This window comes from Streptomyces sp. NPDC012510 (assembly GCF_042955065.1).
In the GTDB taxonomy this organism is placed as follows: Bacteria; Actinomycetota; Actinomycetes; order Streptomycetales; family Streptomycetaceae; genus Streptomyces.
Genome location: NZ_JBIBEN010000005.1, coordinates 56,317 through 168,953, shown reverse-complemented (window position 1 = coordinate 168,953; position 112,637 = coordinate 56,317). Strand labels below are relative to the sequence as shown.

The window sequence follows — 112,637 nt, the reverse complement described above, 5'->3', positions numbered from 1 at the left end:
GCGGGATGTGTACGCCTCTTGGATGAGGAGCCAGGTGCCTTCGACTGCGACCTTGATGCGGTCAGTGAGGGCGCGGGCTTGCTCCTGGGTTGGCAGGGCGATCTCAGTCACGCGGTCCTCCTTTCGGTAGTTGGGGCTTCGTCCGCGAACCGAGCGGGCGGCGGCGGGGCGGGCTGCGGAAACCGCTCGGGCTGCGTCAGCAGTTGGGCCAACTCGTTGATGAACTCCGTGTCCGCGTCGCGGAACAGCACTGCTGCTGCGTCCTCGGCCGGGCCGCGCAGGTGCAGCGAGGCGTTGGCGGGTCCGCGTCGGTGCAGCTTGTTGAAGCGCGGTTGTTCGTGCCGGATCGCCGCCTTCTCCGCCACCTTGATCGCGTCGTACGACTCGTAGAAGGACACGGCTGCGTACTCGGCGAGCGGCCACCACTCGGCCTTCTTGCGGTGCTGGTCCCAGCGCTCCAGGCCTCCATAGGTGAGGCCGATGTAGAGCGGTTGCAGGTCGGCGTCGTAGAAGCGGTAGACGAGGTGGAACTTGTAGGACGAGCGCCAGGCGGCATGCCTCATTTCCGGCGCCAGGAAGCCTCTGGTTGGCGCATCGCGGTCGAGCTTCCGCAAGGGGAAGTGGGTGGTGCTCAAGGTCATGATGTGAGAATACCGTTCGCGATCGCGGTTCGCGACCCCATAGCGCGGACGCGTAGCGCGACCGCGACAAGCTGTGCCACCATGGGCCCCATGACCAGCGATGCCGAGACCCAGATCCGGGAAGCGACCCGTAAGCGCGAGAAGTCGAAGGCCGCCTTTGAGCGGGACGACGCCGCGCTGCGCGAGCTGTTCGTGACCTGGCGCGCTCAAGGCGTGGGGCCGTCCGACATGGCCCGCTGGTCCGGCATGACCCGCGAGTGGGTGGCGAAGATCGCGCCCGATCCGAAGCGCGCCCGCGACATCAACGCCGCTCGCAACATCGCCGACTCCTGACACCCTGCTCCTCCTTCCTTCGGGCCCCGCCGTGTGCGGGGCCTCACTGCTGCTCAGGCCTCGGTGAGCGGCCCGTGGTCGGCGACGAGGCTTCGCCAGCGGATGTAGTGGCTGCCGGTGCATGTCCAGCGCGGTCCGGATTTGGTCCAGCGGCGTCCGGTCCGGTCGGTCACTGCGGTCACGTCGGCGGGTGCCTGGAAGGAGCCGGGTCCGCCGGGGCGCCAGGTGCGGGCAGTCATTGGGCGGCCGTCTTCCGGGTGTTGCCGCCGCGGGGCCGCATCTGCACGCCGGCTTCGCGGAGGAGAGCATGGGTGCCGCCGTGGGAGCGGCCGATGGCGGCGGCGACGGCGTCGACGGTCATGCCTTGCTCGTACAGGCGGGCGGCCTCGGCGCGGGCGGTGTCGCGGGCGTCGCCGGTGAGGACGATGCCGGTGGTGTAGTCCCTCATCGGGGTTCCTCTCGTGGGTGGTTGGGGGCCGGGAGCCCGCCGGGGAGGTGGCGGGCTCCCGGAGGGCGGCCGAGGGGGAAGGGCCGCCGGGAGGGTGGTCTCAGCGGCGGCGCTTCAACGTCCGCGCGTAGTCCTGGAACCGGGCCTTCGCGATCACCGACCGGTCCGTGGTGCGCAGCACGATCCCTTCCGGCTGGTGGCCCGCGCCCTCGTCGAGTGCCACCCGGGTCACCGGCAGGCGTCCCGCGAGGAATGCGGCCATGCCCTCGACATCGGAAGGCAGCGCGGCGGCCGGGACCGTCTCCAGGCGCGGCGTCAGCTCGATGCCCTCGGCGTCGGCCGCCCGCTGCAACGTGGCCTCGTTGCAGAACCGCTGCCCGCCGTTCTCCCGCCAGGCTGAGATCTGGGTGCGGTCCCATTCCAGGACGTCGGGCAGCAGGCAAGCGATGTCGAACAGCCGGTAGCCGACCTGTCCGCTGCCGGTGTACTGCTTGGCCGCGCCGCCGATCTTGTGGCCGTACACCTCCAGGAAGAACACGAGGATCTGGCGGTGTTCGTCGCGCGGCTTGAGCCTGGCGGCGAGCGGCTCAAGCGCGGCCACGATGCCGAGGGCGGGGTTTCCGATGCGGTCGCCGCGCGCGTACAGCAGCTCTTCGCGGGAGCCGATGAAGAAGTCGCCGTCAGGGAAGAGGACGATGCGGCCGTTGGTGCCGTCGACTTTCTCGGTGAGGATGACGTCGCCGTCGAACGCGGTCGGCTCTTCGAGGAGGCCGCCGTTCTTCGGGTCGAGGGAGTGGTAGGTGGGGATGCTGGGGTACTTCGTCGCGGTGTTGAGTGCGGCGAGGTAGGGGTTGTTCATCGTGGTCTCCTTGTCGGGGTGCCCCGCCGCAACTGACCTGCGGCGGGGCGCTTGTGGTCAGCGGACGGGGACGGTCCCGGCGATCGCGTTGCTGATGTCGGTGACGAACTGCTCCCGCTCGCCGTCCGGGGTGTCGGCGGGGAACGCGATGTGGATGCGGGCCTGCAACGGGCCGTCGTTCCAGCCGATGTCGATGGCGCGCGCGTGGGGTTGCAGGCCGTCGGCGCCGAGGCGGATCGCCCACTCACCGACCGGTGCCGCTGGAACCATCCGCTCGCGGATCTGGTGGGCCGCCTCAGTGATTCCGTCCTCGTCGAGAAGACCGCCCCAGGTGACGAGGTCGCCGTCGGCGTGAAGGTGCGGGATGTAGGACTGGCGCAGCGAGGTGACGATTTCCTCGACGGTCGGCAGGTGCACGAGTGCGTCGAGGGCGAGCCCAGCTTCGGCGCGGAGGTCTTCGTCGGTGTACGGGCGGTCGGGCTGGCAGGGGACGAGGTTGGAGTGGGCGTCCTTGCCGCAGCCGCAGCGAATCCCGGTGGGGCCGTAGGCGAGCGGGTCGTTCATCGTGTTCTCCTTGGGGTGGTGCCCGCCGGATAGCCCCCGGCGGGCGCTGCTTACTGGGCGGTCAGATGAGGTCGTCGAGGAGGAACTCGCCGAACCAGACGAGGACCGCGACGACGAGGCCGATCACCGCCGTCCACAGGTGGCTGGACGAGATCACCCAGGTGACGAGGGCGGCACACGCTCCGAGGAGCAGGCCGAGCAGGAAGCGGTTCATCCGAGGTGTCCTTCGTTGTGGTAGGCGTCCGCCTGCTCGGCGGCCTGTTGTGCGAGGGCGGCTTCGGCGCAGACTTTGTGGCTGGGCTTCCGTTTCGAGTCGCGGAGGTTCGTCAGCCCGCCGCAGTACCGGCACGGCTTCTGCTGGTGGGACCAGTGCGAGGCGTCACGCCAGTCCAGAAGCGGCGGCGGGTCACGGCCCGCAGGCTCGGCGCTCACGCCGACACCGCCAGATCTGCTTGCTCGATCCGCTCCCGTCGGTCCGTGAGATGCGCCGGCTTCACGCACCGGTCGACGCTGCACGTGCGCGTCACCCCGCCGTCCGGCCAGTAGCCGCGGTCCCGGCGGAACGCGAGCCGGTTCGGGGTGAGGTTGCCGCCGGGCTGGTGTACGACCTTCGGCCCGTTCCACAGGACGTGCTCGCCGTCTTCCTGGGTGAACAGGTCCCAGGCTTCGTCGAGGGTTCGGGAGGCGTGCATGGTGCGCGGGGTGTCGGTGTAGTCGTCGATGCTGATTGGGCGTGCGGCGCGGCGGCGCAGGTTGCGGCGTTCCTTCTCTGACAGGCCGCCCCAGACACCCCATTCCTCGCCGGTGTCGAGGGCCCACTGCAAGCAGCGGTCGATTGCGGGGCACATCCGGCAGTACGCCTTGGCCTGCTCGATTTCGTAGGCGTTGCTGCTGGGGAACATGGCGTCGGGGTCGGCTTTGCAGGGGGCGGTGGTGCGCCAGTCGGGTTCGCGGCGGCTGGGGGTGGGAGGCGCGGCACGCATCACGCCACCCCCAGCCCGGCGCGGTCGGCGAGCAGCCGGAGTGCGGCGGCAGCCTGCTGCGGCACGACGCCGTTCCCGAGGGCCTTCAACTGGGCGCCCCGCGGGATGCCCGGCACGCTGGTGACGTGGCCGGCGGCCAGGCCCTGCATCCACTCGACGAAGGCGGGGCTCAGTCGTCCCAGAGCGTCGGTGGGCCGGGGGGCGGGCCGTCCGAGGACGCGCTCCCATCGTCGGACGGCGGGCTCGTACTCGCCCCACTGGACATCTGGTTGACCGCTGAGGGGAGCATCAGATCCCCCTTGCTGCCGCGCTGGTTCGGTCCGCCCTTCGTCCCGTCCGTCGCCCTCGGCGTCGGCAGGAGCGTCGGCGCGAGCGAGTCCAGTGACGGCCGTACCGCCGCGCCCGGCGAAGGCGACTGGTTGTTGCCGTACGGCGTCGCGGTCGGCGTGGGCAGCAGGTGCGCCACCTCCGCCGCCAGGCACTTTCCGTGCGTCCCGGCTTCCTGCGACGGCGACCGCTTCGTCTGCCGGTTCTCGTTCTCCGACGCCCGCGGCGTGGGCAGCAGCGAGATGGTGTGGCGCAGGTTCATTCCGCCGTCCGCCGCGTGCCCGATCCCGTTCGCCTCCGACACCGTCGGCGTCGGCAGCAGCTGCACCACGTTCGGCAGCTGATCCGAAAAGCCACGCCCCCGGGAGTCCCGGGCCCTCGGTGTCGGCAGGCCAGGCGAGGAGGAAGACCCGCTCACGCTGGTGGGGAGCGCCGACATCGGACGCTCGGAAGACCTGCCATTCCGCATCGAGCCCGAGGCGGGCCAGGTCTGCGAGAACGGCACCGAGTGCCCGCAGAAGAGGTTCATCACCGGCGTCTCCCACACACCACGTGCAGGGTTCCACGTCACTGTCGGCTTTCGCCGAGAGGAGGCCGCGGACATTCTCGATCACCACCAGTCGGGGTTGAAGGGCTTCGATGGCACGGGCGACGTGCAGCCAGAGACCCGAGCGGGTGCCTTCGGCGAGTCCGGCGCGGAGTCCGGCGAGGCTGACGTCCTGGCAGGGGAACCCAGCGGTGAGGATGTCGACCGGCTCGACCTGGTCCCAGTCGACCTTCGTGAGGTCGCCGTGGTTGGGGATCTTGGGCCAGTGGTGGGCGAGGATCTGAGCGGCGTACTGGTTCTTGTCCTCGCGGCCGTCCTTGTCCGGGGGCTCGTACTGGCAGTGCCAGGCGACGGTGCCGCCGAACACCTGCCGTACCGCCTCGTCCAGGCCGCCGTAACCGGTGCAGAGAGAGCCGATGCGGGTCATCGGGTCACCTGCTCGCGGTCGGGCCACGCGCAACCAGCCAGCGCCGCACGATGCCCGTCCGGGACCTCGGCGAGCGGCTGCTCGAGCCAATGCAGACCCATCGCCCGCAAGATCAGGGCGTCGGCTTCGTCGTCGGACTCGAGGATCGCCCCATACCTCGAGCGCGCAGCCTCGAGAACCGCGGTCTTCCTCGAGCCGCCGTTACCGGTGGCGTACTTCGCTCGAGCAGTCGGCGAGATGATTGCGACGGGGATGTCCCGCTCGAGCAGCGCGCCGACGATCCGCCACCACAAGCCGCCGCGGTCCCACGTGGAGCCGCCTGGGGTGGCGAACCCGACGGGCCCTTCGACGCAGGCGAGGTCGACGGTGCCGACTTCCTCGAGGACGCGGGTGGTGATGTGCTTCATCCGGTTGTGGCGCTCGAGGATGGTGTCCTTGCGGCGGCCCTTGGTGGGGACTCGAGCTGTGCCGGCGAGGGTGGCGACCCCGGTGCCGGTCAAGGAGATGTCGAGCCCGGCGACTCGAGCGAGGCGGGGCCGGGGCCCGGCCGTCACGGGGACGGCCGGCGCCTCGGGCTTGAACAGGGGCAGGGTCACAGCTCCCCCTCGTGGTGTGTGGTGGTGTGGTCGCCGGTGTGGACCGGCTCGTACAGGTCGGCGATCTCAGCGCCGTACGCCTTCAGGTGCGCGGTGATGTCGTCGAGGAGGAGCAGTGGGTCGGGGCCGACGTCGTGCGGCGTCTCGTTCACCCAGTCCCCGGCCCGGTCGTCCCAGCGGGCCGCGAGGTAGGGGCGCTTGCGGTTCTCCAGCGCACGCTCGACGAGGACGAACACGAGGACCGCGGCGGCCAGGCAGACGCCGAGCGTGCCGGTGACGAGGAAGATGTCCGTGTTCATGCCGCACCCCCAGCGACCTGGCCGAGGCACTCCCCGCACGTCCAGCCGTCCTTGTGCAGCACGCCCGCGGTCGCCTTGTCGCAGTTCGGGCAGTCGTCCCACGCCTGCGCGATCACCCCGGCGGGGGTTTTGGTGGGTTGGCCGAGGAGTTCGTCGATGGAGACCGTGCGGGGTCGCGGGCGGTGCTTGCCGTTCGGGGCGACGATCTGGCGGACGTAGCGGCGCAGAGTGGTCACGACGCCACCCCCTGCCGCAGGTCGTGCAGCTCCCGGGTGTCCGCGATGTGCGACGTCTGCATGTCGTCGAGGCGCTGCTGCAACTCTCCGACCGCGCGCAGGGCCAGGCTCAGGCGTCGCCGCAGTTCGGCGTCCCCGGCCACGGGCTTCGGCTGCTGGACTGGACTGTTCGGCTTGGCGTCCCGGAGTTGCTCCAGTTCGGCGCGGAGCCGTTGGATGGTGGCGAGGCGTTCCGCGTCGCGCTTGTCGGCCGCTTCGAGTTCGCGGGTCGTGCGGTCGAGGCGGGCGAGGACGGCGGCGTGCTTCGCGCCGCTGACGATCTTCACGAGGCACCGCCGTCCCGCTGGGCGGGGATCAGCGGCCACGAGCCGTTGACGACCGCTTCCGGGTCCTTCTTCCGCAGGTACTCCTGGAAGGAAGCCGCCTGCGCCGCAGCCCAGTCCTCCTGCTGGTCGTGAAGCTCATCGACGAACGCGTTCCCGATCTCACCGAAGCGGGTGGCGATCCGCCACGTCACCCGGCACGCGGCGATCGCATCAGCGTCCGCAGCGTGCGCGCCGTCCAACTTGACCTGGTAGTGGGCGCACAGGTCGGTCAGCGTCCGCTTCCCGCGCCGGTAGGGGTCGACGCGCTTGTCCAGCACGCGAGGGTCCAGGACACGAAGGTCGGCGCCGACGATGTCGGTGAGCGGCTGCACCCCGTACCGGCGCGCCTCCCGGTCCAACAGCGTGAGGTCGAACGGGGCGTTCATGACGACCAGCGGCGTGCCCGCGAGCACGACCTGCGCGAGAGCGGCCACGATCTGGGCGATGCCCTCGGCCGCGTCCTGGCCTTCGTTCTTGGCCATCTCCGTGCTGATGCCGTGCACGGCCGTCGCCTGCTCGGGGATGTCGACGTTCGGGTTGAGGAGCCAGTTCGACGGGGCGGGCGGGAGCTGGCCGCCGACCTCGACGATGCAGGCGGTGACGATGCGGTCCGTCTCGACGTCGACGCCCGTGGTTTCCGTGTCGAAGCCGGCGAGGCGGCCGAGGTGCCACGCGGCGGGTGGGGTGTGGTTCATGGTTCGTGGTCTCCTAGGGGAGGCCGGGCCCCGCCTGATTTCGGCGGGCGGGACCCGGCGCGGGGGATAGGTCAGGCGGGAGGTTGGGCGACGGCCGGCCACTGCTGGCCGGGCTCGTCGTCGACGAACTCGCCCTCGATCGGGCCCTCGTCCTCGTCGCTGCCACCCGACTCCGGCATGGGCGCCTGCGGGACGACACCGGCCGCGACGGTCGTCCGCTGCTCGGCAGCCACCTCGGCCTGCGCCCGCAGTTGCTCGCGCATGTACTCCGCTGACGTCGGCACCCACTTCGTGAGCCGGTGCGCGGCCGTCTTCATCCACATGGCCTCTTCGTGCTTCTGCCACGGGGAGTAGGCGGAGTCGGATCCCTGGCTCATGGCCTTGGCCTTCATCACCTGGGCCCGGTTGAGGACGACGACCTTTGAGGTCGCCCCGTCCTTCATCACCGCGTACGCGTAGACCAGCCGCAGGGCGCCGCGGTCCTCGACGTCCCAGTCGATGTCGTGCTCGGGGCGCTCGTCGCGGCCGGGTGAGTAGCGGAAGGTGTCCCGCTCGCGCACCACCTCGACGATCACGGAGGAGACGGCGCCCGCCCGGTAGATGAGTTCGATCTCGCCCTGGTAGCCGCGGATGCCCTGGATTTCCAGGCGCCCCTTCTGCTTGCGGGGGACGAGGTAGAACTGCTCGGTGCCGGGGGTGAGGCCGAGTTGGGCGGCGTCCATGAGGGCGCCCATGAGGGCGGCGGGGTTGTTCTGTGCGGCTTGGGCGAGGTTGCGGTCACGGCGCAGGACGCCGACGGCGAGGCGGACGAAAGTGTCGGGCTTGACGTGGGACGGCATGACCATGGCGAGGTCGTTGCGGTACTGCTCGACCATGGCGCCGGGTCCGTTGTCGCGGACGGCGACGGCGGTGGAGACGGTGTTCTCGGTCATGCGGCGTTCCTTCGGGTGCGTGCGGGCAGGAGCTGGTAGGTGCGGCCCTCGCGGACCGTGCGGGTAGCGATCCGCTTCGTCTCGCAGACCGCGCGCCGGCCAGAACCGATCGCGTCGAGGAGTTCGCCCTTGCAGGCGGTCAGTTCGTCCTCGGCGGCCCACGCCTGGTCTTGGGCGGCGTGGAAGCGGTCGCGCAGGAGGGTGGGGATCTCGACGTCGACGTCGTCGAGGCCGTCGGGGAGTTCGCGGATCGCCTGGTAAGTGGCGGAGTGGCCGTCGATGCTGGGGCGTTCGTCGTCGGCGAGGGTGCGCATGAACTCGGTGGCGGCTTCCCGCATCTTGAGTGCGTCGGCGGGGTCGTAGTCGACGACGTACTCGCGGTACTCCGACCCTGCGATCAGCACCGCGACGTGGCAGCGGGGCACGACGAGGGCGTCCATGTACCACTGGCACTGGGCCCGGTAGTGCACCGGGATTTCGGCGGTGCCTTCCTCGCCCCAGCCTTCGGCGTCGCGGCTCGTCTTGGCCTCGACGATTGCGGTCGTCCGCCACTCGCCGTCGAGGATGAGACGGTCAGGGTTGACGACCTGCCACGGCCTTCCGGCGGCGGCGTAGGTGGGTGAGGGCCGGACTTCGTCCTCGGGGTGCCGCTTGGCGAACTCGGCGCAGATCGCGGGCTCGTGGATCTTTCCCCAGTACATGACGTCGTTCTCCTCCACCGGGGCGATCAGGCCCTTCTTGCGGTGCCAGAGGGAGAAGCGGGACTCGTACGGGGACAGGCCCATCACGGCGGCGATCTCACTGCCGCCGATCCCGCTCGCACGAGCGGCGTGCCACTCCGTCGAGCCCGGCTCGAAGAAGCCGAGGACGGTGGGGCCGGCGGCCGGGGCCTGGGTTCCGGTCTGTGCGACGGTGGTCATCGGCTACTCCCGTTCAGTCCGGCGAGGGCGTCAGCCCACGCGGTGTCGTCGCTGCCACCGACGAAGCGGGCTTCCACCCGGGCCCCGTACTCGGTCAGCGCATGCCGGGCTTCGTAGGCGCCGGCCGGGGCGTAGGGCGACAAGTGGGTGGTCTTTTTGGTGGTGGCGTCGCGGATGTATCCGGCGGCTCCGGCGGCGGACTGGCTGGAGTTGTATTCGGCGACGGGCTGCCAGATGCCGGGCTGGTTGCGGCAGGCTGCGGCGACGGCTTTGTGGTCGATGTTCGGGCGGCGCTTCACTGGTCGCTCCCGCTGGCGTGCGTCCACTTGGGGTAGTCCTCGGCCCACATCCGTTCCATGCGGCGGGTGCCGTCCGTGCGGTGGAGCCAGCCCCATGCCTCGCGGTCGCCGGTTTTGGGGTCGGTGGTGAGGTGCTCGCACACGTAGCGGGCGCCGTCGCGGGTGTAGGTGCGGCCTGCGGCGAAGAAGTCCTCGGGGGTGGCCGTCGCCGCCGCAGCGGTGGCCTCCTCCCCGAGTCCGGCGTACGCGTCCTGCTCGTCACGCTCGTGCTCGGCGAGGAGCTGCTGCACCTGGTGGAAGTCGCCGTGCTTGGCAGTGGCACGGAGGACACCGAGCAGCCCGCGCAGCATGGCGAGTTCGCCGGAGTAGTTCTCAGGCCCGGTGGCCTCGGCGAGGATCTCGGCGCGGTATGCGTCCAGGCGGCTTTGGACCTCGACCGGGGAGTGGACGGTCATGTTGCCCCGGTCGGTGCGGATCATGCCTTCGAGGACTTCGCGGGCGTTCATGCGGCACCGCCTTCACGCTCGGCCTTGAGCCGGGCGATCTCCTCACGGGCAGCGGCGAGTTCGTCCTCTGTGGTGCGGTGACGCTCGGCCGCCGCAGCGATTCCGTCCCGCCAGCGCTGCACCCCGGCAAGGACCCGGTCGGCGACGGCGAGCTGCTGCTCGACCGGCGTGCCGCTCTTGAACAGCATCTGGAGGTCGCTCGCGGTGGGGCGGTTGCTCGGCCGCAGCGACAGGGACGCGATGGGGTACGGGCCGGACTCGGCGGTGCCGGTCTCTTCCCAGAAGTCGTGCGCGCGCATCATGCCGCACCCGCCGATCGCTGGCCGGGCACCGAACGGGGCGCCGCGATCTCGGCCGCCGCGTCCCGCAACTGGTGCAGGCCACCCGCGTACAGGTCGATCGTGCCGCCGTCCGCGAACTCGTCGATCAGCTTGCCCATGCGCTCGTCGAACTCGTGCCGGGCATGCGAGTCGCGGCCTTGGGTTTGCGCGGACTGCGCCAGCGCGTGCATCTCCGCCAGCTCCTGGCCGAAGCCGTCGTCGCTGTCGGCCGCCTGGAACAGCTCCAGAAACACCGTCCGCAGGAAGCTGGTGACGTTCAGCTCGGCGCCGTCGTCAGTGACGGTCAGGGTGAGAGGCGTCGACCCCTCGATCTTGTAGCTCATCGGAGCTGCCCCTTCGGGGAGGTAGTCAGGAGGAGGAGAAGAGCGGCGGCATCCCGGAGCGCTTCACGGGACGCATGCCGGGCGATGTCCCACTCGCGCAGCAGCGGATAGACCGCCTCGGAGCGGATGGCGCGGGCCAGCCACGGGCGCGGGTCGAAGTCGCGGGCCGAGTCGGAGTCGACGAGGAGGAACCAGACGACGGAGAACGCGGCGTGGACACCGACACCGAGCGACAGAAACGCCGCCCACTCAGCAAGGCTGTGCGTGTGGCCGGTCACGAGGTACCGCCCAACTCGGCGTCGATTGCCGCGCGGATCCCGTGAAGCAGGACCAGGCGTCGCGCGTACTGCTGAGACGCCAAGCTGTCGGGGCTTCCCGGCGCCAGCCCGAGCGCAACGTCCAGCGTCGTGTCAAACACGTTGACCAGGGCCACAGCCTCGTCGAGGCGGGGGACCAACTCCCCGCTCTCGATCTTGGCGATCTTCGACTGAAGCCAGCGGAAGCCCTGCGGCGCCACGGCCTCAGCGACCTCGCGCTGCGTCAGTCGAGCCTCGGCGCGGGCGGTCCGCAACCACTTCGCGAAGACGGCGTTGACGTCAGCCACGGCCCTCACCGCCCGTCTCGGGAAGGTCGTGGCCCACCCGGTACGAGTGGTGGACGTGCTGGTAGTGCTCGCCCTCCGGCTCACGCAACGACGCCACCGGCGAGAACACCCGCGTCACCGCATCCGGGCCCGGCGCCGTGTTGTGACCGTGCTGCGCCTCAGCGATCAGCCGCCACTCCGCGAACACCTTCTCGATGCTGATGAGCACCTCGCGGTCCGGCACGGAGGGTTCGCTGCGGTAGTAGTCCAAGACAGCGCCGCCGAGATCACCGAGGAACTCACGCAGGTCCTCGTCGTCCATGAGCTGCGCCCAGGGCAGAGCAGGCGGGTACGCGCGGCGCTCCACCAGCCCGTCAGCCGCCTTACGAACAGCCTCGACGGTGAACGGACCGCCCGACGTGATGCCCTTCGCCTCAGCCGCGTCGCACAGGTCGAGCACCGAGTCGATGCAGCGGGAGAGGTAGGCCATCTCCTCCGCGATCGTCGGCTCCCTGCCGACATACTTCGCGCGCTCCGCCTCCAACTCGGCAACCCGAGCCCGCAGCGACTCCACCTCGGCGTCCCGCACCGCGAGCACCGCATCCGCACGCCGACCGTTGTGGCACGACCCGACACCGGAGACGCGACCCGCCTCGTCGTAGTGCACACAACCCGTCCAGTACGGCTTGCCATACTCCGGACACGGATGCGTGTGGTGCGCGTTGTCCAACGCCTCCACGAACGCAGCCCGCAGACAGTCACGCTCCGACGACAGCGGCTCGGGCAGCACCGGCACCGGCAGCACATCCGCCGACCCGACGATCCCCAGCTCCGCCAACTCCGTCAGCGTCACCATCACGAACTGCGGACACGCCCCGCACTTCTCCGGCGCATACAACGCCTCACCGTCACGCGAACCGTCACGCCGCGTCCACACAGCGCCGTCCACCGTGTTCACCACCAGCGGGGCACTCACGCCGCCACCCGCTTCGAGTCCGCACGGCCGATACCGTCCGCGTCCAGCGCGGCCAACAAGCCCCGCAACCGGATCTCCAACGTGATCGCCGCCCGCAGCATGGCGTGGTGGTCGTGGATGTTCGCGCCCTGCTGGGCGGCCAAGTCCTCCCGGGCCAGGCGCAGCGCGGTCGACAGCGGCGCCGCATACGCGTCAGACGGGCGCGGCTGGTACAACGCCTGCACCGGCATCGCGTCCGGCAACGGGGCCTCCGGCAGCGTCATCACACGCACGCTCACGCCGGGAAGGTCAGTAGGATTCGTACTCAAGGCGAACGCCTCATTTCTCTGAGAGTGGGGTTGAAGCCGAGTCGGGGGTCGTCGGGTACAGCCGGCGGCCCTTCGGCGTAGGTAGGGGTCAGGCGGCGGACTGCTGCTCGTTCCGCGCGGCCATCCACGTACGGACCGCGTCGAGGTCAAAGCGCCGACCACGGAAGCTCGTCGGCTCGACCGGACAGCCCTTCTGTACCCACTGGTTGACCGTCCAGTTCGAGACGCCGTAACGCGCCATGAGCTGGGCGGTGGTCAGCAAGGGCGAGAGTCCGGTGGGGCGGAGGATCTCGGTGCGCTCAGCGAGGGTCTGAGTCGCCATGGGGGTTCACCTTTCCACTGTGTCAGTAGAAACTGAGGGCATGTCGAAGTGCTCTTGGAGGGGCTCTCCCAGCGCCGTAGCGATGAGCCACGCAGTGCGGAGCCGGCACGTTTCCGCCGCCGTCTCCCCTCGGCCGGTCACCTTGATGACCGTTCCGAGGCTGACTCCCCTTCCGCGGACGTCGACCGCCTTGGTCTTGGCGGCGAGGTCGGCCTGGGTTAGCCGTGAGCGCTCCATTGCGTCTCTGAGTGGCTGGCCTTTGGCCTTGCGGATGAGGTCGGTCATGAATGCCTCGTACCTGTTGGGGACTACGTGACGGCTACGGTCGCCGTTGACACAGTTCTACTGTGTCAGTGTCAGTGAGGTCAAGTGAGCGTGCGTGAGTTTCGGTGAGCGTCAACGAGTAGCGACATGGCTCGAACGTGGGTTCTATGATTCGGGCATATGTCGTAGCCAACGGCGCGTTATGACTTCGTCGCGCGCTGCATACATATCGCGCCACGCTCCTACTTTCACTTGCGAAAGTAGAAGATCACGATGCACTCTTAGCCCGTGACAGACCAGGAGCGCACCGAAGATCTGGCGCAGCTTCTCGCGCGACTCAAGGCCGAACGAGACCTGAGCGACAGCGAGATCGGGCGCCGCATCGGTGTGGCCACCTCCACCGTCAACTCCTGGGTCCACCGCAAGCGCGGTACTGGGCGCGGGCCGGCCCAGAAGAACCTTGAGGCCCTCGCCCGCGAGTTCAACCTCGACAGGGACGCGGTCTTCCGCGCAGCCTCCCGAACCTCCCCCGGCCCTTATGACGCCGAAGGCGAGGCCCGCATCCTGGAGCTGTACCGCGGCCTGACCAAGGATCAACGGCGCGCCAAGGAAGTGGAGATGGTCGCACTCAACGAGATGAACCGCACGGGCCAGTAGCCCCTCGCGCGATCAATTTTGTTCACTCCTCGTGAGTTCTCCGTGACAACATGTCTCCCGGTGGTCGCATAAATCCACCCTGAGGGGTACGGTCGAACGGCTGCCGATGTTCTCCCCCGTCGGCGATAGGTCACTTCAGCCTGCGAACTCGGGGGTACACATGTGCGTGCGCGTTAGCTTTGCCTCACCTAACGCTCTTCCGGCCTTCGATGCTGATGAGCGCGTGATCATCCTCCCGCGCGGAATGCCCGCACCACACACAGTGACACTCGTACGCGCCATCCTTCACGAACTGGTCGTGCCGCAGCCCGAGTTGGGTGCAGTCTGCTGGTGTGGGGATCCGGTCGACCTGGCCCCCCGCATCCCTCACCAGCGAAGGAGCGAGCAGGTGGTGAACCATGGGGCGTAGGGCCTCGAACAACCCGCGACAGTTGCGGGCCAAAAGCTGCGGTTGCCCGAAGTGCATGGAGGCGTACCCGCCGGAGGAGCACGGCGCGCGCAACCGTCGACGAGACTGCCAGGGTTCCTGGCAAGCCCGGTACCGCGATCCTGACGGGAAGCAGAAGCAGAAGTGCTTCCCGATCAGTGAAGGTGGCAAGAAGGCGGCCGAGGCCTTCCTCGACGACGTGCGCACCCGAGTGCGGAAGCGTACGTACGCCGACCCTAAACGCGGCGAGATCACCCTCTCCCAGTGGTGGGACATGTGGTGGCCGGCGCAGCCAACCCGAGCGGTCACGACGACGAATCGGAAGCTGTCCAACTGGCGCGCCCACATCGCACCGAAGTGGGGCTCGTGGCGGATGTGCGACCTGGAGTACATCGAGCTCCAGAAGTGGATCACCAAGGAGGTGAAGGGTCATCACACCCGGCGCAAGGTACTGGAGCTGCTGAACCAGATGCTCCGGGACGCCGTGCGTGACGGCAAGCGCATCCCGTTCAACCCGGCCGCCGAGGTGCAGCTCGACGCCGCACCGAAGAAGGACACCGAGGACACCCGGCCGCCGACGCGCGAGCAGTGCGCGCTCCTACGTGAGCATGTCCCGTGGACGTACCGGCCACTCGTCATCTTCCTTGAGGAGACGGGCCTGCGGTGGGGCGAGGCGACGGGCCTGCGGTGGGCGCACGTGGATCTCGACGGCGAGCACCTCAAGGTGAAGGAAGTGCTCAGTGAGGACCGGGGCAAGCTGTTCCGCAAGGCGGCGCCCAAGAGCGTGGCCGGCTTCCGTACGGTGCCGCTCACTCCGGAGGCGATCGAGGCGGTCCGGATCATGGCTGCGCGGTTCAGGCCGGTCGACACCGTCTCTCCGATCGGGGATGGTCGGGACCTGCATGCGGAAGAGCTGGTGTTCCGAGGCCCGAACGGTGGTGCGCTCACCCGGCACAACTTCCGGCGGACGTGGATCCCTGCGATTCAGGCTGCTGGCCTGGCCCGGAAGGTGAAGAACGAGGAGACCGGCCGCCATGAGTGGTGGCCGCGGGTTCACGATCTGCGGCACGTGTTCGCTACCAGGCTGAAGGATCTGGGGATCCCGGAGAAGGATGTGCAGACGGTGATGGGTCACGACCGCGGAAGCAAGGTGACGTGGCTGTATCAGCACTCGGCGGAGGATGTTGCCGCTCAGGTGCGGGAGGTCATGGTGCCGAAGCAGAAGGGCTCTGTTCGAAAACTGCGGGCGGTGGCTGGCTAGATGCCACATGGATGCCACAACACCCCCTCACTGTCCCTCACTGAGACTCACTGAGACTCGTTTACGCACGTCAGGCCCCTGTTATCGTGGACTCACTGAGCCACCGCTGGGCTCACTGAGACTCATGATCGCTTTACGTTTTCTCCTAAAGCGGGTGTCGCAGGTTCGAATCCTGCCGGGGGCACAACGCATTAATCCGCTGACCTGGGTTTCTTCCCCAGGGAGCGGCTTTGCTCGGCCTCGGACTCCTCGTCCGGGGCCGTTTGCGTGAGCGGACGGGGAGTTGATCTCACGAATTCCTCCCGACGGATCAGCATCATCAAGCGCGAGCTTTTCCGCCTTGCCGGGCTCGGGCGCCGCGGCGGAAGCGGTGTTCTCGCGCTCTCGCCGACAAGTCAGGCGGACTGGCGGACTGGCGGACTGGCGCAAGCGAGGGCGCGCCGAGGCTTGGTTGGGCGGGACATCGGTCACTGACGGCTGATCGCGCGGGACACTCCCGCCGTGACCGTGGCGGCCAGATCCAGTTGGTCGCGATCAGCGCATAGGACAGCCATTGCCCACTGCCGCGTGACGCGAAGGCGCCTTCCTGGAGCGGCGGCGGGCAGGGCTGTCCGGCCCCCCGCTTCCCTGTCGGCTGTCACGCTCGCCGGGACGGTCAATCCGACAGAGGTTGCTCGGCCCAGATCGTCTTGCTGGCGGAGGTCTGGCGGCTGCCCCAGCGCTCGGCGACCTGGGCGACGAGCAGCAGTCCGCGTCCGCCCTCGTCGAAGGCGCGGGCCCGCCGCAGGTGCGGGGCGGTGTTGCTGCCGTCGGAGACTTCGCAGATGAGCGCGTCGGCGCGAATGAGCCGCAGCTGAATGGGGGCGTTGCCGTAACGGATGGCGTTGGTGACCAACTCGCTCACAATCAGTTCGGTGGCGAACTCGAGCTCGGTCAGGCCCCAGGCGTCCAGCTGTTCGCCCGCCATCCGGCGGGCCCCGGCGACGGCCGCAGGATCCACGGGCAGCTGCCAGGTGTGCGCCTGATCCGCGCCGAGACCGGCAGTATGGGCCAGGAGCAGGACGACGTCGTCGGCAGAGGGTTCGGGCATCACCTTGCGCAGCACTTCGTCGCAGGCCTCGTCCAGGTCGGCGGCCGGGCAGCGAAGCGCTTCGGTCAGCAGCTCCAGTCCGACATCTATATCGCGACCGCGGGCCTCGATCAGGCCGTCGGTGTAGAGGGCGAGCAGGCTGCCCTCACCCACGTCGATCCGGGCGGCCTCGAAGGGCAGTCCGCCCAGGCCGAGCGGTGGCCCGGCGGGCAGGTCCAGGACTTGGACGGTGCCGTCGGAGGTCACCAGGACGGGCGGCGGGTGCCCGGCCCGTGCCAGGTCGCATCGGCCGGCGACGGGGTCGTAGACGGCGTACAGGCAGGTGGCACCCACCTCTCCCGAGGCCCCCTCCGCCTGCCCTCGCGTGTCCGGGCCTTCCTCCCGGTCCAGGCGGATGACCAGGTCGTCCAGCCGGGTGAGCAGCTCGTCGGGCGGAAAGTCGGCGTCGGCGAGCGTCCGTACCGCGGTGCGCAGGCGGCCCATCGTGGCGGAGGCGTGCACGCCGTGGCCCACGACGTCACCCACCACCAGCGCGACCCGTCCCCCGGACAGCATGATCACGTCGAACCAGTCTCCGCCGATCCCGTCCGCCGAGCCGGCGGGAAAGTAGCAGTAGGCGAGGTCCACCGCCGCCAGCTCCGGCAGCCGCTCGGGCAGCAGATTGCGCTGGAGGGCGAGTGCCGTCCGGCGCTCGCGGGTGTAGCGGCGGGCGTTGTCGATGCTCACCGCGGCCCTGGCGGCGATCCCTCAGCGAGCAGCAGGTCTTCCTCGCTGAAGGCTTCCGCCGTCCGGTGCCGCAGGAAGTACACCAGGCCCAGGGTCACCCCGCGGGCACGCAGCGGCACCATCATCACCGTATGGACCATGCATCGGCCCAGGGCCCCGGGCCGGGCCGGGGAAACCGCTCCCCACCCCCGCAGCAAGGGGTCACCCGCCTGGTGCCGGCTGCCCCGACCGGTGACCAGGGCCCGGACCGGGAGCGAGTCCTGGGGGCAGACATCCACGTCCCCCGGCGTGAGCACGGACTCCGGGCAGTCCCGGAGCACCGACCGCTGCGCGGCACGGCGGAAGACGACCGGCCCGGTGGGCGGTACCGGTTCCGGCTCGTCGCCCCGGAGGACGGACTCCAGTAGGTCGACGGCGGCGAAGTCGGCGAACCCGTCCACCGCCACCTGGGCCAGTTCCTCGACTGTCCGGGTCACGTTCAGGCTGCTGCCGATGCGCAGGCTGGCGTCGTTGAGCACCGCCAGGCGGCGCCGGGCCCAGTACTGTTCGGTGGTGTCGATCACCAGCGCCGACACGCCCTGCACTGCGCCGCTCCCATCCCTCAACGGGGAGAGGAACATCGACCTGGCACGTGCGCGGGTGTCCCCGGGGGCCTGCGCGGCGTACTCGCGGAAGAGCATGGACCCGGTACGCAGGACCTGCTGCTGGAGACGGTCGATCTCGTCAAAGGGCGGGTGGGGCTCGATCTCCCACAGGGTGAGCCCTCTCATCTCCTCCTGGGGCTTGCCCAATGCCTGGATCATCAACTCGTTGGCTGCCACAAACCGCGCTTCGCGGTCGTAGATCGCCACGGGCTGCGGGAGCTGCGCGAGCGTCCAGTCCCACAGCTCCGCCGCTCCAGGGGCGGCCGGCGCGGAAAGGAGCGTCACCGTCATCTCGGTGACGAGCCAGAGGGTCTTGCCATCCACGTTCACCAGCGGCATTCCCTGAAACCGCGCAACGACCCGACCTCCACCCCGGTGCCGTAGCGCCACCTCACTCCCCCACGGCTTTCCGGCGGCCATACGGCGCCGCACGGAGACAGCCAGCTCTGCGGCGAGCAGGTCGGAGGCCGGCCGACCCAGCACTTCCTCCGGCTCGTACCCGAGCAGTCGTTCGGCCCCGGCGCTCCATACCAAGACGGTTCCGCGGGCGTCGATGACGACCGCGAAGTCCTCGGGTGCTACTGCACCCTCTGCTCCTATGTGCGTGTCGGGCTCGTTGTCCATGGGTGCATCCCGACCTCATACCTGCCGCGCCCAGCACGGCGCTGCGCACCAGCACTGCCTCCAGCATCCCGCTTCGGCACACGCAGCTCAACCGACCACACCACGCACGCGTGTGTCAGCCTCGGAGATCAGCGGACACGCGCTCCAGCCCGGCCAGGGCGGGGGCTTGGCCGGCCTGCGGCTCGGACTGGCCGGTCGACCCGCTGCTCCTTTCATCCGGATCGCCACTGCGATCGGCCGCAGCAACCCTGAGGGGAACGAGCCGTCGTCGCTCAACGGCCGCGGAAGAGCCTGCCCCGGACCCCATCGCTGATCATGCACACCGCGGAAGCGGCGCGTCAGTTGCCTGACGGCGGCTCGGCAACGCTCGGCCGGGCCGACGGGCGTCTCCCTCCGGCATGACCCGCACCGGCGTGATCCCCACGCCGCCGGCGATCAGCCGAGCGCCGGGCCGGCCGCCGCCGCGCTCCACGGGTCGGGTGGTGCCGCCGGCCTGTTCCGACCCCCTGGTGACGAGTGCACCGCGCCGGTTCCTCACTTGTCGTGGGCTCGCTGGTTGGATGCCGGCTGACGGGGAGAGGCATGAGCGTGATCAGCGTGCTGTACCGGTCGCAGACAGTACGCTGAATCCTGCGGGATCGGGCCCGCAGCACAGTGTCCGGGAGGTGCTTCATGACGGCCGAGATGGTGGCCCCGGCGTGGATGCATGAGCAGATCACGGCGGAGGTCTACGAGTCCTGGTCCGAGGAGCAGTGCGCCGGTATCGAGATCGTGGACGGGATGGTCGTCGTGAGTCCGAGCGCGTCCAAGCGGCACAACCGACTGGCGCGGATTCTCGCGAACGCCCTGGATGCCGCCGCAGGCCCGGAGTGGAACGCCGACACGGACTTCGACGTCCGGCTTCAGGACGTCCCGCTCACCAATCGCCGCCCGGACGTCGTCGTGTACCGCGCAGACACGATCGACATCACCCCGACCCGCCCTGAACACGTGCTGCTGGTCGCGGAGGTGGTGTCGCCGGGCTCGGAGACCACCGACCGGATCGTGAAGGTCGACCAGTACGCCAAGGCGGGCATCGGCTTCTACTGGCGGATCGAGCAGGCGGCGACGGGTGTTCCTCTCGTGTACACCTACGTTCTCGACCCCGCGACGAGGACCTACCGGGACGGAGACGTGTTCACCGGCGTCCTCAAGGTAGCGGCCCCCTTCGCGGTGGAGATCGACCTCGGCCAGATCTGACCACGCGCTGCTCAGCAGTCGGCAGCGCGTGAGCGATGCGTGAGCGGACGGTCCGATACGGGGCGGCAGGAGCCGGATCAAGTGGCTCACCACGCGGTTCTGACCAGGGGGAACAGCACCGCGCGGCAGTGCCAGGCACCACCCGGCAAGGATTCGATCCCACTCCTAAAGCGCTCTAAAGCGGGTGTCGCAGGTTCGAATCCTGCCGGGGCACAACACATCACCACCCCTGACCTGGGATTTCTTCCGACGGAGGGCTCCTGCTCGGGCACTTCGGACCGGCATCTCCGTGCTGGGGGCGCGCGAGCGCGCAGTACCGCCGGCTTGCCGTCTCAGTCCCGCGCCGCCCCGGCCCGGGACAGGTCCCAGTACGCAGCGTAGCGGCCGGCGCGGCGCAGCAGCTCCTCGTGGCTGCCCTGTTCGACCACCCGCCCGGCGTCCAGGAAGGCGACGCTGTCGGCCCGGCGTACGGTGCCCATGCGGTGGGCCACCATCACCACGGTCCGGCCCGTCATCAGCTTCTCGATGCCGGCGTGCACGGCCGCCTCGTTCACCGGGTCCAGGGCCGAAGTGATCTCGTCGAGCAGCACGATCGGCGCGTCCTTCAGCAGCGCGCGGGCGATGGAGACGCGCTGTCGCTCGCCGCCCGACAGCAGCGCCCCGCCCTCGCCCACCTCCGCCGACCAGCCGCCGGGCAGCCGCTCGATCACCTCGTCGAGACGGGCCGCGGCGGCCGCGGCCCGTACCTCGGTGTCGGTGGCGTCCGGGCGGCCGAGGCGTACGTTCTCCTCGATCGTGCCGTCGAAGAGGTAGACGTCCTGGAAGACGATGGCGATCCGTGCCATCAGCGCCGCGGTGTCCATCTCCCGTACGTCCACGCCGCCGATCCGCACCGCGCCCGCGTCGACGTCGTAGAAGCGGGCGAGTAGTTGCAACAGCGTCGTCTTGCCCGCGCCCGACGGCCCGACGACGGCGAGGCGCCCGCCCTCGGGTACGGACAGCGTCACCCCGTCGGCGACCACGCGGTCGCCGTGCCGGAAGGTGACCGCGTCGAACTCGATGTGGTGGCAGGACGGTTCGCGCGGCGCGCGGGGCTCGGGCAGCGGCTTGGTGGTGAGGACCTCGTCGAGGCGGGTGAGTTCGGCGCGGGCGGCGCGGATGCCACCGCTCATCTCGGCGAGGGACAGCAGCGGGTCGGCGCAGCGGGCGGCGAGCACCAGGAGTGCGAGCACCTCGGCCGTGCCGATGTCCCCGCCGAGGGCGAGGTACGCGCTGAGTGCGAGCAGGGCGGTGAACACCGCCTGCACGGTGACCGCGAAACCCAGCACACCTGGCAGCGCCGAAAGGGTGGAGCGGCGTGAGGCGCGGCGCAGTTCCTGCAGGGAGTCGTCCAGCAGGCCGAAGCGCTCGCCGGTGCGGCCGCCGGCGCGCAGCACCGGCTGGGCCTGGAGGTACTCGATGACGCGCCCGGTGGCCGCGCGCTCGCGCGCCACGCGCTCCGCGTCGGTCGCCGTCGTCGCGCGGGCGGTGCGGAGTTGGACCGCGGCCACCAGCGGGACAGCGGCCAGGCCGGCGAGTCCCAACTGCCAGTTGTAGGCGAGCATCACGGCGACGATCGTCAGCGGCGTCACCACGGCGGAGATGAACGGCGCCAGCAGGTGCGCGATCACGCTCATCGCCTGCAACACGCCCTGGCTCGCGAGGACGGACACCTCGCCGGTGCGGCCGGGCTGGTACCAACCGATGGGCAACCGGGCGAGGTGTGCGCCGAGGCGCTCGTACATGCCGTGCAGCATCGTCGTACCCACGCGGAAACCGGAGCGGTCGCTGACGTACCGCAGTACCGCGTAGACCGCGACCGCCGCGCCGAAGGCGGCCAGCCAGGGCCGGGCGTCCTCGGGTGTGCTGCCGAAGAGTGCTCGCAGCGTGGGCACCAGCAGGGCGTACGACAGTCCCTCGGCGAGGGCGGTCGCCGTCATCAGGGCGACGGTGCGGCGCACCGGCCCGGCGTACTCGTGGCCGAGCACGCGCAGCAGTGTGCTGATCATCGGGCCTCTTCCCCTTCCATGGCAGCGGCTTGCACGGCACCGGCTTGCACGGCAGCGGCTTCCGCGGCACCGGTGTGGATCTTCCAGAAATCGGCGAACGCGCCGTTTCTTGCGAGGAGTTCCTCGGTCGTGCCGCGCTCCGCGATCTCGCCGTCGCGCAGCATCACGACGGTGTCGGCGTCGGCGATCGTCTCCAGGCGGTGGGCGATGACCAGCGTCGTCCGCTTCTGACGGGTCTGCGCCAGCGCCTCGCGCACCGCCTGCTCGGTCTGCGGGTCGGCGAAGGCGGTGGCCTCGTCGAGGACCAGGACGGGGGTGTCCGCGAGCAGGGCGCGGGCGATCGAGACGCGTTGCGCCTCGCCGCCGGAGAGGCGGGCGTCCTCGCCGATCACCGAGTCGTAGCCGCGGGGCAGTTGGAGGATGCGGTCGTGGATGCTCGCCCGACGGGCGGCGCGGACGACGGCGTCGCGGTCGGCGTGCGGGACGGCGAGGGCGATGTTGTCCGCGACCGAGGCGCGCAGCAGCCGGACGTCCTGGAAGACGAACGACACCCGCCGGTACAGCTCCTGGCTGCCCACCTCGCGCAGGTCGACGCCGCCGAGGAGCACGGAGCCGTGCGTCGGGTCGTAGAACCGCGGCAGCAGCTGCACCAGCGTGGACTTGCCGCTGCCGGACGGCCCGACCACGGCCGTGATCGTCCCCGGCTCCAGCACCAGGTCGATGCCGCGCAACACCTCGTGCCCGGCCGCGGCACCCTCACGCCCGGCCGCGCCACCCTCGTACCCGCAGCGACCCTCGTACCCGAAGTCACCGCCGTACCCGAAGCGACCCCCGTACCCGAAACGGACGGCCCGCAGCTCCACCCGGTGTCCCTCGGGCGCCACCGGCCGTACGGGTTCGGGCAGCGGCGGCTCGGCGAGTACGTCCCTGATGCGGCCGACGGCGCGCCGCGCGGCCTGCAGGTCGTCGAAGCCGTGCCCGAGCGCGGCCACGGGCGCGGTCAGCCCGAGGCCGAGCAGCAGGAAAGGCAGCAGGTCCGCCGGGGCGAGCCCGCCCCCGGTGATCCGGTACGCGCCGCCGACCAGCACCGCCAGCAGTACGAACGGCGGCGACAGCGCCACCTGCATCCCGGCGGCGGGCCCGGCGAGACCGTGCACCATCCGGTAGAAGCTCCGGGTGAAGTCGCCCACCGCGGTACGGAACGTGCCGTGCGCCCGCTCCGCCCCGCCGAACACCTTCACCACCGCGATGCCCTGCACGAACTCCACCACCGACGCCGAGATCCGCCCCATCGCGGCGTCGAACTCCTTCTGCTCGCGCAGCCGCGCGGGGGTCATCATCAGCGGGACCAGCGCGACCGCAAGCAGCACGGGGATCAGCGTGATCAGCGTCAGCCGCCAGTCCACGGTGAGGAGGTAGCCCAGCGAGACCAGCGGCACCACGAAGGCGGAGACCAGTTCGCCCGGCGTGTGGGCGATGAGCGGGTGCACGGCGCTGACGTCCTCGCCCACCAGCTTCGCCAGCTCCCCGTTGCGCCGCCGCGCCAGCCGGCCGATCGGCACCCGCCCGAGCCGTGCGGCGAGTCGCCGGCGCAGCGACAGCTGCACGTGGGTGTCGAGAAGGTGCCCGACGCCGGACGAGGCGGCCGTGAACAGCAGCCGTACGAGCAGCCCTGCCGCGCCCGCGATCACGACGGCGCGCACGTGCCCGTCGTCGGCCGGCCCCGGCGCCAGCAGCGTACGGCCGAGCTCGACGACCGCGAGCAGCGGCGCCAGGCCTGCGACGGCGCCGATGAGCTGCAGGACGACGACGGTGGCGAAGCCGCCCGCGTAGGGGCGCAGCAGACGGGCCACGCGCGGTGGTGGCGGCGCGGTGGTTCCGGTGGAAGTCATGCGCTCACCTTCGCCGCGGGTGCGGCCCGCTGGATTGAAGAAATGTTCCGTCCGGCGGGCCGCCCGTAGCATGGACTTATGTCAACTGCCGTGCGCCAACGCGTCGTTGCCCCCGTGTGGCAGGTCACGCGCCCGGCTCGGCCCGGCGGCGTACCCGGCGTCGTCCTTGCGGGGCTGCGCGACCACGGTCCGGATCCGGTCGACCACCGGCTCGACCCGCACCCCGTGCTGACGCTGGCGCTGGCCTGCGGCGAGGCGGCGCTCGGCATCGACGAGTCGACGGGGCGGCGGCACCGCGGCAGCCTTGTCACCGGGCTCGGGTTCGGCACCGGCGGTGCGGCGCGGGTGCGGGCGGCGAACGTCGAGTGGATGCAGGTGCGCCTGTCCCCCGCCATCGCGCGCGCCGTGCTGGGCGTGGGCCCCGCTGAGCTGGCGAGCTCGGTGGTGACCGTGGACGACCTGTGGGGAGAGCGGCGGGCGGCCCGGCTGCGCGAGCGGCTGGCCGAGGCCGCCTCGTGGGAGGAACGCTTCGCGCTCGTCGAAGCGTTCCTCGCCCGGCTGTTGGCCGCGGGGCCCGCCATCGAGCCGGAGCTGGCCTGGGCCTGGGACCGTATCGTCACCGGGCACGGTCAGGTGCGGGTCGAGGAACTGGCCGACGAGCTGGGCTGGAGCCGCAAGCGCCTGTGGTCCCGCTTCCACGCGCAGCTCGGCCTGGCGCCCAAGCGCGCCGCGAAGCTCGTCCGCTTCGACTGGGCGGCCACCCGCCTGGCCGGGGGCCAGGAGGCGGCCGGGGTCGCGGCCGACTGCGGCTACGCCGACCAGTCGCATCTGCACCGGGACGTCGTGGCGTTCACCGGGGTGACCCCCGCGACCGTGGCCGGCCAGTCACTCGTCGCGACGGCCGACATGGCGTGGGTGGACCATGTGCCGCGCCTCTCGGCACGATGCGGCAATGCCCCGGCCTCCCGTTTCGACGGGCCGCACCGGCCCCCGCCGCCGATGGGCGGAGATACCCCAGGTGGACGAGTTCCCGGGGAGGGTGCGGACGTACGGTCCCGTCACCGGCGCCGGCAGTCCGCTCGCGCCGCCGATGCGGGTGACTCCGGCTGACGGCGGCTTCGTCGGACGGCGCGATCCGGGCATCGTGCACGAAGGAGAACCCACCGCTCCGCGGCGCAGCCGCCACTGCCCCTGACCTCCTGTTCGCCCGCTCCGGAACCCTCGCTCGCGATCACATGCCCGTGCCCCGCGGACGTCATCACCGTCGACGCCATGCCCCTGGTCCGCCCGTATGTCGTCGAATGGGAACGCGAGCGGGACGAACATGACCGGCGCCGCCTTCAGCGGGAGCGGCGCCGGGCGGCGGTCCTGGCGGCGCTCGGGCAGGACTACGTTCCGGTTCCGTGGGAGGTCGCCGTATGAGCACGAGTACGCCGCGTCTGCGCAGTCTCGGCCTCGACCCGGACACCGGCAAGGAGGCCCTGGCGGTCACGCGCCCCGGCGGCCGTCTCGAGGAGCTGGCCGACGTGCACGCCCTGCAGGCCGCCGCCGTCCTGGTGACAGTCGTCGGCGCCGTACTGGAGGTGGGGAAGGCCTCGGACGCAGAACTCGCCGCCTTCGTAACGCCATTGCATGCCGCACTCGAAGAATGCGTCGGCATCATCACGACCGACCGGGAGTGACGACGTAGAGGTATTCCACCTTGAGGCCGGTGGCGCCCGGAGGGTTCGTCCCTGGGCGCCACTGACCCACATCCCCCGCTGCTCCTTGACCTCAGGTCCGTATCCGGTCGGCACCCTTCTCGCACGCGCGGCGCTCGGCTGCCCGCCTCACTCCCTGATGAGACCGCGATGCGCGGCCCACGACCGAGCGGCGGCAATCAAGGGCGCACGGTGCGGAAGTTCAGCTCCACCCGCGCGGCATGCGGCTCGCCCGGCGGCTTGCCGGGCAGCGGATCGACGCGTGAGGCATCCCCTACAACTGCTACGACTGCGACACCTCGACGCGCACCACGCGATGACGCTGATCGTCGCCGAGATCGCCCCGGACCGCAGCGCCCGCAAGGCCGCCTGGCGGATGATCCGCCGCGAGGAGGGTCTGGACGACGACGTCCGACTCGAACGCCCCGGCTGGATATGCCGACCGGGCCGCCCCTTGGAGGACGTCGTGAGCACACAGTCGGACCATGGCACGGAGCTGCTCCCGCGCCCCGAACGCACCCCCGACGCCGTCCGTGTGGCACTCGCCCGGATCGCTCCTCACCGCTTGGACGAGATGGCAAAGCACAAGGAAGAAGCACTCGCCGCCGCCATTCGGACAGCAGGATCGGGCACCTTCAGCACTGGCTGACCCACTGGGCCTCTCAGGTGGAGATCGAGCGTCGCCCCGATCTCTCCGCACGCCGTAGCCGTGCTCTCGCCACGATCCACGGCACGACCAGCAAGAACGACCCTGCATTCCGATCCGCCATGGACGAGCTGCGTGCCGTGGAGGACATGGCGACGCAGGAGGTGTCCGAGTGACATGGAGGTGGGAGTACGACCCCAGCGAGGCGTACGTCATCGGCGGAGCACCGCCGGCGTTCGTCGCCGAGGTCGGGGAAACGGGCTGACGAGCTGGTGGGTGCTGCTGCTGCCTTATACCTCGGCGGAACACAGTACGAAGGGCTGGGCCCGAAGGGAGATACCGCACATATCAAAGGCGACCACAGGGTTACCGACCCACCGTCGGACGGCTTCGCGCCCTCCGGGCCCAGGGGTCACGGCCCGCCGTGACCCATGCCCTGCTTCGCCGCCGGCGTGGCATGCCCAGGCACCGCTCACCACCCCCGCGGGGCCCTTCGGTCGGCGGCCTCCGCACGGTCGCGGAGAAGACAACGGCTCCGCACCGCTCGACCAAAGGACCCACCTGTCACAGCCTCAGGAGCCGGATCTTCGGGCGGACTTGATGCGTGCATATTAAATGCATGCAGTCTCAGTGGTCTGGTACTGTCCGCGGAGCCAGTCAGCGGAGGGGTCGGCCGGAACGGCGGCTCTGGCTGATGGCAACGGGGAACGGGGTAGCAGTTCAGAGCCCGATGCGGTATCTCCCATGGAATCCATGGGTCGGGCGATGTGAGTGCGAAGCAAGATCACAAGTTCATAGTTCACATGATGACGCGTCGTGATCAGCCGCGCTCCGAACCGGGGGACGACTCCGGAACCGGGGTGTGAGCGGTGCGGTCAGGACTCTGTCTATCCCCCCCGTCAGCTGGACGTTCGATCGTTGGCGAGACGTACATGGGGGAACGGTCTTGCGAAGGCAAGAGACTTTTGCTGAGCTCGTGTTACACCGGGCTGCTGACCTGTCGGACAAGGACGCGTATGTCTTTCTGCCCGGCAACACGCCGGATGCCGCCGCGCAGCGGCTGACCTACACGGCGCTGGACGCCGAGGCCAAGCGGATCGCCTCGTGGCTGCAACAACACGGCGCGGCCGGCGGGCAGGTGCTCCTGCTCTTCCCCTCGGGCCTGGACTTCGTCAAGGCGTTCATCGGCTGTCTCTACGCCGGTGCGGTCGCGGTCCCGGCGCCGCTTCCAGGGGACCAGAACAACCACTCCGCCCGGCTCACGGGCATACTGCGCGACGCCGAGGTGCGCGCGGTGCTCACCGACTCGGCCAACGAGCCGGGCGTCAGCGCCTGGCTGCGCGAGTCGGGCGTCACCGGCGTCAGCGTCATGGCGAGCGACGACCCCGCCAGGGGCGAGGCAGGGGCGTGGGCCCAGCCGCGGCTCACCGCCGACTCGCTGGCGTTCCTGCAGTACACCTCCGGTTCCACCAGCGAGCCCAAGGGCGTGATGGTCTCGCACCGGAACCTGATGGCCAACGAACTCGCCATCTCGCGCGTGCTCGGCACGCACGAAGACACCCGCATGGGCTGCTGGCTGCCCGCCTACCACGACATGGGCCTGATCGGGCACATACTCCACTCGCTGTACGTCGGCGGCTCGTCCGCGCTGATGGCCCCGGTCTCCTTCCTCATGCGGCCGGTGCGCTGGCTGCAGATGATCAGCGAGTACGGGGTCACCGTGAGCGGCGCCCCCAACTTCGGCTACGACCTGTGTCTGCGCCGCGTCACCGACGAACAGGTGGCCACCCTGGACCTGAGCAGCTGGGAGCACGCCTGCAACGGGGCGGAGCCGATCCGGGCGGAGACGGTGCGCGCGTTCGCCGAGCGGTTCGCCCCCGCCGGTTTCCGCGCCGAGACCTCCTCCCCCTGCTACGGCATGGCCGAGACCACGCTGCTGGTCTCCGGCGTGCCGACGGGCCGGGGCCCCGTCTTCCGCACCGTGGACGCGGCGGCGCTGGAGCAGGGACGGCTGTGCGAGGCCCCGCCCGGTGACGGCGCCCGGATGCTGGTCGGCAGTGGCGTGGTCCACCCGGCCGACTTCAGCGTGAGGATCGTCGACCCGGACGGCCTCGCCGAGCAGCCCGAGGGGCGGGTCGGCGAGATCTGGGTCAAGGGCGCCAGCGTCTCCTCGGGCTACTGGAAGCGCCCCGATACCAACAGGGAGATCTTCGACGCCGGAATCGTGTCGGCGGCGGGCACGGATCCGGGCTGGCTGCGCACCGGCGACCTCGGCGTGCTGGAGGCCGGGGAGCTCTATGTGACCGGCCGCCTCAAGGAGATGATCCTGATCAACGGGCGGAACATCTACCCGCACGACGTCGAGCGCGACGTGCAGCCCCTGCACCCGGCCTTCCGCGGCTGCGCCGGCGCCGCCTTCTCGGTCGACGACGGCGAGGAGCACCTGGTCCTGGTGCAGGAGTTCCGTCGCGCCGCGGGGCAGGACCCGGCGGCGCTGTGCGCCGAGGTGCGGGCCCACGTCCGCCGGGAGTTCCAGGCAAGCTGCAGCGTGGTGCTGGTACGCCCGGCCACGGTGCGCAAGACCACCAGCGGCAAGATCCAGCGCACGCTGATGCGGTCGCTGCTGTTGGAGGACCGGCTGGCCGTGGTGCACCAGGACCTGGACAGGCAAGTGATCAACCTCCTGGCCGGACCTACGGCCGGACCTGTGGCCGGGCCTATGGCCGCCTCGGTGGGCTGAGCCGTGGACCACGCGCCTTACCGCCTCGCCGAGCAGTTGGAGTGGGATCTCGGCGACCCGAACACGCCGGAGACACTGTTCAGCCACGCCCACAGCCTGGCGCTGGACGAACGGGAGGAGTTCCCGGCCGCGCCCTGCGCGCTGCTGGACGAACTCGGCCTGCACGAGTTCTACGTCCCCGCCGCCCACGGTGGCAGGCTGACGGACTACGAGCAGTTGGTGCAGCTCGTCCGCACGGTGGCCCGCCGCGATCTGACGGTGGCGATCGCCCACGGCAAGACCTATCTGGGCGCGGTCTGCGTCTGGGTGGGCGGCTCGCGGGAGCAGTGCCGGCGGCTCGGTGAGGCCATCGCCTCCCGACTGCCGGTCGCTCTCGCGCTGACCGAACGCGCCCACGGCAGCGACCTGTTGGCAGGCGACGTCGTCGCGGAACCGGACGCGGCCGGGGGCCACCTGGTCAGCGGGGAGAAGTGGCTGATCAACAACGCCACCCGCGGCAGTCTGCTGTCCGTGCTCTCCCGCACCGATCCGGCGGGCGGCCCGCGAGGCTACTCCGTGCTGCTGGTGGACAAGCGCACACTGCCGGCCGGTACGTACCGACACCTGGACAAGGTGCGCACGCACGGTATCCGCGGCGCGGACATCTCCGGGATCGCCTTCGACCGGGCCCCGGTCCCCACCGACGCCGTGGTCGGCAGGGTGGGGGACGGCCTGGAGACCGTACTCAAGTCGCTCCAACTGACCCGCACCATGTGCGCGGCGCTCTCCCTGGGGGCCGCCGACCACGCGCTCGCGCTCGGCCTCGACTTCGCCGCCGAGCGCAGCCTGTACGGCCGGTCGCTGATCGATCTGCCGCAGGCGCGCCGGACCCTGGCCGAGAGCACCGCCGACGTGCTGGCCGACGAGGCGCTGGCGCTGGTGGTGTCCCGCGCGGTGCAGACCGTCCCGGAGGAGCTCTCGGTCGTCGCCGCGGTCACCAAGTACCTGGTGCCCACCCGCACCGAGGCGGTCGTCACCGCGCTGACCGGGCTGCTCGGCGCCCGTGCCTTCCTCAACGACGTCTACGCCGGCGGCCGGTTCCAGAAGGTGGACCGCGACCACCGGATCGTCGGCCTCTTCGACGGCAACACCCTGGTCAACCTCAACGCGCTGATCAGCCAGTTCCGTGTTCTGGTGCGATCCCGGGAGCGCGGCACCGGGGACATTGCGGGGGCGGTCGCCGCGTTCCGCCTCGGCGCGCCGTTGCCGCCCGCCGCCCTCGACCGGCTCTCCCTGATCGCCCGCCGTGGCACGGGGGTCCTGGCCGCGCTGCCCGGCTGCGTCGAGCAGCTGCGCCGCGTCGCCGCGGAGAATCCGGCGGTCGATCCCGCCCTGCGCGCCACCGAGCGGCTGATGGACGTGGTGGACCAGGTGCACACCGAGATGGCCGAGTTCCAGGACGCGCGGACCGAGGTGCCGCCCGCCGCCTTCGACGTCGCCCGCCGATTCACGCTGTGCTTCGCCGCAGCGGCCTGCGTCGGCCTGTGGACGCACAGCCACGTCGACGCGGAGACGGGTGCGACGGCACGCCTGTGGCGGGACGCCCTGTGGCTGCGGGCCGCGCTCGCCCGGCTGCTGACCGAGCTGGGCCTGCCCGACGCGGCGGACCCGGAGGCGTGGGACGAACTGCTCGACGCGGCCGGAGCCCTGCACTCCGAAGGCCGGCTGGTCTCGCTGCTGCCGTTGTCACTACGTCCCGCCGATCCGGTGGAGGACGGTCCCGCCGGCCGGGCGGAGGACGGTCCCGCCCACCCCACGGAGAGCGGGCCCGCCCATCCGACCGAGGACCATCCCGCCCATCCCACGGAGGACGGGCCGGGGCTGCCGGCCGCCGCCGTCCACGCCCACACGACGGCACCGGGGGGTGTGTCATGACGACAGGTCAGGAAGCACGCGCGGCGGCCCGGGTCGCCGAACTGAACGCCGCGTTCGGCGATCCCGGCGACCCGTGCAACCCGGTCGGCCACGCCCGGTTGCTGGAGGCCGACGAGGCCGGCGAGCTGTCCGCGGCCGGCGAGAAGCTGCTGGACGGGTTCGGCCTCAACGCCGAGTTCGTGCCGACGGCACACGGCGGCCGACTGGAGCGGATCGACACCCTGGCGCGGGTACTGCGGGAGGTGTTCCGGCGGGACCTGGCGCTCGGGCTCGGCTACGGCGTCACCTCGTTCATGGCCGCCGTCAACGTGTGGACCGGGGGCGACGAACGGCAGCGGACCCGGCTGGCGGAGATCCTGCTGGGCGGCGGCCGGGTCTCCGTGGCCTACCACGAACTCGCGCACGGCAACGACTTCCTGCGCAACGAGTTCGAGGCCCGGGTCCAGCCGGACGGATCGTTCCTGCTGCACGGCGCCAAACAGGTCATCAACAACGCCGCACGGGCGCACGCCTGGCTGCTGTTCAGCCGCACCGACCCCGCGCCGGGGCCTCGCAGCCACTCGGTGCTGATGGTCGAGCGCGACCAGGTGGCACCGGAGCGACTGACCCTCCTCCCCCGGTACGGCACCGTGGGCGTGCGGGGCTGCCTGCTGTCCGGCCTGGACTTCGACGGGGCCCGGGTCCCGGAGCAGGCACTCGTCGGCGAACTGGGTCACGGCGCCGACCTGGCCCTGCGCTCCTTCCAGCTCACTCGCAGCGCGCTTCCGGCAATGGCGCTGGGCGCCGCGGACACGGCACTGCGCACGGTGGTGTCCTTCGCGAGAGGGCGGCACCTCTACAAGCGGACCGTGGCCGAGATCCCGCAGGCCCGAGCCACTCTCGGTGACGCCTTCCTGGATCTGCTCATCAGCGACTGCCTCTGCCTGGTGGGCACCCGCAGCGTGCACCTGCTGCCGGACGAGGCGAGCGTCTACGCCGCCGCGGTGAAGTACCTGGTACCCACGTTGCTGCGGGAGGCCGTACACGACCTCTCCATCGTCCTGGGCGCCCGGTTCTACCTGCGCGAAGGGGAGTTCGGCTTCTTCCAGAAACATCTGAGGGACCTGCCGGTGCTCAGCCTGGGCCACGCCGGCGCCGCCGCCTGCCAGGCGACGATCATCCCGCAGCTCCCACGGCTGGCCCGGCGCTCCTGGCTGCGCACCGGGCCGGCCCCCGACGCGCTGTTCGAACCGCGCGCCGACCTGCCGGAGATCCCGTTCCGGCGGCTCGTCCTGACCGGCGACCGGGACGGCCTGAGCGCCTCGCTGGTCGCCGCCGCGGACACGGCGCCGGACGGCTCCCCGCACGAGGCGGCCGTGCACGCGCTGGTGCTGCACCTCGTCGACGAGCTGCGCCTGATCCAGGAGGAGAGCCTCGCGCTCGCACCGCTGGACCGTACCGCGATGGCCTCCCCGGCGAGTTTCGCGCTGGCGGACCGCTACGCCCTGGTGCTGGCGGGTGCCGCGGTGCTCGGGGTGTGGCGCCGTGCCCGGGTCAGAGGCGGGGACCCCTTCCTCGCCGACCCGGCCTGGACCGCCGCCGCCCTGGACCGGCTCGTCAGGCGGCTCGGCCGCCGGCCGGCCGCCTTGCCCGCCGACTGCGCCGGCCGAGTCCAGGAGGAGCTGCTGCGCCGCCACGCGGAGCGCCGCAGCTTCGATCTCTACGACACCGACCTGGCCGGTTGACAGCACCCGGCCACTCCACGCCAAGAACCCCCACGCCAAGAACCCCCACACGGATCTGGAGGAACTTGTGATCACCACCACCACTACCGGCGACGCACCGCAGCCCGGCCCTGACAGCGAAACGCAGCCGCGCACGGCCGAATCGCTGGGCACCTGGCTCGTCAGCCACGTCGCCGCCTACACCCGGCTGTCCACCGACGAGATCGACCGGACGGCTCCGCTGACCGACTACGGCCTCGACTCCTTGGCGGCGCTCAGCCTCTGCGGTGACATCGAGGACGAGTTCGACCTGGTCGTCGAGCCCACGGTCGCCTGGGACCACCCGACCGTCGAGGCGCTCGCCGCGTACCTGCTCGACGAGCTCGGGCCTCGGTCGGAAGCGGCGTGATGACGAACGCCATGTCAGACGTCATGACGAACGCGATGTCGGACGTAATGACGAACGTGATGTCGGACCTGATGACAAAAGCGATGTCAGACGTAATGACGAACGTGATGTCAGACGTGATGAGAAGACAGCCGTCGTCGGCCTGAATCGCCGCCCTCCGGCCGCTGGACGCTTCGGCTGGAGGCGCCCCCACAACAGCAGATGTCGACCGATCACAAGGGAGAAATAACGATGCACCTCACCCCCAGCACGTCGTGGCCGCAGATCGTGCTCGCAGGACTGCTCGCCTTCGACGTCCTGATGTCCATCCGCCCGCCCAAGTTCATCCAGGTCTGTCTCGACGGCGTCAACCTGCCGCGGGACTGGTGGTGGGTGCTCCTCGTCGTGAAGACCCTCGCCGTCGCGGGCCTGCTGGTGGGGCTGGAGCACGCCGGCATCGGTTTCGCCGCGAACGTCGGGGTGATCGTCTACTTCCTGTGCGCCTCGTACGCGCACATCCGGGCCCGCTTCATGAAGCAGGAGTTCTGGGTCAACTGTCTCGGATTCCTGGCCACCGCCATCGCCGCGTTCATCATCTCCTTCGTGGCCTGAGGAAGTGTTCCGTGAAAAGACCACCCAAGAATCTAGGCCTGCTGTTCGACTGGCACGCTGAGCAGTCACGGACCACGAAGCTGGTCCTGGACCGCCCGTTCGACATCGCCCCGGCGGCCGGCACCGACCACGACGCCACCGCCCTGGCCGGCCTGGTCCAGGAGGCGTCGGGCTGGCTGTACGCGGCCGGCGCGCGCAAGGGCGACCGGATCGCCGTCGTCAAGGGCAACCACTTCGACATGGTCCTGCTGGCCGCCGCCGCCGCGCGGATCGGTGCCACCGCGGCGACGATCTCGGGAGCGAACTACCCGGAGCACCTGGCGGAGATGCTCCAGCGGCTCGACCCCGCGGTCACCCTGATCACGTCACAGGTGCTGGAGAAGGCCGAGCGCGCCGGCGTGGACCTGACGTCGTTCGGCAGGACGGTGCTCATCGACGGTGCGCCCGCGGACCCGAAGGCCGGCCTGCTGACGATCGACGGGCTGCGGGGCAGTGCCACGCCGACGCTCGACCTGCGGGCGGACGGCGAGCCCATGATGATCACGCACTCCTCGGGAACCACGAACACGCCGAAGCTCGTCGCGCACACCGCCGACTCGTGCCGGGCGGGCACCCGGCTGGAGCTCCTGCCGATGCCGGTCGCCGTCAACGGGGCGAAGGACGTCTGCCTCAGCTCGATATCGTTCGCGCACTCCCGGGCCTACGCCTGGGCCATGGCTCAGCTCCGGTGGGCGCCGAAGGCCCTCGTCATCGCCAGCAGCCACGAGGCCGAGGACGTCGAGCGGGTCCTGGAGCGGGTCCGTCCGACCACGGTCGAAGCCACACCGAACGTCTTCCAGCGCTGGGTGCCGCTGGTGCGACGCCGGCCGGAACTGTTCGCCCGGGTCCGCTACTACATGAACACGTTCGACCTCATGCACCCCTCGATCGCCCGGCCCTTCGTGAACGCGTCCAAGCGTCGCTTCGTGCTGTGGGGGCACAGCTGGGGGCAGAGCGAGGTCGGGCCGATCGCCGGCTTCGGCTACACCCGCGGCCAGATCAACCGCCGTGCGGCCTCCGGCGGAAACATGAACATGATGGGCAACCCCTGGCCCGGACTGGTGAGTGTCAAGGTCGCCGACCCGGAGACGGGGGCGCCGGTCAAACAGGGCCAGGTCGGCGTCCTCTTCGCCAAGGCCAAGTCGATCTGCGTCGACTACGTCGGCGAATCGGACCGCTACGCCGAGAAGTGGAAGGGCTCCTGGTGGAACACCGGCGACATCGGCTACAAGGACGCCCTCGGCCGGATCCACTTCGTCGACCGTGCGGTGGACGCCATTCAGGGCGGGAGCGCCACCGAACTGGAGAGCGAGTTGCTCGACCGGATCGAGAACGCGGTCGAGGTGATCGTCCTGACCCGGGGCGACCGCAGCCCCGTACCCGTCGTCAGCCTCGACGGGCCGGACCTCAGCGCCGAGCAGTGGGCCGAGGTGACGCGCGGGTTGCCGCCACTGGAGGCACCGGTGTTCATCCCCTGGGACCGCCTCCCGCGGACCTCCACCTGGAAGGTACGCCGGAAGGAGCTGCGGGGGATGGTGTTCGCCGAAGGCTCCGATGACACCGTGCTGGAGGAGCGATTCACGTGACGCAGGCCCTCGATCCCTACGGCGCCGCCCTGGAGTCGGTGCTGCGGGGTGTCCCCTACAACAGCGCGACTGGATATCTGCACTGGTACAACGAGAGCGAGCCCGATCCACGGCACGGAGTGGCCTGCATCCTGCAGACGCTCTACGTGGCGGAGCGTGCGACGGCGCTCGGTGCCCCGGAGGCCAGGATCCTGCAAGACCTCCGGCACATCGCGGCGGTCTTCGAGACCGACGGCGACGTCGTGGTCCTGGACCCGTACCTCCTGCACCTGACGCCGATCAGATTCCCGGCGGACGAGGTCCGGCAGGGCCATTCGTCGGTCGTGGTCGACGCGGCGCCGGTCCGGCTGGACGGGAATGGTCGGCAACACCCCGCTCGTCTGGCGGCGGTGTACCGGTCTTCCGGTGACGGCTACCGGATCCGGCTGAGCTACTCGAAGTACAGCGTGAAGACCGGTGACCACGTGCTGAGCCGTCACTTCACGCTTCGCTCGCAGAACCAGTTCGTGTACGCCGACTTCTCAGCCGACATGCAGGCGCTGCTCACCCATCCCGAGCAGAACAGTGTGTCGATCCGGGTCCTGGTGGACGGCACGGCGGTGACCGCCGAGGCGATCATCCCGTTGAAGGGCTTCGCCGAACGCGAGTTCTCGGCGGCGGACATCTGGCTCCGGTCGGGCCAGGGCGTCGCGTCCCGCAACGACGCCGACGCCCACGCGGCCGAGGTCTGGGCGGACCTCGAACGGACCACGGGCCTGGGCCGCGCGGACATCGAGGAGCACTTGGTGTCGGCCGCCCGGGTCTATCAGAAGATCGCGGATCATCGAACGAGCCTCCCGGACTACTCCCTGCAGGACGCATGACGAATCGAGAACACATGGACCCTCGGCGCGTTTTCATCGCCGGCACGATCCAGGGGGCCAACGCGGACCTGCGGATCGACGACCAGGGCTATCGCGAGCAGATCGCGGCTCTGGTGCGGTCGCGTCTCCCCGGGGCGGAGTGCTTCGATCCGAGCGTCGAGGTCACCCGTCAGCTCGCCGACCCGACGACCCTCTCGGTGATCGGCAAGCTGATCGGCGACGCTCCCCGCGTGCTCGACCTCGGGTCGCTGCCCGCCGAACTGGCCGCACTGCGCGGGACGTTCAACGAGATGACCCGGGAGGCGGCCAAGTGTGACCTCTGCATCGCCTTTCTTCCCGGCCGGACGCTCAGCATGGGCACGGCCATGGAGATGCAGGCGGCGTTCACCGCCGGTGTGCCGATCGTGGCGGTGACCTCGCTGGTCGACAACCTCGCCGTGATGTCGGTGTCCTCGTGGGTCGTCCGCGACCTGGACGCTCTCGCCGAACTGCTCGACACACTGGGCTGACCGGGCCGCCGGCGGGACCGACGGTCCGTGGAGTTCCTCCTCGGGCCCGGTCCTGCCGCGGCCGGCCGGGCGCCGTCTCGGCCGGAACTCCGCGGGAGAGGGCGCGGCGTCGCGGGCGTCCCGACGCCGCGGAGATCCGTCAGAAGGGCCCTAACCGTATTGCCCTGACCCAGCCCTGACCCAGCCCTGCCTGACCCAGCCTTAACCCTGCTCTTCCCGCTCCGCACGACGCGGGGTCGTGGTGGCCGCCAGGCACAGCCCCGCGGCGCACAGCAGGGCGGCCGTCACGGCGGCCGGGACGCTGTGCGGCCCGTGAATGGACCAGGCCCACGGCTCGGGGGTGTTGTCCCAGCGCACGCCGGCCAGCAGGGTGGGACCGAACATCGCCAGCGGAGGAAGCCAGGCCAGACCGCTGCCGAACAGCCGGGCACCGATCATGGCCAGCCCGAGGTAGCCCGCGACATTGCGAACGGCGGCCACCGTCACCTCGGCGGACGCGCCGGCGGCCATCGGCAGGACGGCCAGCAGCGACGCGTAGAGCAGGACGGCGGCCATGTGGACCACTCGATGACGGCGCATCGGCTGGGCCGCGGTGTGCTCCAGGTCGGCCATCGGCGAGAACGTCGTGGTCGCGAGGATCACCGCGTGGACGACGGGCACGACCGCCGCCAACGGCACGCTGTAGTCCGTCAGATGACGCAGTTGGGGCAACGGCACCTGCTGTCCGGCGTACACGGTGGCCGCGGCGGCGACGACCAGCGCGACCAGCGCCGCGCGCGGCACGTTGCGGCTGCGGCCGTAGGCGAGGAGGGCGCGCAGGCCCGGCGAGGAGGGGGAGGACACACGCTTCACCCGGTCGACGCCGTTCACTGCGGCGGGGCGGGGACGGGGCGGCAGGCCCGGATGTCTTCGGCCGCGGCCCGCAGCCACCGGTCCTGTTCGGCCTTCGGCGTCTTCAGAAAGCGCTCCAGACCAGTGGCGAACGCGTCACCCCAGTAGCTGCTCTGCGCCTGGGCACGGTCGCGCACGACGGCTTCGAAGAGGAAGGTGTCGGGGTAGTCCCCGATGGCCTTGAGCGGGTGGGGGGAGCAGCCGTCGGGCGGCTGCGGCAGGGACGCCGCGAGCATGTCCTGGGTGAGCCCGTCCCGGTCCATGCCCGGTACGTACACGGGCAGTTCGGCGGTCGGTTCGCGACCGGACGGCGCGGTGAGGCCGCGCTCGTAGAACGTGCGCGTGAGGCCGGGGACCGAGCCGACGGAGCGCTGGACCTGTCGCAGCGCGACCTCGACCTCCGGCAGCAGGTGCCGGTCGGCCGGCCACAGACAGGCCGTGGCGCCACTCTCGGTGGCACAGACCGGCTTCTGGGGCTGAGGGGTCCGCACGGCCCAGTACAGCTCGGGCAGCGGGGCACGGAAGGTGAACAGGGCCCCCGCGGCGAGAACCGCCGCCAGCGTCACCGACAGCAGGGTGCCCGGCGCCGGGCGTACCGCCCGCCCGCGCAGCAGGCCCGGTACGGCGAGGATCAGCAGGCCCAGGGCCAGACACCACACGGCGCCGGTCAGCAACCGGCCCGCGTTCGGCTGGAAGGCCATGTCCCAGTGCACGTCGAGTGCGGGCACGAGCGCCCACGGCATCGCGGAGCGCTGTTCGCCGGCGGACAGCGCGAGACCCACCAGGGCGGCGTACCAGCCGAGGCCCACGAAGGGGACGGCGATGCGGGAGGGGGACAGGACGCCGACGACGACCCCGACCGCGGTCTGCAGGCCAACCATGGCCGCGCCGATGACGAGCGGTGACCACGTGGGCGCGGTCACCGCGCTGACCCCGGCGGTGCGGGAGAAGGCCATGGCCGCGAAGAGCGCGTAGACGGGAAGTGCCCAGGCCATGGCGGACAGCCAGACCATGAAGGTCTGCTCCCAGCCGCTGCGGGCCGTCGTCTCCGCCCAGGCGAGCGTGCGGTGGCGGCGTACGCGGCCCGCGGTCCAGGCGGCGCCGGTGCTGACCAGCGGTCCCATCACCATCACGGCGAAGATCTGCACCTCGACGGCGCTCTGCGTCCACCAGCCGATCCAGTCGCTGGTCGCCGCGTCCGGGGAGAGGAAGTACCAGGCGCCGATCACGGTCATCAGAGCGGCGATCCACTTGGACTCGCCGCGTCGCATCTCGGTCCACAGCATGCGGATCACAGCGCCGTCCCCTCGGCGCCTACCAGGTGCAGATAGCCCGATTCCACGGTGCCGTCCTCACCGGCCAGCGCGCACAGTTCGCCCAGCGTCCCGTCGAAGCGGACCCGGCCCTCGAAGAGTACGGAGATCCGGTCGCAGGTGTGGGCGACGTCCTCCGCGAGATGCGTGCTCATCACGACGGCGGAGTGCTCCCCGAGCCCTTTGATGAGCTCGCGGAAGCCGACGCGTTGCGCCGGGTCGAGGCCCACGGTCGGCTCGTCGAGCAGTACCAGCGCCGGCCGGTTGACCACGGCCTGCGCGATGCCGACGCGTCGCAGCATGCCGCCGGAGAGGTCCCCCATCCGCCGGTCGGCGTGCTTGTCCATGGCGACCTGCCGCAGCGCCTCTCGCGCCCGGTCGCGCCGCTCGCGGGACGGGACCTTCCGCAACCAGGCGGCGTACTCGACGAACTCCAGCGCGGTGAAGCGCGGGTAGTAGCCGAAGGACTGCGGGAGGACGCCGATCCGCTCGCGGATGCGCCGCACGGCCTTGCGTCCGCCCGCCGCGGCCTGTGCGTCCAGCAGCGTGACGGTGCCCTGGTCCGGGCGGTTCGCCGTGCTGAGGAGGGACAGCAGGGTGCTCTTGCCGGCACCGTTGGGGCCGAGCAGTCCGGTCACGCCGGTCGGAAAGCCGAGCGAGACCTCGTCGAGCGCGGTCAGCGCGCCGTAGCGGACGGTGACCTTCTCGACCGCCGCGATCGTCTCCGCCGGTGGGGACTCCGGTCGTACGGACCCTTCCGGGCCGGCTTTCCCGGCCGGTCGGTCCCGCTCGGTGGGCTTGGTCGGCCGGGCGCCCGCCGCGGCCGACGGGGAGTCGGCCGCGGCGGGCTCGTTGCCAAGGGACACAGTGTTCCTGGTTCCTTCGGTACGGGTTCTTTACTGGTGCTCGGGCCGGATCAGTTCTCGGCGGCCGCGAAGCCGACGCCGCGGCTACCCGGAACGGCGGCCCAGCTTACCTGCGTGTAGTACTTGTTGGAGGTGCTGGTGTTCTTGTAGGAACCGCAGCCGTAACCCTGCGAGTAGCTGCGCGAGGCCGAGGCTATCTGCGGGTCGGGAGACAGCGAGATGTCCCGCCAGACGGAGGCGGTGAAGGTACGCGAGTCGTTGACCGGCACGTCACCGCATGCCTTGACGTGGCCGGAGCCCGGGCCGGACCAGCGGTTGCTGTCCTCGGCGCTGCCGGCGGTGGCGACCGCGAACGGCAAACGGCTCCCGGAGATCTCCGCCGCCAGGGCGCTGACGGTCGGAACGGCCACCGTGAACGCCGCGACCGCTGCCACGACAGCCGACCTGCGCTTGAACGTCATCAGACGCTTCTGCACTTGAACTTCCCCCTGTGTAGGGCCAATTGGTCGTCGGCAACACTATGTGCGTGAGCTGTGATCTGCCTGTGCACAAGATCACGCGATATTCGGTTGCGCTCACGCACACCCGTCACGTCCGTGCCGGAGCCGGTGCGAGCCCTCTGGGCGGGCGACCGAAGGGCGGGTGTTGCCATCCATGCGTCCGCAAAACCTCTGACAGCGAGGAGCCGGCGGAGCAATGCCGAACGACCCGAACGACCCGAACCGCCGGAACCGCCGGAACGGCCGGAACGGTCGGAACCGCCGGAACCGCCGGAACCGCCGGAACCGCCGGAACGGCCAGAAGGGTCGGCACCTCACAGTCACGATCCAGCCACATACCCTCCACAAATCTGCGCACGTAAGGGATGATTCAGGCTTCAACTGCACCACCGTGGGGGGCCAATGAGCCAGGACGTCACACCACCGCCCATGCCGGGCTACGGGCCGCCGATGCCACCGCAGCCGCCGAAACCGCCGGGCGGGAACCGGACCAATCTGGTCATCGTCGGATGCGCCGTCGCCGTCATCGCCAGTGTCATCGGCACGGGCGTCGTGGTCAGCGGTGACGGGGACGGATCCGCCTCGCCCGCGCCGACGGTCACCGTCACCAAGACCGTGACGACGGAGGGTGACACCACGAGCGACGGCGGTTCCGGGGAGTCCGGGGAGTCCGCGGCTTCCGAGGAGACCGGTGACGCCTCGGCCGACGACGACGGAGTCTTCGCCCTCGACGACGCGGTGGTCTACGAGACCGGTGTCGAGGTCACCCTGTCGGGGTTCAAGCGCGGGACGTCCAACGAGTACGCCTCGCCCGAGAACACGCCGTACGCCAAGTTCACGATCAAGATCGTCAACGAGTCCGACGCGACGGTCGACGCCAACGAGATGACCGTCGACTGCGCCTACGGCGACGAGGGCAAGGAGGGTGAGGCGATCTACGACGACGGCCTCGACGGGCTCCCGGACACCCGTATCCTCGCCGGGCGCTCCCTCACCGTGCCGTGGGCCTGCGAGCTTCCCAAGAACGAAACGTTTCTCCAGGTCGAGGTCTCCCCCGACTACGACTCCGAGGAAGCGATCTTCACCGGCGACGTGAAGAAATGAGGAACAGGCACACTTGAGGGGAGCGTGTGCGGTGCGCTCGACACGCACCGCACGCCGATAGGGCACCGCCGCCCCCGGGAAGGATCAGATGTTCATCATCTTCGGCACCAAGGGCTACCTCTACCAGCTCGCGATACTGACGCTCGTGTGCGGTCAGTGCGGAAACCCCGCCGCGCACACCCTCAGGAAGCGGGTCACGAAGTTCACGCTGTTCTTCGTGCCGCTGATCCCGATCTCGACGAAGTACCAGACGCAGTGCACCTTCTGCGGCGCCGAGCAGAAGGTGAGCGCCGAGCAGGCGGAGCGGCTCCAGGCGCAGGGCGCGGGCGGTGGCCACGGCGGACAGCCGCACGGGCAGCAGCAGCGGCAGCCGTACCAGTCCTGAAGCGGGGGCGGGCGGCCTGTGCCGCCCACCGCATCCGACGGGCTCCCACGCAGCCGGTGGGTGCCCCGGGGCCTTCCCGGGCCTCCCGGGCCTTCCCGGGCCTTCCTCGGTTGTGATCGTTGTCACCTCCCGTACAACCGGGCACGGCCCCCTGCTGTCCCACTCTTCAGCCGCGAGGACGAACCTCCGGCCGATGCGCCTACGCGCTCGGTCAGGGCTGCGAGGGAAAGGGCGGGGTGCAGGATGAGGAAGACGTTGTGGAGAGCGGTGGTGGCCGGTGGAGCGGCGATCGCGTTCACCGGGGTGGCGGCGCTGCCGGCCGGGGCGGCCGAGGGCGGGGTCTCCTTCACCAGGGTCACGGTGAACGGCGGGAAGCCGATCGTGATCGGGGTCAAGGAGGAGGTCGAGGTGCGTGCGTCTTTCCGGATGACGACCAAGCTCAAGTACGACTCCGGGCCGACCGTGTTCCCCTACCGGGGGAAGCCCGACAGCGGGGACACGCCGCACAGCGCCATCATCACCAGCGACTGCGAGGTCGTGGACAAGGCGAAGGGGATCTGCGACTTCGAGGAATGGCTGTACATCGACCCACAGAGCTACGACTTCGGTAACGAGGACGCCGGTACCTGGAGAACCGCTGCCCGGGTCTTTCTCGCCGGCGACGCCCACGACACCGACGACGAGAACCTCCCGCTGCAGATCAAGCGGGCCACCCGCGTCACCGTCAACGCCTCGCCGGAGCCGGTCACGAAAGGCAAGACCATCACCGTGACCGGGCGGATCACACGGGCGAACTGGGACACCCACACGTACCAGGGCTATGCGGGCCGCACGGTGAGCCTGCAGTTCAAGGCGGCGGGCGCCTCCTCGTACACGACGGTCACCAAAGCGAAGTCGAGCGCAACGGGCGCACTCAGGACCACGGTGAAGGCCACCGGCCCGGGGACGTGGCGGTGGACGTACTACGGCAACTCCACCTCCGGAGCGAAGTCGTCGCCCGGGGATCACGTCGCCGTGCGCTAGGGACTGCCGTCGAATTCCCGCCTGCCTCGCGACGGGAATTCGACGACAGACCCCGGACGACGCCCGCGGCGGCCGGCCGGCCGGTCGGTCGGTGCTGTACGCGCGGACGACGGCGGGGGAGGTACTCCGCCAGGCGGGGCCAGGGCACGACCCCGCTGGGGACGGGCGTGAACCCGAGCGGAGGGGGCGCGAGGGACCGGAGATAGCATCCGCTCATGACTACTGACAACGCCGGTACCTCTGTCCTCGACGTCGAGATCGGCGCCCTCAAGGGCGGTTCCGCGAACCTCGCGCAGTACGCCGGGCAGGCCGTGCTGGTCGTGAACGTGGCCTCCAAGTGTGGTCTCACGCCCCAGTACACGGGGCTGGAGGCGCTGCAGGCGCGCTACGCCGAGCAGGGCTTCACCGTGCTCGGTGTGCCGTGCAACCAGTTCCTCGGGCAGGAGCCGGGGTCGGCCGAGGAGATCGCGGAGTTCTGCTCGGCGACGTACGGCGTGACCTTCCCGATGACCGAGAAGGTCGAGGTCAACGGGGAGGGACGGCACGCGCTGTACGAGCGGCTGGTGGGCCACGCCGACGCGGAGGGGCACAGCGGGGACATCCGCTGGAACTTCGAGAAGTTCCTGATCGGCCGGGACGGCTCGGTCGTCGCCCGCTTCTCGCCGCAGACCGAGCCCGAGTCGACGGAGCTGGTAGCCGCCGTGGAGAAGGCCATCGGCTGACGCCCGGAGGGGGCCGCCGTTGCCCTTGCCCCTGGGGCAAGGGGCACCGTCCCTCTCGCCGGGCGGAGGGCGCCCGGCGACGGAGGATGACCCAGTGAACCCGGGGAACATGGACGACCTGCTCACCATCGGCGCCTTCGCGGCCCGCGCGCGGCTGTCGGCGAAGGCACTGCGGCTGTACGACCGGCTGGGGCTGCTCGCACCGGCGTACGTCGACGAGGTGAACGGCTACCGGTACTACGGGGCCGACCAGGTCGAGCATGCCCGTCTGGTGGCCCTGCTGCGGCGGCTCGACATGCCTCTCGCGCGGATCGCCGAGATCGTGGATGCCGTCGAGCCGGACGGCACCCTGGCCGCCGAACGGCTGGCCGCGTACTGGGCCGACGCCGAGGAGCGGTTCGCGTCCCAGCGGACACTCGTCGCCTACCTCCGTGGCCGGTTGTCGGGAAAGGAACCCGCGATGTACGGGAAGTTCACGGTCGAGACGGTCGAGACGGCCCCACAGGTGCTGCTGACCGAGTCCCGGCACACGCTGGCGGACGAGTTGCCGACGTGGATCGGGGCCTCGCTGGGACGGCTGGAGGAGGGCGCGGCGGCCTGCGGTGGCATCACCGGGGCACCGTTCGTGGTGTACCACTCCGAGGTGTCGATGGAGAGTGACGGGCCCGCCGAGTCGTGCGTGCCGGTCGGGGACGAGAGTGCCGCGCGGGTCTGGGCGGCCGAGCACGGCCGGGCCTGGGAGACGAAGGTGCGCGTGGAGCCGGCGGGACGGCTCGTGTACACCAGGATCACCAAGGCCCAGGTGGCCCACCCGCAGATCCTCGCGGCCTTCGAGGCCGTCGAGCGGTGGATCGCCGAGCGCGGCCTGCAGGTGGCGGGTCCCTGCCGCGAGGTCTACTTCGCGGACTGGGACGCGGCGGGCCCCGGGGACCCGGTGTGCGACGTGGCGTTCCCGGTCGCATCCTGACCCCGTGTCCGATCACGTATCAGCCTTCTCACGTACCAGCCTGCGGGTCCGGTCGCGTCCTGGGCCCTCGGTCCGGTCGCGTCCTGGCCTTCCGGGCTCTCCCGGATCCGCGTGATCGTCGTACGGCCGTGGGGCAATCCCTACGGGCGTAGCGGATCGCACACTCCCTGTCGGCCAACGGTCAGCGGGTGATTAGCGTCTACCTCGACACACGGAGAACGTCTGGGAAGACGTCTGTGAAGACCCGCACCCGCCCGCACGAGTCGAACGGAACGGAAGAGCCGCAGTGGCCTTTGCCGAACTGACCCCCCGACGTCCGGTCTCGCGCGCCGACGAACCGTCACCGTCGCGCGAGCCGTGGCGGCAGCGCCACCGAGTGGCCCTCACGGCCACCCTGTGCGCCCTGCCGCTGTACTTCGTGTGGTGGGCGGTCTTCGCGACCGGCGGCGGCGATCTGGCGGCCCAGGTGGCGTGGGCGGAGTTCGCGAAGACGTATCCGGACTCCGCCGTCAACCTGTTCTGGTACGGGGGACTGCACGCGGCGAACTACAGCGTGCTCTCGCCGTATCTGATGGCGGCGTGCGGTGTCGTCCCGGTCACTCTGGCGTCGGGACTGGCGGCCTCCTGGCTGGTCGGAGAGGTCGTCACCCGAACGGGCGTACGCGCGCCGGTGCCTGTCGCGTTGGCGGCGACGTTCTCGCTGTGGTGCCAGGTGGTGTCGGGGCGCTCCACGTTCATGCTGGGCACGGCGTTCGCCATGGGCGCCCTGCTGGCGGTGGTGAGCGGGCGCGGCGGGCGGCAGTTGGCCGTGGCGGCGGTGTGCGGAACGCTGGCCACGATGGGAAGCCCCGTCTCCGGGCTGTTCCTCCTGGTGGTCGGCGCCGCGTATCTGCTGTGCCGCGAGTGGGGCCGGGCCGTGGCGCTGCTCGTGCCGCCGGTGACGGTCGTGGCCGTCACCACGCTGCTGTTCCCCTTCGAGGGCGAGCAGCCGATGGCCTTCAGCCGGATATGGCCGCCGGTCGTCCTGTGCGCGGTGGTCGTGCTGGTCGCGCCGAGCGCCTGGCGGGTGCTCCGCCTGAGCGCCGCGATCTACGCGCTCGGCGTGGTCCTCTGTTATCTGATCCCCACCCCCATCGGCACCAACGTCGAACGGCTCCTGGAGCTGGCGGGACCGGCGGCGGCCCTGGCGATCTGCCTGTACCGGGGCGAGGGGCATGCGGCCGACTCGCGGCTGCCGCTGTCCTGGTTCACGCCCCGGCGGCGGATCGTGGCCGGGGCGGTGGCCCTGGTGCTCTCCGTGACCTGGCTGACCGGCAAGACGACCGCCGACATCGTCAAGAACACCAAGGTGCCCGAGTGGGCGGTGAAGACGGACGGGGTGGTGAACGAGCTGAAGCGGCTCGGCGCCTGGAAGACCCGCGTCGAGGTGGTGCCGGCCCGCGACCACCGCGAGGCCGCCATCCTCGCCCCGTACATCAACATGGCGCGCGGCTGGAACCGGCAGGCCGACGTCGAACGCGGGCGGCTCTTCTACGAGGGTCACAGCGGGACCGAGGTGCCTGAGGGGGCCTTCACCCCGACCGCGTACAAGGCCTGGCTCTCCGAGTGGGCCGTCGGTTTCGTCGTCCTCGTCAACGGCGAGCCGGACGGGCCCGCCGAGCTCGAACACGCGCTGGTGACCAGTGAGCCGGACTATCTGGAGCGGGTCTGGCAGGACGCCAACTGGAAGATCTACCGGGTGAAGAACGCGACCCCGCTGGTCGACGAGCCGGCGTCCGTGGTCAGCGCCGACGGTGCCAACCTCGTCGTCCACATGCCGGGGCCCGGCGAGGTCATCGTCCGCATCGCCTACTCCCCCTGGCTGTGGGCCGACAACGGCTGTCTCACCGCGGACCGTGAATCCAACGGCGACCTCACCGAGTTCACGCGTCTCACCGTCCACGAGGCCGGCGACGTCCGCATCAGCTCCCAGTACGGCGGGCCTTCACGCAAGACGGCACTGGAGTGCGAGGAGGACGAGGATGAGGGCGGCGAGGAGTAGAAGCGGGAAGTAGGGGCGGGAAGTAGGGGCGGGGCGTTCCCAAGCCCCCCACAGTCACCCGCACCCAGACACGCACAGCACCCGCACGCACGAAGCGCCCCTCCCAGCCATGTGGTCGGGAGGGGCGCTTCATGCGTGGCCTCGTGCGTGGCCTCGTGTGTGGCCTCGTGTGCCGGTGTCAGCTCACGCGGGTCAGCTTGGCTCCGAGGCCGGGCTCGGCGAGGTCGTCCTGGAGGGCCACCGGCACCTTGACGCCGTCGCCCGAGCCGTCACCGACGATCAGGGAGCCGACGGTGGTGCCCGCCTTCGCCTCGTGCGGGATGGACTCGCCGGCGACCAGTTCCAGCTTGACGGTCTTGCCGGCCCAGCCGACCGCCGAGACGTCCTTGGTGACGACGACCGGGGTCAGACCGCCGAGCTGATCGTCGACGTGTCCGACGACGGCGCCCTTCTTCAGGATCGTGTCGGAGGCCAACGCGTCCTGGGCGGCGAGCATCGCGGTCTTGCTGACCGCGTTGACCGTGTCGATGATCGGCGGCGTGTGCTGGCCGAGGACCGCGCCCACGACGATCGCCGTCTCACCGCCGACCTCCTTCGTGGCCGCGAAGAGCAGGTTGCCGCCGGCGGCCGTGGTGGAGCCGGTCTTGATGCCGATGGCGTTGTTGTAGGGGACGAGACGGTTGTAGTTGTCCCACTCCCTGCCCGAGGGGTCGACCCATTTGGGCAGTTTGGTGATGTCCGTCAGCGCCTTCATCTTCACCAGCTCGTTGCCGAGCTTTACCTGGTCCTCGGCGGTGGAGACGGTCGTCTCCTTCAGCCCGGACGGGTCGGTGTACGTGGTGTTGGTCATGCCGAGGTCCTTGGCGGCGGCGTTCATCTTCTTGACGAACGCCTCCTCGGAACCGTTGCTGTCCCAACGGGCGAGCAGCCGCGCGATGTTGTTCGCGGACGGAATCATGATGGCCGCGATCGCGTCGTACTGGGAGAGCTTGTCGCCCTCCTTGACGGTGTTGAGCGTGGACTCGCCGTCCTTGTCGTAGCCGCCCTCGGTCTCCCCCTTCGCGTCGACGGGGATCGTCTCGCCCTTCTCGCCGGGCTTCATCGGGTGATCCTTGAGGATGACGTACGCGGTCATCGCCTTGGCGACGGAGCCGATGGCGACGGGCTTCTGCTCGCCGAAGCTGTCCAGCGTGCCGATGCCGTTCACGTCCATCCAGCCCTGGCCCTCGTCGGGCCACGGCAGGGAGACCTTGTCGCCCTTGAACGCGTACGAGTCCTCGGCGGTCAGCGCCAGCGTCGGTGCGGGGAGCGGGCGTACGGCCTGTGCGACCGCGAACACGATCGCCAGCAGCACGACCAGCGGTGTCCAGATCTTGACCCGGCGGACGAACGTCCGCACCGGGGTCTGCGCCGGCGGGGGCGTGTTGGTCAGCTCCGCCAGCAGGTCCAGCGGCGGCTTGGGGGGCAACGGCTGCTGCGTCGTCCGCTCCGGGCCGATCTGGGGGATGGCCCGTGTCGCCTCCGCCGGGCTGGTGGCGGGTTTGTCCGGAGCGGCCGAGCGCTCGGCCTGCGGGGGCTTGGGAAGCGTCGGCTCGTCCAGCGGCTTCAATGCCACGAATGTGCTGGTGCGTTCGGCGGGCGGTGCGGCCTCGGAGTCGTCGCCCTTGTCCTCGGGGGCGGTCTCGCGGCTCCTGGAGTCCTCGTCGGCGTCCGCGGGCTTCGCGGCCCCACCGCCCAGCTTGAGCATGGTGGTGGGCTGGTCCACGGCGGGCGGCCGGGGAGCCCGGAAGATCGCGGTCGGCTGATCGACCGCCGGCTCCGCGTCGCCTCCGCCCTCGCCCGCCGACCCGGTGTCAGCGCCTGTGCCTGTGCCGGCGCCTGTGCCTGTGCCGGTGCCGTCCGTGCGGCTTTCGTCGTCGGCTGCGGGTGCCTCCTGGGGGGCGACCGCACCGTCGGCGTCCTCCGGCTCGTCTCCTTCCGAACCCTCCGAGGCGTCTCCGCCCGCCGTCGCGTGCGCCCAGCCAGGTCGCACGCCGCCATCGGGCCCGGATGCCGTTCCGCTGTCCGGCTCGGATTCGGGCCGCGCGTCGGCGGGAGCGTCGGGGGTGGTGGCGTCGGCGGCAGCGTCAGGGGCCGTGGTGTCGGCGGCGTCGGGTGCGGTTGTGCCTGCGGCGGCATCCGCGGCGGCGGCGTCGGCGAGGGCTTCGGCTGCGGAGGCGTCGGCGAGGGCTTCCACCGCGGTCGCGTCCGCGGTGGTGGTGTCGGGCTGCGGCTCGGCTGCCTGGGCGGCCTGGGAGCCCTGGGCGGCCTTGGGGCGCGTGTCGGCCTGAGGGCTCTCGTCCTGCCCCGTCCCGGCTACGGGAGCCTCGGGGGCGTCCGCCTCTGGGCTCTCGCCCTCTCCCGCCCCGACGGCGGTCCGTCGTGCCGCTGTGGCGTCACGGGCGGGCGCGGTGGCACCCCGCTCGGGCGAGCCGTCGTCGCCACCCTCGGCCTCGGCCCCGGCTTCCGACTCCGTGCCGGCGGACTGGCCGCCGCGCGTGCTCGGCCGGTTCTCGACCACCGTGTCGGCGGCGCCGTCGGCTTCGTCCCCGGTCTCCGCGTCCTGGCCGACGGTGGTTTCCGCATCCACCTCCGCCTCGTGGGCGGAGGCTCCGGCCTCCGCGCCATCGGCTTCCGCGTCGTACGCGTCGGCGGCCGCCTGCGCCTCCGTGGAGCCGTTCGAGGCGCCGTCCGCCCCCGTACCGCCCGGGTGCACGCCACTGGGCTTCACGCCACCCGACCCCGCGGCATCCGACCCCGCGCCATCGGGCTTCGCGCCATCGGGCTTCGCGTCCTCAGAGTCCTCGGTCTGCGAGCCTGCGGCCTCCGCAGCCTCGCCGTCTTCGAACCCCGTCCCACCGGTCGCCTTCCCGCCGTCCCGGGAACCTCCAGTCCCCGAACCGGCAGCCTTCGCTGCGCCGCTCTTCGAGTCACCGGTCCCCGGAGCACCGGCCTCGCCACCGTCGCTCTCCGAACCGGTGGCCTCCGACCCCGCAGCCCCATCCCGGTCCCCACGAACACCGGCACCGGCACCGTCACGCGCACCGGCACCGGCCCCCTCGCCCCCCTCGCGCTCGGCCGCAGGCGCGTCCGTCTCGTCCAGGTCCAGCCCTTCCGCCTGCGCCGCCTCCAGGAGCGCTCGGCGGGAGAAGACCGCCGTTGCCTGGTCGGGCTTCGGGGCGGATGCGCGGGACAGGGAGAGGCGTGGGTCCGGGGTCGGCTCCGTGGGACCGGAGGACTGGCTCGGGAGGGCGCCAGGCTCCGGAACCGGTGCCCCGTCCCCCGACGTCGACCCCGTCGACGACTCGTACCGCTTCGACCTGTCGGGGGACGTGCCCGCCACCGATGCCTCCTCCCGCGCGCCGCCCGTCCAGGAGCGCGCCCAACCGAACCGTGAATCAGTGATTCCGTGAAACCCCGCGCCCGGACACTAGTCACCGCACGCACCACCGCGCCGCGCCACTGTCCGAACCATGTACCAGTGTCCTGTGTGCGGGCTTAACCACTGCGGTAGACGAGAACGACATACCTACCGGTTCCACTACATTCCGGTCACGCACTCTCGACAGACCAATGTGAGAGGGGTCACCCTGTCATTCATCCACGCGGGGAGGCATGGATGGGCAGGAGCCGCAGAACACTTCCGGAGGAGCTTCTGCTGCTGGCGTTGGACCCGGCCACGGGTACCACCGCGCAGCCGCAGTCGCTCGACCTTGGTCTGGCCGGAGCACAGCTAGTGGAGCTGGCGCTGGCCGGACGGATAGCCCCAGACGGGGATCGTATCGCCGTGGTGTCCCCACGGCCGACTGGAGATCCGACACTGGACTGCGCGTTGGAGTTGCTGCGAAGGCGTGGCGCTCCGGTGCGTGCCGTCCACTGGATAGGCGGGCCCCGTCTCGGGCTCCGCCAGACCTACCTCTCGCATCTGGAGCGGTGCGGCATGGTGCATGCCGTGGCGGGCCAGATGTGCGGAGTGCTGCCGACGACTCGCTACCAGGCGAGTCAGACCGAGATCAGCCGGGAGATCCGAGCCCGGCTGGATTCCGCGATCCGCACCGGTGTGCCGCCGGACCCGCGGACCGCGGCGCTCGCCGCACTGGCCCACGCGGTCGGTCTCGGCAAGCACCTGTATCCGGGGAACGAGGGACGTTCGTCCCGCTCCCGGCTGCGGGATCTGATCCGGCACGACCCCATGGGCGGCCTGGTGGCCCACGCCGTCATGGACGTGCAGAACGGCGTGGCGGCACAGCCGCGCCGCAGCCCGGCACCGACCGGCCGTCAGGCCGCACCCGGCGCCAGGCCACCCGCACCGGAACCCGCACGTGGCGTTCCGATGCAGCCACGCCGCGGCTCCATGGCGCGCGTCGTGGCGCACTGAGCGGGGCGCGGTACCGGGGCACCGAGGTGTGAGAGGTGTGAGTGGGCACGGGGCCCAGAGCCGCGGGCCTCGACACCCACCGCACCACGCGCACCGCGGCACCATCACGCGCGTCACAAGTTCCACACGCTCCGAACGTTCCACGGGCGGCGGGAGTTCCATCCGCCGCACATGTCCGACAGCGGCACCGCTCGTGCCGCCCGCACCACTGCACAACTCGTACCACTGGCACGCCTCGTACCACTGGCACAGCTCGTACCACTGGCACAGCTCGCACCGCCGGACCCGAACCGCTCGAAGGGACCCCAAGGACCCGGTTCGGGAGCCGCCGGCTCGCGCGGGGCGCGTGCGGCCGTACGGACGACCGACCGATCGACCGGGACACCGGCTCGGCCCGGCCCGGCTCGTCCGACACGACCGCGCCGCCCCGCGCGGCCGCATGTCCGGCGCCGGTCGCGCGGGCCCAGCAGCCGCCGGGCGCCGACGGGGCGGATCACGGCCCGCAAGGGCACACTCCGGGCCGCTCGAGGGCCGTACATCCGGCGAAGATCCCTCCGCGGCGGAAAAACAGCGGCCCGAACGGCGCGTGCGCAGCGCATATCCGCTGTTTTCCAGCGGTACTCGGCACCTTGGTGGCAATCTGCTCAGCAGCAGATACGCAAAGTAGAGGCACGCAGCCGGAGGTGCACGTCCCGTGGCGTCCAATGTCAATCCCACCGTCAGGCGACGCCGGTTGGGCCAGGAGCTGCGTCGGCTCCGCGAGCTCAAGGGCATGACCGCCGAGGAGGTCGCCGAGCGGCTGCTGGTCTCCCAGTCGAAGATCAGCCGCCTGGAGAACGGCCGCCGCAGCATCAGCCAGCGCGACGTCCGCGACCTCTGCGGGGTCTACGAGGTCGAGGACCAGCGTGTCGTCGACTCCCTGATGCAGATGGCCAAGGACTCCCGCCAGCAGGGCTGGTGGCACGCCTTCGGCGATGTGCCGTACAGCGTCTACATCGGCCTGGAGACGGACGCGGCCAGTCTGCGCGTCTACGACCCCCAGGTCGTCCCCGGGCTGCTGCAGACGCGCCCGTACGCCGAGGCGCTGATCGCGGGCGCGCTGCCCGAGACGACGCCCGGTGACATCGACAAGCGGGTCCAGGTACGGCTGCGGCGACAGGAACGTATCTCCGCGCCGGAGAGCCCGCTGCGCCTGTGGACGGTCCTCGACGAGGCCGCGCTGCGCCGGGTCGTGGGCAATCGCTCGCTCATGCGCGAGCAGTTGGAGCACCTGGTCGAGCAGTCCCGACTCCCGCATGTGACCGTACAGGTCATCCCCTTCCACCTGGGCGCCCATCCGGGCCTGAACGGTCAGTACGCGATCCTGGAGTTCCCGGACGCGTCGGACTCCAGCGTCGTCTACATCGAGGGCGTCACCAGTGATCTGTATCTGGAGAAGCCCGCCGACGTCCAGAAGTACAGCGTCATGTACGAGCACCTGAGGGCGCAGGCCCTGAATGTGGAGCAGTCCCGCCAGTTCATCGCGGACATCGCCAAGGAGTATGCGGAACTCCGGCCCCAGTGAACCCAGAAGGGCCGGAAGATACACCCTCGGCACAGCCGAAGGGAAGACTTACATGGAATATGCCACCCACCCGAGTGAATAGTCGCTTCGTCAGCCGATGTTGGCGAGTAGCGTCGATCACGCCAAGGAAGCAACGACCTTGGCGCAAACCGAACCGCGGATTCCGGAAACGGGTCGTCACCGTCCACGGCTCGGCGACAGCAACTCAACGACACACCGGCAAGCGGAGCAGAAATGGCAATTCAGCAAGGCGCCACGGACACGTGGGTCAAGTCCTCTTACTCCACGGGCAACGGCGCTTGCGTCGAGGTCAAGTCCCCCGTCCTCTCGGCCCTGTCCGTGCGTGACTCCAAGGTTTCCGACGGTCCGACGCTGGCGTTCCCCGCCGACTCGTGGAACGCGTTCGTGGCGGAGGTCAGCCGGGGAGCCTTCGACCTGGCGTGACCATGGTTCACCACGACCATCACCACCACGACAACTTCACATACACCCACTGACAGAGCCCTCTCGACCGGCCCGCCGTCCTGGCCGAGGGGGCTCGGCCTTGCGCCGCTCGGCGCTCGCCGCTCGCCGATTCCACAAGCAGCACGGCGCCCGTCCACCGACCACCGGCGCCCGGCTTCCGGCTTCCGGCTTCCGGCCAACACGCAACAGCCAACAACCAGCAGCTATCGCAGACGATCGACGTACTTGTCCGTGCCCGGCACCGTGGGGATGAACGGGGCCAGCAGTTCCCGCCTCCCCAGCCCCGACTCCGCGACCGCGTCCCCCGGCCCGCCGAAGTACTCCTCCCAGCAGTCGCGCGGGTCGGCCTCCAGGAACCACAGCAAGGTGAGACGGGTGTCGACGCCCTCGACCTGCTTCACGTAGGACATCCGGTCCAGCGGCAGCGGGGTGGGCCGGAAGACCGTGACCATGGCGGCGGGCGAGCCGGCGAGCCGCCTGGGCAGGTGGCGGGCCCGTAGCCACTCCAGCAACTCGGCGCGCTCCGCCGGCCCCTCGGCGTCGACGACCTCCAGGACGAGGCCGGCGTACGGGTGGTCGAGGGCGTGGAAGTCGCGGGGCCCGGCGGCCCCGTCGCGGTAGACGGTCGCCTCGTGGTCCTGGAACGCGGTGAAGACATGGGTACGTTCCTGGTGGACGCGTGCGTCGCGATTCAGCCGTTTGTTGATGGCGACCGTCCAGCGCATGTGGTCGTCGTAGCGGCCGTCGGTGATCCAGTACGTGGAGAGGTAGCAGCCGGCGGTGACCGGCTGGGCGATCGCGGACTTCTCGGGTGTGCGCAGGAGTTGCAGGTCGCGGGTGGCCACCCAGCGGCGGCCCGCGAACATCCAGGGCATGGCCATCGCGCCCGCGTAGTAGTGGTCGTCCTCGTACCAGCGGTTGTACGCGTACTCGTGGCCCGGATGCGGCTCGACCATCGTGATCAGGGCGTGGCCGGGCCGGACGCCGTACGGGCCGACGGCGGCCAGTTCGGCGTACGTGGCGCTGCGGGTGTCGGCCGGGGCCGAGGCGGCGCGGGTGTCGTCGGACATGGGTGTTCCCCTTCCTTCCTCCACCGGTCGCCCATACTCTGACGCCCCGTCAGATAATGCGCCAGCCCTCGGAGGTCGCGATGACACCGCCCCTGCTGAACGGCAAGACCGTCGTCGTGTCGGGTGTCGGCGCCGGGCTCGGGCACCGGGTCGCCGCGGCGGTCGTACGGGACGGCGGGAACGCCGTTCTGGGCGCGCGCACGGAGGCGAATCTGGCCAAGGCCGCGGCGGAGGTGGACCCGGGCGGCTCGCACACGGCGTACCGGGCGACCGACATCACCGACGAGGAGCAGTGCGCGGCGCTCGCGGCGCTCGCGCGGGAGCGGTTCGGGAGCCTGGACGCGGTGGTGCACGTGGCGGCGCGCGACGGGTACTTCGGGGGCCTGGAGGACGCCGACTTCACCGCCTGGCAGGCGGTCCTCGACGTGAACCTGCTGGGCACCCTGCGGATGACCCGGGCCTGCCTGCCCAGCCTGAAGGCGGCCGGCGGCGGGGCGGTCGTCATCGTCGGTACGCAGTCGTCGGTGGCCGCACCCTCGCAGGTGTGGCAGGCGGCCTACGCGGCGTCCAAGGGGGCGTTGACGAGTGCGATGTACTCGCTGGCCCGGGAGCTGGGGCCGCACCGGATACGGGTCAACACAGTTCTGCCGGGCTGGATGTGGGGGCCTCCGGTGGAGGCGTACGTGCGGTTCACCGCGCGCACCGAGGGCGTGTCCGAGGCGGAGGTGCTGGCGCGGCTCGCCGGGCGGATGGCGCTGCCCGAGCTGGCCACGGACGGGGATGTCGCTGACGCGGCGGTCTTTCTGGCCTCCGACCGCGCACGGGCGATCACCGGCCAGTCCCTCCTCGTCAACGCCGGGGAACTGATGCGCTGACCCGGACCGCCGAGGGACGGCATCGAGCCCGCCGGGAGCTGACGCCGACACTGACATCGCAGACCGACGCCGACGCTGCAGCTGGCTGGAGCTGATCGTTTTCGGCCAACTCTCTGTTCATATACATAAACCGAAGTCATCGCTCGGAACTTTTTTACCCCCTCTTGACCTTACGCTCGCTTGCCGTGGACATGCCGCCGAACTCAGAGTTCACATGCCTGATCCAAGCTGAACCTGGCGGCGAACCCTGGAAGGGGGCCCATGAACAGTCTCGACTGGGCCGTGCTCATCGGCTACTTCGGTGTGATGGTCGCGATCGGCGTCTGGTCGCACAAGCGTGTGGACAACGTCAGCGACTTCTTCACCGCCGGCGGCAAGATGCCCTGGTGGCTCTCCGGCATCTCGCACCACATGTCGGGCTACAGCGCGGTGATGTTCACCGGGTACGCCGGTATCGCGTACACCTACGGCGTCACCTCCTTCGTGACGTGGTCCTTCCCCATCGCCCTCGGTATCGCCATCGGCTCCAAGCTGTTCGCCCCGCGCATCAACCGGCTGCGGTCACGCCTGCACGTGGCCTCCCCGCTCGAATACCTGAAGAACCGCTACAACCTCGGCACCCAGCAGGCGCTCGCCTGGTCCGGCATGCTGCTGAAGATCGTGGACGTCGGCGCCAAGTGGGCCGCGATCGCGACCCTGCTGTCGGTGTTCACGGGTGTGTCCCTGAACCAGGGCATCCTGATCACGGGCTCGATCACGGCCGTCTACTGCACGATCGGCGGTCTGTGGGCGGACGCGCTGACCGAGCTGGGCCAGTTCGTCATCCAACTGCTCGCGGGAATCGCGATGTTCGTGGCGGTGGTCATGAAACTCGGCGACTACGGCGGCTTCTTCGGGGTCTGGGACCACCCGAAGCTGGAAGGTCACGCCGAGCCGCTGGTGGGCCCCTACGGCACGGTCTTCCTGCTCGCCTTCCTGTTCATCAAACTCTTCGAGTACAACGGCGGCATGCTCAACCAGGCCCAGCGCTACATGGCCACGGCGACCCCGTACGAGGCCGAGCGCTCCGCCCGGCTCTCGGCGGTCCTGTGGCTGGTCTGGCCGCTGGTGCTGTTCTTCCCGATGTGGATGTCACCGCTGCTGGTGACCACGGAGAAGGGCGACGGCTCGGACACGTACGCCCTGATGACCGAACAGCTGCTGCCGCACGGCCTGTTGGGCCTGGTCATCGTCGGCTTCTTCTCGCACACGATGGCCATGTGCTCCTCCGACGCGAACGCCATCGCCGCCGTCTTCACCCGGGACCTCGCGCCGGTGGTGTGGCGGCGGGCGCGCACGTGGACCGAGGGGCAGGGGCTGCGGGTCGCCCGGGTCGCGACCGTGGTGTTCCTCGGTCTGTCGATGGCGGCGGCCACCCAGGTCAACTCCCCCGCCTTCGGGGACATCATCACCGTCGTCATCAAGTGGGTCGCCGGACTCATGGGCCCGATGGCCATCCCGATGATGCTGGGTCTGCTGCGGCCCTTCCGCCGCTCCGGCCCGACGGCGGCGCTCACGAGCTGGTCGTGCGGGTTGTTCGCGTTCTGGCTGGTGAACTACCCCATCCACTGGAACCTAGACGGTGGCGTCCCGCTCCAGTACCAGGTGTCCGTCCCACTGGCCGTCTCGCTGGTGCTGTACATCGTCGTCGGCTTCATCAAGCCGGAGGACACGCCCGAGCGCCTCGCCATCATCGAGATGATCAACTCGGACGGGGACGGCGACGGCAAGGGCGGAGCGGGGGCCGCGGCGGCGGTGCCGGCTCCGGCTTCGGGGAAGGACGCGGCGAGCCCCACGGGGGTCTGAGCCCGACTCTCGCCTGACGTGAGGGCCGCGCCCTGGTGACCGGGGGCGGTCCTCACGTTTCCCAGGCGGGCGACCAGCTCCGCGACGGTCTCCCATACGCCTCCGGCGTGCGGGCGGTGCACCCCGACGCACCGCGCGTCAGCGAATACCTCCGTCTCGCTGCCGTCGCAGGCCCGCAGCCAGAACTGGAGGGTCCCGTCCTCGCTCACCGTGAGTTCCGGGTCCCCGACATCGTGAGTTCCAGCACGGCCCGTACGAGCGTCAGGTCCAGACCGACGGGCTCCTCACCGCCATCCACGAACTTGGAGACCATCGGGCTCCAGCTCACGAAGACCCCTCCCCCGCTTCCCGGTCGACGTGGGCCGCGATGGCGCGGGCGCAGATCAGGGGCTCGGTGTGGGTGGTGTCGACCTCCAGGTCGTAGTGGACGCCCACGTGGACGATGTCGGCCTGGGCCTCGGCCATACCGGGGACGCGGTCTCCCCGGGCGATCTCCCGGGCCGCCGCCACCGCGCTGTCGCAGCGGACGCCGACCCAGAGCACGTCCACGCCGTCGAGGTGCTTCTCCCAGCGGCGCTGGGACTCCGCTCCGCCGAGGAAGACGTCGTCGACGATGACGCGGGCACCCGCGCGGGCCATGGCCACGACGCCCTGCGCCCAGGCCTGCTCGAGAGCGCGGAAGTCCGTGCCGATGCTCACCCCGCCGTCATCGGAGAACTCGATGCCGCCGTCCGCAGTCTGCATCCTCGCGGGCATCGCCTCGATGAGGGAGTCGACCCCGAACGCCAGCCACTGGTCGGACAGTTCGGCCTGCAGACACCGTACGATCCCGGACTTCCCCGCGCTGGAACCACCGTTGAGAAAAATCATCTGAGTCGTCATGGGGTCACGGTAGGGGGCCCGGGTCGCGCACCATGAAGACGTCCACCGGGTCCTCCGTCTCCGGACGGAAGCCGTGGCGCTCGTAGAGGCGTCGGGCCGGGCTGCCCTGGAGGACGTTCAGGCGGATCGGGAGGCCGGGCTCCTCGGAGCGGTCGAGGAGGTGGCGGAGTACGGCTGTGCCGATGCCGGTGCCCTGGAGCTGGGGGGCCAGGTAGAAGTGCTCCAGCCAGTGGGCCTCGGGGGCGGGACGGAGGGCCACGCAGCCCGCGAAGCCGCCGCCGACCTCGATGATCCAGGTGTGGGACGGGTCGAAGCCGTCGCGGAAGCGTTGGCGGACGCGGTGCGGGTCGTAGCGGCCGAGGCGTTCCAGGTCCGGGCGCATCACCACGGCGCGTAGTTCGGCCAGGGGTTCCACGTCGGCCGGTGCCGCCGGTCGTAGGTTCCAGTTCGCCATGGTCTCCGCTTCGTTCCGGTCGTTCTCGGGGCGTCGCCTCAGGCCCGTGGGTAGCGCGTGAGCCACCCCGGTACCGCTCCGCCGGGGCCGTGCAGGGCCGGGCCCTGGGTCATCTCCAGGGCGAAGTCGTCCGCGAGGACGAGGATCGTGGGGCGGCCCTCCAGTTCCGCCAGCCAGGCGGGGGGCAGGGCCGTCTCGCCGTGGAGAGCGCCGAGGAGACCGCCCGTCAGGGCGCCCGCCGCACCGGAGGGTCCGCCGTGGTTGACGGCGAGGCACAGGCCGTGGCGTACGTCCTCACCGACCAGGGTGCAGTACACGGCGACGGCCAGCATGCCCTCGGCCGTGCCGGCGCCGACGAGTCGTTCGACGACGGCCGGGGAGGGGGTGCCCTGGCGGACGGCGGTGACGGCCTGTTGGAGGGAGTCGGCGACCGGCTGGTGGCCGGGGCGGGCGGCCAGCAGCACCAGGGTCTTCTGGACGGCGGCGTCGAGGCTCTCGCCCCGCGCCAGGCTGTGGACGATGACGGCGTAGGAGCCGGCGGTGAGGTACGCGGTGGGGTGGCCGTGGGTCTGGGCCGCGCACTCGACGGCGAGCTGGAAGACGAGCTGGGGTTCCCAGCCGACGAGGAGGCCGAAGGGGGCGGAGCGGGCGGCGGCCTCGGCGCCCGTGTCACCGGGGTTCTTGGGGGCGTCGAGGGTGCCCATGGTCTCGTCCCCGAGGCCGAGAAGACAGGTGCGGGAGGGGTCGCGGCGGGCGTACAGCCACTCCTCGCGGGCGAGCCAGCCGTCGTCCTTGCGGCGTTCGTCGGGGCCCCAGTCCCGCTGGGTCGCGGCCCAGCGCAGATACGCCCGGTGCAGATCGGTAGGCGGATGCCAGACGCCGGTGTCACGGCGGACCTGGGCGCGTATCAGGCCGTCGACGGTGAAGAGGGTGAGCTGCGTGAGGTCGGTGATGGCGCCGCGTCTGCCGTACGCGGGGGCCAGATCGGTCAGCCGGTCCGGGCCGTACGCCTCGCCGATCTCCGCCAGGGTGAGCTGGTCGACCGGTGCGCCCAGCGCGTCGCCCACGGCCGCGCCCAGCAGTGTGCCGCGCACCCGGCTGCGGAAGTCCTGCTGCTCGACCCGCCCCCACACGGCACCGGCTGTCCCACCCACCCCGGCCTCCTCACGGCCCTGCCCCGACCCGTACGTCAGTACGTCAGTACATCCGTACGCCCGTACGGCTCGACAGTCCAGCACTGTAATCGAACGGGAACAGTCGGCTCAGAGCTCTTGACGAGCGCAATCGACCCACAGCCCACAACCGTTTCTCAGCCCCGGACGCTCCGTACGGTCCGCGCGCCGGGCGTACACCCGAGGCCCTCTACTCCGTACGGTCCGGGGCCGGGGCCGGGTCCGGGTCCGGGGCCGGGGCCGGGGCCGGGGCCGGGGCCGATGGGGCCGTCGCCTCCGTGGCCCGGGCGTGTACCTCCGTGATCAGCGGGTCGCCCGGCCTCAGCGACAGGGCCCGCTCCGCGTCGGCCAACGCCCGCTCCGCGTGGCCGAGTTCGAGGTGGAGGGCGGCGCGGTGGCGCAGCGCCCACGCGTAGTCCGGGGCGAGCGCCACGGCCACGTCGAGGTCGGCGAGGGCTTCGTCGTGGCGGCCGAGTCCGGTGCGGGAGACGCCCCGGCCGGCGTAGGCGGAGGCGTAGAGCGGGTTCAGCTCGATGGCCCGGTCGTAGTCGGCGAGTGCCTCCTCGTCACGGCCGGCGACGCGCAGGGCGTCAGCGCGTTCGCAGCGGGCCCAGGGGATGTCCGGGTCGAGGGCGACGGCGTGGTGCAGATCGGCCAACTGCCGCTCGCGCTCGCCCCGGGAACGTCGTACGCGCGCCCGGCGCACCAGGGCCCACACGTACTCCCCGTCGAGCTCCAGGGCGTGGTCCAGGTCCGCGAGGGCCTCGTCGAGGCGGCCCTGCGCGTGGCGGACGGCGCCACGCGAGGCCCAGGTCGAGCGGCGTACGGGGTCGAGGGCGACCGCCCGGTCCAGGTCGGCGACCGCCGCGTCGAGGTCACCGAGGAACCGGTGGTAGTCGCCGCGCAGGACGAGGGTGGTGACGTCGTCGGGGGCGAGCGCGTCGGCCCGGTCCAGGTCGGCCACGGCTCCGGCGTGGTCCCCGGTGTGTGCCCGTGCGACCGCCCTGCCCTGCCACGCCGTGGCCGCCTCGGGATCGAGGGCGACGGCCCGGTCGTACTCGGCCACCGCCCGCTCGTGCGCCCCGTCCCGGTGCAGCGCCCGCCCCCGCAGGGCGCGTGCGTACGCCTCCCGCCGGGCGTCGAAACCGGCCCGGAGCAGCAGTGCCCCGAGGGCGTCGTGGACGCCGCCCCGCTCCAGCGCGCCCAGCAGATCGTGGCCCCAGCGGCCGGCGTCCTCGTCATCGGCGTCCTGCCCGGCCTGCGCCAGGGTCTCGGCCCACCGCCGGGCCACGGCCGCGCCCTCCCCGCAGGCGTCCACGGCGTCCCGCAGCGCGTCGGCGAGCGCCCCGCGCTCCCCCGCACACAGCCGGTGGTAGGCCTCGGCCAGCCGCAGCTCCCGCCACCGCTCGTCGCCCCACGCCTCTTTGCCGTCCAAGACGGCTTCCGTCTCCGCCCGCCACCCGGCGAACGCCTCCGCCAACCGCCGGTGCCGCTCGCTCCAGCCCCGGGGAGACCGCAGCCGCTGCAGCCGGACCATCGGTGCCCGTACGACGTCGTGGTACACCACCCGGTCCCCGCGATCGGTGACGAACGGCAGGGCCCGCAGCCGGCCGAACAGCCCGTCGGCATCCCCGTCGCAGCCCCGGCCGCTGTCTCCCCCCGTGCCCGCGCCACCATCCGCACCGGAGGCCGAAGCCGTGCCGAAGGCCGAAGCCGTGCCGAAGGCCGGCTCCGACACCGCCACCCGGAACACGTCCGCATCCAGCCAGCGGGGCAGGGCGCAGGTCAACGCGGCGGCCCGGCGTACCGGATCGCCCTCCCACCTCAGGAAACGCTCGACCGCCGTGGCGCTCGGATCGCCCGCGTCGGCAAGGTCGTCGAGGTCGCCGGGGCGGGCCTCGGCGAGGGTGGAGACCAGGACCGGCAGCCCGCCGGTGAGCCGCAGGACCTCCTCCACGACCGGCTGGGCGAGCACACCCTTTGCGGCGAGGAGCCCGCGTGACTCGGCCTCCGTGAAGGGCTCCAGGGGCAGATCGAGGACGAAGTCGGTGAGGCCGCCCCAGCGGGCGCCGTCCAGGGGGCGCTGTCCGGCGGTGACCAGGACGAGGTTGCCGGGGACGGGGGCGTACCGGTCACCGGCGACGATGTCGTGCAGCCAGGGGTCGAGGAAGGCACCCGTGCGTTCGTACGTGTCGAAGAAGAGGACCAGCCAGGGGACTTCCGCCGCTGTCCGGGTCAGCTCCTCCAACAGGGTCGGGGTGAGGACCGGTTCGGGGGTGAGGACCAACTCGGCGTCCTCCGAGCCGCGCGCCCGGGATGCGAGCCCGGCACGCAACCGGTCGGCATGGCGGGCGAGTCCGGCCGGGTCGACGGCACCGGCGAAGGGGCCGACCACGGGGACGAGGCCGAGTGCGACGAGGGTCGCCCGCGCGGCGGCCATGCTCGCCCCCGAGGGTTCGGCCCCCGCCGGCCCCGTCCCCCCCTCCGGCTCGGACAGGGCCTCGGCGGCCAGCTCGGCCTCGTAACGCCGCTCGCGGTGCGCGGCCAGCAGCCGCTCCAGTTCCTTGAACCGCCGGCCCTGCCGGGCGAAGCGGTCCGCGATCACCGCCATGGCCTCGGGCACACTGCCGACGCCGTCGTCGACGTACGCGGTGAGCGCGCCGCTTTCCCGGGCGATCTGCTCCAGCTCCCGGACGAGGAAGGTCTTTCCCATGCCGGCGGTGCCGTGCACATGGAAGAGGAAGCGCCGCCGCTCGTCCTCGACGGGCAGGTCGAAGGTGGCCCGGAAGGCGGCGCGTTCGGTGTTCCGGCCGACGAAGCCCTGGCGTGTGCGCCGTCGGATCAGCTCTTGCATCGTCGGAATGGGCGGCTGCGCGCGTCCCATGCGTCACCCTTCCTTGCGGCTCGTACCGCACCCTCGGACCGGTTTGCGCCGACGGCGACTCCCATTGTGATCCAACGCGCCGAAAATCACCTGGGGTTGACGCATGCCTGTGCACATAGTTGGACCATGGCTGAGAAACAGACCCCCCGCCCCTCCCTCCTCCCGCTGGCCTCGACGCTGCTCGTCGGCACGGTCGCCCTCTACATGGCCCTCGTCGCCTTCAGCAACATCACCGACTTCGGCACGAACCAGCAGTTCGTCCGCCATGTCTTCGCCATGGACACCACGTTCAAGGACGAGGACCTCATGTGGCGGGCCATCGAGTCGAAGGGCATCCAGGACGCCGCCTACGTCCTCATCATCATCTGGGAGACCGTCTCGGCCCTGATCCTCATCGCGGCCACCTACTTCTGGGCCAGGGCCCTGCGCCACCGCGCCTTCCACACGGCCCGCCGCTACAGCACCCTCGGCCTCCTCATGGTCCTCCTCCTCTTCGGCGCCGGCTTCATCGCCATCGGCGGCGAGTGGTTCGTCATGTGGCAGTCCGGCGACTGGAACGGCCTCGACGCCGCCCTCCGCGTCTTCCTGCTGAGCGGCGTGGTCCTGCTGGTGACCTCCCTGCCGGCGAACGACCGCGAGGCCGGCTGACCGCGAGGCCGGCTGACCGTACGTACCGGGGCAGGCACGCCCCCGCGGACGTCGGCCGCGTCGCCCGTGGCCGAACCCGTCGGGAAGGATGACCCGCCCCCCTGACGGCGTCGGGGAGATCACCGCTTGTCCTCAACCGCACTTGAGGTCATACGGTCCCCAACAGACCCGCACGGCGTGCGGGCTCGCACCCAAGCAGCGGGAGGGGCCATCCCCATGGCGAACCAGCAGATCTCCGACACCGAACTCGCCGGACAGCCGGCCGCGTACTGGACCGGTGTCGCCTACGAGGCGCTCATCGCGTACACCCGCGCCAGGCAGGCCGAAAAGGGTTACACCCAGCCGCAGTTCTGGCTGTTGCGCAATCTGTCCGTGAACGACATCTCGCCCGACGGCGAGGGGATGACCCTGCCCGAGCTGCGGAAGGCCATGTCCTCCTACATCCGGCCCGAGGACGACCTGTCGGCGGAAGCCGAGGTGCTCCTGGAGCGAGGTTGGCTGACCCGTGACGCGGATGAGCGGCTGTGGCTCACCGAGGAGGGGGAACGGGCCCGCGTCGCCCTGGCCCGAAACGCGCCCGAGATCCGCGCCGCCCTCCACGAGGGCATCGACGACGCGGACTACGTCACCACGGTGAAGGTGCTCCAGCGGCTGATCCGCAACGCGGGCGGGACGGTCGCCTGACAGGCCGGGGCCGGGCGGCGCGCCCGTGCCCCGGGCGGCGGCCCCGTGCCCGCCGACCCGTGCCCGCCGACCCGTGCCCGCCGGCCCGTCAGTCCACCACCGGCAGCAGCTCCGGCAGATGCCCGTCCGAGGCGACGGCCGCCCGCAGCCGTTCCTCCGGGACCTCGCCGTACAGCGTGGTGCGCGCCCTGGCGGGCCGGCCGGCCGCGTCGGCGACGGCGATCAGGTCCCGCACGGTCTTGTAGGAGCCGTACGACGAGCCCGCCAGATGCACCATGAGGCGTCCGTGCCACTGATTGGCCAACGCGCTCTCCGTCGGTGCGCTCTCCCCGTTCCCGGGCCAGGAGGACCTGCTCTCGAGTTTCGTCGAGTGCCATTGCGACGTCTTCGGCGTCGGACGATCTGGCCCGGCTCCACAGGGCGACGACCTGGTTGCGTGTCGCAGTCCATGTTTCTGTGGCCATCAGTGCGACCAATGTGGCACCGGCGGTCTGCGTGAGTTGCCTCAACTGCGGGTCCATTCTCCCCCGGTCGCGACGGTCGTCCGTGTGTCCGGCGCACGGCTGAACACGTGTGCGTTCACTGTAAATCGTGTGGCTTCACCACTGATCTTTGCTGCCGCACCCGGGAGTTGGCTTAATCGTCACTCCCCGAATACAGGGGAACGGCCGCCGCCCGTGGCTGTCCCGAAGCGGAACGCCTGACGGCAACGCGCTTTATCTACCGCCACGGCGCGGCGAGCCGAATGCAACAGTGCACGAACCTGGGGGCGAGCGAGATCCTCCGGACACCCTGGCCCCCAGGCTGAGGTGGAAGGCCACCAGTCCAGGGACTGGCTGGTGGATCACAGCGCTGACCGTCGCAGATTAGGGTGCGGGATGTGCAGCGCCTCCTCGTTCTCTTCGACCTCGACAACACCCTCGTGGACCGGCGGGGAACGCTCGCGGCCTGGGCCGCCGAGTTCACCGCCCGGCACCGTCTGGCGGACGAGGAGCAGGCGTACGTCCTGAGCATGGTGGCAGAGCGGGCCTATCCGTCCACGTTTGACGCGATCCGCATTCGGTACCGGCTGCCCATGCCGACTGCAGAGCTGTGGCGCGCGTACTGCACCGACATCGCGGCCTTGGTCTCGTGCCCGGCCGACGTCCTTGACGGCTTGGACCAGCTGCGTGCGGTCGGCTTCCGATTGGGGGTGGCGACCAACGGTGCGGTGGACATCCAGCGCGCCAAGCTGCAGGCCACCGGTATTGCGGAGCGTGTGGACGGTGCCTTCGTCTCGGAGGAGGCCAACGCAGGCAAACCGCAGACCCGGCACTTCGCCCTGGCTGCGGCCCGCTGCGGCACCGCGCTCGGCGACGGGGGCTGGATGGTCGGCGACAACCCTGTCAACGACATCGGCGGCGGACGCTCCGCGGGGCTGGGCACCATCTGGATCGGCAACGACCGCTCCTGGCCGCCGAACGATCCCGGGCCGGATCACACGGTGCCCCATGCGCGCGCCGCCATCGACCTGCTGCTTCTGCATTCTGCTGGCCACACGAGGACCACGACATGACGGACACCATCGGGCTGCTGCATCCCGGCAGCATGGGATCAGCCTTCGGCGCCCAGCTGCGCGCTCGCGGCCACATCGTGCTGTGGTGTCCCGACGGGCGCAGCGACACAACTCGCCGCCGGGCCGAGCACGCGGGCCTCGAAGCCAAGGCACTACCTGAGCTCGTTTCCCGCTCCGACGTGCTGCTCTCCCTGTGCCCTCCCGCCGCTGCGGAGGAGACCGCCGCCCAGGTGGCCGAGCTTGGTATGGCCGACGCGGGCACGATCTACGTTGAAGCGAACGCCGTCTCGCCATCGCGCGTGCAGCGCATCGCCGACCGCCTGGCCCCGTTGGCATTCGTCGACGCCGCCGTGGTCGGATCTCCTCCGGTGGGCGGCAAGTACCCGACGCTCTATCTGTCCGGCCCAGGCAAGCAAGCCGACCGGATCGCCGAACTCTTCGCCGGCACTGATGTGCGGCCTCACGTCCTGGGCGACAGCATCGGGAAAGCCTCCGCACTCAAGCTCGCATACTCCAGCTACCAAAAGGTCTCCCGCGTGCTGGCCGCCGTCGCGTACGGGGCGGCGGACTCGTACGGTGTCGCAGACGAGCTACTGGAGATCGCGGCCAAGCGCACCCGCAGCTACCTTGTGGAGACCGACTACATCCCCAAGACCGCTGCCCGCGCCTGGCGTTGGGGTCCAGAGCTCGAGGACGCGGCGGCACTGCACGCTGATGCCGGGTTGCCCGACGAAGTCATACGTGCCGCCGCAGTGACCCTCGCCCGATGGGATGGCAACAGAGACGAGCAGCTGGATATCGCCGAGGCTTTGGAAGCCCTGCGCGTCGAGGGGGACCTGGACAACGCGAGTTGAGCGGGTGGCATCCGGCTGGGTCGCTGACGTCTTGACCGTCAGGAGCGAGGTGACGTGGTGCGGACTATGGCGTCGATCCCCTGTGCGGCTTCCCGTGGTGCCATCCCATCCGTGTCCACGCGCAGTTCCCACTGGGCCCGCGGGTGAGCCGCAAGATCCGCCCGAGTGGCATCCCAAGCAGCCAGCCGAGCCGCCGTGTCGGTGTCCCCTCGCTGCGGTGAGCGTCGGGCAGTGGTCTCCTTGGAGCACCACAGCAGAACGCGCACCCAGTGCGCCGGGAAGAGGGCAGTCACCTGCTTCATTCCCGCCATCTGGCCGAGGTGGACGACAGGGGTTCTGCCGCCCTCCATGGCTTGGTCGAGGCCGGGTCGGTCGACGACGTAGACGTTGCTATACCGGTCGTTGCGGTAGATGACGTCGCCGCGCGCTTCCAGGACGGCCAGCTGCTCCGGTGTGCCCATTCGGTAGCCCTGGGTCTTCCCGGTCCCGATCTTCAGACGGGTGAACGGCACGTACCGCTCGTCGAGTTCGGACAGCGCTGCCGTGACCGTGTCCTTGCCTGCCGCTGGCGGCCCGTACAGCAGGATGCCTTGCCTCACTGGAACACCGTGCCGAAGACTTGGCGCACTTGGTCCGTGAGGGATATCGCGGCGCCGAGCCGGTTGTCGACGACCAAGTGCGGTATGACGGGCCGCAGTTCGAGGTCGATCCCGGCGGCGTACGTGTCCCAGTTCTGGAGTTTCCAGCTGTCCCGGGCGGCGGACCGGAAGGTGATGTACTCGTGCATCGTGTCGAGGTCGCACTGAATCCAGACGACGGCCACGGTGACGCCGCGCGCTTCGCAGCGATTGATCAGGCGGCCCATCCACCGAGGGTCGGTGCTCTCGGAGATGAACGGTGCGCTCAGGACCGTGCTGATCGCGCAGTCGATGTTTGCGTACGCGGTCTCCAGCAGGCACTGGTACTCCAGCGGGCGAACCTTCTCCCGGTAGAGGTCGGTGTGCCGGTCGTTAGGGTCACTGCCCATCTCTATGAGGAGGCGCTCGACGAGGGGACGTGTGATCGGATCCTTGTCGAGGACGGGCCAGCCGGTGAGCTGGGATATGAAGCGGGCGAACTCGGATTTCCCGCTGCCGGCGTAGCCGCCGACCATCAGCAGCGTCGGCTTGTTCGGATCGCCGCCGGTGTGACGGCGCTTCCAGGCGTCGAGGATTCGCTGCTGTACCCCTTGCCCGTCGGTTTCCTCCGTACCCGGCGAGAGCTGGAGCAACGCGCGCTCCACGGCCAGTACGTGGGCCCCGTTGTGCGGCTCGTTCGACGCGGTGAACTTGAGCTTTCTGGCCTCGTCGGGCAGGGCATTACGGAAGCCGAGTTCGGGCTCGGTCGCGCGATACAACAGGCAGTACGCGCGACGGTAGTGCGGCCCGGGATAGATCTCACCCTGCTCGTGCTGCCACAGCGTCTGGAAGTTGGCGGCCGGCACCGCGAGTCCGGCGGCCCGCGCCACCTCACGCAGCTGCTCGCCCGCGCCCTCCAGCGTCAGGCCGTGGGCTTCGCGTTGCTGCCTCAACCTGCCCGGGCGCCAGCCCGGCCGACTCTTCCCCACCGCGCCTACCGCCTGCCCATCTCTGGTCATGATCCGGAGCCTAGGCCAGCCTCTCATGAGGGCGTGTGTAAGCGGATGTTGAAAAGTTAGACCAACCAACCATGAGCCGATGATGAACAGCTCCGGCAACGGCTCGTGATACTCCGGGCACGTTCGGACCGCTGTCATGGTCACACCGACGCGGTCGTCGCATACCCGCCTCGGTCTCCAGTATCCGTACGAGATCGAAGGGGGCTCCGCGGTGGCTGTCGAAGTTGCTGTCCTGCTGATCCTCGGCATCGTGATCGCCTTCTCACGCCGGGGCGGTGGGCTAAAGCGGGTCACGCCGTGGTGTGTACGGTCTTCGGCCTCTACCTCGCCGGAACCCACAGCGTCGGGCCACTCGTGCAGGACGTCACGGTGTCCCTCGCGAACTTTCTGTCGAGGCTGAGGCTGTGAACACGCCGACTGTGCCACTGGGGTCAGTGGTGCAAGACGGGGTCCTCGGGCTCGTGGCGGCCAAGCCGCACCTCGTCGATCCGGACGGGAAGCCATCGCGGCCTGGGCGGTAGGCGCAGACACAGGAATCCCAAGCCGTCATCCCCTGAGGAGCAGCTCCGGAGAAGCCGGGCAGCAGTCAGAGAATTCCCAGCCGTCGAGCTCGGGCCAGTTACGCATCACACAAACAGCCCCTACTGGCGTGCGCCCAAAAGTAGCCACCAGCATCCATCCCATTAGGCCAGCAGGAAGGTCTTCTCGTGATACCTATGCATCATCTCATCGTGGTCGGTTTTGATGAGATCGTCGCCAACAAGTACCTGCCGTGCATTCGCGATGCCATTGACTCCGGTCACATCGACTCCTATTCCATCATCGACCTGGAGTCGCAGCGGACGGAAATCGACGGGCGCATAGCGGCGGCGACTGTGAAGCCGCGAGGAGTCGTTTACCTGCCGGATTCCGGCGACCGAGTACGGGAGACGCCGCAAGAGCTCATTGCGGCCGCCATACGGCGCCTGCGAGTACCCGGCGTACCGACCAAGGTGTACATCGCCACGGAGGTGCGGGCTCACGAGGCGTACCTGCGGTTCTGCGTGGAGAACCACATCGACTCACTGGTCGAGAAGCCCGTACTGGCTCCCATCGTGGACGGGCGGTTCAAGCCCTCGTACATCACGAAGACCATGGAGGAACTCATCGGTGTCGCTGCCGACTCCTCCGCGGAGCACTCGGTGATGACGCTGAGCCGGTACCACCAGATCTACAACCACAAGGTCGTTGCCTCGCTGAGGAACCGGATGGAGAGGTGGGAGGCACCCCTGACCTCGTTCCATCTCCGGGCGGCCGGTGGTGTGTGGAACCTTCAACGCGAGTTCGAGAGCCGCGACGATCACCCGTACAAGTACGGCTACGGGATGATGATGCACGGCGCGTACCACTACGTGGATCTCGCGACCCAGATCCTGTCGCTCAACGCGGAGCTCTTCGCCGAGCGCCAGCTCCGGTTGGAAGTAAGCGCCTTCGGCGCCTTCCCCGTCGACCAGCACCAGCGCCTCTCTCAGCCGTTCGCGCGCAGGTTCCAGGACGCCGGCGCGCGGTGGTCGGCGGACTCGGATGAGGGCTTCCGTTTCGGCGAGACCGATGTGACCTCCACGTTCCGCCTCGTAGATGTGGCGACGGGGAGGACCGTCTCGCTCGGGACCTTGTCCTTCGAGCAGACCACCCCCTCCATCCGCGACTGGGCGGAGCTCCCGGATGGCCTCTACAACGTCAACGGCCGCACATCGAGCGTCGACCTGGAGGCACAGCTGTCGACGCTGTTCTCCACCCACGTCCACTGCTACGACATCCCCCGCGGCATCAGCGCGGATGGGATCGACGCGTTCGCCCGCGTGACCACGCGCGCCAACGCCGCACTGCTGCCCGACGAGCAGTACGTGTCGGAGGAGTCGTTCGACGGGCTGTTCCACAGCGACAGCAACCGCCAACTCATGGAGCACTGGCTGCGCGGCTCCGAGCAGCGCAGCTCCCTCGCGAGCCACCTTCGGCCCATGCAGGTCACCGAGGCCCTCGCCTCGTCGGTACTCGCTCCTGGACGCCTGGTCACGGTGCCCTTCTAGGCACCGGCTGCTCCAGACCTTCCAGGCATAGAGGAGTCATACATGAATCAGCCAGTTTCGAGGGCATCCGTGCATGCCTTCTACGCGGACGCGATCCTGTGCGGCCGGAACACCGCGGAGAACCTCCAAGCCGCCACCTCGGAGCGGTTCAATACCCTCCTGGAATCCATCGGAGACGGGACCCCACATACCGCACTGGACCTGGGGTATGGGGCCGGGACCTACACCATCGCCTTAGCGCGCGCAGGATTCCGCGTCGTAGCCGTCGATCAGATCCCCAGCGACTCGCTTCTTCAGCGCATCGACGGCGCAAGTGATTGGGCCCACCGGATCGAAACACGGGAATGCCTCGCCGAGAACTTCGCCATCGATGAAGACTTCGGAGTCGTCGTCGCCAAGGACGTCCTGCATTACCTCGCAAGACGCGACATCGAGTCCCTCCTCACGAGCGCGGTCACTCACGCGCAGGGGGCGAACTACCACTACCTCGAAGTCTTCACAGGGATCACCCGCAGGTCTGCGGACGGCAGCAACCTGCGGATCGAGGGGGAGGCCGACTACTCTCCGGAGACCTTCCGACAGGTCATCGAGCGGATCTACGACGGCTGGGACCTCACGCTGCTCTGGTCCGAGCACACGGAACAGGACAGACGAACCGGGCGCAACTGCTTCGAGGCGACCCGGGCCACCGTCATCGCCGCCAACCGGGCAGCCTGATCAGAGACAGGGAGAAAGCCGTGAAGTCGAGCACGCCCGAGGGGATCAGCTTCGTCATCCCCTGCTTCAACTCGGGGGGCTATCTCGTGGAAGCCGTCGAGTCCCTGATCCAGCAGCCCCACACGTTCCCGTACGAAGTCGTGATCGTGGATGACGGCTCCGACGACCAGCCCACGCTTCGTGCAGTTGCGCTGTGCGCCGAGCGCGCGGAAGTCCGCATAGTCCGCCAGGATCACAGCGGACACCACGCCGCCAGGAACGCCGGCATCAACGCCGCGTCCTTTGCGTACGTGATGCAGCTCGACGCCGACGATCGGCTCGCCACAGCGCCTGAGCTGCTGAAGGCCGGCAGTTACCCGGACCGATCCGTCAAACTCCTCAAGTCGCACCGCCACGTGGCCTTCGTCCACACCATGTCGCGGATGATCGGCGACTTCGACGGGCTCACCGTCTCCTCCTACCCGTGCCGCGAGGAACTGGTCCTGCGTAAGCACCACGTGCCCACCTCGATCGTCTACCGCCGTGACGACGCCATCCACGGCGGTCTCTACGACCCGGACGTACGGAAGTGGGGGGACTGGGCGTTCGCTGTGAACCTCCTCGCCGGGCGCTTCCGCAGGGGCGAGGTCAACCACATCGTGTGCATCGCAGGCCCGCTGCACGAATACCGAGTCCACTCGTGCACACGACGGGTCTCCAACGCCGAGATCTCCGAGTTCGGCATGACCCTGCTGGTGGTGCAGAAGAACCTCGACCTGTTCCGGCACCACTTCAACCGCGATGACACGGCCGAGGACATCACGCGCCTCGTCCTCGCCTCGAAGCCGTCCCGGCTCGTCGACCTGATCCGGATGGCCGAGTTCGACCTCGAACAGGCCCTCGCGGTCGCCCGCCAGCGGCAGTTCTCCCTGTCGAGCCCCTTCGAGGGCTTGGGAATTCCGTAGCGGTGCCCTCCGTATGAAGGAAGCCCCGGACGATGCGTCCGGGGCTTCCTCGCTGTTCTGGCTACTAGGCAGGCGGCAGGTTGTTGATCTGGTTCTGCAGCCGGACGATGTCCTCTTCGGCCTTCGCGAGACGGGTACGAATCTTCTCGACCACGTTGTCCGGCGCCTTCGCCAAGAACGCCTTGTTGCCGAGCTTGGCCTCCGCCTGGGCCTTCTCCTTCTCCGCCGAAGCCAAGTCCTTGGCCAGCCGCTTGCGCTCAGCCGCGACGTCGATCGTGCCGGACAGGTCGAGCGCGACCGTGGCGCCGGCGACCGGGAGGGTCGCCGAGGCACTGAAGCCGTCGCCCTCCGGCTGGAGCCGGAGCAGCTGACGGATGGCGGCCTCGTGAGCAGCGAGCTGCGTACCCGACAGCTCCAGACGCGCCGGCACCTTCTGACCGGGCTGCAGCCCCTGGTCCGAGCGGAAGCGACGAACCTCGGTGATCACCTGCTGGAGGCTCTCGATCTCCGCCTCGGCCGCGGCATCACGGAACCCGCTGTCCGCCGGCCAGTCGGCGATCACGACGGACTCGCGGCCGGTGAGCGTGGTCCACAGCGTCTCCGTCACGAACGGAACGATCGGGTGGAGCAGCTTCAGCGTCACGTCCAGGACCTCGCCCAGGACGCGAGCCGAGACCTTGGCCGCGTCGCCGCCGGCCATGAACGTCGTCTTGGACAGCTCGACGTACCAGTCGAAGACCTCGTCCCACGCGAAGTGGTACAGGGCATCGGCGAGCTTCGCGAACTGGTAGTCGTCGTAGTACGCGTCCGCCTCGGCCACGACGGTGTTCAGCCGGGACAGGATCCAGCGGTCTGTGGCCGAGAGCTGCTCGGCCGGGGGCAGCTCGCCCTCGATCGTGGCGCCGTTCATCATCGCGAACCGGGTCGCGTTCCAGATCTTGTTGGCGAAGTTCCGGGACGCCTGGACCCAGTCCTCGCCGATCGGCACGTCGGTACCGGGGTTGGCTCCCCGCGCGAGCGTGAACCGCAGAGCGTCGGAGCCGTACTTGTCCATCCAGTCCAGCGGATTGACCGTGTTGCCGAACGACTTCGACATCTTCTTGCCGTGCTCGTCACGGACCATGCCGTGGAACGCGATGGTGTGGAAGGGGATCTCACCGTCCATCGCGTACAGGCCGAACATCATCATCCGCGCGACCCAGAAGAACATCAGGTCGTACCCGGTGACCATGGCCGAGTTCGGATAGAACTTGGCCAGGTCCGCGGTCTTCTCGGGCCAGCCGAGTGTCGAGAAGGGCCACAGGCCGGACGAGAACCAGGTGTCGAGGACGTCGGTGTCCTGCTCCCAGCCCTCACCGGTCGGCGGCTGCTCGTCGGGGCCGACGCACACGGTCTCGCCGTTCGGGCCGTGCCAGACGGGGATGCGGTGGCCCCACCACAACTGCCGTGAGATGCACCAGTCGTTGAGGTTGTCGACCCAGTCGAAGTACCGCTGCGACAAGTCGGCGGGGTGGATGTCCACCCGGCCGTCGCGAACCGCGTCACCCGCGGCCTTGGCGAGCGTCTCGACCTTCACCCACCACTGCAGGGACAGCCGCGGCTCAAGGGTCGTCTTGCAGCGCGAGCAGTGGCCCACCGAGTGGACGTACGGCCGCTTCTCCGCGACGATCCGGCCATCGGCCCGCAGCGCGGCGACGATCGCGGAACGCGCCTCAAAGCGGTCAAGCCCCTCGAAAGGCCCGTGGGCCGTGATCACGCCGCGCTCGTCCATGACGGTCAGCGACTCCAGGCCGTGCCGCTGGCCGATGGCGAAGTCGTTGGGATCATGGGCGGGCGTGACCTTGACGGCACCGGTGCCGAACTCCGGGTCGACGTGTGTGTCGGCGACGACGGGGATTGCGCGGCCCGTCAGCGGCAGCTTGATGTGCTTGCCGACGAGGTGCTTGTACCGCTCGTCGTCCGGGTGAACGGCGACGGCGGTGTCACCGAGCATGGTCTCGGCACGGGTGGTGGCGACGACGACCGTGTCGTCCCCCTCGCCGTACTCGATGGAGACGAGCTCACCGTCGTCGTCCTGGTAGTCGACCTCGATGTCCGAGATCGCCGTCAGGCAGCGCGGACACCAGTTGATGATGCGCTCGGCGCGGTAGATCAGGCCGTCGTCGAACATCTTCTTGAAGACGGTCTGGACGGCGCGCGAGAGGCCCTCGTCCATGGTGAAGCGGTCACGGCTCCACGCGACGCCGTTGCCCAGGCGCCGCATCTGACCGGCGATCTGGCCGCCGGACTCGGCCTTCCACTGCCAGACCCGCTCGACAAACGCCTCGCGGCCCAGGTCGTGGCGGGACTTGCCTTCCTTGGCGAGCTCCCGCTCGACGACGTTCTGCGTCGCGATGCCGGCGTGGTCCATGCCGGGCTGCCACAGCGTCTCGTAGCCCTGCATGCGCTTGCGGCGTGTGAGGGCGTCGATGAGCGTGTGCTCGAAGGCGTGGCCCAGGTGGAGGGATCCGGTGACGTTGGGCGGCGGGATGACGATGGTGTACGCGGGCTTGTCGCTCTTCGCGTCGGCCTCGAAGTAACCGCGCTCTACCCAGCGCTCGTACAGCGTCCCCTCTACCTCGGCCGGCGTGTACTGGGTCGGCAGTTCGGGGGCGCTGTTCGGCCCGCTGTCGGGGCGCTGAGTGTTGTCGGTCACGACGGCCATTCTATGGGCCCGGCGTCCCCACACTTGCCTGGCTATCGCCTCAAGATCGACAGGGGGCAGGGCATGCAAAAGGCCGCACGGATGCGATTCAAGTGTGACCAAGAACACTCCCGTACGGCCACTCTCAGCTTACCGCCTTCGGGGCCGTCCTTCTGCAGGGTGGTGCCGAATCTCATAGCTGGAGGAGCTCATCGTCGGTTGCGGCTGCACGCTGTGATCCACGTGGTTCATGGGGCGGACGTGGTCGCCTCTGTTGTCCCCCTCGGCCGCTGACGCACTGGACTGCTGCCGTGACCCCGGTCGTCAGAGTCGGGGCCCGAAAAGGATCTGCGCGAGACGCTGCCGCACCTCTGGTCGAGCGAGAGCGTTGCCCGTGCTGAAGAACGTGATGTCGCCCGAGTCGCTGATGGGCTGGGGTGCGAAGTACTCAAACCCGGGGTGTTTCCGCATCACGGGGCACGTCGGTTCGTGTGGCAGGCGCCACGCCATCGCCGTGAGTCGCAGGGCCCGGAACGGGGCGGTGTCACGCGACTGCATAGACAGCGAAGCTAGTCCGAGCAGGTCAGCGGCTTCCATCGGACTAGCTGCCCTGTCAACGGACACCAGTTCGCCGGGGGCAGACAGGAAAGATCTCGAAAGGACTGGTGCGCTGCGGCACGGGCATGTCAACGTACAACGCCTTCCGGAAGAACTGACGTCCGAGCCCACAGAGGTCGGCGGAAGCCGAGGTGCTCCTGGAGCGAGGTTGGCTGACCCGTGACGCGGATGAGCGGCTGTAGCTCACCGAGGAGGGGGAACGGGCCCGCGTCGCCCTGGCCCGAAACGCGCCCGAGATCCGCGCCGCCCTCCACGAGGGCATCGACGACGCGGACTACGTCACCACGGTGAAGGTGCTCCAGCGGCTGATCCGCAACGCGGGCGGGACGGTCGCCTGACAGGCCGGGGCCGGGCGGCGCGCCCGTGCCCCGGGCGGCGGCCCCGTGCCCGCCGACCCGTGCCCGCCGACCCGTGCCCGCCGACCCGTGCCCGCCGACCCGTGCCCGCCGACCCGTGCCCGCCGGCCCGTCAGTCCACCACCGGCAGCAGCTCCGGCAGATGCCCGTCCGAGGCGACGGCCGCCCGCAGCCGTTCCTCCGGGACCTCGCCGTACAGCGTGGTGCGCGCCCTGGCGGGCCGGCCGGCCGCGTCGGCGACGGCGATCAGGTCCCGCACGGTCTTGTAGGAGCCGTACGACGAGCCCGCCATGCGGGAGATCGTCTCCTCCATGAGGGTGCCGCCGACGTCGTTGGCGCCGGAGCGGAGCATCTCGGCGGCGCCGTCCGTGCCGAGCTTGACCCAGCTCGTCTGGATGTTGGGGATCCACGGGTGCAGCAGGAGGCGGGCCATCGCCGTCACCGCCCTGTTGTCGCGCATGGAGGGGCCCGGCCGGGAGATACCGGCCAGGTACACCGGCGCGTTGGTGTGGATGAAGGGCAGGGTCACGAACTCCGTGAAGCCGCCCGTGCGTTGCTGGATGCCGGCCAGGGTGCGCAGGTGGCCGAGCCAGTGGCGGGGCTGGTCGACGTGGCCGTACATCATCGTCGAGGAGGAGCGGATGCCGAGCTCGTGGGCGGTCGTCACCACCTCGATCCAGGTCGCCGTCGGCAGCTTGCCCTTGGTGAGGACCCAGCGGACGTCGTCGTCCAGGATCTCCGCCGCCGTGCCGGGGATGGAGTCCAGCCCCGCTTCCTTCGCGGCCGACAGCCACTCGCGGATCGGCATCCCGGTGCGGGTCGCGCCGTTCACCACCTCCATCGGGGAGAAAGCGTGGACGTGCATACCGGGGACGCGTTCCTTCACCGCCCGCGCGATGTCGAAGTACGCCGTGCCCGGCAGGTCGGGGTGGATGCCGCCCTGCATGCAGACCTCGACCGCGCCGATGTCCCAGGCCTGCTGGGCGCGGTCGGCGACCTGGTCGAGGGAGAGCGTGTACGCGTCGGCGTCCGTGCGGCGCTGCGCGAAGGCGCAGAAGCGGCAGCCGGTGTAGCAGACGTTGGTGAAGTTGATGTTCCGGGTGACGATGTAGGTGACGTCGTCGCCGACCGCCGACCTGCGGACGTCGTCCGCGATCCGGGTGAGTGCGTCCAGCGCCGGTCCGTCCGCGTGCAGCAGGGCGAGGGCCTCGGCGTCCGTCAGCTTCGTCGGGTCGTCGGCCGCCGTCGCCAGCGCCGTCCGGACGTCCGTGTCGATGCGCTCGGGGGCCATGCCCGGCGCCGCCGCCTCGCGCAGGGCGCCCCAGTCGCCGTAGACGGAGTCGAAGTCCTCGCGGCGGTCGCCGGTACGGCCCTCGGTGTCGATGGAGGCGTGCAGATCCGTCCGGCCGGCGGCGACGAAGACCTCCTCGGGCTCCTGCCACGGGTGCCCCTCGACGACCGCGTCCGGCAGCGCGAGGCCCGTCCGGGGGTCCGCGAGGGCCCGCACGTGGGGCAGGAGCCGCGGGTCGAGCCACGGCTCACCGCGCGTCACGAACTCCGGGTACACGCACAGGCGTTCGCGCAGCTCGAACCCGGCGGCGCGGGACCGCTCGGTGAGTTCCTCGATCTGCGGCCAGGGGCGCTCGGGGTTCACATGGTCGATGGTGAGCGGCGACACTCCGCCCCAGTCGTCGATCCCGGCGCCGATCAGCCGCTCGTACTCGCTGTCGACGAGGTTCGGCGGGGCCTGGACGCAGCCGGCCGGGCCCATGATGTGCCGGGCGACGGCCACCGTGGCGACCAGTTCGTCCAGTTCGGCGTCCGGCATGCCGCGCATCGCGGTGTCCGGCTTGGCTCGGAAGTTCTGGATGATCAGTTCCTGGATGCCGTGGTAGGCGCGGGACACCTTCCGGAGGGCGAAGAGGGACTCCGCGCGTTCCTCGTACGTCTCGCCGATGCCGATGAGGACACCGCTGGTGAAGGGGACGGAGGAACGGCCGGCGTCCTCCAGGACCCGGAGCCGGACCGCCGGTTCCTTGTCGGGGGAGCCGTGGTGCGGGCCGCCCGGCTCGGACCACAGGCGGGTGGCGGTGGTCTCCAGCATCATCCCCATGGAGGGGGCCACCGGCTTGAGCCGCTGGAAGTCCGTCCACGACATCACGCCCGGGTTGAGGTGCGGAAGCAGACCCGTCTCCTCCAGGATGCGGATGGAGATGGCCCGGACGTACGCGATCGTGTCGTCGTACCCGTGCGCGTCGAGCCACTCGCGCGCCTGAGGCCAGCGGTCCTCCGGCTTGTCGCCGAGCGTGATCAGCGCTTCCTTGCAGCCGAGCGCGGCGCCTTTGCGGGCCACGTCCAGCACCTCGTCCGGTGACATGAACATTCCGTGCCCGGCCCGGCGCAGCTTGCCCGGCACGGTGACGAAGGTGCAGTAGTGGCACTTGTCCCGGCACAGCCGGGTCAGCGGGATGAAGACGCTCTTCGAGTACGTGATGACTCCGGGGCGGCCCGCCTCCGCCAGGCCCACGTCCCGCACGCGCGCCGCCGACGCCGCCAGGTCCTCCAGCGCCGCGCCGCGTGCCTGCAACAGCACCGCGGCCTCGTTCACGTCGAGCGCCACACCGTCCCGGGCGCGTTTGAGCGCACGCCGCATGGAGTTCTCGGTCGGGCCGGTGGAGCCGTTTCCAGAGGTCGCGGAAGTCGTCATCCGTCGAGCATACGAGCGAGGTGAGCAGGGCGGACAAGCCACGTCCGCGTCGCTCGGCCCGCGGTTCGCCACTTCGCCACTTCGCCACTTCGCCACACGGCGTCCCAAGAAGCGCGGTGCGCGGCCGTCCGTCCTGATCCCGCTGTCACGGTCGACGGACCTCGACGCACCTCGACGCACCTCGACGGACCGGTCGTCCTGTCGCCCGGCGCCGGGTACATGCCCGTTCGCCGCCCCTGTCCCAGCTCCCGCTACCGCGCCGGTCCGCCGTAGTGGATGTCTCCCTGGAAGTGATGCCCTTGGACGACCACGCTCTGCGTCCCGCCGCTGACGGTGTTGTGGGCCACCCCGGGGGCGGTCACGTCGTCGACGCTGCGACGCCAGGCGGCCAGGGCCCCGGCGAAGTCCGGATCACGCTCCGCGCTCCGGTTCAGCAGATCGGCCAGCCTTCGGGCCCGCTCCGCGCTGAGCGGGGCCTCGGCCGCAAGCTCCCACGTGTCCTGTCCGTCCGTCTGACGGCTGGCGACCAACTCCCGCAGCCGGGCCCAGACCTGTTCACCCGCCGGGCCCGCGGTCCCGTCGGCGAAAGCCACCAGCAGTCCGGCTGTGATCGGCTTCACGCATACCCACCAAGTCTTTGCGACGGCGCATGTCCGAACCGAGTTTAGGGCGCCAGGAGCATCCGTAGGCCCCCAACTTCCCATCCCCGACCGGTGTATGTTGCCGTGCACTCGCCCGGCGACCGCTCATGAGGTCCCGGCAAGGTCTTCGCACGAGGAACAGATGGCCGACGAGGCAGCACGGCAGAACACGACCGGGGAAGCGTCGGAGGGGCAACCGCTGCCACCGGCCGTGCACAACACGTACCAGGGGGACGCCGACGTCGTCGTACAGACGCATTCGTTCGTCGGTGACATCGTGCATCCCGGCGCGGGAGCCAACCCCTGGCCGGCGCTCCTGTCCTACGCCGTCACCCTCGTCCTGTCCGCTGCCGCCTGGCTGTGCGGCCTGTTCGCCCTGGACCAGCTGAGCAGCGGGACTCCGTCCGCGGTGACCTGGGCCCTGACGGCGGGAGCGCTGATCTGCCTCTACGCGGCGGGCCTCGGGCTGCGCAGGGGGAGACGGCGCTGGCGGTCGTACCGCGCGGCCGGTGAACGGCAGCGCCTGCGCGAGGCAGCCACTCTGCTCGCCGACACGACCGCCGCCGGCTGGAAGAAGGAGGAGCAGGCCCGGAGGCTCTACGACCCGAAGGCCCTGCCCGTGCGCTGGCACAACGGCGACCCCTCGCTGCACGACCCGTGGCCGGTCATCCACGACAAGGTGGAGAACCGGCCGATCCCGCTCGGTGGACAGTTCGCCGACATCCTGCAGATCTTCCACAGCGTGCCCTCCCAGCGACTCGTGGTGCTGGGCGGCCCCGGATCCGGCAAGTCCATCCTGGCCACCCGCTTCGTCCTGGACCAGCTCGGGAGCCGCAGCCCGACCGACCGGGTCGCCATGCTCCTGCCGCTGTCCTCCTGGGACACCCGGACCAGCTTCCTCGACTGGGTGGCGAGCCGGGTCCGCCTGGCCTGCCCCCAGGTCGCCGACCTCGGCGGTACGGACATGTCGGTCCCGCTCCGCGACAGCGGCCGGCTCCTCCTGGTCCTCGACGGGCTCGACGAGTTGCCCGCCACCGCCCGTCCCCGGGTGATCGAGGCCCTCAACCACCTGCGCGGTGGCGCGTCAGGCACCGTTCTGCTGACCAGCCGGCAGGCGGAGTACCAGGCCGCGCTGAAGGCGGCCGGGACCAAGCTGCGGGCCGCCGCCGTGGTCGAACTCGAGCCCCTCGACGCGACGGACCTGCGGAACTTCCTTCCCCTGACCGTCGACGAAGGCAAGGACACCGCCGCCGTCGCCGGCCTTGTCGACGCGCCCGTCATCGACGTGACCGACACCCCGGCCACCGACGACGGAGGCGCCGCCGCGCCCACCACCCACACGGCCGACCACGCGACCGTCCCCGACGGAACCGACGGAACCGGCGCCGCCGCGCCCACCACCGGCGCGGCCGGGTCCAAATGGCAGCCGCTTCTCGACGCGCTCCCCGACTCCGGCACGGACGCCGCACCCGACCCGCACGGCACCATGCTGAGCCAGGCGCTGGCCACCCCGCTGATGGTCGCTCTCGCCCGCGCCGCCTACAGCGACACGGACGCGTCGCCCTCCGAACTCCTCGATCCCGAGGACTTTCCCGACGCCGAGACCGTCGAGCACCACCTCCTCGACCGGTTCGTCACCGCCGTCTTCCGCACCCCGCCCGGCGCCGACGCCACCACCGGAGTGCCGGCCCCGCGCTGGACGGCCGCCCAGGCGGAACAGTGGCTGACCGCGCTGGCGCTGCGTCTGCAGCACCTCGGGCTGCGGGAGATCACCTGGTGGCGGCTGAGCCCCGGCGTACCCGGGGCGGCCCGGGCGGGGCTGGAGGCGTTTGCGCTCGCGCTCACCCTCGCCGTCACCGGCTGGCTGGTGTTCGGCCAACCGCCCCGGCCGCAGGAACCGCCACCGCCGTATGTCCTGGCCATCCAGGCCGTGGTCTGTGCCATCGCGCTGCTCAGCAGGCCGTTCGGCGCCGCGGACGCCGGGACCGCTCCACGCCGCGTCGTCGTACGCGGGCGGTTACGGGCCTTCTTCACCCAGGCCGCGATCGCGACCGCGGCCGTTCTGCCGCTCGGTGTGCCCCTGGGGGTCACCCCCGCGATCCTGGTCGTCCTGCCGCTGCTCTTCGCGCTGCGCAAGTTCGTCGACCACGCCGTCGATGTCTCCGAGGCCGGCAGCCCCCGGGCGCTGCTGCTCGCCGACCGCCGGGCGCTGATCCTCCTCGCGCCCGTCTACGCCCTGCGTGGCAAGGACACCGACCCTCGCCGCCCCTGGCTGCTGGTCTGGGCGGCCCTCGGACCCGTGATCGTCGTGACCGCCTGGAACCACACCGGCGGCCGGGACGCGGTCGGCCCGCTCATCTGGTGGATCAGCGGCCTGGGTTCGCTCATGGCACTCGCCCTGCTCGGCGTCGCCGCCTCGGCGTGGTGGGGCTTCACGGCCACCCGCACCGCCCTCGCCGTCACCGGCACACTGCCGTGGGCGCTCGGGGCCTTCCTGGAGGACGCGCACGCGCGGGGCGTACTGCGTCAGTCGGGCGGCGTATACGAGTTCCGTCACGCCCGCCTACAGGAGCGTCTGGCCGGTGGCGCGTTCACGGCACCCGCCGAGCCGCATCGCTCTCGTCTTCCCCCGACCACCGTCAACACGGCCGCCCTGCCCCTGGCCCTGGGCGCCCTCCTCGTCACGAGCTTCACCCCGGGGGCGGCCGGCCCGTACTCCATGGCGAGCCTGTACTGCCCGAGCCTGGACCTGCCCAGCGGCTACGCGGCGGCCCTGGACGACACGCGCGAGGCGGAGCTGTACGGATGCTCCTGGAGCGGCGAGACGACCTCGGAGGAAGCACCCCTGCTGAAGGCGGGGTCCTTCTGGGGTCCACCGATCTACGACCACGGATACGTCGGCTATTACCTCCTCTCGGTCGATGTCAACGTCATGCGTCCGCAGATGTCGCGCAGCGCGGTGGAGGTGGCTTCCAAGCTGTACGACGAGTACCGCAAGGATCTCGGCGCGCCGACGGACACACCGGGCCTGGGCGAGGAGGCCGCCACCGCGTCGCTGTCCAAGGTGCAGGTCGTCACCCGGACGGGGAACGTCGTGATCTCGACGCAGGTCGTCGACACGCGGACGAAATGCCAGGCGTCCAGGGAGTCCGTAGCGCTCGCGCACACCGCTGAGACCCTGCGCGAGCTGGGACTTGACGAGGACGCCGACCCGCCGCTGGGCGAGACGGGACCGGCCGACTGCGGGGCTCCCGCGGACCCCGAGGCCACGCCTCCGCCCGAGACGCCGGAGCCGACCCCCACGCCGGAGCCCTCCCCGACCCCCACCGAGGAGAAGCCCGACCCGCCGACGGAGCTGAAGATCGACGACGACGAGGCGGAGCTGACCCACACGTGCCGGGGCGGCACGGTGGAGATCACCGGCGACGATGTCGTCGTCATGCTGCTCGGCCACTGCGGAAAGGTGTCCCTGCTGGGCAGCCGCGGCCGAGTCACCGCGCAGAACACCGACTCCGTGCTCCTCGGCGGCGATCTGAACATGATCTGGTGCGTCGAACCCCCCACCGAGATCGACACCTACCCGGCCTTCGAGTACGACTGGTACGCCAGCACGGACCTCAACTGCGACCCCGAGGACGAGTGACCGGCGGGGCGGACGGCACCCGGGCTCCCCACAGGTATCGGCTCCCCACAGCCCATCGGCTCCCGCAGGCCGTCGACTCCCGCAGGCCGTCGACTCCCACAGCCCGTCGGCTCCCACGGGCTACCGACTCCCAAGGAACTACGACAGATACGCGCCGTATTCGTCCAGCAGCCCCAGCACCTCCGCCTCCCCCGCCGGAGGCAACTGCACCACGGCCTCCTCCACGCCCAACTCCGCGTAGTAGGCCAGCTTCCCCGCACTCGGCTGCACCGCGTACGGCACCACCTGCAGCGCCCCCGGATCGCGCCCCGCGTCCGCCCAGGCCGTCCGCAGCAACGGCAGGGCCTCGCCCAGGCCCCGCCCGCCGATCGGCAGCCATCCGTCCGCGTACTCGGCGATGTGCGCGAACAGCTTCGGCCCGGCGGCCCCGCCGATCAGAGTGCGCGGGCCCACCACCGGTCCCCTCGCTTTCTGCACCGGCTTCGGGTACGCGGAACTCGCCCGCACACTCCCGAACTCCCCCTCGTACGCGGTCGGCTCCTCCGCCCACAGCGCCCGCATCAACGCCATCCGGTCCCGCACCAGCTCACGCCGCGTACGCCACTCGACCCCGTGGTCGGCGGCCTCCTCCACGTTCCAGCCGTAGCCGACGCCGAGGGTGAGGCGCCCGCCGGACAGGTGGTCGACGGTCGCGATCTGCTTCGCGAGGTCGATCGGGTCGTGCTGCGCGACGAGCGTGATGCCCGTGCCGAGCCCCAGCCGCTCGGTCACGGCGGCGGCCTGGCCGAGCGCGACGAAGGGGTCGAGGGTGCGGCCGTACTCGCGCGGCAGCTCGCCACCGGCCGGGTACGGCGTCGTCCGCTCGACCGGGATGTGCGTGTGCTCGGGGAGGTAGAGCCCCGCGAAGCCGCGTTGCTCCAGCTCGCGGGCGAGCCGGGTCGGAGTGATCGTCTCGTCGGTGAGGAAGACCGTCACGGAGATGCGCATGCGTCATCTGTAGCCGTTCACGCGAGGGATGTCCATACCGACCGGTCGGCACCTCGTGGCGGTGGCGGTGGCGGTGGTGGCGGTGGTGGTGGTGATGATGATGATGATGCGGGGCGGTGACGCCGGGCGCACTTGCGCGCATCGGACCTCAGTGGAGGGCCAGCCACCCGACGCCGACGACACCTATGACACCGGCGGCGATCGCGGCGACGGTGGGACTCCTGTCGCGCACCATGACCCAGACCGTCGCGGCGGTCACGAGCACGGCGAGCGTGCCGACCAAGCCACGTATCGGCCCCTGGCTGTACCCGTATGTGCCGAAGTGGGCCTTGAGCCACAACAGCCAGGCAATCCTCACGCGCCCCCCGTTCACACCTGTCCGGTATCCGGACAGTATCTCAGTCATGACGGAGTGGCGGCCATGTCCGGCACGGCGTGAGTCAGCCAAGTGGAAAGCCGTCGACTCCCCTCTCTTGCGCGGCAGTTCACCACCGCATACGAAGGTGGCACACACACCACGAACCACCCACGCACCACCCACGCACCACCCGAGCCATGTCACTCACGGCGACCTGGGGAGCAGCAGCATGTGCGACGACCGCCACGGTGAGGGGAACGGACCGGGAAGGCGCGCGCTGTTCGTGACGTCGGCGGCGGCCGCGCTTACGTTGGGAAGCGTGACCTTCGGAACGAGCGGCGCCGAGGCCGCGGACGGCGAGCGGGAGACGAGGACCATCCGGGGGACCCTCCCCACCGGCTCCCCCGATTTCGTGTACCTGCCGGTCGAAGTGCCAGCCAGGGTACGGGAGTTGCGGGTCTCGTACGGCTACGACAGACCGACCGTCCCGGCCGGCACCCTGGGCAACGCGCTCGACATCGGTGTCTTCGACGAGCGTGGCACCGACCTCGGCGGCAAGGGCTTCCGGGGCTGGTCGGGCGGCGCCCGCACGGAGTTCTTCATCCGGGCGGACGAGGCGACGCCCGGCTACCTCCCGGGTCCGATCCGCCCCGGCACCTGGCACATCGCGCTGGGCCCGTACACGGTGGCGCCGAAAGGGCTGCCGTACGAGATCACGATCACCCTCACCTACGGCAGGCCGGGGACCCCGGTGAAGCCGGTGTACCCGCCGGAGCGGGCCAAGGGAAGGGGCCGGGCCTGGTACCGGGGCGACTGCCACCTGCACTCCTGGTACTCCGACGGCCGCCGTACGCCCGCCGAACTGGCGGCGCTGGCGCGGGCCGCGGGCCTGGACTTCATCAACAGCTCCGAGCACAACACGCAGTCGGCGCACGCTCATTGGGCCGAGCACGCGGGAGATGACCTCCTCGTCCTGCTCGGTGAGGAGGTCACCACCCGCAACGGCCATGTGGTCGCCCTCGGCATCGACCCGGGGACGTTCGTCGACTGGCGCTACCGGGCCCGGGACAACCGGTTCGGCAAGTACGCCCGCCAGATCCGCCGCGCCGGGGGCCTGGTCGTCCCGGCCCACCCGCACGCCACCTGCATCGGCTGCAACTGGAAGTTCGGCTTCGGCGAGGCGGACGCGGTGGAGGTCTGGAACGGCGCGTACTCGCCGGAGGACGAGGTGGCACTCGCCGACTGGGACGGCATGCTCGTGGCCTCCGTACGGGAGGGCCGCGACTGGATCCCGGCGATGGGCAACAGCGACGCCCACCGCGACCCCGACCCCGTCGGCCGCCCCCAGACGGTCGTCCTCGCCGACGACCTGACCCGGGAGGCCGTCCAGGAGGGGTTGCGGGCCGGCCGCTCCTACGTCGCCGAGTCCAAGGACGTCTCCGTCTCCTTCACGGCGTCCGGGGCGCGCGGCGAGCACGCGGGCATCGGTGAACGGCTGAAGGTGGACAGCGACACCCCGGTCACCGTCCGGCTGGAGGCGACGGGCTCCCCGGGCTGCACCATCCGCTTCGTCACCGACCAGGGCGTCCTCTTCACCTCCGCCGCGCTCCCGGAGTCCGGCACGGGCGCGGCCGAGTGGCGTACGACGGCCTCGTACGCGGCGTACGTACGCGCCGAGGTCCGCCGGCCGCCGGTGATCCCGGGGTTCCCGGGCCCGATGGCGGCCTTCACCAACCCGATCTTCCTCGGGCGGCGGTAGTCGGTGATTGCAGCCAGCGGGAAGATCCGAAAACGGTAGGGGGAACCCGCGTACGAAACACCCCTGTTGGGCTTTAGGTTTGGCTCGACACAACACGTGCGTCCGCAGGTCCGTATGTACGTCCGTATGGACGTCCGCACCGGTGACGCACCTTGCACGGTGGAGGAGACGGCGCCCATGACCGATCACGCGACCACGCCCGACCCGGCGGCGGCCACGGCGGCGAAGGAGAAGGTCGACACTTCGGTGCCCGCCTCCGCCCGCATCTGGAACTACTGGCTGGGCGGCAAGGACAACTACCCGGTGGACGAGGCGGCCGGCGACGCGTACGCCGGCGCCTTCCCCGGCATCGTGACCATCGCCCGCAGCAGCCGCGCGTACCTGCGGCGCAGCATCCGGCATCTGGTGGAGGTGGAGGGCGTACGGCAGTTCCTGGACGTCGGCACCGGGCTGCCCACGGCGGACAACACCCACCAGGTCGCCCAGCGCAGCGCGCCGGAGGCGCGGATCGTCTACGTCGACAACGACCCCATGGTCCTCGCCCACGCCCGCGCCCTGCTCTACTCCGCGCCCGAGGGGGCCACGGCGTACGTCGACGCCAGCCTCTACGAGCCGGAGCGCATCCTGGAGGCCGCCGCCAGGACGCTGGACCTGAGCCGCCCCACCGCCCTGATCCTCAGCGGCATCCTGGGCCACGTCGCCGAGTACGACGAGGCCCGCGACATCGTTCGCCGCCTCCTCGCCGGCCTGCCCTCCGGCAGCTACCTCAACATCAACGAGGGTTCCCGGGGCACCGACCCCGAGTACGAGCGCGCCCAGGACGCCTACAACGAGACCGGTGCCGTCCCGTACTTCCTCCGCCCCGTCGACCAGATCACCGGCTACTTCGACGGCCTCGACCTGATCGACCCCGGCATCGTCTCCGTACCGCTGTGGCGCCCGGACGGCACGGAGGACGGCGAGCCGAAGCCGATCGGGCAGCACGGAGGGCTGGGCCGGAAGCGGTAGCCCTGCGGAGCGGAGCGGAGCGGGGCGGAGCGGGGCGGAGCGGGGCGGAGCGGGGCGGGGCGGGGCGGGGCGAAGCAGGGAGCCGCCCCCGCTCCCCCGCCCGCTTGCCCGCAGCCCTAGCCCCCGTATCCGTCCGTCAGTTCGGCGACGACGGCGGTGTGGTCGGACGGCCAGACGCCGTCGACGGGGGCGTCACCGGCCCGCCACACGCGCCGGACGTGCCCGGGTTCACCGCGCCCGGTCGGCGCCACGTGGATGTAGTCGACCCGTACGCTCGGTCCGAAGGTGCCGGCGACGTACGGGTTGGCCAGGTCCCAGGTCGCGGAGGGCGCTGCCGGATCGGCGTACTCCCAGGCGTCGATGAGCACCTGCCCGGGGACGACCGGTGCCGTCCGGTAGCCGCCCAGCAGCCGGATCTCGTCCGAGTCCGGCCAGGCGTTGAAGTCCCCGGTGACGACGGGCGGATGAGCGGCGGCGCCCCGGTGCCGGGCGATGAACTCCGCGAGCACGGTGACCTGCCGGCAGCGCAGGGCGGAGGCGTCGGTCGCGGAGCTGAGGTGGGTGGTGAAGAAGGGGACGGGGGAGCTGGGCGCGTCGAGGAGCGCGTACAGCGCGCCGCGCCCGCTGTCGCCCTCGCCCGTCGGCAGCCCGATGGCCTCCCGCTCCAGCACGGGCCACCGGCTGAGCACGGCGGCACCGATCCCGACGCTGCTGTCCCCGATGCGCCGCTGCCAGTTCCCCGGATCGCCGTACGCGCCCCAGGCCCAGTGCATCCCGAGCTCCGCGGCGAGCCACCCGGCCAGATTCTCCCCGCCCTGTTCCCAGACCTCCTGCAATCCGACCACGTCGGGCCGCAGTTCACGCAGCGCCCCGAGGATCGCCTTCTGGCGCTCCTGCCACGGCCCGAACCGCCACCACAGATTCCACGTCACGACCCGCACCGGCCAGCCACCGCCTTTGCCCTGTACCCGATCCTGTGACCCGTACCTCCCACGTCCCGAGGAGATCCACGCCGATGTCCCGCCATACGGACCCCAAACAGCGCATCGTCACGTCCTTCCAACGCCACGTGGCCAACCCGGTCCTGCGCCGCGTACCCCTCCAGACCGTCCTGGAGACCACCGGCCGCACCTCCGGCCTCCCCCGCCGCACCCCCGTCGGCGGCCGACGCGTCGGTGACGCGTTCTGGCTGGTCTCCGAGTACGGCGAGAAGTCCCACTACATCCGCAACATCAAGGCAGACCCTTCGGTGCGGGTCCGCATCCGGGGCCGCTGGCACGAAGGCACCGCCCATCTCCTCCCGGACGACGACCCGGTGGCCCGTCTGCGCACCCTGCCCCGCATGAACAGCGCGGCGGTACGGGTGCTGGGGTCGCAGCTGTTGACGGTGCGGGTGGACCTGCGCGACTGATACCGACGGCCCACGCGCGCCGGACAGCGGCACCCGACCGGTCAGGACGCCGGTGGCCGGCGCGCCAAGAACACGAACTCTCTCCCGGGGCGGTCGCAAGCGTCCCGTACGTCCACCGCGGCTCCGTCGGGCCACACGGTCATGACGTCGGCCCAACCTCAGATATTGCTCTGAACCCACGTCTCCGCCTTGTTGCCGCTCTCGGCCGGGTGTCACGATCACGACCTCGCTCGCGATCAACGGGGCCTACCGACGGGGGTCGTTCATGTCGTACGCAGCACGCACGTCACCTCGCACACTCGCCGCCCTGACACTGCTGTCGACGGCGGTCCTCCTCTCCACCACCGCCTGCTCGTCGAGCGGTGACGCCGGGGTGGACGAGCGGCCCGTACGAGCGGCCGAGCCGAGCCCGGCGAAGGCGAAGGCGACTCCGGCGGCGGACTCCGACGAGGCCGAGGTCGCCGCCAACGCCGCGAAAGTGACCGTGGGCCGTGCCCCGAAGCTGACCATGGGCGACGAGGTCGTCCTGCGTCAGGACGCGTCCCGGGGCAACGCGTCGCTGGAGTTCGGCAAGGCGGAGAAGGACGACGGCAAGACCCTGACCATCGAGGTGGAATGCGAGGGCAAGGGCCGGATCGAGGTCGTCCTCCGTCCCCTCGGCGCCTCCTTCCCCATGGACTGCGTCGACGGCGAAGTGACCGGCATCACCAACCAGTTCACCGCTGAGGGAGCGGCCCGCGCGGGCACCGTCTCCGTCACCGCCCTCTCGAACGTCCACTGGTCCCTGTCGGTCGGTCGCGGCGAGCCGACGGAGCAGAACCTCGACGGATAGGCCTCGCCTGTACGTGGCGGAGTACGACATCGGCCAGCTCGCCGGGGCGGCTCTCGCCTCCTCGGGGCGGTCGACGAACGCGTCATGGAAGCCGTCGACATCGGGCTCCGTGCCGTCTTCGATCTGTAGGCCGGCACCGCCGACCCGTGCGGTGCGCCCGCGTCACCCCGGCCACACGATCGCCTGCGTCTCGCTGTAGGCGTGGAGCGCGTACGACCCCACATCCCGCCCCACGCCGCTCTTCTTGAAGCCGCCGAAGGGGGCCTCCATGTTGCGGCCGACCGTGTTGACGCCCACGCCTCCCGCCCTCAGTCGGCGGGCGACGCGGAACGCTCGGGCCACGTCGCCGGACCAGACGTAGTCGATGAGGCCGTAGTCGGTGGCGTCGGCGAGGGCGACGGCCTCGTCCTCGTCGTCGTCGAAGGGGAGGACGACGACGACCGGGCCGAAGATCTCCTCGCGGACGACCCGCATGTCAGGGGTGCAGTCGGCGAGCAGGGTCGGTGCGATGTAGAAGCCCCGCTCGTACGGCGGGCGTTCGCCACCGGCCACCACCTTCGCCCCCTCCTTGCGGCCCAGTTCCACGTACGCCTCGACGCGGTCCCGATGGGCCGCCGAGATCACAGGCCCGACCACCGTGCCCGGCTCACGCGGGTCGCCGACCGGCAAGCGGGCGGCGTAGGCGGCGAGTTGGGTGACCAGCCGGTCGTAGACGCCGCGCTGTGCGATCACCCGCGTCGGTGCCGTGCAGATCTGCCCGCTGTAGAAGGTGAAGGTGGTGGCGATGCCGGCCACCGCCGCGCCCAGGTCCGCGTCGTCGAAGACGATCGCCGCGCCCTTCCCGCCCAGCTCCATCAGCTGGCGCTTCATCCCGCGCCCGCACACCTCCCCGATCCGCTGTCCGACCGCCGTCGAGCCGGTGAAGCTCACCATGTCGACGTCCGGTGAGTCCACGGCGGCCTCACCGACCTCCGCCCCCGACCCGCTCACCACGTTCACCACACCCGGCGGAACACCGGCGGCCTCCAATGCCTCCGCCATGCGGTACACGGAGAGCGGGTCCTGCGGCGCCGGCTTCACGACCACCGTGTTGCCCATGGCGAGCGCTGGGGCGATCTTGCCGGCCGGATTGGCCCAGGGGTTGTTGTACGAGGTGACGCAGGTGACCACGCCGACGGGCTGGCGCACGGCCAGGGCACCCATCACGGCCGCCCTGCCGAAGGGTCCCGCCTCGTTGATCTGCGGGGCGATCGGCTCCTCCACCGGTTCCACACGGGCGTACCGCTGGAAACGGGCAGCCCCCACCCCCACCTGCATCCCCCGGGCCGTCCCGGTCGTCGCGCCGGTCTCGGCCTGCGCGAGTTCGGCGTACGGGACGAGGTGGCGTCGTATGTGGTCCGCCGTACGGGCCAGGACGGCCGCCCGCTCGGCCGCCGGGGTCCGTGACCACGGGCCGAAGGCCTCGCGTGCGGCGGTGGCGGCCGCGTGCACCTGTGCCCGTGAGGCCTCCGGAGCCCACCCGACGACGTCCTCGGTCGCCGGGTCGATCACCTCGTAGTGCCCGCCGTCGGGCTCCACCCAGGAGCCCCCGACGAACAACCGCTGCCGCCCCTGCCCGGCTCCCGCGGCACTCACCTCGTACTCACCGTCCGCGTGTCCCGCCCGCTCCGCAGCACCTTCCCGGGCACGGCCCCGGTCACCACGTCGTCGCGGATCACCTCCACGCCGTTGACCCAGACGGCCCGTACGCCGATCGCCTTGGAGTCCAGGCGCGGGCTGTCGCCCGGCAGGTCGTGCACCAGCGTGGCCTTGCCGGCGTCGACGCGCTCCGGGTCGAAGAGGACGAGGTCCGCATGCCAGCCCTCCCGGACCTGGCCCCGTTCCCGCAGGCCGAAGAGGCGCGCCGGGTCGTCGGTCAGCATCTTCACCGCCTGCTCCAGCCCGACCAGTTTCCGGCCGCGCAGACAGTCGCCGATGAACCGGGTGGTGTAGGGGGCGCCGCACATCCGGTCCAGATGGGCGCCCGCGTCCGAGCCGCCGAGGAGGACGTCCTCGTGCCGCCAGGTCTCGACGCGCAGGGCCCAGGAGTCGGGGTCGTTGTCGGTGGGCATGGGCCACAGCACCGTACGGAGGTCGTCGGCGGCGCAGATCTCCACCAGGCACTCGAACGGTTCCTGCCCGCGCTCCGCCGCGATGTCCCTGACCACCATCCCGGTCAGGCCCTCGTTCGCCTCGCTGTACGTGTCGCCGATGACGTACCGCCCGAAGTCGGCGAGCCGCCGGAAGACGCCCGCCTCCTTCGAGTCCGCCCGGCGCAGCATCTCCGCCCGCACCTCGGGGTCGCGGAGGCGCTCGATCCGCTCGGGCACCGGCAGTCCCAGGATCGGCCCCCACCCGGGGATCAGGTTCAGCGCGCAGAACGTGCCCAGCGACATGTTCATCGGGGTGAGGATCGGCATGGTCAGGGCCACCACCCGGCCCCCGGCCTTCCGCGCCCGCTCACTCGCCTCCAGCTGCCTCGGTACGCGTTCGGGGACGGCCGAGTCGATGGTCAGCACGTTCCAGTTGAGGGGACGCCCGGCCGCCGCGCTCATCTCGACGAAAAGGTCGATCTCGTCGTCGCTGAACTGGTCCAGGCATCCGGCGACGATCGCCTCGATCTGGGTCCCCTCGTGCTCGCCCACCGCCCGCGACAGCGCGATCAGTTCGGCGGGCCGCGCATGGCGGGACGCGACCGGCTGCCCGTCGCCGTCGCCGTGCGTCGACGACTGCGTGGTGGACAGCCCCCACGCCCCCGCGTCCATCGCCTCGTGGAACAGCCGCAGCATCGCGTCCAGTTGCTCGGCACTCGGCTGCCCGCCGATCGCGTCCGGCCCCATGACGTACCGCCGCAGCGCGCAGTGCCCCACCATGAACCCGGCGTTGACCGCGATCCGCCCCTCCAGCGCGTCCAGGTACTCGCCGAACCCGCTCCAGTTCCAGGGCGCCCCCTCCTCCAGCGCGACCAGTGACATCCCCTCGACCTTGGACATCATCCGTCGCGTGTAGTCCGCGTCCTCGGGACGGTCGGGATGGAGCGGCGCGAGCGTGAACCCGCAGTTGCCGCCCGCCACCGTCGTCACCCCATGGTTGAGGGACGGCGTCGCGTACGGATCCCAGAACAGCTGGGCGTCGTAGTGGGTGTGGGGGTCGACGAAGCCGGGGGCGAGGACGAGCCCGGCCGCGTCCTCGGAGGTCCGGGCCTCCTCGGTGACCTCACCGATCACGGCGATCCGACCGTCACGGATGCCTACGTCCGCTGTGTACGCGGGGGCACCTGTCCCATCGACGACGGTCGCACCCCTGATGACGTGGTCGAGCATGACGAACACCTCCTGGCCCGCTCCGGGCGCTCGTAGGAATGCGGCTGCGGTCGGACGTCTTCAGGGGCGCGGGGAACTGCGCGACCGGCCCCACGCGCACCCGCAGGCCGCCTTACACACCTCAGGCAGCCCCTCGGAACCGCGAAGTCCGATGCACAGGATCCGTGTCGATCTTCGGAATCACGTGCTCCCCCACGAGCCGGATCGTCTGCAGCGTCTCCTCCTTCGGCACCCCCACCGGCAACCCGAAGCTCAACTGATCCGCCCCTGCCTGCTCCCACCGCTTGCACTGCGTGAGCACCTCGTCCGGGTCCCCGCAGATCAACAGCTCCTCGGAGATGAGCAGTTCGATGAACTCCTCGTCGTACGGGGGCAACGTCTCCGGCCAGACGGGGAACCCCTCCGGCCGGGGGAACGTGTCGTGGTACCGGAAGACGAGCGACGGCAGATAGTGCAGCCCGCCGTTCACCGCGATCCGCACCGCCTCGTCGTGCGTGGGCGCGCAGATCGCGGTCGTCGTCACCATCACGTTGTCGTTGACGAAGTCCCCGATCGGCTCGGCGTCGACGATCGCCGTCTTGTACTTCTCCAGTACCCACTCCATGTCGGAGACCTTCTGCACGCTGAAGCCCAGCACGCCGAGCCCCTTGCGGGCGGCCATCGAGTACGACGGCGGCGACCCGGCGGCGTACCACATCGCGGGGTGCGACTTCCCGTACGGCTTGGGCAGGATCTTGCGCGGCGGCAGGGACCAGTGCTTGCCCTGGAAGCCGACGTACTCCTCCTGGAGCCACATCTTGGGGAACTCGGCGATGGTCTCTTCCCAGATCTCCTTGGTGTAGTTCATGTCGGTCACCCCGGGGATGAAGCCGAGGATCTCGTGCGAGCCGGCCCCGCGCCCACTGCCGAACTCGAAGCGCCCCTCGGTGAGATGGTCGAGCATGGCGACCTTCTCGGCGACCTTGACCGGGTGGTTGACCTGGGCGAGCGGGTTGAAGATGCCGGACCCCAGATGGATCCGCTCGGTCGCGTGCGCCAGGTACCCCAGGAACACCTCGTTGGCGGACAGGTGCGAGTACTCCTCCAGGAAGTGGTGCTCGGAGGCCCACGCGTACTTGAAGCCGGACTTGTCCGCCTGGATGACGTACTCGGTCTCCTCCATCAGCGCCTTGTGCTCCGCGAGCGGGTCGGTCTCGGCCCGCTTGCCCACGTATCCCTGTACAAAGAGCCCGAATTCCAAGGAGGTTCACCGTCCTCAGCGATACCCGGCAGGCTTATCTGACTATGTGTCAGATCTCGGTACGGCCGACTGTTCCACCGGCCTCGTGGAGCGTCAATAGGTGACGAGACGTCAGATCTGGCGGGCGGAACGCTCGGGTAGGCGGTCGGACCGCGAGTGCGGTCCGCGAGCGGGCCTCGCACGGCCGGCATTTCGGACCGCGCACGGTCACAGACTCACCCCGGCCAGCCAGCCCCCGTCGATCACGAACGGCTGCCCGGTGATGTAGGAGGAGTCCTCGCAGGAGAGGAAGAGGGCGAGGTGGGCGACCTCCTCGGGGCGGCCGATCCGGCCGAGCGGGATCCGCTTGCGGTAGAGCTTGTCGACGGCCTCGGCGGATGCCTCGTCACCCGGGTCGGTCATCGCGGTGTCGATGGCGCCGGGGCAGACCGCGTTGACCCGGATGCCCTTGCGGGCCAGCTCCAGCGCGGCCACCCGCGTGAGGCCGACGATCGCGTGCTTGGTCGCGGCGTACGCGCCGACGTACGCCATGCCCGTGATCCCCGTGTACGAGGCGGTGTTGACGATGGTCCCGCCGCCGGCCGCCTCGATCGCGGGGGCGAGGGTCTTGATGCCGAGGAAGACGCCGACCTGGTTGACCTGCACGACCTGCATGAACTCGTCGAGGGGGGTGTCGACGAGGGTGTTGAAGCGCAGGATGCCGGCGTTGTTGACCACCCCGTCGACCTTCCCGTACGCCTCCTTCGCGGTGGCCACCGCGGCAGCCCAGTCGTCCTCCCGCCGCACGTCCAGGTGGACATAGCGGGCACCCAGCTCCTTGGCCAGCTTCTCCCCCCGGTCGTCGAGCACGTCCGCGACGACGACCTTGGCACCCTCGGCCGCGAACAGCCGCGCCTCCTGCTCGCCCTGGCCGCGCGCGGCGCCGGTGATGAGGACGACGCGTCCGTCGAGCTTGCCCATGGGTGTCTCCTTCGGAGGTGGAGGACGCGCGTTGACCGCGCTTCTGATGCTCCGTCACGCACGTGGCGAACGACACCCAGGGTGGTTGCTGACGAACCGTCAGGCAAGGGTCGTGGGCTCGGAAGGTGCAGTAACGCACCCCCCGAGGCAAGGGCCGGGGACGTTGGATGCGTGTGGCGATGAACACGCCAAGTGACCAGCGGGTAGGGATATTTGACCCTGTCGGGGGCCCTCCAGCGAACGTCAATATTCCTCAACGGAAAGCCGAAGGAACCCCAGCAAAGACCCCCTCAAGGAGAGAGCAGAGCGTGGCCAAGAGGCGATTCAAGAACAAGAAGGTCCGGTATGTGGCGATCGGAGCGGCGGTCACGACCGTCGCCGCCATCGCCACCGTGGTACTTCCGTCGGCCAGCGCCGCCGAGGAGAAGACGCCGGAGCAGATCATAAAGCTGTGCGAAAGGACCAAGGTCCTCAACGGCAAGAAGCAGTCCCTCGAGGACTTTGGCGGCAGTGGATTCGGCGGCCCCGGTTTCGCATCCGACACCTGCGATTTCGTCGAGACGAAGGAGATCGAGTTCTTCGACGGCCCCACGGAGAAGGTCACGGTCGACTTCCCGAACTGCGAGGTGGACTCCGGCCCGGAGGCCAAGTTCACATGGACAGCGACCGTGGGGCAGGGCCAGGGCAAGTACACCGCGACACAACAAGGTGCCGGTGGAGGGCTCTTCGGCTTCCTGAGCGGGTCCTGGCTCAAGCACAAGGGAACGACCGACCTCACCATCAAGACGGTCACCGCCGGCGACAGCGAAATCAGGCAGATTCCCAAGGGCAAGGTCCTCCACATGGAGTTCACGCCGAGGATGCAGCGCATGACGGGCGAATGGCGAGTGAAGATCAACGCCGACCCGGGAAGCTTCGCCGTCAATCCCAGCCCCGAGCAGAACTTCGCGGCGCCGGAGATCGTCGAGGGACCCGTGGTTCTGCCGGGAGCGGCCGGCGCGGCCGGAATCGCGGACGGGACGCTCAAGCCCGTCCTGACCGACTGCTGACGGACCTGCCCCCCATCTTCCGACTCCCCACACTTCCCCCCCCAAGAGGAGACACACCATGACACGCCCCGGCCACAAGGGAAATCACCGGAGCAAGAAGAAGCGCATCACCATCGTGCTCGCCCCGGTGGTGGCCGTCGCCGTGGCCATTCCGCTGATGAACCAGGCGGGTGCCGCCACACCCTCCGAGGTGGCGAAGGACTGCGCGCAGGACGCCGCGACACTGGAGAACTGCGAATTCGTCGACGTCCAGTTCAAGAGGAACAGCCTGGGGGCCAACAAGCGCGTCTCGACCCCGTTCGACAACTGCGGTGCAACGACCGAAGGCGTGAAGGCCTTCAACGTGTCCGCGACGGTGACCAGGTCCATCACGCTCGAAGACGGATTCGTCGCCGCCGCCGACTCGAAGCTGGGGAACTCGTTCTTCGAGATCGGCGCCAAGTTCAACACGACGGAGATCAACCTCAAGCGTGACGACAAGGGGACCGGCTTCGACTTCTCCAGGACGGACAAGGTGTTGCCCGACCGCGTCGGGTTCTTCATGTGGTCGGAGAAGCGCACCGACGTGAGCGGATTCCTCAGGGCCACGTACAAGGAAGAGCAGAACGGCCAGAAGGTGTTCTTCTCTCCCAGCGAGGGCGCCGCGACCGTGCATGTCTTCTATCCACAGCTCCTGAAGAACGGCACCCCCGACGGCCGTCTCTGGCTGCGGAACGTGAAGTGCGGCACGCCCGAGGCGGATGCGGCGCTGGGCAGGGAGAACAGCGGCAACGTCGCTTCCCTTCGCGCGGAGCAAGCGGAACCCGGATTCGGCGAGGGCGGCGAGAACGTCACGGACGTCGAAATCCCGCTGTCCGAGATCCCGGCACCGTAGTGGGAACGACATATCCATAGCGGGAGGTCGCTGTCCGTAACGGACAGCGACCGCCGCAACGGACAGCGGCAAGCAGAGTACGACCGGAACACGACCGGCCCCCGCGCATCACGCGGGGGCTTCTTCCGTGCACGCCAGGTCAGCGTGCGGTCAATCCAATGGGGTCGCCCTGTGCGGCTCCCAGCCACTTCAGCACCGCGTCCGTGTTGCCGCGGGCGTCCAGCTTGGCGTAGATGTTGCTGAGGTTGTTGCGGACGGTCTTCTCGCTCAGCCGCAGGCGCAGCCCGATCTCCTGGGCGCTGAGGCCGGTGGAGAGGAGTTCCATGATCTGGCGTTCGCGGGGCGAGAGCAGCGAGCGCAGTCGCTCCATCGCCTCCCCGTGGTCCGGCAGACGCCTGGCCGCGTCCCGGACGGCGGCGCAGGCGACGGGCGAGAAGTAGGTGTGGCCGACCGTGGCGGCCATGACCGCCGAGGAGAGCATGCAGGTGCAGTAGTCGCCCTCGACCAAATAGCCGGCCCCGCCGCGGAACACCTCCACCACCACCTCGGCGTCCCGGCGGGGGCTGACGACGATCACCGGAGCGCTCATGGAGCCCATGGCCTTCAGCAGCTCCGCGAAGGAGACCGACGGGTCCTCGCAGCGCAGGACCACGACATCCGCCTCGGTCTCCCGGAGCGCGCGATAGGGCGGCGGGATGTGCAGCGCGCTGCTCACGTACCGGTCGTCGGGGGCCGGCCAGTCGTCGTGCGGCCACTCCCTTTCGGCACAGGCGAGCGCGACGGACAGGCCCTGGGACGACGCGTCCGGCAGGTGGGGTGGGTGTGCCGGGACACGGGAGGGGCGTGCGGGAACAGCTGAGACGGGAGTGCCTACGTACTGGGACGTGCCGACGTGCCGGGGGGATCGCACTTCGCGTGTCCTTCCGCCGAAGCCATGACTCCCCTACATACGTGACTCCGGCGCAAGTTGTTCGAAGTTTCAATCACGAAGCGCCAAGCTGTCTGACAGGTTCGGCCGCCCCTCGCCCACCACCGGGAGCGAAACGCCTCGGCCGTAACGCCCGCGCCACGACCGCGAACGGGCAGGCGCTCGCGGCCCGGCTCGACGCCGCCGACAGCGTCCGGTTCCTGCTGGAGACCCTCTTCACCCTGGACCGCCGTCCCCGCCCCTACAACAAGTACCTGGAGTGGGAGCTGACCCGGTTCCCGCTGCCCGGCTGGGGCACCGGCACGCTGCTCGACACCGTCGCCCACATCTCGGGAACGGGCGACGTCTCCACACAGCGGCACATCTTCGCCCAGGCCGAGGCAGCGGCCCGGCGCGCCGGGCACGGCGCGGTGCTGGACGCATGCGGTGAGGACCTGGAGCTGATGCGACCGCGGTAGGAGTGGCTGCGAGCCCCGGGGGGTGGCTTGAGCCGGGACCACTCAACGGTCACGCTGACCGTCCGGACCTACCGGATCAGCCCCGACGGCGAGGCCGACAGCCACGCGCGGTCGCTCACAGTCATCAGCGAGCACGACACCGAGCGCCTGCCCAAGTCGCACGAGTGGCCGCCATGCCGCTGCCCCCGTTGCCGGACCGGGCAGGAAACAGAACCTCGGTAGCAAGCACTGCGTCATCGGCCGCCTGCCCTGTCGCAACCTCCACGCGGGGCGGGCGGCTCCTACAACAACGGCCCCACCTCGGCCCCGAACTGCGCCATCTGGTCCGTGAGTTCGGGTCGGCTACAGCTACGGAACCGCACCTGGATCTGGTCCACCCCCATCGCCCCGTACGCCCGCAACGACTCCGCGAGGGCCTCCGGGCGGCCGGTGAGGGTCCGGCGGCCGACGTCCCAGCCCGGGTCGCCGACGTACAGCGGCTCGGTGATCGCGCCGACGGTGAGGGGGGCGGTGACCCCGGCCTCCTCCCGTAGCCGCCGCAGTCGGGCGATCTGGGACGGCAGCCGGTCGCGGGGGTCCCCCTGCGGCAGCCAGCCGTCGCCGCGGACGGCGGCGCGGCGTACGGCGGCGGGGGACGAGCCGCCCACCCAGATCGGGACGCGGTCCTGTGCGGGGCGGGGGCGTTGACCCAGGTCCTCGAAGTCGTACGCCTTGCCGTGGTGGGCCGGGAACTCGTCCGGGCCGAGGGCCGCTCGCAGGGCGTCCACGCACTCGTCGAGGACGGCTCCCCGGCGGTCGAAGTCCACACCCAGCGCCTCGAACTCCTCCCGTACGTGTCCGGCGCCGACACCGAGCACGAGTCGGCCGCCGGAGAGGTGGTCGAGGGTGGCGTACTGCTTGGCGGTCAGGAGCGGGTGGCGCAGGCCGACGACCGCGACATGGCTGAGGAGGCGGACGCGCTCCGTCACCCCCGCCAGGAAGGCGAGCGTGGCGACCGGGTCGTACCAGACCGTGCCCATCGCGTCCGCGAGACGGCGCGGGATGGCCACGTGGTCGCAGCTCGCGACGTACGCGAAGCCCGCCCCATCGGCGGCCCGCGCGATCTCGACCAGGTCCTCGGGCCCGGCGTCCGCCTCCCAGGGCTCGGCGTAGAGGGTGCTCTGGGACTGCACGGGGAGCTGCATCCCGTAGGCCAGTCGACCTTCCAGCGGTGTTCGCACGATCGCTCCCCCGGCTGATGGGTGGGGACGGTTGATGGGTGGGGACGGCTGATGGGTGGGGACGGTGATGCCGCGTCGCTGCCTCTCCGGCGTATACCTGACCTCATCCATGGTCATAGCTGACGCCCCGTCAGACAAGAGTGCGGGCCGCCGTTGTGGCGGTGGTGGGGGGCTGCCCGGTCAGAGGGAGGCTCTGGGACGCGGTCGGCCTCGTCCGAGCCACCGGGTCGGCCACGGAGTCCAGAGCCACACGCGCGTGCGGGAGCGACCCACGATGTCGGCGCTGTGTACCGCGGCCACCACCGTCATGACCGGCCACGCCAGAAGAGTGGTCCCAAACTGCGCCAAAGCCCCACCCGTGCCTATCGCGACGGCCACGAACTCCGCCGGGAAGACCAGCCCGCCGAGCAGTGCCCCTACGAGGGCGAGTACCCATGCGCGGGTGGTGACGCGAGACACAAGAGCCCGTCCCCCACCGAGAACCAAGCCCATCAGCACACCGGCCAGCAGGCTTCCTCCACAGAGCAGCCCGCCGTATCGCACGTTACTGGCGGCAAGCTGTGTGTCCCCTCCCCTGAGGAATTCCACCGCGGCCACCGCCAGAGCGAGTGCGGCCCAGGGGACGCCCGGAACGCAAGCCATCAGCAGGCCGACCCGCACGCCGCGCCCCAGCAAGCCCTGCCTGTTCATACGCCCCCAGCCATCGCACACGCCGCGCTGAGGAGATTACGCGAGCGGCTTGGCCGCCCCCTTCGGGGCGGGACGATCAGCGGGTGACTGGCGTGGTCACGGCGCCGGAGCCGTGGTGAACAGCCCCTTCACCGGACTGAGCCCGGCACCGCTCCGGCAAACTGATCACCACCCCGCCGCGAAGGCGCCGACGGCACACGCCTCAGGCACCCCCTCACCCCCTCACCCCGTCGGCCCCGCCCACAGCCCCTCCTCCGTCAGCCCCAGCAGTTCGATCGCGTTCCGGCGGACGATCCGGTCGACCACGTCCGGGGCCAGGTGTGCCATCTGGGCCTCGCCCACCTGGCGGGACTCGGGCCAGGTGGAGTCGGAGTGGGGGTAGTCGGTCTCGTAGAGCACGTTGCCCACCCCGATGGCGTCCAGGTTGCGGAGCCCGAACGCGTCGTCGAAGAAGCAGCCGTAGACGTGGTCGGCGAAGAGTTCGGACGGTGGGCAGTGGACCTTGTCGGCGACGCCGCCCCAGCCTCGGTTCTCCTCCCACACCACGTCCGCACGCTCCAGGATGTACGGGATCCAGCCGATCTGACCCTCCGCGTACATGACCTTGAGGTTGGGGAAGCGCTCGAACTTGCCGCTCATCAGCCAGTCGACCATCGAGAAGCAGCAGTTGGCGAAGGTGATGGTGGAGCCGACGGCGGGCGGGGCGTCGGCGGAGGTGGACGGCATACGGCTGGACGAGCCGATGTGCATCGCCACGACCGTGCCGGTCTCGTCGCAGGCCGCGAGGAAGGGGTCCCAGTCGTCGGTGTGGACGGAGGGCAGACCGAGGTGCGGGGGGATCTCGGAGAAGGCCACGGCCCGGACTCCTCGGGCCGCGTTGCGGCGGACCTCCGCCGCCGCCAACTCGGCGTCCCAGAGGGGGATCAGGGTGAGGGGGATCAGGCGGCCCCGCGCCAGCGGGCCGCACCACTCCTCCACCATCCAGTCGTTGTACGCCCGGACGCCGAGCAGGCCCAGTTCGCGGTCGGCGGCCTCGGTGAAGGTCTGGCCGCAGAAGCGGGGGAAGGTCGGGAAGCAGAGGGCCGACTGGACGTGGTTGACGTCCATGTCGGCGAGGCGCTGGGTGACGTCGTACGAGCCGGGGCGCATCTGCTCGTATGTGATGATCTCCAGCTTGATCTCGTCCCTGGAGTAGCCGACGGCGGTGTCGAGGCGGGTCAGGGGGCGGTGCAGGTCCTCGTACACCCACCAGTCGCCGATGGGACCGTCGTCGCCGGGGGCGCCCATGACGGGCTTGAAGCGGCCGCCGAGGAAGGTCATCTCCTTCAGTGGCGCGCGGACCACGCGAGGTCCTGTGTCCCGGTACTTCTTGGGGAGCCGGTCCTGCCATACGTCCGGGGGCTCCACCGTGTGGTCGTCGACGGAGATGATCTTGGGGAAGGGGGTGGGGGCGGACGTGGGGTCGGAAGTGGGGGCGGGGGCGGGATCCGTGGCGCTCGTCTCCATGGTGTCCATGTGCGTCACGGTAGCGCTGATCTGACGACCCGTCAGCAAAGTGGTCGGCCGTGCGTCGATGCACCTGCTTCGCCATCGGGGACGCGGACGCACGGGGAGAGCTTGTGTGGGCCTGGTGACACACCGCGTGGGTCCCTGTGATCGGTGTCTCGCACGGCTGACGGATCTGCCATGAACAAGGCAAAATGGCTGGGTTGTCAGGGAGGCTTGGGGGCGTCGATGGGTGGTGAACCGGGAGTGCCGGAGGTCGGTGTGCCGCGAGTACCGGAGCAAAGGGGTCCCATGGCCGCTCCGAATCCGGAACCGCCCGCCGAAGCCTCGGCCGAACTCCGCTTCAGTGTGCTCGGCCCCGTGCGGGCCTGGCGCGGCACCGAGCCTCTCGCCACCGGTTCGCCCCAGCAACGTGCCCTGCTGGCGGCCCTGTTGCTGCGCGAGGGCCGTACGGCGACCGCGAGCGAGCTGATCGACGCGCTGTGGGGCGACGATCCGCCGTCGCAGGCACTGGCCGCCGTACGGACGTACGCCTCGCGGCTGCGCAAGGCGCTCTCCGCCGGTGTGCTGGTGAGCGAGTCGGGTGGGTACGCGATCCGGTCGCTGTCCGGCGGCGCGCTGGATCTCGCCGTCGCGCAGGAACTGGCCGCCCACGCCGAGAAGGCCAAGAGCTCCGGGGATCTGTGCCATGCCCGCCGGCTCCTGAACAAGGCGCTGGGGCTCTGGGACGGGGAGGTGCTGGCCGGCGTGCCCGGCCCGTACGCGGAGACACAGCGGGCCCGGCTCGACGAGTGGCGTCTCCAACTCGTCGAGTCCCGGCTGGACATGGACCTGGAGCAGGGCTGTCACGCGGAGGCGGTGTCCGAGCTGACCGCCCTCACCGCCGCACACCCCTTGCGAGAGCGTCTGCGCGAACTGCTGATGCTCGCCCTGTACCGCAGCGGCCGCCAGGCCGAGGCCCTCGCCGTGTACGCGGACACCCGACGCCTCCTCGCCGACGAGCTGGGCGTGGATCCGCGGCCAGGCCTGCGGGAGCTGCAGCAGCGCATCCTTCGAGCGGACCCGGGTCTCGCGGAACCCTCCGCACCGCTCGCGCCCGAGCCCGCCGCCGGTCCCGTCCGGCCCGCGCAACTGCCCGCCACCGTGCCGGACTTCACGGGCCGGTCGTCCTTCGTCGACGATCTGACCGAGGTACTGGCGGAGGCGTCCGGCGCCGGGGGCCAGGTGATGGCCGTGTCCGCACTGGCGGGCATAGGCGGCGTCGGGAAGACGACCCTCGCCGTGCACGTGGCCCATCAGGCCCGGTCGGCCTTCCCCGACGGCCAGTTGTACGTCGACCTCCAGGGCGCCGGCTCCCGTCCCGCCGAACCGGAGACGGTCCTCGGGTCGTTCCTGCGGGCGCTGGGCACGGCCGACTCCGCGATCCCCGACTCGCTGGAGGAGCGGGCCGCGCTGTACCGGTCGGTCCTGGACGGCCGCCGGGTGCTCGTGCTGCTCGACAACGCCCGCGACGCCGCCCAGGTACGGCCCCTGCTGCCGGGGACGGCGGGCTGCGCGGCCCTCGTCACCGCGCGGGTGCGCATGGTGGACCTGGCCGGCGCCCACCTCGTCGATCTGGACGTCATGTCCCCGGACGAGGCCCTCCAGCTCTTCACGAAGATCGTCGGCCAGGAGCGGGTGGCCGCGGAACGCAAGGCCGCGCTCGACGTCGTCGCCGCCTGCGGTTTCCTGCCCCTGGCCATCCGTATCGCCGCGTCCCGTCTGGCGGCGCGCAGAACCTGGACGGTGTCCGTCCTGGCCGCGAAACTCGCCGACGAGCGGCGGCGGTTGGACGAGCTCCAGGCGGGTGACCTGGCCGTGAAGGCCACCTTCGAGCTGGGCTACGGCCAGCTGGAGCCCGCCCAGGCCCGCGCCTTCCGCCTCCTCGGTCTCGCGGACGGCCCGGACATCTCGCTGGCCGCCGCGGCCGCCGTACTCGATCTGCCGCCGGAGGACACCGAGGACCTCCTGGAGGCCCTCGTCGACACCTCGCTCCTGGAATCCGCCGCCCCCGGCCGCTACCGCTTCCACGACCTCGTCCGCCTCTACGCGCGTGCGTGCGCCGAACGCGACGAGCGGCCGACGGGCGAGCAGCCGACGGGCGAACGGGCCGGGGCGATGTCACGGCTGCTGGACTTCTATCTGGCGACGGCGGCGGAGGTGTACGCGATCGAACGGCCCGGCGACCGGCTGGTGGACCATCTGGAGCCCACCGAGTACCCCGGCCTGCGTTTCACCGAGGGCTCCGCCGCCCTCGACTGGCTCTACAGCGAGGCGGCCTGTCTGCTGGCCTGCGTACGGCAGTCCGCCGGCACCGACCGGCTGCGCCGCGCCGTCGACCTGCTCTGGGCGGCCAAGGACCTCACCGAGTCCGGCGCCAACTCCCACCAGTACGAGACGACGGCGCGCGCGATGTGCGACGCGACACGGGCGGCGGGGGACGCGCGGGCGGAGGGGCGGGCACGGACCACTCTCACCAATGTGCTGCTGGTGTCCGGCCGTATCCAGCAGGCCGAGGAAGAGGCCCGGCTCGCCATGGGCCTGGCGGCCTCGGTGCGGGACGACCGTGCGATCAGCTGGGTGTCCAACGACAGGGGCATCATCTCCCTGCACCAGGGCCGGTACGCGGACGGCAAGACACTGCTGGAGCAGGCCATCGAGGGCTACCGCACGGCCGGCAACCGGCCCGGCGTGGCGCTCAGCCTGTGCAACCTCTCCCGCGCCCACCTGGGCATGGGCAACATCGCCAAGGCCGTCGAGATCGCCGAGCAGGGTTTGGCCGCCCAGTTGGAGATCGGCCGGACGATGCGTCTGGCCAACGGCCACTTCACCCTGGGGATCGCGCTGACCAGGGCCGGCCGGCACGCGGAGGCGCTCAGCCAGTTCTCCGACGCGCTGCACATCTTCCGCGATCACCGGCAGCGGCTGTGGGCGGGCGTGACCAACTTCCGTATCGCCGAGGCCCATCTGGCCGCGAACCACCCCGCTCGGGCAGCCCAGCACGCCGAGCAGGCCCTCGCTCTGGGCGTCATCGGCGGGGACCGTATGCGCGGCAACGTCCTGGCTCTCCTGGGCCGCGCTCTCTCCGGCCTGGGCCAGGCCGACCGCGCCAGGGCCTGCTGGCGCGACGCGCTCGGCCTGTACGAGCAGACCGGTGGTGTCATCGAGGCCGAAGAGGTGCGCGCACTCCTCGTCACGCCGCGGGCGGCATGAGCGAAACGCAGGGCACGGTACGGTGCGACACGGCACGATGCCTTACGGTGCAGCACGGTACCGTGCGTCACGGCACGGTGCGTCACGGCACGGTGCGTCACGGGCGGTGCGGTCCTCCGTCCCGTTCGGTCCTCCGTCCGGTGCGGAGCGTCGCAGACGTTCAGCATTCGTTTATCGCGGACCGGCACTCTTTTGGTTGTCACACCGTCGCGTCGGGGGGCAGGCGGTTTGACCAGGAGCGCGACCGATCGAGGCGCGGCTCCGAACAGCCCGTCCGGTGGCCCTCGGGGGAGTCTCCGGGCGGGCCTTGCTGACTCGCCACCACAGCGGAGGAATTCAGGACATGAGCGACAAGAACACGGCCTCTGACGCCACCACACAGGACAACGCCATGCCCAGCGAGCCCGTCAAGACGGACGACATCCGCACGCTGGACAACGCGATGCCGGCGCCGCCCAAGAAGAGCCCGGGCGCCACCACGCAGGACAACGCGATGCCGAGCGAGCCCGTCAAGACGGACGACATCCGCACGCTGGACAACGCCATGCCCGCCCCGCCCGCCCTCGACCTCGACAGCGGCAAGTAGGGCCCACACCGGACTTCCGTCCCACGGGGATCGGCCGCGGTGGCGCGGAGGGGGAGCCACCGCGGCCGAGGTGTGTCCGGCGTCCGCCGCCCGGCGGAGCGGCGGGCACCTGGGCCAGGGGCAACGGGCCAGGGAAGGACGAGGATGATCGCTGCGCATGCCGGACCCGGCGCGACCGTCGTGCCACGGCCGGAGAGAACACCGCCCGCTTTGCGTGGGGCCCTGGAACGGGTGGCCCCTCACCGTCTGGCGGAGATGGAGCGGCAGAAGGACGAGGCCATCACCCTGGCGGCGCGCTCGGGCAGCCTCGCCCCCATCACACGGTTCCTCGAAACCTGGGCCGTGGCCGTCGAGATCGCCCGGGTACCCGCGTCGGCCGCCCGGCTGCACGCCGCCGAGCACACCGCACGGACCGCCGACCACGACGACCCCGCCTGGCGCGAGGCCATGGACGAGATCCGCGACCTCCACCGCGCCGCCCTGGAGTCACTGAACCGCGCATGACCGGAACGGGGCACCCGCCCCGGCCCCTCAGCGCCCCCGCAACTCCCCCTTCACCACCTTCCCGCTCGCGTTCCGCGGCAGCTCCGGTACGAAGTCCACCGCCCTCGGCACCTTGTAGTTGGCCATCTCACGGCGGGACCAGGCGATGAGGTCGTCGGCGGTCACCAGGGACCCCGGGCGGCGTACCACGTAGGCCTTGCCGACCTCGCCGAGGCGGGGGTCCGGGACGCCGATGACGGCGACGTCGGCCACATCGGGGTGCACGCCCAGCAGTTGCTCGATCTCGGCGGGGTAGGCGTTGAAGCCGCCGACGATGAACATGTCCTTGAGGCGGTCGGTGATCCGCAGATTGCCCTCGGGGTCGAGGACCCCGACATCACCCGTGCGCAGCCAGCCGTCCTCGGTCACCGTCCGCGCGGTCTCGGCCCGATCCTCGAAGTAGCCCCGCATGACGTTGAAGCCCCGGACGACGACCTCGCCGGGTGACCCGGCCGGCAGGGCGGTACCCGAGGGGCCGACGACCCGCACCTCCGTCCCGGGGATCGCCCGGCCGGACGTCGACGCGATCACCGACGGCTCGTCCCCGCGCCGGCACATCGTGACGATGCCGCTCGCCTCGGAGAGGCCGTACGCCGTCAGGACGGTGTCCACGCGCAGTTCCGCGCGCAGCCGTTCGACCAGGCGGAGCGGGACGACGGCCGCGCCTGTGACCACCAGGCGCAGGGCACTCAGGTCGTAGTCGTCGCGGGCGGGGTGGTCCAGGAGGGACTGGTGGAGGGTCGGCGGACCGGGGAGGACGGAGACGCGTTCGGCCGCCACGTTGGCCATCGCGGTCTCCACGTTGAACACGGGCTGCGGGATCATCGTCGCGCCCCGCATCAGGCAGGCGATCACGCCCGCCTTGTAGCCGAAGGTGTGGAAGAAGGGGTTCACGATCAGATAGCGGTCGCCCTGCCGGAGACCGGCCAGCTCGCACCACACCCCGTACGCCCGCAGGGTCTGCGCGTGGGTGATCACAGCGCCCTTGGGGCGGCCCGTCGTGCCCGAGGTGAAGACGAGGTCGGACGGGGAGTCGCCGGTCAGCGCCTGCGACCTCGCCCGTACCTCCGCCGCCGCGACCCCGTCGCCGCTCGCCAGGAAGTCCTTCCAGATGCGGAAGTCGGCGGGGGCGTCGTCCGCGAGGACGACCACCTGCTCCAGGTACGGAAGCCCGGGCAGCGGCCCCGGCCGCTCACCCACGTTCCCCGCCGCCCGCGGCCGACCACCACCGTCCGCCTCCGCCCCCCGCGATCGGCCACCGTCCGCCCCCGCCGCCCGCCGCAGCGAGGCTACGTACGACGTCCCCAGGAACGTCCCCGTGACGAACAGCAGCTTCGTCCGGCTGCGCGCCAGTACGTCCGCCGCCTCGCCGCCCTTGAAGCGGGTGTTCAGCGGTACGAGCACCGCGCCCGCCGAGACCGCGCCGAGCGCGGAGACGATCCAGTCGAGGGAGTTCGGCGCCCAGACGGCGACGCGGTCACCGACCCGGACGCCGTTCGCGACACAGGCCGCCGCCGCACGCTCGATGCGCGAGCCCAGTTCGGCGTACGACACCCGTGTACGCCCGTCGACGACGGCCTCGACCCCGCCGAACCGCCGGGCCGCCGAACGGACCAGCCCCGGCACGGTCCCCCACTCCATGTCACCGCGCATCCCGACGTCACCGCGCACAGCAGGCCTCCCGTACCCGAGAACCAGTAGCTGACTACCCGTCAGATTAGCTGTACCCTGACGGACTGTCAGCAGCCGGTCATGGGTGCCCTGACAGCCCTTGACCCATGCCCCTGTGCGGAGGTGTGCCCCATGGCCGTGCTCAAGGACGCGACAGCGATCGTCGGCATCGGCCAGACCCCTTTCGCCAAGCAACTACCCGAAACAGAACGGACGTTGGCGTGTCGGGCGATCCTCGCCGCGCTGGACGACGCCGGGATCGCGCCGGACGAGGTCGACGCGCTCGCCTCCTACACGATGGAGGAGACGGACGAGGTCGAGGTCGCCAAGGCGCTCGGCCTGGGTGACCTCACGTTCTTCAGCAAGGTCGGCTACGGCGGCGGCGGTTCCTGTGCCACGGTCGCCCATCTCGCCGCCGCGATCGCGACCGGGCAGGCCACGGTGGGCGTCGCCTGGCGGTCCCGCAAGCGCGGCTCGGGCCCCCGCCCGTGGAAGAACACCACGGTCCAACTCCCCACGCCCGCCCAGTGGACCCGCCCGTACGGCCTGCTCCGTCCGGCCGACGAGATAGCCATGCTCGCGCGCCGCCACATGCACGAGTACGGCACCACCCGCGACCACCTCTTCAACGTGGCCTTGGCCTGCCGCAACAGAGCGAACCAGAACCCCGCCGCGATCATGTACGACCGCCCGCTGACCCGCGATATGTACATGAACTCCCGCTGGATCAGCGAGCCCCTCTGCCTCTTCGACAACTGCCTGGAGACCGACGGGGCGTTGGCGTGCGTGGTCGTCTCCGCCGAGCGCGCCCGCGACTGCCGCCGGGCCCCGGTCTACGTCCACTCCGCCGCCCAGGGCCTGCCCGCCCAGCACCACGGCATGGTCAACTACTGGAACGACGACCCGCTGACCGGCCCGGCCTGGACCGCCGCCCGCCACCTCTGGAAGCACTCGGACCTCACCCCGGACGACGTCGACGTGGCCCAGATCTACGACGCCTTCACCGCTCTCATCCCCCTCTCCCTGGAGGGCTACGGCTTCTGCGACCGGGGCGAGGGCGGCGCGTACACGGAGGGGGGCGCCCTCGAAATCGGCGGACGACTGCCCCTCAACACCTCGGGCGGCGGCCTCAGCGAGGCCTACGTCCACGGCTTCAACCTGATCACCGAGGGCGTACGGCAGTTGCGCGGCACGAGCACCGCCCAGGTGCCCGGGGCGGCGACCTGCCTGGTGACGGCGGGCGAGGGCGTACCGACCTCGGCCCTGCTGCTCCGCAACTGATCGAGCGACGGCGAGAGGAAGTCGAGATGCTGACACCGGTCGTGGACGACGACGGCGCCCCCTTCTGGGAGTACGCCGCCCAGGGCGAACTACGGATCCAGTCCTGCGCCGACTGCGGCGAACTCCGCTTCCCGCCCCGCCCTTGCTGCCCCCTCTGCCGGTCCTTCGCGACGGAGTGGCGCCGGGTCGCCGGCCGGGGCCGCATCTGGTCCTACGTCCTCCCCCACCCACCCCTCCTCCCCGAGTACGCCGAGCAGTCCCCGTACAACGTCGTCCTCGTCGAACTGGCCGACGCGCCCCGGATCCGTCTGGTCGGCAACCTGGTGAGCGAGCCGGGCGCCCGCCTGAACTCCGTGCCGGCGGAACGGATCCGGATCGGCGCCCGGGTCCAGGTCGTCTTCACCGACACCGGCCTGCCCCAATGGGCACTGGAGCGACCGTGACCCTGCGCACCACGACGGACAAGGACACGGGCGTGGCACTCGTCACGCTGGACCGCCCGGAGAAACTGAACGCCGTGGACCTGACCATGGCGGAGCAACTCACCTCCTTGTGGCGGCGGTTGCGTTTCGACGACACCGTACGGGCCGTCGTGGTGACCGGCGCCGGCGATCGGGCCTTCTGCACGGGCCTCGACCGGGACGCGGTGAACGCCGTGCCGCAGCCGGACTCCCCGTACTCGATCGAGGACCCCCTCCTGAGGGTCGGCCCGAAGTCGAACGACCTCTGGACACCGGTGATCGCGGCGGTGAACGGCATGGCCTGCGGCGGTGCCTTCTACCTCCTTGGCGAGTCCGACTTCCTCGTCGCCGACCCCCGCGCCACCTTCTTCGACCCGCACACCACCTACGGCATGGTCAGCGCCTTCGAGTCGATCCTGATGGCCCAGCGGATGCCGTACGGGGAGGCAGCGCGCATGGCGCTGATGGGCACCGCCGAGCGGATGTCGGCGCGACGGGCCCACGAGGTGGGGCTGGTGTCGGAGGTGACGGAGCCCGGCGAGTCCGTCGCCGCGGCCGTGCGGTGCGCCGAAGTGATCGCCGGGTATCCCCCGGAGGCCGTCCAGGGCACGGTCCGGGCCTGCTGGTCGGCCCGCGAAGCGGCGCGGACACACGCCCTCGCGTACGCCCCGCACCTGATCTCGCTGGGCAACCAACCGGCGGAAGGGCAGGGCGCACTGTTCACGGCGCGGCGGCGCGGCGGGTTCCGGACGCGATGAGAGTCTGACTCCTTCGCTTCAACCCACTCGATCCGGCGCCGGCTCCGCTGCCGGCGCCGACTCCGACTCCGCCCCGGTCCCCGCCCGGTCCGGGGCCCCCGCCCGGTCCGGGGCGTCGCGGCGTGTCAGGCGTCGGCCCCACCTCTGGGCCGGTGCCTCGACGCAGTGGTACGTCAGGACGCACACCGGCAACAGGACGGCGTAGAAGACCACTTCGAGGACGAGGTCGTCGTGGCGTCGGCGGCCGATCGTGCCGTCGCTCACCGCCAGCAGCAGCGGATGCACCAGGTAGACCGAGTAGCTGATCGTGCCCAGGAAGGTGAGCAGACGCGGGATCCGGCGCCGACGCAGCGCCAGCCCGACGCCGAAGGTGACGACGGCCAGCAGGAAGGACACGATCCAGGCGCGCCGGGTGAAGTGGCCCCCGTCGCCGTCGACATACGCGCTCCCGACCGCGCAGACGACGACCACTGCCGCCGCGCACCCCGCGTACGACCAGCCGCTCTGCCCGGTGTCGGCCCGGTACACCGCCGTGCCGAGGAACATCACGGCGAGGATCACCAGGCCCTCCCACACCGGCACCGTGCCGTTGAAGGCGACCAGGGCCAGCGCGAGGATCCCGCCGAGCACGCCGCCGAACACCCTCAGGGCAGTCGAGCCGGTGCTCGCGCAGGCGATGGCGACGACCATCACGACCGACGCGAGCGCGATCAGCCGGCCGGTGCCCAGTTCCTCGGAGAGGGCCGACGGCGGCAGCGCGAACCCGGCCGCCACACTCAGCGCGGCGAGCCCCGCCAGGGTGATGGCGACCGCGCCCGACCGCCGGTGCAGGCGAACCGTGAAGAGCCCGACGACCAGCAGGTAGAAGGCCATCTCGTACGAGAGCGTCCACAGGACCAGGAGAAGGTTGGGGGTGCCCAACAGCTCCTGGAACAGCGTGAGATGGGCCAGGGCCACCGACGCGAGGCTCTGTCCGCCGAAGTCCCGGATCTCCGCCACGCCCAACCGGTCGGCCACGAACAGACCGGCGACGACGGCCGCGCACAGCGGGTAGATGCGGAAGAGCCGACCGGTCCAGAACGTCCTCACACAGCCCCGGCGTTCCAGCGACGCGGGGATGATGTAACCGCTGACCAGGAAGAACACCATGATGCCGTAACGGCTGGTGTTGAACTCCGGCATCAGCTCCCTTCGGAACTCCGCCATGAAGGAGTACGAGGAGTGGTCGAACACCACGACGATCGCGGCGATCCCGCGCAGGGCGTCCAGCCAGCCGAGCCGCGACGACCCGGACACGGCCCGGCGCGAGGACCGCACAGCCCGCACAGCCCGCACAGCCCGCGCTGACCGCGCAGACCGCGCAGACCGCGAAAACCGGGGCATCGCGGAGAGTGAGGACTTCATACCCGTTCTCACGTGCGGCCTTTCCCCGGTGTTCAGCCCGGCTCTCAGCTACTGGTCCAGAGCGCCTCGGGCTCGACCTCGCACTCCTCCACCTCGGCGAGGTCGTCCGGGTCGCCGACGTACACCTTGACCTCGGCCACCCCGTTCGCGGACACGGTGACCTTCTCGTCGTCCGCGACCACCGTCCGGCCCGCCTTGTCGACGAAGGCCACCTCGGTGACGAAGTCCGCCTCGTACGCGTTGGGGTTCGTGACCTCGACGGTCGCGTACGGATGGGCGGAGGAGGCGCAGCTCACCAGCTTGGCGGTGCCGTCCTCCGGGGACTCCCCGGGGTCCTCTGTACTGTCGCCGCTGTCGCCGCTGCCGCTGGACCCGTCGTCGTACGGGTCGTCATAGCTGTCGTCGTAGTCGTCGTCGTAGTCGCTCTTGCCGAGACCGGACGTGCCGCCCGAGGACGATGACGAGGAACTGTCGTGGTCCTGGGACGAGGAGCTGCAGCCCCCGCCGCCCCCGTCACTTCCGCCGCTGGAGCCGCTGGAACCGGAGCCGCCGGAACCACGCCCCGTCGAGAACCCGGTGAGGGCGAGTACGACGATCACCGCCGTCGACGCGAACCTCAGCCCGCGCGCCCGTGTGCGCCCGCGCATCACGCCCCCGCTCAACCGGTGTAACGGGACAGGTCGGTGAGCTTGCAGCTTCCGCCGCTGAACTCGGCGTCGCCCACCGCGCTCTGTGGCGCGGTGACGTCGAGGGTGTCGGAGGAGCCCGCGGGCACCGACGCGATGCCGCCGTCCTCGGCGGTGTGCAAAACCTTGCCGTTGGAGTCGGTGAACTCGACGTCGAACTTGTAGGTGTACGTGCTGGTCGAGCTGCTGTTGGTGGCGCGGACGCGGGCGACGAGGCCGTTGTCGTAGGTGCAGGTCTCGATCTTCAGATCCCTGGCGGCGCCCTTGGAAGCGGACGACCCGCCCGTCCCCGTGGTGGTGCTCCCACCCGTGGACGTCGAGCTGCCGCCGTCACTGCCGCCGCTGGAGCTGGAGGAACTGCTGGAGGAGGAACTTCCGCCGGAGCAGCCTGCGCCGCCGGAGCCGCGGGCTCCGGTGAGGGCGATGACGGCTATGCCGAAGACGGCGACGGCGCGGACATGACGAGACTGCACTTTCTCAACCCCCGTTGAGTAGCTTCGCGTTGCTGTCACTCCTGCAAATCGGACGAGTCCGGTGGCAGGTGCACGACACCCTAACAGCCCGCAGAGCCCCGGAAATCCGTGCAAGCGGCACTCACCGGACGGACGGGCGACCGGCACCGCACGGCCGCCGAGGGGGAGAATCCGACCGACCGTGAACCTGAGGGACGTCGAGTGCGGAGAGAGCGACTCATGACCATCAACCGGCCCGGACTGCCCGGGGACTTGCCGGCGGCCGAGGTGCTGTGGGCCCGTTGGGCGCTCGTCGCCGTGCTGGAGGCCACCACCGAGGACGAGCAGGCGGGGCATCACCGTACCGGAACCTGGGTGGACGACAAGGGACTCCATCTCGACGACTGCGGCTGCACCTGGTGGGGATTCGAACCGCGTGGGGAGGGGCGGTTCGTGCTCTTCGGCGAGGACGAGTCGAGCGGCGTCCGATGGCACGAGCCGCCGGTCGACGTGCTCGCCGACGCCCCCGGCTGGCTGCCCCACGACCGGCTGACGGAGCTGGTGGACAGCGGTGAACTGGGGTGTGCCTACTGGTACGAGAACGGCGTCTGGGGCCGGTCACCGTACCCGGCGACCCTGGACGACGACGGACTCGACTGCGGTCTGAGCCGCTTCGTCGACAGGACGGCGGTGCTGCGGACGATCGGCGACTCGGACCACGGTGCCATGCCGGCCGGCGAGGCCGCGACACTGCTGGACGCCGCCGAGGACTACCGGCTGACACCCGACCTGCTGCTGTCCCTCGTCGCCGAGCCCGACCGGCGGGAGTGGGACCGGCCCGCCATGACCAGGGCCCTGGAGCGCGCGGGCCTGAACGCCGAGGTCCAGAACCGGGCGACCGGGGCGTAGGCCTCGCCCAGGTCACTCCTCCGCACGCCCCTCACGAGGTCCGCGCCGTCCCCGTCCCCTTCTCCGCGTCCAGCGCGTACACGCATCTGTCCTTGCTGCACGCGTACACGACCCCGTCCTTGACGACGGGCGACCCGGTGATCTCGCCGCCGGTCGCGAGCTTCCAGCGCAGTCGGCCGTCGTCCGCCTTCAGCGTGTACAGCAGGTGATCCGTCGAACCGAAGTGGATACGCCCCTCCGCCACCGACGGCGCCCCCACGATCTCGCCGCCCGCCTGGAACCGCCACTTCGGCGTCCCCGTGACCGCGTCGAGGGTGTAGAGCCCCTTGCCGCTGCCGACGTGGACGTGCCCGGCGGCGACGAGGACCGGCTCCAGGGAGGAGCGGGACTCCGTC

Annotated in this window: 109 protein-coding genes, 1 tRNA gene and 4 pseudogenes (2 of these 114 only partly in view); 52 read left to right on the top strand and 62 right to left on the bottom strand. The window is 70.5% G+C overall.

Annotation, left to right across the window (positions count from 1 at the left end; translation table 11 throughout):
* Together ACFY9I_RS10960 and ACFY9I_RS10955 are read right to left on the bottom strand one after the other, a co-directional pair.
* Positions 1-111, bottom strand: the 5' portion of a protein-coding gene (locus ACFY9I_RS10960) for a hypothetical protein (RefSeq protein ID WP_390999567.1). Its footprint begins 651 nt before the window's first position; only the first 111 of its 762 coding nucleotides appear in the window; the start codon lies at positions 109-111; the stop codon falls past the left edge of the window.
* Positions 108-641: a GIY-YIG nuclease family protein gene (locus ACFY9I_RS10955; RefSeq protein ID WP_390999565.1), complete on the bottom strand. Its 534-nt coding sequence runs from the start codon at positions 639-641 to the stop codon at positions 108-110. The genes ACFY9I_RS10960 and ACFY9I_RS10955 overlap by 4 nt, the downstream gene beginning before the upstream one ends.
* Before the next feature lie 90 nt (positions 642-731).
* Between ACFY9I_RS10955 and ACFY9I_RS10950 the strand changes: the two genes are divergently transcribed.
* Positions 732-974 (top strand): hypothetical protein, encoded by a 243-nt coding sequence (locus ACFY9I_RS10950; protein ID WP_390999562.1) that lies wholly within the window; start codon positions 732-734, stop codon positions 972-974.
* A gap of 53 nt (positions 975-1,027) precedes the next feature.
* Here the strand turns inward: ACFY9I_RS10950 and ACFY9I_RS10945 are convergent, their stop codons facing one another.
* The 25 genes from ACFY9I_RS10945 to ACFY9I_RS10825 form a co-directional block, all read right to left on the bottom strand.
* Complete coding sequence (locus tag ACFY9I_RS10945; protein ID WP_390999560.1) at positions 1,028-1,213, bottom strand: hypothetical protein; 186 nt, start codon at positions 1,211-1,213, stop codon at positions 1,028-1,030.
* Complete coding sequence (locus ACFY9I_RS10940; RefSeq protein ID WP_390999557.1) at positions 1,210-1,422, bottom strand: helix-turn-helix domain-containing protein; 213 nt, start codon at positions 1,420-1,422, stop codon at positions 1,210-1,212. The genes ACFY9I_RS10945 and ACFY9I_RS10940 overlap by 4 nt, the downstream gene beginning before the upstream one ends.
* Positions 1,423-1,522: 100 nt before the next feature.
* Positions 1,523-2,281 (bottom strand): RNA ligase family protein, encoded by a 759-nt coding sequence (locus ACFY9I_RS10935; RefSeq protein WP_390999554.1) that lies wholly within the window; start codon positions 2,279-2,281, stop codon positions 1,523-1,525.
* Positions 2,282-2,338: 57 nt separating this feature from the next.
* The gene (locus tag ACFY9I_RS10930; RefSeq protein ID WP_390999551.1) at positions 2,339-2,845 is read right to left on the bottom strand and encodes a hypothetical protein; all 507 of its coding nucleotides are present in this window, start codon (positions 2,843-2,845) and stop codon (positions 2,339-2,341) included.
* Between the two features lie 61 nt (positions 2,846-2,906).
* Positions 2,907-3,059 (bottom strand): hypothetical protein, encoded by a 153-nt coding sequence (locus tag ACFY9I_RS10925; RefSeq protein ID WP_390999549.1) that lies wholly within the window; start codon positions 3,057-3,059, stop codon positions 2,907-2,909.
* Positions 3,056-3,277 carry a hypothetical protein gene (locus tag ACFY9I_RS10920; RefSeq protein ID WP_390999547.1) on the bottom strand — a complete coding sequence of 74 codons (222 nt, stop codon included), beginning with the start codon at positions 3,275-3,277 and terminating at the stop codon, positions 3,056-3,058. Before ACFY9I_RS10920 ends, ACFY9I_RS10925 begins: the two co-directional genes overlap by 4 nt.
* The gene (locus ACFY9I_RS10915) at positions 3,274-3,828 is read right to left on the bottom strand and encodes a WhiB family transcriptional regulator (RefSeq protein WP_390999545.1); all 555 of its coding nucleotides are present in this window, start codon (positions 3,826-3,828) and stop codon (positions 3,274-3,276) included. Before ACFY9I_RS10915 ends, ACFY9I_RS10920 begins: the two co-directional genes overlap by 4 nt.
* Positions 3,828-5,129, bottom strand: coding sequence for a DNA (cytosine-5-)-methyltransferase (locus ACFY9I_RS10910; RefSeq protein ID WP_390999542.1), 1,302 nt, complete (start codon positions 5,127-5,129; stop codon positions 3,828-3,830). Before ACFY9I_RS10910 ends, ACFY9I_RS10915 begins: the two co-directional genes overlap by 1 nt.
* Positions 5,126-5,725, bottom strand: a complete 600-nt coding sequence (locus tag ACFY9I_RS10905) for a hypothetical protein (protein ID WP_390999541.1) — start codon at positions 5,723-5,725, stop codon at positions 5,126-5,128. Before ACFY9I_RS10905 ends, ACFY9I_RS10910 begins: the two co-directional genes overlap by 4 nt.
* Positions 5,722-6,024 carry a hypothetical protein gene (locus ACFY9I_RS10900; RefSeq protein WP_390999538.1) on the bottom strand — a complete coding sequence of 101 codons (303 nt, stop codon included), beginning with the start codon at positions 6,022-6,024 and terminating at the stop codon, positions 5,722-5,724. The genes ACFY9I_RS10905 and ACFY9I_RS10900 overlap by 4 nt, the downstream gene beginning before the upstream one ends.
* On the bottom strand, positions 6,021-6,260 hold the full coding sequence (locus tag ACFY9I_RS10895; protein WP_390999536.1) for a hypothetical protein: 240 nt from the start codon (positions 6,258-6,260) through the stop codon (positions 6,021-6,023). The genes ACFY9I_RS10900 and ACFY9I_RS10895 overlap by 4 nt, the downstream gene beginning before the upstream one ends.
* The gene (locus tag ACFY9I_RS10890; RefSeq protein WP_390999533.1) at positions 6,257-6,586 is read right to left on the bottom strand and encodes a hypothetical protein; all 330 of its coding nucleotides are present in this window, start codon (positions 6,584-6,586) and stop codon (positions 6,257-6,259) included. The genes ACFY9I_RS10895 and ACFY9I_RS10890 overlap by 4 nt, the downstream gene beginning before the upstream one ends.
* Entirely contained in the window at positions 6,583-7,320 is a 738-nt protein-coding gene (locus ACFY9I_RS10885) for an exonuclease domain-containing protein (protein WP_390999532.1), read from the bottom strand. The genes ACFY9I_RS10890 and ACFY9I_RS10885 overlap by 4 nt, the downstream gene beginning before the upstream one ends.
* A 71-nt stretch (positions 7,321-7,391) precedes the next feature.
* A complete protein-coding gene (locus tag ACFY9I_RS10880; protein WP_390999529.1) occupies positions 7,392-8,252 on the bottom strand; it encodes a recombinase RecT in 861 nt (286 codons plus the stop codon).
* Positions 8,249-9,172 carry a lambda-exonuclease family protein gene (locus tag ACFY9I_RS10875; RefSeq protein WP_390999526.1) on the bottom strand — a complete coding sequence of 308 codons (924 nt, stop codon included), beginning with the start codon at positions 9,170-9,172 and terminating at the stop codon, positions 8,249-8,251. Before ACFY9I_RS10875 ends, ACFY9I_RS10880 begins: the two co-directional genes overlap by 4 nt.
* Entirely contained in the window at positions 9,169-9,471 is a 303-nt protein-coding gene (locus ACFY9I_RS10870; RefSeq protein ID WP_390999524.1) for a hypothetical protein, read from the bottom strand. The genes ACFY9I_RS10875 and ACFY9I_RS10870 overlap by 4 nt, the downstream gene beginning before the upstream one ends.
* Positions 9,468-9,977 (bottom strand): hypothetical protein, encoded by a 510-nt coding sequence (locus tag ACFY9I_RS10865; protein WP_390999521.1) that lies wholly within the window; start codon positions 9,975-9,977, stop codon positions 9,468-9,470. The genes ACFY9I_RS10870 and ACFY9I_RS10865 overlap by 4 nt, the downstream gene beginning before the upstream one ends.
* Positions 9,974-10,279 carry a hypothetical protein gene (locus tag ACFY9I_RS10860; protein ID WP_390999518.1) on the bottom strand — a complete coding sequence of 102 codons (306 nt, stop codon included), beginning with the start codon at positions 10,277-10,279 and terminating at the stop codon, positions 9,974-9,976. Before ACFY9I_RS10860 ends, ACFY9I_RS10865 begins: the two co-directional genes overlap by 4 nt.
* The gene (locus ACFY9I_RS10855) at positions 10,276-10,641 is read right to left on the bottom strand and encodes a hypothetical protein (protein WP_390999515.1); all 366 of its coding nucleotides are present in this window, start codon (positions 10,639-10,641) and stop codon (positions 10,276-10,278) included. The genes ACFY9I_RS10860 and ACFY9I_RS10855 overlap by 4 nt, the downstream gene beginning before the upstream one ends.
* Positions 10,638-10,919 (bottom strand): hypothetical protein, encoded by a 282-nt coding sequence (locus ACFY9I_RS10850; protein ID WP_390999512.1) that lies wholly within the window; start codon positions 10,917-10,919, stop codon positions 10,638-10,640. Before ACFY9I_RS10850 ends, ACFY9I_RS10855 begins: the two co-directional genes overlap by 4 nt.
* Positions 10,916-11,245 (bottom strand): helix-turn-helix domain-containing protein, encoded by a 330-nt coding sequence (locus tag ACFY9I_RS10845; RefSeq protein WP_390999509.1) that lies wholly within the window; start codon positions 11,243-11,245, stop codon positions 10,916-10,918. The genes ACFY9I_RS10850 and ACFY9I_RS10845 overlap by 4 nt, the downstream gene beginning before the upstream one ends.
* Positions 11,238-12,200 (bottom strand): hypothetical protein, encoded by a 963-nt coding sequence (locus tag ACFY9I_RS10840; protein ID WP_390999506.1) that lies wholly within the window; start codon positions 12,198-12,200, stop codon positions 11,238-11,240. Before ACFY9I_RS10840 ends, ACFY9I_RS10845 begins: the two co-directional genes overlap by 8 nt.
* Positions 12,197-12,478, bottom strand: a complete 282-nt coding sequence (locus tag ACFY9I_RS10835; protein ID WP_390999504.1) for a hypothetical protein — start codon at positions 12,476-12,478, stop codon at positions 12,197-12,199. The genes ACFY9I_RS10840 and ACFY9I_RS10835 overlap by 4 nt, the downstream gene beginning before the upstream one ends.
* Before the next feature lie 118 nt (positions 12,479-12,596).
* Entirely contained in the window at positions 12,597-12,830 is a 234-nt protein-coding gene (locus ACFY9I_RS10830) for a helix-turn-helix transcriptional regulator (RefSeq protein ID WP_390999501.1), read from the bottom strand.
* A gap of 6 nt (positions 12,831-12,836) precedes the next feature.
* Positions 12,837-13,115 carry an XRE family transcriptional regulator gene (locus ACFY9I_RS10825; RefSeq protein ID WP_390999498.1) on the bottom strand — a complete coding sequence of 93 codons (279 nt, stop codon included), beginning with the start codon at positions 13,113-13,115 and terminating at the stop codon, positions 12,837-12,839.
* Between the two features lie 267 nt (positions 13,116-13,382).
* On the opposite strand from ACFY9I_RS10825, the gene ACFY9I_RS10820 reads away from it, so the two are divergent.
* The 3 genes from ACFY9I_RS10820 (at position 13,383) to ACFY9I_RS10810 (ending at position 15,623) form a co-directional block, all read left to right on the top strand.
* The gene (locus ACFY9I_RS10820) at positions 13,383-13,751 is read left to right on the top strand and encodes a helix-turn-helix domain-containing protein (RefSeq protein ID WP_390999495.1); all 369 of its coding nucleotides are present in this window, start codon (positions 13,383-13,385) and stop codon (positions 13,749-13,751) included.
* Between the two features lie 398 nt (positions 13,752-14,149).
* Entirely contained in the window at positions 14,150-15,439 is a 1,290-nt protein-coding gene (locus ACFY9I_RS10815; protein WP_390999492.1) for a tyrosine-type recombinase/integrase, read from the top strand.
* Positions 15,440-15,513: 74 nt separating this feature from the next.
* Positions 15,514-15,623, top strand: a tRNA-OTHER gene (locus ACFY9I_RS10810).
* 471 nt (positions 15,624-16,094) lie between these two features.
* On the opposite strand, the pseudogene ACFY9I_RS10805 reads toward ACFY9I_RS10810, so the two are convergent.
* Positions 16,095-18,523, bottom strand: a pseudogene (locus tag ACFY9I_RS10805) (SpoIIE family protein phosphatase).
* A gap of 672 nt (positions 18,524-19,195) precedes the next feature.
* Between ACFY9I_RS10805 and ACFY9I_RS10800 the strand changes: the two are divergent.
* On the top strand, positions 19,196-19,762 hold the full coding sequence (locus tag ACFY9I_RS10800) for a Uma2 family endonuclease (RefSeq protein WP_390999489.1): 567 nt from the start codon (positions 19,196-19,198) through the stop codon (positions 19,760-19,762).
* 332 nt (positions 19,763-20,094) lie between these two features.
* On the opposite strand, the gene ACFY9I_RS10795 is transcribed toward ACFY9I_RS10800, so the two are convergent.
* Positions 20,095-21,810 carry an ATP-binding cassette domain-containing protein gene (locus tag ACFY9I_RS10795; RefSeq protein ID WP_390999486.1) on the bottom strand — a complete coding sequence of 572 codons (1,716 nt, stop codon included), beginning with the start codon at positions 21,808-21,810 and terminating at the stop codon, positions 20,095-20,097.
* Positions 21,807-23,702, bottom strand: coding sequence for an ATP-binding cassette domain-containing protein (locus ACFY9I_RS10790; protein ID WP_390999483.1), 1,896 nt, complete (start codon positions 23,700-23,702; stop codon positions 21,807-21,809). Before ACFY9I_RS10790 ends, ACFY9I_RS10795 begins: the two co-directional genes overlap by 4 nt.
* Before the next feature lie 78 nt (positions 23,703-23,780).
* Here ACFY9I_RS10790 and ACFY9I_RS10785 point away from each other — a divergent pair, with 78 nt between their 5' ends.
* From ACFY9I_RS10785 to ACFY9I_RS10725, 13 genes are all read left to right on the top strand, one after another.
* The gene (locus tag ACFY9I_RS10785; protein WP_390999480.1) at positions 23,781-24,812 is read left to right on the top strand and encodes a helix-turn-helix domain-containing protein; all 1,032 of its coding nucleotides are present in this window, start codon (positions 23,781-23,783) and stop codon (positions 24,810-24,812) included.
* Positions 24,813-24,974: 162 nt separating this feature from the next.
* Complete coding sequence (locus tag ACFY9I_RS10780) at positions 24,975-25,124, top strand: hypothetical protein (protein WP_390999478.1); 150 nt, start codon at positions 24,975-24,977, stop codon at positions 25,122-25,124.
* Entirely contained in the window at positions 25,121-25,384 is a 264-nt protein-coding gene (locus ACFY9I_RS10775; RefSeq protein ID WP_390999475.1) for a hypothetical protein, read from the top strand. The genes ACFY9I_RS10780 and ACFY9I_RS10775 overlap by 4 nt, the downstream gene beginning before the upstream one ends.
* A 280-nt stretch (positions 25,385-25,664) precedes the next feature.
* On the top strand, positions 25,665-26,051 hold the full coding sequence (locus ACFY9I_RS10770) for a hypothetical protein (protein WP_390999472.1): 387 nt from the start codon (positions 25,665-25,667) through the stop codon (positions 26,049-26,051).
* A 17-nt stretch (positions 26,052-26,068) separates the two neighbouring features.
* Positions 26,069-26,224 (top strand): hypothetical protein, encoded by a 156-nt coding sequence (locus ACFY9I_RS10765; protein WP_390999470.1) that lies wholly within the window; start codon positions 26,069-26,071, stop codon positions 26,222-26,224.
* An 800-nt stretch (positions 26,225-27,024) separates the two neighbouring features.
* Positions 27,025-28,788, top strand: a complete 1,764-nt coding sequence (locus ACFY9I_RS10760; protein WP_390999468.1) for an AMP-binding protein — start codon at positions 27,025-27,027, stop codon at positions 28,786-28,788.
* Between the two features lie 3 nt (positions 28,789-28,791).
* A complete protein-coding gene (locus ACFY9I_RS10755) occupies positions 28,792-30,702 on the top strand; it encodes an acyl-CoA dehydrogenase family protein (protein WP_390999466.1) in 1,911 nt (636 codons plus the stop codon).
* Positions 30,699-32,426, top strand: coding sequence for an acyl-CoA dehydrogenase family protein (locus tag ACFY9I_RS10750; protein WP_390999463.1), 1,728 nt, complete (start codon positions 30,699-30,701; stop codon positions 32,424-32,426). The genes ACFY9I_RS10755 and ACFY9I_RS10750 overlap by 4 nt, the downstream gene beginning before the upstream one ends.
* Before the next feature lie 67 nt (positions 32,427-32,493).
* The gene (locus tag ACFY9I_RS10745) at positions 32,494-32,814 is read left to right on the top strand and encodes a phosphopantetheine-binding protein (RefSeq protein ID WP_390999460.1); all 321 of its coding nucleotides are present in this window, start codon (positions 32,494-32,496) and stop codon (positions 32,812-32,814) included.
* A gap of 231 nt (positions 32,815-33,045) precedes the next feature.
* A complete protein-coding gene (locus ACFY9I_RS10740; RefSeq protein ID WP_390999457.1) occupies positions 33,046-33,405 on the top strand; it encodes a DoxX family protein in 360 nt (119 codons plus the stop codon).
* A gap of 11 nt (positions 33,406-33,416) precedes the next feature.
* Positions 33,417-35,030, top strand: coding sequence for an AMP-binding protein (locus ACFY9I_RS10735; protein WP_390999454.1), 1,614 nt, complete (start codon positions 33,417-33,419; stop codon positions 35,028-35,030).
* Complete coding sequence (locus ACFY9I_RS10730) at positions 35,027-35,893, top strand: hypothetical protein (RefSeq protein ID WP_390999451.1); 867 nt, start codon at positions 35,027-35,029, stop codon at positions 35,891-35,893. The genes ACFY9I_RS10735 and ACFY9I_RS10730 overlap by 4 nt, the downstream gene beginning before the upstream one ends.
* Positions 35,890-36,402 (top strand): hypothetical protein, encoded by a 513-nt coding sequence (locus ACFY9I_RS10725; RefSeq protein ID WP_390999449.1) that lies wholly within the window; start codon positions 35,890-35,892, stop codon positions 36,400-36,402. Before ACFY9I_RS10730 ends, ACFY9I_RS10725 begins: the two co-directional genes overlap by 4 nt.
* 201 nt (positions 36,403-36,603) lie before the next feature.
* Here ACFY9I_RS10725 and ACFY9I_RS10720 read toward each other — a convergent pair whose 3' ends face one another.
* From ACFY9I_RS10720 to ACFY9I_RS10705, 4 genes are read right to left on the bottom strand one after another with little or no spacing between them, the layout of a single operon-like run.
* Positions 36,604-37,245, bottom strand: coding sequence for a hypothetical protein (locus ACFY9I_RS10720; protein ID WP_390999446.1), 642 nt, complete (start codon positions 37,243-37,245; stop codon positions 36,604-36,606).
* A gap of 23 nt (positions 37,246-37,268) precedes the next feature.
* Positions 37,269-38,588 carry a hypothetical protein gene (locus ACFY9I_RS10715; protein WP_390999443.1) on the bottom strand — a complete coding sequence of 440 codons (1,320 nt, stop codon included), beginning with the start codon at positions 38,586-38,588 and terminating at the stop codon, positions 37,269-37,271.
* Positions 38,585-39,472, bottom strand: coding sequence for an ATP-binding cassette domain-containing protein (locus ACFY9I_RS10710; protein ID WP_390999440.1), 888 nt, complete (start codon positions 39,470-39,472; stop codon positions 38,585-38,587). The genes ACFY9I_RS10715 and ACFY9I_RS10710 overlap by 4 nt, the downstream gene beginning before the upstream one ends.
* Positions 39,473-39,522: 50 nt before the next feature.
* A complete protein-coding gene (locus tag ACFY9I_RS10705; protein WP_390999437.1) occupies positions 39,523-39,948 on the bottom strand; it encodes a hypothetical protein in 426 nt (141 codons plus the stop codon).
* A gap of 426 nt (positions 39,949-40,374) precedes the next feature.
* Here ACFY9I_RS10705 and ACFY9I_RS10700 point away from each other — a divergent pair, with 426 nt between their 5' ends.
* From ACFY9I_RS10700 to ACFY9I_RS10675, 6 genes are all read left to right on the top strand, one after another.
* The gene (locus ACFY9I_RS10700) at positions 40,375-41,076 is read left to right on the top strand and encodes a hypothetical protein (RefSeq protein WP_390999436.1); all 702 of its coding nucleotides are present in this window, start codon (positions 40,375-40,377) and stop codon (positions 41,074-41,076) included.
* A gap of 88 nt (positions 41,077-41,164) precedes the next feature.
* On the top strand, positions 41,165-41,461 hold the full coding sequence (locus ACFY9I_RS10695; RefSeq protein WP_390999433.1) for a zinc-ribbon domain-containing protein: 297 nt from the start codon (positions 41,165-41,167) through the stop codon (positions 41,459-41,461).
* Positions 41,462-41,704: 243 nt separating this feature from the next.
* Positions 41,705-42,484, top strand: a complete 780-nt coding sequence (locus tag ACFY9I_RS10690; protein ID WP_390999430.1) for a hypothetical protein — start codon at positions 41,705-41,707, stop codon at positions 42,482-42,484.
* 215 nt (positions 42,485-42,699) lie between these two features.
* Positions 42,700-43,206, top strand: a complete 507-nt coding sequence (locus ACFY9I_RS10685; RefSeq protein ID WP_390999427.1) for a glutathione peroxidase — start codon at positions 42,700-42,702, stop codon at positions 43,204-43,206.
* A gap of 109 nt (positions 43,207-43,315) precedes the next feature.
* Positions 43,316-44,173: a MerR family transcriptional regulator gene (locus tag ACFY9I_RS10680; RefSeq protein ID WP_391000373.1), complete on the top strand. Its 858-nt coding sequence runs from the start codon at positions 43,316-43,318 to the stop codon at positions 44,171-44,173.
* 376 nt (positions 44,174-44,549) lie between these two features.
* Positions 44,550-46,214: a hypothetical protein gene (locus ACFY9I_RS10675; RefSeq protein WP_391000372.1), complete on the top strand. Its 1,665-nt coding sequence runs from the start codon at positions 44,550-44,552 to the stop codon at positions 46,212-46,214.
* 178 nt (positions 46,215-46,392) lie between these two features.
* Here the strand turns inward: ACFY9I_RS10675 and ACFY9I_RS10670 are convergent, their stop codons facing one another.
* Positions 46,393-49,596: a D-alanyl-D-alanine carboxypeptidase gene (locus tag ACFY9I_RS10670; protein WP_390999424.1), complete on the bottom strand. Its 3,204-nt coding sequence runs from the start codon at positions 49,594-49,596 to the stop codon at positions 46,393-46,395.
* A gap of 276 nt (positions 49,597-49,872) precedes the next feature.
* Here ACFY9I_RS10670 and ACFY9I_RS10665 point away from each other — a divergent pair, with 276 nt between their 5' ends.
* The 3 genes from ACFY9I_RS10665 (at position 49,873) to ACFY9I_RS10655 (ending at position 52,639) form a co-directional block, all read left to right on the top strand.
* On the top strand, positions 49,873-50,631 hold the full coding sequence (locus tag ACFY9I_RS10665) for a GPP34 family phosphoprotein (RefSeq protein WP_390999421.1): 759 nt from the start codon (positions 49,873-49,875) through the stop codon (positions 50,629-50,631).
* Positions 50,632-51,325: 694 nt separating this feature from the next.
* Positions 51,326-52,195 carry a Scr1 family TA system antitoxin-like transcriptional regulator gene (locus tag ACFY9I_RS10660; RefSeq protein WP_390999419.1) on the top strand — a complete coding sequence of 290 codons (870 nt, stop codon included), beginning with the start codon at positions 51,326-51,328 and terminating at the stop codon, positions 52,193-52,195.
* Between the two features lie 234 nt (positions 52,196-52,429).
* On the top strand, positions 52,430-52,639 hold the full coding sequence (locus tag ACFY9I_RS10655) for a DUF397 domain-containing protein (RefSeq protein WP_390999416.1): 210 nt from the start codon (positions 52,430-52,432) through the stop codon (positions 52,637-52,639).
* A gap of 224 nt (positions 52,640-52,863) precedes the next feature.
* Here the strand turns inward: ACFY9I_RS10655 and ACFY9I_RS10650 are convergent, their stop codons facing one another.
* Entirely contained in the window at positions 52,864-53,730 is an 867-nt protein-coding gene (locus tag ACFY9I_RS10650; protein ID WP_390999414.1) for a hypothetical protein, read from the bottom strand.
* An 80-nt stretch (positions 53,731-53,810) separates the two neighbouring features.
* Between ACFY9I_RS10650 and ACFY9I_RS10645 the strand changes: the two genes are divergently transcribed.
* Both ACFY9I_RS10645 and ACFY9I_RS10640 read left to right on the top strand, forming a co-directional pair.
* Positions 53,811-54,605 (top strand): SDR family oxidoreductase, encoded by a 795-nt coding sequence (locus ACFY9I_RS10645; protein ID WP_391000370.1) that lies wholly within the window; start codon positions 53,811-53,813, stop codon positions 54,603-54,605.
* A gap of 261 nt (positions 54,606-54,866) precedes the next feature.
* Positions 54,867-56,450 carry a sodium:solute symporter family protein gene (locus ACFY9I_RS10640; protein ID WP_390999413.1) on the top strand — a complete coding sequence of 528 codons (1,584 nt, stop codon included), beginning with the start codon at positions 54,867-54,869 and terminating at the stop codon, positions 56,448-56,450.
* Between the two features lie 205 nt (positions 56,451-56,655).
* Here ACFY9I_RS10640 and ACFY9I_RS10635 read toward each other — a convergent pair whose 3' ends face one another.
* The 5 genes from ACFY9I_RS10635 to ACFY9I_RS10615 form a co-directional block, all read right to left on the bottom strand.
* A complete protein-coding gene (locus ACFY9I_RS10635) occupies positions 56,656-56,778 on the bottom strand; it encodes a hypothetical protein (RefSeq protein WP_390999411.1) in 123 nt (40 codons plus the stop codon).
* Positions 56,775-57,332, bottom strand: coding sequence for a chloramphenicol phosphotransferase CPT (gene cpt / locus ACFY9I_RS10630; RefSeq protein WP_390999409.1), 558 nt, complete (start codon positions 57,330-57,332; stop codon positions 56,775-56,777). The genes ACFY9I_RS10635 and cpt overlap by 4 nt, the downstream gene beginning before the upstream one ends.
* Before the next feature lie 4 nt (positions 57,333-57,336).
* A complete protein-coding gene (locus ACFY9I_RS10625; protein ID WP_390999406.1) occupies positions 57,337-57,786 on the bottom strand; it encodes a GNAT family N-acetyltransferase in 450 nt (149 codons plus the stop codon).
* A gap of 38 nt (positions 57,787-57,824) precedes the next feature.
* Positions 57,825-58,940, bottom strand: a complete 1,116-nt coding sequence (locus tag ACFY9I_RS10620; RefSeq protein ID WP_390999404.1) for an ADP-ribosylglycohydrolase family protein — start codon at positions 58,938-58,940, stop codon at positions 57,825-57,827.
* 208 nt (positions 58,941-59,148) lie between these two features.
* Complete coding sequence (locus ACFY9I_RS10615) at positions 59,149-61,842, bottom strand: tetratricopeptide repeat protein (RefSeq protein ID WP_390999401.1); 2,694 nt, start codon at positions 61,840-61,842, stop codon at positions 59,149-59,151.
* Between the two features lie 126 nt (positions 61,843-61,968).
* On the opposite strand from ACFY9I_RS10615, the gene ACFY9I_RS10610 reads away from it, so the two are divergent.
* Both ACFY9I_RS10610 and ACFY9I_RS10605 read left to right on the top strand, forming a co-directional pair.
* On the top strand, positions 61,969-62,490 hold the full coding sequence (locus tag ACFY9I_RS10610; protein ID WP_390999398.1) for a DUF2165 family protein: 522 nt from the start codon (positions 61,969-61,971) through the stop codon (positions 62,488-62,490).
* Between the two features lie 216 nt (positions 62,491-62,706).
* Positions 62,707-63,174, top strand: a complete 468-nt coding sequence (locus tag ACFY9I_RS10605; protein WP_390999395.1) for a MarR family transcriptional regulator — start codon at positions 62,707-62,709, stop codon at positions 63,172-63,174.
* A gap of 88 nt (positions 63,175-63,262) precedes the next feature.
* On the opposite strand, the pseudogene fbiC reads toward ACFY9I_RS10605, so the two are convergent.
* Positions 63,263-63,526: pseudogene (fbiC, locus tag ACFY9I_RS10600) on the bottom strand (7,8-didemethyl-8-hydroxy-5-deazariboflavin synthase); the annotation flags it as partial.
* 528 nt (positions 63,527-64,054) lie between these two features.
* Here fbiC and ACFY9I_RS10595 point away from each other — a divergent pair.
* Together ACFY9I_RS10595 and ACFY9I_RS10590 are read left to right on the top strand one after the other, a co-directional pair.
* Positions 64,055-64,729, top strand: a complete 675-nt coding sequence (locus ACFY9I_RS10595; RefSeq protein WP_390999393.1) for an HAD-IA family hydrolase — start codon at positions 64,055-64,057, stop codon at positions 64,727-64,729.
* Positions 64,726-65,583, top strand: coding sequence for a DUF1932 domain-containing protein (locus ACFY9I_RS10590; protein ID WP_390999390.1), 858 nt, complete (start codon positions 64,726-64,728; stop codon positions 65,581-65,583). Before ACFY9I_RS10595 ends, ACFY9I_RS10590 begins: the two co-directional genes overlap by 4 nt.
* A 38-nt stretch (positions 65,584-65,621) precedes the next feature.
* On the opposite strand, the gene ACFY9I_RS10585 is transcribed toward ACFY9I_RS10590, so the two are convergent.
* Positions 65,622-66,182, bottom strand: a complete 561-nt coding sequence (locus ACFY9I_RS10585) for a guanylate kinase (RefSeq protein WP_390999387.1) — start codon at positions 66,180-66,182, stop codon at positions 65,622-65,624.
* Positions 66,179-67,219, bottom strand: a complete 1,041-nt coding sequence (locus ACFY9I_RS10580) for an AAA family ATPase (protein ID WP_390999384.1) — start codon at positions 67,217-67,219, stop codon at positions 66,179-66,181. Before ACFY9I_RS10580 ends, ACFY9I_RS10585 begins: the two co-directional genes overlap by 4 nt.
* A gap of 716 nt (positions 67,220-67,935) precedes the next feature.
* On the opposite strand from ACFY9I_RS10580, the gene ACFY9I_RS10575 reads away from it, so the two are divergent.
* From ACFY9I_RS10575 to ACFY9I_RS10565, 3 genes are read left to right on the top strand one after another with little or no spacing between them, the layout of a single operon-like run.
* Positions 67,936-69,288: a hypothetical protein gene (locus ACFY9I_RS10575; RefSeq protein WP_390999381.1), complete on the top strand. Its 1,353-nt coding sequence runs from the start codon at positions 67,936-67,938 to the stop codon at positions 69,286-69,288.
* A 42-nt stretch (positions 69,289-69,330) separates the two neighbouring features.
* Positions 69,331-70,005 (top strand): methyltransferase domain-containing protein, encoded by a 675-nt coding sequence (locus tag ACFY9I_RS10570; protein WP_390999378.1) that lies wholly within the window; start codon positions 69,331-69,333, stop codon positions 70,003-70,005.
* 20 nt (positions 70,006-70,025) lie between these two features.
* Positions 70,026-70,949: a glycosyltransferase gene (locus tag ACFY9I_RS10565; protein WP_390999375.1), complete on the top strand. Its 924-nt coding sequence runs from the start codon at positions 70,026-70,028 to the stop codon at positions 70,947-70,949.
* 64 nt (positions 70,950-71,013) lie between these two features.
* On the opposite strand, the gene ACFY9I_RS10560 is transcribed toward ACFY9I_RS10565, so the two are convergent.
* Positions 71,014-73,653, bottom strand: a complete 2,640-nt coding sequence (locus tag ACFY9I_RS10560; RefSeq protein ID WP_390999372.1) for a valine--tRNA ligase — start codon at positions 73,651-73,653, stop codon at positions 71,014-71,016.
* 716 nt (positions 73,654-74,369) lie between these two features.
* Here ACFY9I_RS10560 and ACFY9I_RS10555 point away from each other — a divergent pair.
* Positions 74,370-74,588: pseudogene (locus tag ACFY9I_RS10555) on the top strand (MarR family transcriptional regulator); the annotation flags it as partial.
* A gap of 130 nt (positions 74,589-74,718) precedes the next feature.
* Here ACFY9I_RS10555 and ACFY9I_RS10550 read toward each other — a convergent pair.
* A complete protein-coding gene (locus tag ACFY9I_RS10550) occupies positions 74,719-77,313 on the bottom strand; it encodes a bifunctional FO biosynthesis protein CofGH (protein WP_390999369.1) in 2,595 nt (864 codons plus the stop codon).
* A 251-nt stretch (positions 77,314-77,564) separates the two neighbouring features.
* Positions 77,565-77,933, bottom strand: a complete 369-nt coding sequence (locus tag ACFY9I_RS10545; protein ID WP_390999366.1) for a hypothetical protein — start codon at positions 77,931-77,933, stop codon at positions 77,565-77,567.
* Between the two features lie 163 nt (positions 77,934-78,096).
* Here ACFY9I_RS10545 and ACFY9I_RS10540 point away from each other — a divergent pair, with 163 nt between their 5' ends.
* Positions 78,097-81,597, top strand: a complete 3,501-nt coding sequence (locus ACFY9I_RS10540; RefSeq protein WP_390999363.1) for an NACHT domain-containing protein — start codon at positions 78,097-78,099, stop codon at positions 81,595-81,597.
* A gap of 138 nt (positions 81,598-81,735) precedes the next feature.
* On the opposite strand, the gene ACFY9I_RS10535 is transcribed toward ACFY9I_RS10540, so the two are convergent.
* Positions 81,736-82,584, bottom strand: coding sequence for a TIGR03619 family F420-dependent LLM class oxidoreductase (locus ACFY9I_RS10535; RefSeq protein WP_390999361.1), 849 nt, complete (start codon positions 82,582-82,584; stop codon positions 81,736-81,738).
* A 148-nt stretch (positions 82,585-82,732) separates the two neighbouring features.
* Positions 82,733-82,942: a hypothetical protein gene (locus ACFY9I_RS10530; protein ID WP_390999358.1), complete on the bottom strand. Its 210-nt coding sequence runs from the start codon at positions 82,940-82,942 to the stop codon at positions 82,733-82,735.
* A 229-nt stretch (positions 82,943-83,171) separates the two neighbouring features.
* Here ACFY9I_RS10530 and ACFY9I_RS10525 point away from each other — a divergent pair, with 229 nt between their 5' ends.
* Both ACFY9I_RS10525 and ACFY9I_RS10520 read left to right on the top strand, forming a co-directional pair.
* A complete protein-coding gene (locus tag ACFY9I_RS10525; RefSeq protein ID WP_390999355.1) occupies positions 83,172-84,701 on the top strand; it encodes a CehA/McbA family metallohydrolase in 1,530 nt (509 codons plus the stop codon).
* A 177-nt stretch (positions 84,702-84,878) separates the two neighbouring features.
* The gene (locus tag ACFY9I_RS10520) at positions 84,879-85,709 is read left to right on the top strand and encodes an SAM-dependent methyltransferase (RefSeq protein ID WP_390999352.1); all 831 of its coding nucleotides are present in this window, start codon (positions 84,879-84,881) and stop codon (positions 85,707-85,709) included.
* A 116-nt stretch (positions 85,710-85,825) separates the two neighbouring features.
* Here ACFY9I_RS10520 and ACFY9I_RS10515 read toward each other — a convergent pair whose 3' ends face one another.
* On the bottom strand, positions 85,826-86,650 hold the full coding sequence (locus tag ACFY9I_RS10515) for an endonuclease/exonuclease/phosphatase family protein (protein WP_390999349.1): 825 nt from the start codon (positions 86,648-86,650) through the stop codon (positions 85,826-85,828).
* Between the two features lie 74 nt (positions 86,651-86,724).
* On the opposite strand from ACFY9I_RS10515, the gene ACFY9I_RS10510 reads away from it, so the two are divergent.
* Positions 86,725-87,120, top strand: a complete 396-nt coding sequence (locus ACFY9I_RS10510; RefSeq protein WP_390999346.1) for a nitroreductase/quinone reductase family protein — start codon at positions 86,725-86,727, stop codon at positions 87,118-87,120.
* A 265-nt stretch (positions 87,121-87,385) separates the two neighbouring features.
* On the top strand, positions 87,386-87,952 hold the full coding sequence (locus tag ACFY9I_RS10505) for a hypothetical protein (protein WP_390999343.1): 567 nt from the start codon (positions 87,386-87,388) through the stop codon (positions 87,950-87,952).
* A 162-nt stretch (positions 87,953-88,114) separates the two neighbouring features.
* Here ACFY9I_RS10505 and ACFY9I_RS10500 read toward each other — a convergent pair whose 3' ends face one another.
* The 4 genes from ACFY9I_RS10500 to ACFY9I_RS10485 all read right to left on the bottom strand — a co-directional run bounded on the left by ACFY9I_RS10500 (position 88,115) and on the right by ACFY9I_RS10485 (position 93,514).
* Positions 88,115-89,587 (bottom strand): aldehyde dehydrogenase family protein, encoded by a 1,473-nt coding sequence (locus tag ACFY9I_RS10500; protein ID WP_390999341.1) that lies wholly within the window; start codon positions 89,585-89,587, stop codon positions 88,115-88,117.
* Complete coding sequence (locus ACFY9I_RS10495) at positions 89,584-91,314, bottom strand: amidohydrolase family protein (protein WP_390999339.1); 1,731 nt, start codon at positions 91,312-91,314, stop codon at positions 89,584-89,586. The genes ACFY9I_RS10500 and ACFY9I_RS10495 overlap by 4 nt, the downstream gene beginning before the upstream one ends.
* Positions 91,315-91,435: 121 nt before the next feature.
* Positions 91,436-92,554 (bottom strand): LLM class flavin-dependent oxidoreductase, encoded by a 1,119-nt coding sequence (locus ACFY9I_RS10490; protein WP_390999337.1) that lies wholly within the window; start codon positions 92,552-92,554, stop codon positions 91,436-91,438.
* Positions 92,555-92,761: 207 nt separating this feature from the next.
* Positions 92,762-93,514, bottom strand: coding sequence for a glucose 1-dehydrogenase (locus tag ACFY9I_RS10485; RefSeq protein WP_390999334.1), 753 nt, complete (start codon positions 93,512-93,514; stop codon positions 92,762-92,764).
* 347 nt (positions 93,515-93,861) lie between these two features.
* On the opposite strand from ACFY9I_RS10485, the gene ACFY9I_RS10480 reads away from it, so the two are divergent.
* Complete coding sequence (locus tag ACFY9I_RS10480; RefSeq protein WP_391000368.1) at positions 93,862-94,563, top strand: hypothetical protein; 702 nt, start codon at positions 93,862-93,864, stop codon at positions 94,561-94,563.
* 58 nt (positions 94,564-94,621) lie between these two features.
* Entirely contained in the window at positions 94,622-95,437 is an 816-nt protein-coding gene (locus ACFY9I_RS10475; protein ID WP_390999331.1) for a hypothetical protein, read from the top strand.
* Positions 95,438-95,576: 139 nt separating this feature from the next.
* Here ACFY9I_RS10475 and ACFY9I_RS10470 read toward each other — a convergent pair whose 3' ends face one another.
* Positions 95,577-96,347 (bottom strand): LuxR C-terminal-related transcriptional regulator, encoded by a 771-nt coding sequence (locus tag ACFY9I_RS10470; protein ID WP_390999329.1) that lies wholly within the window; start codon positions 96,345-96,347, stop codon positions 95,577-95,579.
* Between the two features lie 167 nt (positions 96,348-96,514).
* Between ACFY9I_RS10470 and ACFY9I_RS10465 the strand changes: the two are divergent.
* Positions 96,515-96,823, top strand: a pseudogene (locus ACFY9I_RS10465) (hypothetical protein); the annotation flags it as partial.
* Positions 96,824-97,104: 281 nt separating this feature from the next.
* On the opposite strand, the gene ACFY9I_RS10460 reads toward ACFY9I_RS10465, so the two are convergent.
* Positions 97,105-98,007, bottom strand: coding sequence for a TIGR03619 family F420-dependent LLM class oxidoreductase (locus tag ACFY9I_RS10460; protein ID WP_391000365.1), 903 nt, complete (start codon positions 98,005-98,007; stop codon positions 97,105-97,107).
* A gap of 948 nt (positions 98,008-98,955) precedes the next feature.
* Entirely contained in the window at positions 98,956-100,248 is a 1,293-nt protein-coding gene (locus ACFY9I_RS10455) for an amidohydrolase family protein (protein WP_390999327.1), read from the bottom strand.
* A 282-nt stretch (positions 100,249-100,530) separates the two neighbouring features.
* On the opposite strand from ACFY9I_RS10455, the gene ACFY9I_RS10450 reads away from it, so the two are divergent.
* From ACFY9I_RS10450 to ACFY9I_RS10440, 3 genes are all read left to right on the top strand, one after another.
* Entirely contained in the window at positions 100,531-103,491 is a 2,961-nt protein-coding gene (locus ACFY9I_RS10450; RefSeq protein ID WP_390999324.1) for a BTAD domain-containing putative transcriptional regulator, read from the top strand.
* A gap of 343 nt (positions 103,492-103,834) precedes the next feature.
* Positions 103,835-104,077, top strand: coding sequence for a hypothetical protein (locus tag ACFY9I_RS10445; RefSeq protein ID WP_390999321.1), 243 nt, complete (start codon positions 103,835-103,837; stop codon positions 104,075-104,077).
* Between the two features lie 144 nt (positions 104,078-104,221).
* Positions 104,222-104,581 carry a DUF6247 family protein gene (locus tag ACFY9I_RS10440; protein WP_390999319.1) on the top strand — a complete coding sequence of 120 codons (360 nt, stop codon included), beginning with the start codon at positions 104,222-104,224 and terminating at the stop codon, positions 104,579-104,581.
* Positions 104,582-104,608: 27 nt separating this feature from the next.
* Here ACFY9I_RS10440 and ACFY9I_RS10435 read toward each other — a convergent pair whose 3' ends face one another.
* Positions 104,609-106,273 (bottom strand): AMP-binding protein, encoded by a 1,665-nt coding sequence (locus ACFY9I_RS10435; RefSeq protein ID WP_391000362.1) that lies wholly within the window; start codon positions 106,271-106,273, stop codon positions 104,609-104,611.
* Between the two features lie 150 nt (positions 106,274-106,423).
* Between ACFY9I_RS10435 and ACFY9I_RS10430 the strand changes: the two genes are divergently transcribed.
* The 3 genes from ACFY9I_RS10430 to ACFY9I_RS10420 are packed head-to-tail and all read left to right on the top strand — an operon-like array spanning position 106,424 to position 108,791.
* Complete coding sequence (locus tag ACFY9I_RS10430; protein WP_390999316.1) at positions 106,424-107,572, top strand: lipid-transfer protein; 1,149 nt, start codon at positions 106,424-106,426, stop codon at positions 107,570-107,572.
* A gap of 26 nt (positions 107,573-107,598) precedes the next feature.
* The gene (locus ACFY9I_RS10425; RefSeq protein WP_390999313.1) at positions 107,599-108,015 is read left to right on the top strand and encodes an OB-fold domain-containing protein; all 417 of its coding nucleotides are present in this window, start codon (positions 107,599-107,601) and stop codon (positions 108,013-108,015) included.
* Entirely contained in the window at positions 108,012-108,791 is a 780-nt protein-coding gene (locus ACFY9I_RS10420) for an enoyl-CoA hydratase-related protein (protein WP_390999310.1), read from the top strand. Before ACFY9I_RS10425 ends, ACFY9I_RS10420 begins: the two co-directional genes overlap by 4 nt.
* A gap of 18 nt (positions 108,792-108,809) precedes the next feature.
* On the opposite strand, the gene ACFY9I_RS10415 is transcribed toward ACFY9I_RS10420, so the two are convergent.
* From ACFY9I_RS10415 to ACFY9I_RS10405, 3 genes are all read right to left on the bottom strand, one after another.
* Complete coding sequence (locus ACFY9I_RS10415) at positions 108,810-110,087, bottom strand: acyltransferase family protein (protein WP_390999307.1); 1,278 nt, start codon at positions 110,085-110,087, stop codon at positions 108,810-108,812.
* 152 nt (positions 110,088-110,239) lie between these two features.
* Positions 110,240-110,842, bottom strand: a complete 603-nt coding sequence (locus ACFY9I_RS10410; protein WP_390999304.1) for a hypothetical protein — start codon at positions 110,840-110,842, stop codon at positions 110,240-110,242.
* An 11-nt stretch (positions 110,843-110,853) separates the two neighbouring features.
* Positions 110,854-111,354, bottom strand: coding sequence for a hypothetical protein (locus tag ACFY9I_RS10405; protein ID WP_390999301.1), 501 nt, complete (start codon positions 111,352-111,354; stop codon positions 110,854-110,856).
* A 219-nt stretch (positions 111,355-111,573) separates the two neighbouring features.
* On the opposite strand from ACFY9I_RS10405, the gene ACFY9I_RS10400 reads away from it, so the two are divergent.
* Positions 111,574-112,242 carry a hypothetical protein gene (locus ACFY9I_RS10400; protein ID WP_390999298.1) on the top strand — a complete coding sequence of 223 codons (669 nt, stop codon included), beginning with the start codon at positions 111,574-111,576 and terminating at the stop codon, positions 112,240-112,242.
* A gap of 31 nt (positions 112,243-112,273) precedes the next feature.
* Here ACFY9I_RS10400 and ACFY9I_RS10395 read toward each other — a convergent pair whose 3' ends face one another.
* Positions 112,274-112,637 carry the 3' portion of a PQQ-binding-like beta-propeller repeat protein gene (locus ACFY9I_RS10395; protein WP_390999296.1) on the bottom strand. It continues 1,994 nt past the right edge of the window, so the window shows 364 of its 2,358 coding nt (coding positions 1,995-2,358); its start codon lies beyond the right edge, outside the window — the gene reads right to left on this strand; the stop codon is at positions 112,274-112,276.

Bases quoted from the DNA above. Each gene is read 5' to 3' on its own strand.
- ACFY9I_RS10700 (WP_390999436.1), top strand. From the start codon at position 40,375: ATGAGCCAGGACGTCACACCACCGCCCATGCCGGGCTACGGGCCGCCG.
- ACFY9I_RS10925 (WP_390999549.1), bottom strand. From the start codon at position 3,059: ATGAACCGCTTCCTGCTCGGCCTGCTCCTCGGAGCGTGTGCCGCCCTC.
- ACFY9I_RS10955 (WP_390999565.1), bottom strand. From the start codon at position 641: ATGACCTTGAGCACCACCCACTTCCCCTTGCGGAAGCTCGACCGCGAT.
- ACFY9I_RS10445 (WP_390999321.1), top strand. From the start codon at position 103,835: ATGAGCGACAAGAACACGGCCTCTGACGCCACCACACAGGACAACGCC.
- ACFY9I_RS10815 (WP_390999492.1), top strand. From the start codon at position 14,150: ATGGGGCGTAGGGCCTCGAACAACCCGCGACAGTTGCGGGCCAAAAGC.
- ACFY9I_RS10725 (WP_390999449.1), top strand. From the start codon at position 35,890: ATGACGAATCGAGAACACATGGACCCTCGGCGCGTTTTCATCGCCGGC.
- ACFY9I_RS10940 (WP_390999557.1), bottom strand. From the start codon at position 1,422: ATGAGGGACTACACCACCGGCATCGTCCTCACCGGCGACGCCCGCGAC.
- ACFY9I_RS10650 (WP_390999414.1), bottom strand. From the start codon at position 53,730: ATGTCCGACGACACCCGCGCCGCCTCGGCCCCGGCCGACACCCGCAGC.
- ACFY9I_RS10880 (WP_390999529.1), bottom strand. From the start codon at position 8,252: ATGACCGAGAACACCGTCTCCACCGCCGTCGCCGTCCGCGACAACGGA.
- ACFY9I_RS10625 (WP_390999406.1), bottom strand. From the start codon at position 57,786: ATGGCGAACTGGAACCTACGACCGGCGGCACCGGCCGACGTGGAACCC.
- ACFY9I_RS10475 (WP_390999331.1), top strand. From the start codon at position 94,622: ATGACACGCCCCGGCCACAAGGGAAATCACCGGAGCAAGAAGAAGCGC.
- ACFY9I_RS10800 (WP_390999489.1), top strand. From the start codon at position 19,196: ATGACGGCCGAGATGGTGGCCCCGGCGTGGATGCATGAGCAGATCACG.
- ACFY9I_RS10410 (WP_390999304.1), bottom strand. From the start codon at position 110,842: ATGCGCGGGCGCACACGGGCGCGCGGGCTGAGGTTCGCGTCGACGGCG.
- ACFY9I_RS10455 (WP_390999327.1), bottom strand. From the start codon at position 100,248: ATGGACACCATGGAGACGAGCGCCACGGATCCCGCCCCCGCCCCCACT.
- ACFY9I_RS10915 (WP_390999545.1), bottom strand. From the start codon at position 3,828: ATGCGTGCCGCGCCTCCCACCCCCAGCCGCCGCGAACCCGACTGGCGC.
- ACFY9I_RS10665 (WP_390999421.1), top strand. From the start codon at position 49,873: ATGGGCAGGAGCCGCAGAACACTTCCGGAGGAGCTTCTGCTGCTGGCG.
- ACFY9I_RS10540 (WP_390999363.1), top strand. From the start codon at position 78,097: ATGGCCGACGAGGCAGCACGGCAGAACACGACCGGGGAAGCGTCGGAG.
- ACFY9I_RS10510 (WP_390999346.1), top strand. From the start codon at position 86,725: ATGTCCCGCCATACGGACCCCAAACAGCGCATCGTCACGTCCTTCCAA.
- ACFY9I_RS10425 (WP_390999313.1), top strand. From the start codon at position 107,599: ATGCTGACACCGGTCGTGGACGACGACGGCGCCCCCTTCTGGGAGTAC.
- ACFY9I_RS10580 (WP_390999384.1), bottom strand. From the start codon at position 67,219: ATGACCAGAGATGGGCAGGCGGTAGGCGCGGTGGGGAAGAGTCGGCCG.
- ACFY9I_RS10615 (WP_390999401.1), bottom strand. From the start codon at position 61,842: ATGGGACGCGCGCAGCCGCCCATTCCGACGATGCAAGAGCTGATCCGA.
- ACFY9I_RS10655 (WP_390999416.1), top strand. From the start codon at position 52,430: ATGGCAATTCAGCAAGGCGCCACGGACACGTGGGTCAAGTCCTCTTAC.
- ACFY9I_RS10590 (WP_390999390.1), top strand. From the start codon at position 64,726: ATGACGGACACCATCGGGCTGCTGCATCCCGGCAGCATGGGATCAGCC.
- ACFY9I_RS10950 (WP_390999562.1), top strand. From the start codon at position 732: ATGACCAGCGATGCCGAGACCCAGATCCGGGAAGCGACCCGTAAGCGC.
- ACFY9I_RS10560 (WP_390999372.1), bottom strand. From the start codon at position 73,653: ATGGCCGTCGTGACCGACAACACTCAGCGCCCCGACAGCGGGCCGAAC.
- ACFY9I_RS10435 (WP_391000362.1), bottom strand. From the start codon at position 106,273: ATGCGCGGTGACATGGAGTGGGGGACCGTGCCGGGGCTGGTCCGTTCG.
- ACFY9I_RS10885 (WP_390999532.1), bottom strand. From the start codon at position 7,320: ATGAACCACACCCCACCCGCCGCGTGGCACCTCGGCCGCCTCGCCGGC.
- cpt (WP_390999409.1), bottom strand. From the start codon at position 57,332: ATGACGACTCAGATGATTTTTCTCAACGGTGGTTCCAGCGCGGGGAAG.
- ACFY9I_RS10875 (WP_390999526.1), bottom strand. From the start codon at position 9,172: ATGACCACCGTCGCACAGACCGGAACCCAGGCCCCGGCCGCCGGCCCC.
- ACFY9I_RS10430 (WP_390999316.1), top strand. From the start codon at position 106,424: ATGGCCGTGCTCAAGGACGCGACAGCGATCGTCGGCATCGGCCAGACC.
- ACFY9I_RS10900 (WP_390999538.1), bottom strand. From the start codon at position 6,024: ATGAACACGGACATCTTCCTCGTCACCGGCACGCTCGGCGTCTGCCTG.
- ACFY9I_RS10785 (WP_390999480.1), top strand. From the start codon at position 23,781: ATGTCAACTGCCGTGCGCCAACGCGTCGTTGCCCCCGTGTGGCAGGTC.
- ACFY9I_RS10525 (WP_390999355.1), top strand. From the start codon at position 83,172: ATGTGCGACGACCGCCACGGTGAGGGGAACGGACCGGGAAGGCGCGCG.
- ACFY9I_RS10860 (WP_390999518.1), bottom strand. From the start codon at position 10,279: ATGATGCGCGCGCACGACTTCTGGGAAGAGACCGGCACCGCCGAGTCC.
- ACFY9I_RS10520 (WP_390999352.1), top strand. From the start codon at position 84,879: ATGACCGATCACGCGACCACGCCCGACCCGGCGGCGGCCACGGCGGCG.
- ACFY9I_RS10935 (WP_390999554.1), bottom strand. From the start codon at position 2,281: ATGAACAACCCCTACCTCGCCGCACTCAACACCGCGACGAAGTACCCC.
- ACFY9I_RS10400 (WP_390999298.1), top strand. From the start codon at position 111,574: ATGACCATCAACCGGCCCGGACTGCCCGGGGACTTGCCGGCGGCCGAG.
- ACFY9I_RS10640 (WP_390999413.1), top strand. From the start codon at position 54,867: ATGAACAGTCTCGACTGGGCCGTGCTCATCGGCTACTTCGGTGTGATG.
- ACFY9I_RS10605 (WP_390999395.1), top strand. From the start codon at position 62,707: ATGGCGAACCAGCAGATCTCCGACACCGAACTCGCCGGACAGCCGGCC.
- ACFY9I_RS10485 (WP_390999334.1), bottom strand. From the start codon at position 93,514: ATGGGCAAGCTCGACGGACGCGTCGTCCTCATCACCGGCGCCGCGCGC.
- ACFY9I_RS10505 (WP_390999343.1), top strand. From the start codon at position 87,386: ATGTCGTACGCAGCACGCACGTCACCTCGCACACTCGCCGCCCTGACA.
- ACFY9I_RS10740 (WP_390999457.1), top strand. From the start codon at position 33,046: ATGCACCTCACCCCCAGCACGTCGTGGCCGCAGATCGTGCTCGCAGGA.
- ACFY9I_RS10945 (WP_390999560.1), bottom strand. From the start codon at position 1,213: ATGACTGCCCGCACCTGGCGCCCCGGCGGACCCGGCTCCTTCCAGGCA.
- ACFY9I_RS10680 (WP_391000373.1), top strand. From the start codon at position 43,316: ATGGACGACCTGCTCACCATCGGCGCCTTCGCGGCCCGCGCGCGGCTG.
- ACFY9I_RS10690 (WP_390999430.1), top strand. From the start codon at position 41,705: ATGAGGAAGACGTTGTGGAGAGCGGTGGTGGCCGGTGGAGCGGCGATC.
- ACFY9I_RS10825 (WP_390999498.1), bottom strand. From the start codon at position 13,115: ATGACCGACCTCATCCGCAAGGCCAAAGGCCAGCCACTCAGAGACGCA.
- ACFY9I_RS10910 (WP_390999542.1), bottom strand. From the start codon at position 5,129: ATGACCCGCATCGGCTCTCTCTGCACCGGTTACGGCGGCCTGGACGAG.
- ACFY9I_RS10645 (WP_391000370.1), top strand. From the start codon at position 53,811: ATGACACCGCCCCTGCTGAACGGCAAGACCGTCGTCGTGTCGGGTGTC.
- ACFY9I_RS10795 (WP_390999486.1), bottom strand. From the start codon at position 21,810: ATGATCAGCACACTGCTGCGCGTGCTCGGCCACGAGTACGCCGGGCCG.
- ACFY9I_RS10550 (WP_390999369.1), bottom strand. From the start codon at position 77,313: ATGACGACTTCCGCGACCTCTGGAAACGGCTCCACCGGCCCGACCGAG.
- ACFY9I_RS10535 (WP_390999361.1), bottom strand. From the start codon at position 82,584: ATGCGCATCTCCGTGACGGTCTTCCTCACCGACGAGACGATCACTCCG.
- ACFY9I_RS10450 (WP_390999324.1), top strand. From the start codon at position 100,531: ATGGCCGCTCCGAATCCGGAACCGCCCGCCGAAGCCTCGGCCGAACTC.
- ACFY9I_RS10460 (WP_391000365.1), bottom strand. From the start codon at position 98,007: ATGCAGCTCCCCGTGCAGTCCCAGAGCACCCTCTACGCCGAGCCCTGG.
- ACFY9I_RS10790 (WP_390999483.1), bottom strand. From the start codon at position 23,702: ATGACTTCCACCGGAACCACCGCGCCGCCACCACCGCGCGTGGCCCGT.
- ACFY9I_RS10695 (WP_390999433.1), top strand. From the start codon at position 41,165: ATGTTCATCATCTTCGGCACCAAGGGCTACCTCTACCAGCTCGCGATA.
- ACFY9I_RS10570 (WP_390999378.1), top strand. From the start codon at position 69,331: ATGAATCAGCCAGTTTCGAGGGCATCCGTGCATGCCTTCTACGCGGAC.
- ACFY9I_RS10495 (WP_390999339.1), bottom strand. From the start codon at position 91,314: ATGCTCGACCACGTCATCAGGGGTGCGACCGTCGTCGATGGGACAGGT.
- ACFY9I_RS10830 (WP_390999501.1), bottom strand. From the start codon at position 12,830: ATGGCGACTCAGACCCTCGCTGAGCGCACCGAGATCCTCCGCCCCACC.
- ACFY9I_RS10440 (WP_390999319.1), top strand. From the start codon at position 104,222: ATGATCGCTGCGCATGCCGGACCCGGCGCGACCGTCGTGCCACGGCCG.
- ACFY9I_RS10750 (WP_390999463.1), top strand. From the start codon at position 30,699: ATGACGACAGGTCAGGAAGCACGCGCGGCGGCCCGGGTCGCCGAACTG.
- ACFY9I_RS10610 (WP_390999398.1), top strand. From the start codon at position 61,969: ATGGCTGAGAAACAGACCCCCCGCCCCTCCCTCCTCCCGCTGGCCTCG.
- ACFY9I_RS10930 (WP_390999551.1), bottom strand. From the start codon at position 2,845: ATGAACGACCCGCTCGCCTACGGCCCCACCGGGATTCGCTGCGGCTGC.
- ACFY9I_RS10865 (WP_390999521.1), bottom strand. From the start codon at position 9,977: ATGAACGCCCGCGAAGTCCTCGAAGGCATGATCCGCACCGACCGGGGC.
- ACFY9I_RS10780 (WP_390999478.1), top strand. From the start codon at position 24,975: ATGCCCCTGGTCCGCCCGTATGTCGTCGAATGGGAACGCGAGCGGGAC.
- ACFY9I_RS10775 (WP_390999475.1), top strand. From the start codon at position 25,121: ATGAGCACGAGTACGCCGCGTCTGCGCAGTCTCGGCCTCGACCCGGAC.
- ACFY9I_RS10575 (WP_390999381.1), top strand. From the start codon at position 67,936: ATGCATCATCTCATCGTGGTCGGTTTTGATGAGATCGTCGCCAACAAG.
- ACFY9I_RS10685 (WP_390999427.1), top strand. From the start codon at position 42,700: ATGACTACTGACAACGCCGGTACCTCTGTCCTCGACGTCGAGATCGGC.
- ACFY9I_RS10855 (WP_390999515.1), bottom strand. From the start codon at position 10,641: ATGAGCTACAAGATCGAGGGGTCGACGCCTCTCACCCTGACCGTCACT.